We start from the raw sequence: 105,967 nt of genomic DNA on the forward strand, positions 1-105,967 counted from the left end.
AGGTCCGTTGCCGTGGAAGTGGTGTTGGAGGACGTAAGGTCGGTCACCGCATTGGGTGCCTGTGTGTCCGAAGCAGCCAGGGTGTTCACGTTCTCCGTGTTGCTCACAGCCGAGGTGTTCCCCACCGCATCACGGGCGAAGACCGTGAAGGCGTATGCCGTACTTGGCGAAAGACCGGTCACGTTGAGCGTGGTCGCACCTCCCGTGCTGCCGATACTGATGCCGTCCTGGAAGACCTCATAGTCCGTCACACCAACGTTGTCCCCGGGATCGCTCCATGAAAGGTCCGTTGCCGTAGAAGTGGTGCTGGATGACGAAAGGTCGGTCACCGCATTGGGTGCCTGTGTGTCAGCTCCTATCGGTAAAATAGAAACATTATCTACAAAAATTGTATTTCCAGCCACACTTGAAGTAGATGAATTTCCTGTATAAATTCTTATCCTAGGTGAAGAGCTTGTCGCAGTCACATTGAACACATACTCCGTCCAATCGGTACTTGTTATTGGAGTTGTGGAAAATCCTGCTAATCCTCCCCAAACGGCAAATGCAGGAGAGGGCGTTGCAGAAACATACGGACCGATTCTTGCCCAAACACGTATGGTATATTGTTGCCCAACCGCAGCTGTAAACCTATAATCAACCAATCTACCATTTGTGGCCGTGGATGCTATACTTAAACTGAACCCTCCTAATTGCGGATTTACGGCACTTGAGGTAACTGTTGCACTACCGATCCAACCCGAAGTGGAGTTTGTTTCGTTTGCCACCGATGCTGCATTGGCATCATCATGCAAGTCTTGCGAAAATCCTATAGAAAGGATTCCTAAAGAAAATAAGAAAGTTGAAAGTAATTTTGATTTCATGGAATAAAGGATATTGGCTGGTTTCTGACATAAACACTGTATACACAAAATAACACTGTTTCTAAATCAAAATTAGGGCTATTGAAACCTACACAGAATTTTTATCTACGAACTGCAATAAATTACTATGAAATACATTGGTTTCAGGTTGTTAAATAATATCGCTACGACCTAGTCTTTATAAACCTTAATCGACAAATAGCATTCTATAAAAAATCCTTGTTCTTTCAAAGAAAGCATTTATACAAACGTAGATGCATATTCTGATTATATAAAAAGAACATTGAGTTTTAAACCTTTCCTTGAATTTATAAAAGTATGTCTGTATTATGGTTTACAAAACCAAGTCATATAAAAGCGGAAAGCTATTTAATCAATATATGCAGACTAAACCTTACACTAAAACGTTCAATACTAACATTCAAATAAGATTCTTGATATTAAAATGACAATTTCAGCTCAAATTATGTATAATGTCCACATGTGAAGAAAAGATAATAGCTTAGATTTGAAAAATTGTTGAAAGAATACATATTATTAGAATATCTGAATGAAGTCATCCGACTCTAGATAGTATTCTGTCCGATGGAAAGTTTTATAAAAACTTGTTTAATGGTTCCCTCAATGGTACACAAAGATAATTCTGTATTACAAGTTGTTACGGATAAAAATCAATGGCTGCATTTACTCAAAGAAGTTGGGGATTTTGATTTTTATCATACACATGATTACCATTCTCTATCGAAATTGGAGGAAGAAGAACCAAAACTGATTGTTTATAGAAATCAGGACAAAACAATTTTGTTGCCCCTGTTAATTAGACCAGTAAAAAATACTAAGTATTTTGATGCAACCTCGGTTTATGGATATGCCGGTCCACTGACCAAAAATATTACCAAGGAGTTTGACCCTAGGGATTTTCATTTAAAGTTGACTTCTTTTCTTAATGATGAAAATATTGTCAGTGTTTTCACCAGACTAAATCCATTTATTCCATATCAAAAACAGGTATTGAAAGAGCTAGGTAATATAGATGAATTAGGGAAGGTTGTGTATATAGATTTGATGCAAGAGGAATCTGACCAAATTTCTGGATACTCTAAAATCACAAAAAGGTATTTAAAAAAACTAGAGAAATTATGCTATGTCAAAAGAAGCAATCACCAAAAAGACATCCTAAAATTTGTAAATCTTTATTACGAAAATATGGATAGAGTGGATGCAGGGTCTGAATACTACTTTGAAGAAAGCTATTTTTTTAAACTTGTCAATAGTTCGGAGTTTCAAGCAGAATTAGTTTTTATACACATGAAAGATACCCACAAAGCCATAGCCGCTGCTATTATTGTGAAAACAAATGGTGCAATAGTACAATATCACATCTCTGGGACTTTGATGAAACATTTGAAGATAAGTCCCATAAGATTTCTTATACATAAAATGAGAATGAATAGTGTTGAAGAGAATTACCGTTTTTTTAATCTGGGAGGAGGTTTAGGTGGGCAAAATGATTCACTTTTTCAATTTAAATCCTCTTTCTCAAAAAACTATAGAAATTTTGGAGTATGGAAATTTGTTGTTGACCAAAACGTCTATAGCGATTTGTGTAAAAAAAATATTATGGGCGTAAACAAAAAAGTCAAAGACTTTTTCCCGCTTTACCGCGCCAAATAATCGAATTATTTACCATTCATTTATAACATCCAGCATATGAAAATCTATTTCTTAATATTTCTAAATACATATCAAACAACCTAACTTTAGCGCTTTTCAACCTATTTTAAAAGTGGATTATAGAAATTTAGGTAAGTTTACCTACAATTAATAATTTATTAAGCAGTATTTTAAAAATAAGCTCCCCAAAATGCTATTTAATTCTTTTGAATTTCTACTATTTTTTCCAGTCGTAGTTTTTGGTTTTTATCTAATTACATCTAAGTATAGATGGTTGTGGTTATTATCTGCCAGTTACTATTTTTACATGGTCCATGAACCAACTTTACTACTTTTGCTTTTAATTTCTACTTTAATCGATTTTTATTGCGGCCTTAAAATTGCGAATGTAAAGGAATCAATTAAAAAATGGTTTTTGGGCTTGAGTATCTTGGTAAATATTGGACTTTTATTCACTTTCAAGTATTTATCCTTTTTTACATCCTCAATAAGTCAAATATTCAATTACTTTGGTCTCGCTCCTGATCATGGTATGAACGCCGGGAGCTATTCAGTAAGTGATTTAATACTTCCAATTGGTATCTCTTTTTACACTTTTCAAACTCTCAGTTATTCTATTGACGTTTATAGAGGAACTATCGTTCCAGAAAAGCATTTGGGCCGTTTTGCTTTGTTTGTCGCTTTTTTCCCTCAACTTGTCGCTGGTCCTATAGAACGAGCTGGGAGGCTATTGCCTCAGTTTAAGGAAAGAATCATTGCTAATCCAGAGTCTATCAAAAAAGGGCTTATACTCATTGCTTGGGGGTTTTTCTTAAAAGTAGTTGTAGCGGATAGACTTGGAGTGTATGTGGACGGGGCCCATTCTGATCCAGAGTTATATCATGGACTACCTTTGTTGATCAGCACCTTTTTTTTTCCATTACAGCTCTATTACGATTTCTCTGCGTATACAGCTATCGCTATTGGGGTTGCCCATACAATGGGGTACAATTTGATGCATAACTTTAATAAACCTCTTTTTGCAACTTCTTCAGCTTCTTTTTGGAACAGATGGCATATTTCCTTTATGTTATGGTTAAAGGATTATCTGTATAAGCCTATGGGAGGGTATATAGTAAAGAAGCCGATACTAATCCGTAATGTCCTTATCATATTTTTCATTGTTGGACTTTGGCACGGCGCCAATTGGACTTTTGTGATCTGGGGACTCTTAAGTGCGTTCCTTTTAATCGTGGAAGCCGCAACAAGCCGTATTAGAAGAAAGGTTTTTAGTAGATTAGGAATAGCCAAAGGAATTGTAAACGTGGGAGGATGGATTATAACGATGTCATACCTCATGTTTTCATTGGTATTTTTTCGTTCACCTTCTATTGAGCATGCACTACTATATCTAGAAAATATGTTCTTGATTACAAACTTGCATATAAACATCTTAGGGAATTATTTTGAACTTGGTCTTTGTTTTTTACTGATTTTAAGCGTTCAATGGGTTCACTTCATAAAAGGAAACAACAGAATACATGAATTTGTAATAAATAAACCTTTGCTAAAAAGATGGACTCTCTATACGAGTTACATCATCATTATTGTCTTATTCGCAATTAATAGGCAGCATACATTTATCTATTTTCAATTTTAATTCCACTTATGAGAAAATTTCTAATTAACATAAGTGTCTTTTGTTTGGTGTTGATGGGATTCTATTCCTACTTTGTTCACAAACTTTCGCAAGGTTACGTAGATTGGTATTATAACAAGTTTACCCAAGAAGCCGGTGGTTTAATTATGGGGTTGTCCAGAGCTGACCAAGGAATTGCGCCTTATATTCTTGAAAAAGAGTTGGAGGAGTTCGATATGGGACAACCAATTGTAAACTTTGCAACCAATCAATCTTCTTTTGGTAAGGTATATTTAAATGCTATACAAAAAAAACTAAAAGGAACTTCCGATAATGGACTTTTCATACTTGCTATTTCCCCAGGTAGTTTTACTGCCCCCGAGGGTATGGGAGTGGAAAACATACTAAATTTTGATAAAAAAACTGTAATGGGTAAAATAAACAATTTTACCTCTGCCCCAAATTATGATTACATTACAAACTGTTATGCACAGCCTTTGTATAACGTCTTTTATCCAAATACCTGGCAGTATCATATGCCACATCTAAGTGGTTGGAATGAAGTCAAGGCCCAAACCGAATCCGACACTATAACGAAAAGCGATATTTCACATTGGAAATCACTTACGCTAAGAAAATATAGGCAAAAAATAAAAATTGAAAGAATCTCTCAATACCGAATAGATAGCTTTGTAGATATTATCCAGTATCTTAAAACCAAAGGAAAGGTTTTTGTAATACGGTTACCTGCCGATTCCGATATTATTGCTATGGAAGATGACTTGTGGGGGGAATTTGATAAAAAGTTTGACAGTATTTCAAAAAAGCATCAAGTACTTTACCTTAATTATTCTAAACTTCCAAATGAATACAAAACATACGATGGTTCACATTTGATTTCCAAAAGTGCCAAAAAATTCTCTTATAAGCTCTCTAGGGATATATCAAAAATATTGAAAGGTGAAGTCTACAAATAGACTTGTTTATTTGAGTATTTAATATGAGCTTTAAAAGTAGTAACTGAAAACCAAGCCCCAGTATGGAAAGTGATCTGTATTTGTCCGAACCATTTATATCAACTTGGATAACACATTTCAATAAAGGTGCGCCCAGTATTTCATTCGATTTTTTTGGTCCAGTTTCTTTTATAAAACACAATCTTCTGCCTCTATATTGGAATACAGGCAAAACCAATACAAAAGGAATATCATATACTCCATCACTCCCAAAGTCTAATGAGCATAAAGGGAAGGTTTTCTTAATTTACGATGTACACAAGGGAGTAGAATTAAAAAAGGACTTTAAAAAATATAGGATAAAAAGATTGGATAGTGAACAATATAGAGGCTATCTATGCGAATTATCCAGGCATTCAAGTTTAGAAAACTATATGTGTCATGCTATCAGCAAGAAAAGCAGGTACAAGTTCAGGTTGTATAGAAGAAAACTAGAATTATCCTTTAATATACACTATAAAATGTATTATGGAGATATTACAGAAAATGAATATGAGTTCATTTTTGACTGTTTCAAAAAATTGTTGGAAAAGCGGTTTCTGAATAAAAGGGTAAGAAACAATAATCTAAATCCAAAAGAATGGAGTTTTTACAAGAAGGTAACATTTCCAATGATTTTAAAAAAACAAGCGGCACTTTTTGTAGTATACGATGAGAAAAAACCAATAGCGATCACACTTCTTAATTTTTCAAAAAACACAGCCATTGATGTTATACGTACTTTTGATATTGATTATGCCAAGTTTAGGTTAGGAACAACAAGTCTTATGGGACAATTGCAGTGGTGCATAGCTCAAGGTTTCAAAACGCTCGATTTTTCTAAAGGCCATTTCGGTTATAAACAGAGATGGTCAACGAAGTCATATAATTTTGAATATCATATTTACTACGATTCGAATTCTTTTTTGGCTTCAATTCTTGCCCATACATTATATGCTTTGTTCAACGTAAAACAATTTCTAAGGAAGAACAACTTTTCCGAAATTTTTCATAAGGTAGCCTTTCGGATGCATAATAGAAACATCTCAAAACACAACGAAACTAACTATTACTTTAACGAGAGTCCAAAAAAATATAGGCAGGAGTCACTCTTGGCAATTAATCTTGAAGATAATGGCAACCCTGAACATAGATCTTTATTTTATGATTTTTTATATCGATATTCTGAAAGAAAAGCCGATGCAATGCCATATAGGATTATGGAAAAGCCAGGTCTATTTTTAATAAAGGGGAAAAAATCAACGGTGGAAGTGGTATTGACCTAAAATCTATTGGATTTTATATCCGCTTTAAGCAGAAAAATTTTAAAAATCAATAGACTCTCCACGAAATTGATGTTTAGTTTTAATGATAAGTAACCCTTTTTTAGTACATAAAGTCCAATTTGTTTTTGACCTTTTCTTGGAAAAGAAAACTACATCATTATATAATCCAAGACTTAAAAACCATCTTACCCAAAAGAGTGTTTTAACTGAAAACAGTTTTTTGAACATCATTAACAGTAAGGTCATCATAGTCAAGGACATACCTGATTATATAGAAGTCATCGGACAAGAAAGTCATTCGTATAAATGTAAAAAAGTACCTCAATATAAAGGTTTTTTAATCAATCTTTTAAGATACCAAGACATAAAGGATTATCTAATTGACAATCTGAACAAAAGAAATAGAAAAAATCTATTTTCCAAACGGAATAAACTTCATGGGGAATACCAAATAAGATACGAATGCTATCACAAAAAAATTGACAAGTTTGACTATGACTTAATTTTTGACCGTTTTTATATCCTCTTGGAACAACGTTTCCGCGAAAAGAAAGTGTATAATAGATATTTAATGGATTGGCAGAAACTCCACGAAGAAACTTATCAAAAAATTCTTAATGGTGATGCCTCGCTATATGTTATTTTCAATGAAAAGGAACCTATATCGATAACTTTGAACTTTCATTTGGGAGATATTGTTTTTAGTCATATACACACATATGACATTGAATATTCAAAGTATAATCTGGGAGACATCAATATGTTCGCGAATATAGAATGGTGTTTGGACAACAAAATTTCAATTTTTGACCTGTCAATGGGCAAAACATACAATAAGCAAAAATGGTGCAACTACGAATACCGTTTTATGTACCATGTTTATTATAACAGCGACTCACTGTTTGGTCGATTATCCTCCAGTATGGTTATGCTAAAATTGAAATTAATCCAATACCTAAGAAATAAAGGTATTGTTGGTAATTTGTTCCAGTTTGATAAATTGCGATATTGGATAAAACGTGGAACGCAACGATTGTAGTCGAGAAAACCATATAATGTATAATGCCAAAATCTAGTAAACCTAAATACAGAAGAAAAATCGATTTCCTTCATAGTTTTTTGGAAAAAAGGGACATGCCTCCGTTATACAAGGAAATTGAGAATTTATTGACTAAAAAAATAATATTCAGGACTACTGTTGAACTTAAAGAACAATCTGGCGGGCCATTTTGCATTCATGATTTCCCCAGTTATTTAAAGGCTACTGTAAATCAAAACGGGAAAAGTTGGAAACTAAATATCATCGACACCTACAAGGGGTCTACGATTCTTTTAAAGAATTACACAGGTTTAAAGGACTATTTAGAGCAAAACTTCAGTGCTAAGAAAAGATCACAGTTCAGAACTTACGAAAAACGTTTGGAAACTGCTTTTAATGTAGAGTATAAAACGTATTACGGAGAGATTACAGAAAAAGAGTTCACCACTATTTTTGATGAATTCCTTAAAATGATCACTCGCCGTTTTTCGCAAAAGGGCATGGAAAACGACGATTTAAAACGGTGGAGTGTGTATAAAGAAATCGCATTCCCCCTTATTAACAAAAAAGAGGCCGTTCTCTTTGTAATCTTTCATGATAAAAAGCCTATTAGTATTTGTATGAATATTATTTATGATAAAATTATATATGGGTATATTAGAAGCTATGACATTGACTACTCTAAGTTTTATTTAGGCTTTATTGACTTCATCAAACAACTGGAATGGTATTTTAAACATGATTTTGAAATCTTTGATTTACTGAAAGGACAATATGAATACAAAATGAAATGGGCAGATGGCTCGTACTGTTTTCAAAAACATATTATATATAATCCCAAATCGTTGTCAGGATTTATAAAAGGTATGTTCCTTTCAACATGGATAATGTCGTTTTATAACGTCGTAAGGCTTCTAAAAAGGCTCAAATTTGATTTGCTTTTTCATAAACTAATGGACTACAAAAGACTTATATCCGCTTACTTTTCGAAGCAAAAGTCACAGAATGAGCGAATGGTAATTTACCCATATATTGAATCTAATATAAATGAAATCTTAATTCCTATTCGGTTGGATGATCCAGAGTATGATTTCCTAAGGAAAACTGTTTATGATTTTCTGTATGCAAACCAAGAATCGTTGGACCATATCAAAATAGTGAAATTGTCAAGTAGTCCCAAATCATTTATTATAAAGAGTAAAAAAAAGTCCCATAGAATAGCATTCGAAATTTAATAGGTTATGGGGATGTCGTCCAAAATAAGAAGGGTAATATTTTTAAGAAGCTTTTTGAGCAAGTATGACCTTTCGCCTTTTTATGAACGGCTAACCGGATTTAGTGGGGAACTTTACAATAACCCTGCTAACAATTCAAATTTCAACAACAACGTATTCTTTGTAAAAGATATCCCTGGTTATCTTCAAGCATATCCTCCCAAAAATCTCAAACTAAAAACAATACCCACAGTTGAAGGTTATCTAATTCGTTTTGATCATTTCAATACTTTCGACGATTATCTAGACCAAAGCTTTAGCCCAAAAAGCAAATCCAATTTTAGGAGATATACGAACAGATTGGAAAAGTGTTTTGACATACGTTACAAAATGTATTATGGGAACATTACAAAAGCTGAATACCATCATTTGTTCGATGTGCTAAAGGATTTGTTGGTTCGTAGATTTCAACAAAAAAAAGAAGCAAACTATGAGCTAGAACATCTAGGCGAGTTCCGTGCGGTTTTATTCGATTTGATTAGGAATAAAAAGGCCAATCTATTTGTGATTTATGACAAACACAGACCAATAAGCATAAGGATCAACATGAGATATAAAAATATCGCCTACTATATACTTAGCTCTTATGATATTGATTATGCTAAATTCCATTTGGGTTCCATCGAAATGTTGAAAAACGCAGAATGGTTTTATCAACAAGAATTTGAAGCGTATGACTTATTAAAGGGGTATGGCTATTATAAAAAAAAATGGGCGACTCATACGTATTACTGTGAAAATCATATTATTTATGATACGAAATCAATAAACTCTAGAATATTATCTTCATTTTTGATTGTATCGGGTTCGGCGTATCAACGATTGATCAAAACATTAAAATCCCTTAAGTTAGATGCACCCTATAAAAAACTCAAAAAGCACCTATTTACTTTACTTCATCAAAAAAATTCCCAAAAACCAACTTTGGTCAGTATCAACTATCTACCCATAGAACATGACTCACTCTCCCCTATCGATATAGAAAATGACAGCAACTATTCCTTTTTAAGAAAAACAGTCAACGATTTTTTATTTATCACCCAAGAATCCTTTGATGATATTACAATATACAAGTCTGAAAAAAAGCCATTTTATTTTCAAATTAGGGGAAAATCGAACGTAAAGACTTTAATGATACAATGACTTGGTTCATGTATCGAATTTTAGGCCATCATATGGAAAAATCTAATGAAATCCGCTACTTTGCGGTTACCTTTGGATTATCTTTTTACAAACCCAACAAGATATGAGGTTTCTGAAGAAAGCAAAATATGTTCGACTTTGCTACTTTTTCGATTTTTTCCTAGAAGGTAACGACTTTCCTTCATTTTACCGAAAAATTACCGAAGTACTTTCAAAGAAAGTAGTCTATACTTCTCAAAATAAAGAAGTGCCAGAATTTGAAAACAAGGCCTATTCCATCTATGATATGCCAGATTATTTCAAAACGGAAATCGAATCAAAGGATAGCTCAATTAGTATACTGGACATTCCTTTATATACTGGCTATTTAATCAATCTCAATTCCTATAAAGATTTTGAGGACTATATGGACACTAAAGTTCGCAAGGCCCGTTGCTCCCAATTACGTAGATACCGCAAAAGGTTGGATTTGTGTATCAGACCGGTATACAAGATTTATTATGGGCAAATTGAAAAGGAAGAATATAACCGTCTTTTTAATACACTCTTAAAGATGACGGAAAGGCGATTTATCCAAAAAAAGGAAAGGAACTTCGAATTGCCCTTTTTAGAAACATATCGTGCAACGATGTATCCGTTGATTTTGGAGAAAAAAGCCAGCATCTTTGTAATCTATGATGGGGAGAAACCGATAAACATATCATTGAACTTTATTGATGAACATATTATTTTTCATTGGAACAGTTGCTATGACATTGACTACTGCATGTTTAACCTTGGACATATAAATATGGTCAACCATGTAAAATGGGCATATGAGAACAATTTTAAGCTCTTTGACATGGGAAGAGGAGATTTTTTCCATAAAAGAAAATGGGTTGACCAGACATATATTTATGAAGAGCAACTTATTTATGATTCCAAATCCTTACATGCCATGATCTTGGTATATGTAAGGCTCGCCTTCCTAAAACTAAGGTATAGTGTTATACAGGTTCTTAAGAAACTAAAATTTCATTTATGGTATGGGAAATTTATAAAATACCGTTACCGCAACTCACATGAGTTCAAAAATCTTGTAAGAAAAGAGGAAGTAAGAATAATTGATGATAATTTTAAAATGCCTTCAATAAATAAATTAAAGCGAATACCAATCGACAATATTCAGGACTCTTTCATAATAAATTCCATAAACTATTTCATTCATAAAAATCAAGAATATGTACAAGAAATAGAGGTTTACTTAGAATTAAAAAACCCCAGTTGTTATTATCTAAAAAGCAATAAAAGAATACAAAAGGTTTTAATAACCTCAATTTGAAACTGTCTTAAGATGGATAGCCGATAAATTTCATGAAAAATCTAGAATTCTTTTCTTATCTAATAAAGACAAAAAAGGTCTCAGAAATCTGTTCAGAGATCCTTTATTTAGGAGAACAAGTTAGCTTAGGAAATATCGATACCCAAACGAGCGATCCATACTCCAAATCTGTCCATTCCTTGAGATTGACCCCTAGTTACTTTAAGTTCAACCTTAGGAACAAAGAATATAGGACAAAGGCCATTGCCCAACAAAATTGGGGCTATTCCGTTTTTCTGAATTCAGTTAAAACAATCGATGAGTATTTGGATTTTCAGTTTAAATCGAAGTATCGAAGTATCATTCGAAGGTACGTGAGACGACTGGAAACTTGTTTCAACATTGAATATCGACTTTATCATACAAAAATTGAAAAGGACGAATATTACTTCTTAATGGAGGCATTGTATAATATGCTCACCAAGAGATTCAAACAGCGTGATGAGATTCACAAAAATATAGGCGAGTGGGATGACATTTTGGAGCGAACATTGCCACTTATCATTTCTGGGAAAGCATCTTTGTTTGTAATCTATAATGGTGATGAGCCTATTGAAATATCACTCAATTATCATTTTGATAAAATTCTTTTTAGCACTATTTCTTCTTATGATATTGATTATTCCAAATTTGGTTTAGGGCATGTGGAAATATACAAGCAACTCGAATGGTGCTTAAAAAACGATTACATTTTATTTGAAATGGGAGTTGGCGGAATGGACTATAAGCGAAGATGGTCAAATAACATCTATAATTATGAACATAGAATAGTATATAAGAAACCTTCCTTAGGTGTAAATCTACAAGCTGCATTCGAAATAAATAAAATAAGGCTTAAAGAATACTTAAAGACTAAAAAACTGAACACATTGAGAGACAGGTTTTTTGAATTGGCTAAAAAGAATCGCAGCACAACCTTGTTAAACAATCCTGATTTTGGTATATCCAAAATAAAAGATTCGGAAAGTAGCACACTGATTAAAAATCTATTGCAAGTTGATTTTAAATCAACCGATTATTCATTTCTAAAAAAGTATGTAAATGATTTCCTATATTCAACAGAAGAACATGTTTTCGATGTGAAAGCTTTCAAGGTTATTAACAAAGATATTTTTCTTATCAAAGGGAAAAATTATTCACAAAAAATCATGAAAGAAACTGAGCGAAAATCAATAAGATTTTAAAAGTCACATGTTCTTTCTATTTCAAATATTCAGATTTCAACTTCAACGAATTTATTATATTTATCAATTGTTTAAGGGTCGATCAAAAAGCCACTATTGTGATTTCCGAACGCCTGTTATGACTGTGCTTTTCTTCTGAACAAGGGGTGGCATCATCACATTCGTTCACCAATTTAGATTCCCCAAAAGCTCCAGACTTTATTCGTTCTTCAGGTATTCCTTTGGATATGACATAATCCACTGTGCGTTTAGCCCTTCGTTCCGATAGCCATTGATTGTATTCATTTGTTCCCCTGGAATCGGTATGAGCGCCAATTTGAACTATCAATGTTGGCGTGTTCTCCAAAATCTCAACAAGCTTGTCCAAAAGCATTTTGTCGTTCTTGGTCAAATAGGATGAGTTTAGTTTAAAATATACACTGCCCAATTTTTCAATTTCGTTCATGATTTTTGAACGTTCGGCGTCTTCGGCTGCTTTTCTTGCTTTTTCTTCGGCTGCTAGCCGTGCTGCTTCTTTTTCTTGTTCCAACTGCTCAGCTAATCGTCTAGCTCGCTCATCTGCTTCCTGTTTGGCATCAATAGAATCTTTAACACGTTGTTGTTGCGCTTCTACCTCTTTTAAGTAAGCAAGCTTTTCTTCTCCCTTTCTGGAAAGTCCTTTTTCAACGTTGAAGCGGTAAGCCACACCAACTGCGTGTTGTACATGGTTCGTAGAATTTTCAGTGTTCATGGTCCACTTACCCGTAGAATTGAAATCTAATCCCCAATGGTCGGAAAACCAAGTCCTAAACCCCACAATGGCATTATACGTCCCCCTACCTTGATTATTTGCATCGGTATATCCTGCCCCAATACCCACGTATGGATCAAAAAAACCAGTATCTCCCAATATTTTATTCAAATCATAGCTTACCCTAAAATCCAATCCAAAATAATCCACGTCCTCCGTAGCGATAATATCGTCAACTACTTTTCCTTCGTTGTACCTGTTATAACTTCCAATGGCTTCTAAGCCCAAGCCATTTTTAAAGTACCGTCCTACACTTATTCTTGATGGGTAGGGAACAGTATTCCATCCTTCCTCAAAGTCAAAAAGCTCTCTAAATTCATCGCCCGAGTCATCAACAAAATTGGTTCCCAATGTAACCATCCAAAAGCTTTCAGCTACACTATCTTTTTTGGTAAGTTGTAACTCTTGAGCGGTTAGAACAGACATAAACAAAAACGACAACAGCAAAATAATTGGTTTTGCGGCTTTCATAATTAGTGATTTGAGGATTATCCCAACAAAATTAATTCTAGCTTATGTAACCCTATGCTTTATACTTTCAAGTGCTGCAATTATCGATGAGTGGACAAAAACAGAGGCTTTATAGACTTTAAAATTCTGTTTTTTCGAAAGATACCGGTTTTAGAACAGTAGGTGTTTTATAGAGATAAAAAGGATATGTAATAATTTCAGATGTAGATTTATTCTTTTGATAATCAGGTATTTTCACAGTGATTATCATTTTATCTTCAGGTGTTTCCGTTTTCGACAAAACCGGAAGTCCCCCTCCTTTCTGCTCGCCCATACATATGATGACGACCATGTTTTGGGAAAAATCTATAGTTGGTACAGGAAGTCCAGGTTTTCTGGTTCTATTGATTTTTGAATAGAATTTATTCAAAGATTTGGTATCCTTTATCACCATTGCATCATATTCTAAGATACCACTATAGTTGTCCTGATCTATCAAAACAATATCAGCATCTTGTTCAGATGATTCTGCCGTACCTGCATTTTGCGCTTTGCAAGAAACCAACGAAACGAGAATGTACAGTAAGAGAAACCTTTTCATGACAATCAATCTAATAGGAATTCTTAAATCTAGACTTATAGGCCTTCTCATAGACCTCTTCGTACAAGGGTAAAATGTTAAGGATATCAAACTTAGAAGCTACCTCGTAAGCATTTTCCTTAAACTCATTTAATATATCATCATCCTTTAAAACATATAAAGCTTTTGAGGCCATTTCGGTAACGTCGCCCACATCTGCAAGAAATCCAGAAACCCCTTGCTTGTTAACTTCTGGGATTCCACCTGTATTACTTGAAATCACAGGAACCCTATTGATCATAGCCTCAAGAGCTGCTAAACCAAAACTTTCTGATTTTGATGGTAACAGGAATAAGTCCGAAAAACACAAAATCCTATCGATTTCATTGCTATTGCCCAAGAATATAACTTTACTTTTTATCCCCAAATCATCACAGAGCTTCTCGGCCATCTCCTTCTCGGGTCCCTCGCCTACCATGATTAGTTTTGCCGGAATCTCTTTTTGGATACGGTCAAAAACATGGATCACATCCGGTATATGCTTTACTTTTCTAAAGTTACTGATATGGGTTACTATCCGCTCATCATCATCGGCCATCAAAGAGCGTTGACAATCGGTATATTCCGTACTGTATTTTGTTGTATCAATAAAATTGGGAATGACCTCTATTTCTTTTTGGATATCAAAAATATTCAAAGTGCTTTGTTTCAGGTTTTCCGAAACCGATGTGACCACATCAGATTTATTAATACTGAACGTAACCGCTGGCTTATAGAAAGGATGTTTTCCAACCAATGTTATATCGGTACCGTGCAGTGTTGTGATCATAGGAATGTAGATACCTTCTTCCAATAACATCTTTTTGGCCATGTACCCTGCATAAGCATGCGGAATAGCGTAATGTACATGCAAAAGCTCTATTCCAAAAAGCTTTATGGTATCCACCAATTTACTGGATAGTGCCAACTCATAAGGTTGGTACCTAAAAAGCGGATATTCTGGAACATTGACCTCGTGAAAGTGGATATTGTTGTTTAAAAGGTCTAGACGCACTGGCTGTTTATAGGTAATGAAGTGGACTTCATGCCCTCTTTCCGCCAAAGCTATGCCCAATTCCGTGGCTACAACACCACTGCCACCAAAGGTTGGATAACAAACTATTGCTATTTTCATATTCACAAATCTAATGTAATTTACGATCTATTCTATAATGGCATCATAAATGGCCTGCTGGATTCTTGTTCGCAATCCAGATTTGACCAAGAGTCTGTTCGTAGCGGATGGATAGGTTCTATTGGACAGAAACACATATACCAATTCTTCCTCAGGGTCCGCCCAGGTATAGGTTCCTGTGAAACCACTATGCCCAAAACTCTTTCTAGAGACACATCCGCAGGTTGGGCCTTTTTCCTTTAACTGGGGCTTGTCAAAACCTACTCCCCGCCTTACATCTTTATGACAAAAATAACAGGTGTTGAATTTTTTTATCGTTCGCTCATCAAAAAAACGATGACCGCCATAGTAGCCCCCTTGCAAATACATCTGCATAATCTTGACCACATCATTGGCATTGCTGAAAAGGCCAGCATGTCCACCTACGCCACCTTGCATTGCTGCTCCCATATCGTGCACATATCCCTGAACAGTTTGGTAGCGATAGTAAGTATCTTCCTCAGAAGGTACTATTTCATCCTTACTAAATTTATTTAATGGGTTAAAGGATGTACGTTGCAAACCCAAAGGACCATATAAAAAATCATTCACCAACTCATCTATGGGTTTATCATAAGCCTCTTCAATATATTTTTTGAACACATAATAGGCTACATCGCTATAGCGGTAACGATTGGACTTTAACGACTGCCTTCCTATCCTATTGTAAATGGAATCTTTGTAAGCATCGGTTATATATAGATTTTCAGCCACTTTATTAGAAAATCCGTCCGTAGGTTTGGTCCTATAAAATTGTGATGAAGGCTTTCTTTCCTTGTTCAAAGTGCTTATGTAAAAAGCAATCCAAGCAGGAAGTCGACCATAATGCGACAGTGCCTTTAGTACGGTTACATCTTTTAACTCCGAATCTTCGTACTCGGGTATTAGTTCTTCAAAAGTATTGTTCAGTGCAATTTTACCCTCCTCTTCCATTTTCATGATCATAGGCAATGTCGAAAGAATTTTGGTCAAGGAGGCCAAATCATAAATATGTGACTCCTGAATCCCCGCTGTTGCTGTATAGGTGGGCTTACCAAAGCTTTTGTTGTAAATAACCTTCCCCTTTTTCGCTATCAGTATCTGAGCTCCCGGAAACATTAAAGAATCAAGTCCAATTTTGACCAGACTATCAACTGTTGCCAATTTACTGGAATTGAGCCCTACCCGTTCTGGGATACTATAGCCCAACCGCTGAAGCGATTTTAGTTTTGTTCCTGTATGCACTGGAAATTCTTCATGGGCAGAAACGGGGAGTTTTCCGTTTGCACCAATGGCACCAAAGATTGTTTCCGCTGCTTTTTCCTGTGCTATTGCACTGTTTTGATACGCTATAACTACTCCATCGATAGTTTTGAAATTAAGGACATCTAAAAGTGCATAAGGTTTCGCAAACAAGGAGAGTATGGTGTTGCTGGTCCGTAGTCTAGAAATCTCTTGCAACCAAAAAAGTTCATTTTCAGAAAATTTATAGCCTTTCCAAGGGCTTTTGTTGCTTTTATGAAGCCCAATAATCACTAAATTAAAATCAGCGAGCTTGTTTCTATACCCCGCCACATCTTTAGCATTAATTTGAGTTACTTTGGCATATTTTGATAATGTTTCAAAAAATACTTCGCCAGAGTCATCACCAAACTTTACATAGGCAATCTTCTTGTTTTCCAGTTTTTTTATTGGGAGCAACGAAAAATTGTTCTTTGCAACCGTGATTGCATTTTCAATGGCTTCTTCATAGATAATATCATTTTCCAAACTGTTTAAATCTTCATAAAGATTTTCCAATTGTATAGGCTTGTAATTATACAATCCCGATTTATACTTGGCCATCAATATTTTCTTGACCGATGCAGACAGGCGCTCCTCGGTAATGACTCCCGTATTATATGCTTCTATGAGTTTTTCCTTTGCTTTTATGACATTTTCAGGCATGAGTAACATATCGTTTCCTGCAAGGAAAGCCTCAAGTTCTACTTCTCCTTCATTTGCAAATTGTGAGACAGCTTTCATATTCAGTGCATCTGTAAAGACAAGCCCGCTAAAGCATAGCTCTTCTTTAAGAAGTCCAGAAACTATATCCTTTGAAAGTGATGATGGATGCCCTTCCCTACTTTCAAGGTTAGGCACATCTAAATGTGCTACCATAACGGTACTTATTCCACTTTCTATCAATTTTTTGAACGGATACAATTCTATGGAATCCAACTGTTCTTTTGTCGAATTGATAATTGGCAAGGCTTTATGGGAATCTGTCGCCGTATCGCCATGACCGGGAAAATGCTTCCCACATGATAAAACACCTGCCTTTTCCATTCCTTTCATAAAAGCGATTCCCTTCTGGGTCACGTTTACAGGATCTTCCCCAAAAGAACGGTTGCCAATAATCGGGTTTTGGGGATTGTTGTTGACATCGATGTCCGGTGCAAAATTGATATGGACACCTAGCCTTTTGGCATGTTGTCCAATTTGAAAACCAACTTTTTCAACGATGGCACTATCCTGAATGGCACCCAAGGTCATGTTCCATGGAAAGGCATATGTTGAATCTAAACGCATGGCAAGGCCCCATTCGGCATCCATTCCAATCAATAAGGGTATTTTAGAATCAGACTGGTAAGCATTAGTGAGTTTCGCTTGACGATTTGGGCCTCCTTTTGAAAAAATAACTCCCCCTAAGTGCTGTTCTTTAATGAGCTTCGATATCTTGTCCGTTGAAGCCTTATCTTGATTTGAGGCAACATTCACCATGAAAAGCTGACCGATGCGCTCGTTCAACGACATGTTTCTATATTGGGTCTCTACCCAACTGGACTGTGCAAGGGAATCAGAAACAATTAAAGGGTCGTTTTGACCTTGAATTTTAAAAAAAAGAAAAAAGAAAAGGGGGAAGTAAAAATTTATGCGCATAAATATCTTGTCTAAGACATCAACTTAATGCTGCTAAAAATATTGCTTTTCATCGAAGAAAGCATGGTAATTAAGATAATTTAAGGGATATTTTACGAAACAAACCTTGAATGCCAACTCTCACTGGCAGGAACTTCCCAATGTTCTAGATATTCAAGTTTATTGGCCACCAGGTTATTAAATACAATGGTATTACTGGAAATTGCTTTTTCCCTGGCCATTTTTTTAAAATCTTTCAAGGACTTATAAGTAATGTACTCGCCCTGCTTGAACGATACATTCATCCTATCCAAAAGTGTCACATCATATTGTTGTTCCAACCCCTGAATAAAATGAACGGAAGCGTCAATAGAGCAACCAGATGCTCCAGTATTCGACTGATCTAGTGCTATAATTATAAATCTTTTGTACTTAATCTCAAATCCTGCTTCCAATTGGCTACCATGGGCTGTCCATTCTGTAATAAACCGCCCCATTTTTTCTTGAATTTCTTCAAGTTCAGCATCTCTAAAGCTTCTATTGGATTGGTAAATCCAAATTCTGGAATCGTCGGGAAGTTTATCAAAAGGGACTAACATAAAAACGTTTTAATTATGTGTTCTAAAATTATTTTAAAAGGGATTTTAAACCGTCTTTCGCATTATAAATACGTTCAACTTCATCGGTATTCAACGGTCTGTTAAATACGGAAAGTTCGTCAAACAAACCAATATAGCTAAGTCCTAATAGGATATTTGCCTTTTCTTCATCCCAAGTAAAAGGGTCTTTTATTGGAGGAACTTTTCCTTTACTTTCTCCATTAACAAACAGTTCCGAACTTCCATTTTCAGTATTCAATCCTGAAAAGTTAATAACTATATGTGTCCATTCACCTCTTTTAAAAGGAGGCTGTTTTACGGGAACCAATCGTCTTAAATAATCAAGATTCTCATCTGGACCTAGTTTTTTAGGATTCCATACTTCTATGTCGCCCAATACTCCCAAACGAAAATCTCTTGGATTCTCTTTGGTAAAATCCACCCAAAGTGCTGCATCGTTGTAATTGACATCGGTTATTTGAATAGGATCACAATAGCCAGGTTCCAAATCTTTAGCTGGATCTAGTTGCAACCAAAATGACACAGCGCCGTTCCAATTTTCTTTGGAATACCCCATATTTTCCGCTGCTTTGAAAAAAGTAACCATTCTACTCCTTTTCTTGAAATCCAAAGCATCTCCAGACAGACCTACTCCCTTGGCCAAAACCACATCTGGATTCAAAAGACCAGGTTTTGCATCCTGCATATTCTTTCTAAGTTCGGCAGTATAAATAGCATTGTCGCCTACTGCAATATCTGCAGATGTACCTTCATCAAAGGAGGCATAGAACAAAAGATCATCCTTTAACTTGTCTTCTGCGATAAATGCAACTAGCAAAATAAAAGAAGAAAGTAGCAATGTGTATTTGAAAAAGTGTTTCATTTTGATGGATATCTATTATAAATCTTCTGCACTGGCTATAAGCTCCGCCACATCCATAACTTTGATGCTGGCTTCTTTTTCTTTGTTCTTAACACCGTCCGTCATCATGGTATTACAAAATGGGCAAGCAGCGGCTATTATTTCGGGTTGTGTCTCTAGTGCTTGTTCGGTTCGCTCTATATTCACTTCTTTATCTCCCGCTTCCGCTTCTTTGAACATTTGAGCTCCACCGGCACCGCAGCATAATCCACGCTTCCGACAGTTTTTCATTTCGACCAATTCCGCATCCAATTTTTGAATAAGTTCACGGGGAGCTTCAAACACATCGTTGGCCCTACCTAAATAGCATGGGTCATGAAATGTGATCCGTTTTCCTTTATAAGTACCTCCTTCTAGAGAAATTTTTCCTTCATCAAGCAACTGCTTCAAAAATTGGGTGTGATGTATCACCTCATAGTCCCCCCCTAATCCTGGGTATTCATTTTTAATGGTATTGAAGCAATGTGGGCAAGCCGTAACCACTTTTTTAACTTCGTAAGCATTCATAACCTCAATATTGGTAACTGCTTGCATTTGAAACAAAAACTCATTTCCCGCCCTTTTAGCTGGATCACCTGTACAACTTTCTTCGGTACCCAATACTGCAAAGCTCACATTGGCCTTATTCAATATTTTCACAAAAGCCTTCGTAATTTTCTTTGCCCTATCATCAAAACTTCCTGCACAACCGACCCAAAATAGCACTTCGGGCTGTTTTCCTTCAGCAAAAAGCGAAGCCATGGTGGGTACGTTCATTTCATTTGCCATTTAATTTCTCTTTAAGATTCTTGCGTCCAGTTTAGTCGGTCCATTTGGTTAAAAGGCCATGGGGCTCCATTATTTTCCAAATTCCCCATCATATTGTTAAGATCAGATGGCGCCGCGGACTGCTCCATTACTAAAAACCTTCTCATTTCAACTATAATGGACAATGGATCTATACTTACGGGACATGCTTCTACACATGCATTACATGTGGTACATGCCCACAATTCCTCTTGGGTGATATAGTCGTTCAACAATTGTTTTCCATCAGAAACAAACTCTCCATTATTGGCGTCGATGTTTTTCCCAACTTCCTCTAGCCTGTCACGGGTATCCATCATTATTTTTCTGGGAGAAAGCTTTTTCCCAGTTTGGTTTGCAGGACATTCCGAAGTACATCTACCACACTCGGTACAAGTATATGCATTGAGCAACTGTACCCAGTTTAAATCCATCACATCTGAAGCCCCAAATTTTTCAGGGTCTGCAGTATCTTCAGCTGGAGCGGCAAAAGGGTCAGCCGTGGGATCCATCATCAATTTTACCTCATTGGTCACTGCTTCAACATTATCAATCTCTCCTTTAGGCTTCAACTTCCCATAATAGGTGTTTGGAAATGCCAATAAAATATGAAGGTGTTTGGAATAATACAGGTAATTCAAAAAGGCCAATATCCCCAGAATATGAAGCCACCATGCAGTACGCTCCACTAAAACCAAACTTGAAATTGACATACCATCAAAAAGTGGTGCGATAAACTGACTAATTGGAAAAGCACCAGCCTTCGTGTAATGCTCAGCATTCATTTGCTGTAATTGAAAATCAGCAGCGTTCATGGTCAAGAATAAAAACATGAGTACCAATTCAATATATAGAATAAGGTTCCCATCTTTTTTAGGCCAGCCTTCCATTTCTGGTTTTAGGAACCTTTTTAATTTGATAACGTTTCTTCTAATCCAAAAAACCACAACAGCTACAATAACCAAGAAAGCCAAAACTTCAAAAGAGCCTATCAAGAAATTATACAGTGCTCCCAATGGAGCAAATACCCTGTGCGTTCCCAATAGTCCGTCGATAATAATTTCTAAGACCTCAATATTTATAATGATAAATCCAACATACACGATGATATGCATGAGTCCTGCTATTGGGCGAACTACCATTTTTGTCTGACCTAAAGCAATTTTTGCCATGTTGGTCCAACGTTGTGATTTATTATCGTTTACCTCAACCGCTTTTCCCAGCTTAATGTTTCTAGAGAGCCTTTTTACATTTCTAGAAAAAAAACCTATCCCCGCAATAAGGGCGAGTGCAAAAAGTATGTTGGGCAAATACTCCATAGTTTAGTTTTGATTTTGTGCGGCAGGATCATCCTCGGGAAGTTCGTATTCCTTTTGTTTCTTTCCAAAAACAGATACGTTGACATATCTTTTAGGATTTAACCTGAAATCCTGTAACAAAAGATCTAACTCTCTTGAGGCTGCATTAAGATTATCGTATAATTTTTCGTCTTGGGTAAGTTTTCCCAAAGAACCTTCACCTTTTTCAATTTTTCCTAGGACACTATTTAATCTTTCCACGGTGGTTTGAAAATTAGTAACCGTTTCCGATAAACCTGCATTTGCCAGAGAATCTGAAAGTTTAGAAAAATTGGTAGTGATGTTATCCACATTTTTCAATGAATTGTCCAACTGCTCTGTGTTATTGTCCAACAAGGTATTCAACTTGTCCGCACTTCCTTTAAAACTAGAGACCAATTCATTGAGTCCAGCTATACTTTGTTTCAATTCAAATCTAGTTTTCTCGTCCAATATATAATTAAATTTGAGTAAAAGTGAATCTGCATGGGAAACCGCTCCTTCGACCTTCATCTGCAAGGGTGTCAACTTTTGTTGTACCAATTCAGTAAGACCTGGTTTGGTCTCTGTTGCAAGAGTATCCCCAGACTTCACTATAGGGGCACCATCAAATACCGGTTTAATTTGAATTCCTTTTCCTCCAATGATACCAGTGTCATATAACTCCGCACGACTGTTCGAAGAAAATTCAAAATCATTGCCGATAGAGAGTGTAACGAGTAATTTACCGGAGTCATCCTTGAAACGGATATCGGTTATATTTCCAACAGCAAATCCGTTTATAGATACTTGAGTTCCTGGCTGCAGTCCTCCGACATTGTCATAAACTGCATAGATAATCTTAGTGTCTTCAAAAAACGATGAGGATTTTAGATAACTTAATCCAAAAATTACTGCGAGTATTCCTGCGATCACTATAATCCCAGTTTTAATTTCCCTGGTTAGTTTCAAAAGACTCAGTTTATGATTTAAACAAAATTAGGAATATTTTCGGGAAGGTAACCACAGTTGATCATTCCTATTTGATGGCCTCTGATAATGAAACCCTTACACCATCTTTGTAAGCAACAATGTAAGAGGATGTATATCCCTTGGCATCCGCTTTCGTTTTTAAGCGTTTTGCTTCGTTATAGGTACTTGCGTTACCATACATGTAACGATACAAATTCTTAAAGGGTTCCTTGGACAACATATCCAATTCATTAAAATTGGCTCCCGTGAGTGGAATGTTCTTTGCGCTGGCCATTAGTTGTACTTTGAAAACCACACCTGTATCATTCGAAGAAGTTGAATTTGAGGTTGTATCTGTAGTTTCCGTTTTTTTTGCTTCTGAATTGGTAGTAGCGGTAACTTCTTTTTCTATCGCTTTCTCTTTTGGTTTTTCAGCTTCTTTAGAAATATCAGCAACGATAGGAGTATCTTCATTATTATTAACTTTATCAGCTATGTCCAGTCCTGTATCTACGCTTTTTTTGTACGCTAAAATTGCTTGTGCAATGGCCTTGCCCATTTCACTTTGTCCTTTCTTTGAATTTAAATAGCTTCCTTCATTTTTATTGGTCAAAAATCCTGTTTCTACCAATACGCTGGGCATAAAGGTTTGATGAAGTACAATAAACCCTGCTTGTTTTACTTTTCTATCTTTTCTTTTTAATTGTTTGGTAAAGTTATCCTGAAGTGCTTTTCCAAGTAAAATACTCTGATCTAGGAATTCTTCTTGCATAATGGTCAATCCAATTACAGATTCTGGAGAATTTATATCATAATCGGCATATTGTTGTTCATAATTATCCTCTAGGTATATTACTGAGTTTTCCTTTTTGGCAACTTCAAAGTTTTGTCTATTTGCATGAAGCCCCAAGACAAAAGTTCCAGCACCATGGGCATCTGAAGAATGTGAATCACAATGAACAGATACAAAAAGATCTGCCTTTGCATCATTGGCAATTTTCCCTCTTTTTACCAGCGGAATAAAAGTATCATCGTCTCTTGTATAAATGACCTTAACATCAGGATTTTTTTCCAATTCCTCACCAGTTCTTAAAACGATATTAAGTGCAATATTTTTTTCAAGATAACCGTTTCCCAGGTTACCTGGATCATGCCCACCATGTCCAGCGTCCAAGACAACGACGAATTTATCCTTTGTTTGTACTTCGGTATCATTTTTGGTAAATGAAGTCAAAGAAAGCAAGATAAATAGAAAAGTAAAAAAAGCTAACTGACTTTTATTCATAAGAACTGCGTAATTAAAGCGTTCTGCAATGGTTAAAAATATTGTAATCCCCAATCAACAGAACAAAAAATATATGTAAGTTTGAGCCCAAAAACTGAGCCAAACTAGAACAAAAATAGGATTTATCACGTTGCAATCAAACAAACATCTTCTAGTTTTCCTATTTGCTCTCTTTTGTAGTATGGCAAATCTGTCGGCACAGGAAGACCCCATTATACCTCTTCCAATAAAAGTAGTACAGGACAGTATAGTCGCTCCGCTCTTGCCGCCAAACATTTTAAATGACTCAATTGTCAACGATTCTACACAGTTGGATAGTACCCAACAAAAACAGCCGCTTCTTCTGGATAAAATTAAATACAAGGCAAAGGATTATGTGAAATTGAGTCAGAAGGATAATAAAATCTATTTGTACGATGAAGCCGAAATCTATTATCAGGATACAGAACTAAAGGCTGGGATTATTGTAATGGATTATATTAAAAATGAGGTTTATGCTGGAAGAATAAGGGATTCTACGGGGACGTATTCACAATTACCTTATTTTAAACAGGGAACGAACGAGGTAAGACCAGATTCCATTCGTTTTAATTTTGATTCCCAAAAAGCGCTTATCTGGAATTCTAGGACGGAACAGCAAGCAGGTCTGGGCCAGTTGGGTAGCGATGCGATGAAAGTATATGCTGAAGTAACCAAAAAAGAGAACGACTCCGTTTATTTTTTAAGTGAGGGTAAATTGACCACTTCCAAGGATACGGTCGACCCAGATTACTACATCAGAATCAGAAAGGCCAAATTTGTACCAAAAAAGAAAATTATTGCTGGTTTCAGTAATCTTTATATAGTAGACGTCCCTACTCCAATTGCATTACCGTTTGCTTATTTCCCATTAACTACAGGACGAACAGCGGGATTGATTTTCCCTACTTTCGGTAATGACCCCCAACGGGGATATTTTCTTCAGAATGGAGGGTATTACCTTCCTATAAGCGATTATGTAGATTTAAGTTTGAGTGGAGACTTTTATACTAATGGTAGCTACGGATTTAGAACGCAGTCCATCTACGCAAAACGATACCGATTTAGGGGCAATGTTAATTTCAGTTTTGAAAATATCATTCAAAGTCAAAAAGGTTTCGATGATTTTAGCAGGTCGACCATTTACAATATTCAAGTTAGGCATACACAAGACCCAAAAGCCAGTCCAAACTCACGTTTCTCAGCATCGGTTAATCTTGCAAGCAGCCAGTTTTTTACAAATTCACTTAATCAAAATAACCGTTCTCAAGTTCAGACCAATAATCTAAATTCATCTATAAGTTACTCCAAAACATTTCCAGAATATCCTTCTGTCAATACGAGTTTAACGCTTACCCATGGATTAAATACTAGAAGTGAGACTGTTACCATGCAACTCCCAACATTCCAAGGCAGTATGGAACGTATTTTTCCTTTTGCAGAACGTGATGGGGTTAAAAAGGGAATCATTGACAACATCAACTTTCAGTACGATTTAAATGCGCAAAATAGCATTACCACTCCAGAAGAAAACTTCTTTACGGGTGCTATGTTCGATGATGCGCGTATAGGGGCAAGGCACAGAATACCGATAGCCACCAATTTTAAGGTTGCAAAATACATGAGTGTTACCTTAAATGGAAGCTATCAAGACATTTGGACACTTGAGACGATAAACCGTAGATTTGACCGCAGCACGGAAGAGGTGGTAACAGACACGATTTCAGGGTTTGATAGGTTCAACCAATACAATTTTGGGGCAAGTATAGGAACCACCATTTATGGAACTTTTAACCGTGGTGAAGATAAAAAAATACAGGCTATCCGACATGTAATGCGGCCATCCATAAGCTATAGTTATGCTCCCTCGTTTGAACAGTTTTACGAAACCTATTTAGATGAAGACGGAGAGGAAGTACAGTATACTCCTTTTGAAACCAGTATTTACGGAAGACCTTCTCTGACCAGAGGTAATTCTGTAGCTTTTTCATTGCAGAATACACTTGAAGCTAAAGTGCGTGATAAAGATTCAACCGCCATAGAACCCAAAAAGGTAAGTATATTGAGCAATCTTAATTTATCTACCAGTTATAATTTTGAAGCCGATTCCTTAAAATTAAGTCCCGTTAGTCTGAACGGAGCAACAGAAATCATTAAAAACGTTCCCATTAACTTTTCGGCAACTTTAGATCCGTATGCCATCGACAATAATGGCACAAGAATCAATACACTAAACGTTAATAATGGCGGTGGTCTATTTAGGTTGACTTCTGCAAGAGTCAATACAGGTTTCACCTTAAATAGTGAAATGCTGAAAAAAGGAGGAGGTAAAAAAGAAGATGATCGCCCAGAAAACCAAGAACCAGGTTACGGCGAAAATCCCTTTGCAATAGATGGCGTTCGAAATGGCGAAACCTTTTTTGACAATCGAAACCCAGAAACGGACGAAGTAGATAATCCACTATACAATACCAAAATTCCTTGGGATGTACGTTTTACTTATGTCGCAACTTACAACAATAGTAATCGACAAAAAGAGATTACCAACCATTCCTTAATGTTTTCTGGTAATGTTCAACTCTCCCCAAAATGGGAGGTTGGTTTCAACTCTGGTTATGATATAAAAAATAAAGGGTTTACAGATACCAGATTTACTTTTAATAGAGATTTGGATAGTTTTAGACTTAGCTTTGACTGGACCCCATTCGGGCAATTTGAAAGATGGTATTTCTTTATAGGGATAAAAAGTTCTATTCTTAGCGATCTTAAATGGGAAAATAGAAGTCAACCTTTTACCAGTAGAAGGTAATTTTCAATATCTTGAAACTTTAAATTTAAATTTTACCACCTTTATGAAAAAAATAATAAAAACTCCAAATGCTCCTGCACCAATAGGTCCCTACAATCAAGCTGTTCTCATAAAAGACACCCTTTACATTTCTGGACAAATCCCTATAGATCCTTCTACTGGGTCATTGGTTGAAGGTGATATTAAAAAAGAGACCAAACAATCGATGGAAAACCTGAAAGCAATTCTTTCTGAAGCCGATATGACTTTTGAAAATGTCATAAAGACTTCGATTTTCATAAAAGATATGCACCAGTTTTCAGAGATAAACGAGGTGTACGGCTCCTATTTTGATGCTGAAACCGCACCCGCCAGGGAAACCGTGGAAGTTGCCAATCTACCTGCGTTTGTAAATGTTGAAATTTCGATGATTGCCATTAAATAGTTTCTTTGTGAAACTCGACAAGCCCTTCAATCGGTCTTTGGCGTATTACCCCCAGGATCAAATCATTTCTTTCCAATACAGTTGCTAGCTCATCCTTTAAGAAATGTGCAATGCTGCCCACAAAGTTAATGGGTACTTTTGTAGCCAGCTCAAATTGCATGATATAGTTGTTTACAAACTGCTGTAAAGCCTTATCTATTACGCCACGGCAATATGCGTGCTCTTTGTTTTCTATGATAAAACGTGCAAAAGTAGCGAGGTACGTATTGGGATTGGGTTGCTTATACAAATTTTCCTTTATGACATCTGCATCAAGATCATATTGTTTGGCAAAACGAATTCCCAAATCTTGTGGCATTTTATGAAAGTAATAGTCCCGCAACAATTTTCTTCCGAAGAAATTTCCACTGCCATCATCCATTAAAATATACCCCAAAGAAGTTACCTTTTGAAACAGTTGATATCCGTCATAATAGCTACAATTGGAGCCAGTACCCAAAATGCATACGATGCCTTGGTGTCCTATTTTTGTGGTCGAATAGATAGCCGCATAAGTATCCTCCCTAACCTCAGCTTTGGCATTTGGGAAGAAGTCCTTGAAAATGTCTTTCAAAAAATTCTTCATCCTATCTGTACCGCAGCCAGCACCATAGAAGTACAATTGGCTAACAATATCTTTATTTTTAGAAATATCAAAATTGTTTGCTAAACGATCTTCGATCACTTCTCTTGTGAGTACTTCTGGACTGAGGCCTAAAGTTTGGGTAAGAAATAGTTGCTCTCCTTTTTCATTTAAGGCAATCCAGTCAGATTTGGTCGCCCCACTATCCACAATCAATATCATAGGTTGGTATTTATATTGAATCCTGAAAAAGGGAAAATACCTCTTTCAGGATTCTTATGCAAAAAGATAAATTAAAGATTTGCTACGTGCTCTGCTAAGTCAATCAACTTGTTGGAGTAGCCAGCTTCATTATCGTACCATGAAACCACTTTAAAAAATCTTGAGTTCAGCTCCATACCAGCACCAGCATCAAAAATACTGGTTCTCGCATCTCCTATAAAATCTTGTGATACTACAGGCTCATCCGTATATCCAAGAATACCTTTCATAGCTCCTTCAGAAGCTTCCTTAAATGCTTTCTTGATTTCTTCGTACGACGTTTCTTTTTCTAATCGTACGGTTAAGTCAACTACGGAGACATCCGCTGTTGGTACACGAAAAGCCATCCCAGTAAGTTTTCCTAAAAGTTCTGGAATTACCTTTGTTACCGCTTTTGCAGCCCCTGTAGATGCAGGAATAATATTCAATAGTGCACTTCTTCCTCCCCTATAATCTTTTCTTGAAGGCCCATCAACCGTCATTTGTGTTGCTGTAGTAGCATGTACCGTTGTCATCAATCCTTCTTCTATACCAAACTTGTCGTTCAATACTTTGGCGATTGGTGCAAGACAGTTTGTAGTACAAGATGCATTGGATACGATGGTATCCGAAGCTTTTGCATCACCATGGTTGACTCCCATCACAAACATTGGGGCATCTTTAGATGGTGCAGAAATCACTACTTTTTTTGCTCCTCCGTCAATATGATACTGCGCTGTTTCCAAGGTGGTGAAGATTCCCGTACATTCTGCTACGATATCCGCTCCTACTTCATCCCATTTTAGGCTTTTTGGATCGCGCTCTGCTGTAATTCTTACCGTTTTTCCGTTCACTACCAAGTGTCCGTCCTTTATCTCAACTGTTCCATCAAATCTTCCATGAACCGAGTCGTACTCCAATAAATACGCAAGATGTTCAACATCTAGCAAATCGTTTATTGCCACGACATCTACATTATCTCTTTTTACGGTTTCCCTAAAGACCAATCTTCCAATTCTACCGAATCCGTTAATTCCTATTTTTAAATTTGACATTTTTATGTATTTAATTATAATTATGTTGTCATTATATCTGAAACCCTCACGAGCTCTGCGTCAATTTCCGTATGTGCCTTAATAGCTTCACTTATCGGAGTAAGAATAAGTTTGTTATCACGAATGCCGACCATGTAATTTGATTTACCCTCCAGTAGACTTTCTACGGCCTTCACACCCATTCTACTGGCAAGTACCCTATCAAAACAAGTTGGATTACCGCCGCGCTGCATATGCCCCAGCACGGAAACCCGAACATCATAAATAGGTAAATGCTCTTCTACGTATTCTTTTAGCTCAAAAACGTTCTTACCAATTTTATCTCCTTCCGCAACAATAACGATACTGGAGGATTTACCAGATTTTTTACTGCGTTTTAGAGAATCTAACAAGCGCTCCAGGCCAAGGTTCTGTTCCGGGATAAGGATTTCCTCTGCTCCCGCTCCAACACCAGAATTTAAGGCGATATGGCCTACATCTCTTCCCATTACCTCCACAAAGAACAATCTGTTATGGGAACTCGCCGTATCGCGAATTTTATCTATGACTTCGACCACCGTGTTTATAGCGGTATCAAAACCTATTGTATATGTGGAGCCCAAGATATCATTGTCTATGGTTCCCGGCATTCCCATTACGGGAAAATCATATTCTTCGTTAAAAGCCAATGCACCAGCAAAACTTCCATTTCCACCGATAACAACAAAAGCATCTACACCTTCCTTTTGTAATTGGTCGTACGCTTTTTTTCTACCTTCTTTGGTTCTAAACTCGTGACATCTTGCAGATTTTAGGATAGTTCCTCCTTTGTTAATAATGTTATTCACACTACGGGCATCCAAGGTTTTAAAATCCCCTTCTATCATCCCCTCATACCCACGGTAAATTCCAACACATTCTATGTCTAAATATGCGCATGTCCTAACTACGGAGCGAATCCCCGCATTCATTCCAGGGGAATCTCCGCCTGATGTAAAAACTGCGATTTTCTTTATTTCTGAAGCCATTCAAAATTTTAAAAAATCAAAGCTAGGAAACTTTATTTAATAAAAGTATGACATATTAACTAATTTGTTTTCAGGGATTTTCTCAAACGTTTTCGTTGCTTTTTTGTTGAAAAAAACTAGAAATATATTCTTAGTTAAGAATTTTTTTTGAAGTGTTGACCTTGGAACTAAAGCGTATCAAACTATCTTTTCCCATAATATCTGTGGGTCGTATCTCCTCTTGCGGCTTGATTTTGTTTTCTTTCTTTTTAAAAACCTTTTGCAATAATTCCTTGAAACTATTAAAATCTACTTGATATGAAAGACCAACGCCTTGGGTATACCCCTGGCGCTCTGCCAAAAACTGCTGTATCTGATTCTCCCTATTAAAAATTTTTGCACTAAGGGTACCTTCTTCGTTCAACAAAACCTGAACTTCAACATCACCAGCTACTACGGTTTCAGAAACTCCACCAACCGGAACCCCAACCCTGCCGTTTACCAATACCCTATCAGATATTTTTGTCGAAACAGTTACGCCAATTCTGTTTTCTGTTTGAATATCAGCACTGGGGTCTTGCAAACCTTGTTCGTATGAGACACCCAGATCGAACTTATCGTTGTCTCCGGAAAGAATTTGATTAAGAAGCCCAGAAGCGGTTTGTATCAAATTACCGGTAACCGCTTGTTGGTTGACCCCGGTCTGTTCGTTTACAAACGTACCTTGGGCCAATAGAAAAAATGCGTTTCGTTCTTTTACCGTTGGATCTTGCAAGCGATACTCCAACTCAGATTGCACTACAGAATTTGTTCCTGGAAAATCAATGTCAAAATTGATGTTGGGGTTTTCTAATTCACCATCCAGACGAACGACCACTTCCGTAGGGATTCTACCCGTATACCCTGCATTTTCTAACAAAGGAGCAGGATTGGCATTTAGTTGATAAACGGCTTCCAGATTTAGCTGAGCTGCTAGAGGGTCTCGTTCCCAAAGGATGGTCCCACCTGGTCTTACCAAAAACTTTTTATCGATTACACCACCGTACCTAAAATTATATTCTCCGGTCACCGCGACAAATTCCCCGTACATATTGAACTTGCCATTGGTATTTATTTCTATCAGAATAATTCCTTCCCCAGTACCCTTTAGAGAACTCCCCGAACTTTTATCCACGACGATCTCGACTTCTGCATCTGGTGTAACCGCAAGGTCAAAGGCCATTTCCAAGCCTTGGTAATCCTTTAAGATACGTTCTTCCCTAAAAGATTCCGACCCACTTTTTTCTATAAAGTTGATAAATGAATAATCCCCAACACTGGTAACATCGCTTAAAGGTATTTTTAATGATGTTCCCTTCCCCGTACTAGCATCTACAGCAATTGTCAATCCACTTGTTGGTCCATATATACTTCCCGTTCCATTGATGAAGCCCATTCCATAGTAAAGGGATTCTTCTTCAAACTCGGTATTTAGAATCATAAAACGATCGTTCTTTGTGTCCACGTCCAAATCCAAGGACCAATCCTCAAAGGCCGTATGGTTGATCGTACCATCCAAAGTCGCAGTAGTTCCCTCTACCACATCCGATAGCCCTATATTTTCAAAATAAAAGGTCTGATCAAAAAGACGAACCCTGGAATAGGGAGCAAAGTCATAGTCTACATTAAGGTAAGGTATCCCTATTCCTGCATCATTTAAGCTTAATGCTCCATTTATCGAGGGGTTGGATACATCTCCAGTAATCCTCGCACTTCCACTCACGCTTCCCCTTATATTGGATACAACGCCCTCTCCCAAAGGACTGAACGATTCTAGATTAAAATCTGTAAAGTTGGCCGATAAGTCTAATTTTTGATTTTTGTTGACATTGCTAATGTTTCCATTGATGCTCAGCTTTTCCTTTCCATTATCGTTCAACCAACTGCTTACGCCGAACTGGGTAAGGTCATTATTTCCAAAGATGCCTATTTCCAAATCACCCTGTCTTATGTTATTGATACTAAAATCCCTAATGTTAAGACTAGAAGTGGGCAAATACTTACCATCTTTTTGTAGAATATTAAGAAAACCATCCACAGCCCCACCTAACCTAAGACTATCTATATCTGGTGTTATCTTACTTAGCGAGACAATCTTAAACTGAAGATCTAAATCCTTATAGGTAGAGTCTGCCAACTCTCCCCTAAGCCGTATCTGCTCACTATTGTTATTGTCCATTACAAGATCTTCGATTCTAATACTGTCCAATGTCCTGTTGACAATGACTTTATTTTTACTGTTACCATCTTTATTGAGTACCCACGTATTTCCCTTAAAGTTGATATCCGATTTTTTCAAACCTATTACGGACTTGTTGTTCTGGTTGAAGGTGTGATAAAAATTCAGGTTATAACTATCATCAAATTCACTCCCTCCCTTGAATTCCGTTCTAAAAAAAAGCGTATCCTTAAGCTTTGTGTTGATGAGGCTAAAATCCTTAACATCATAATAGACCGTAGACATGTCTTCAACAGATACGAAGGTGTTGAAAAGTGGATTTTTATTATCGATCTTTAATTCTACATTATCAAAGTTGTTGCCAAAAGCTTCAATACTTGGAGATCTAAAGGTGAGCTTAAAATCGCCTTCATCCGAAACTATGTTTCCCCTAATAAAAGTATTGGCATCAAAAGTAACTTCAGGAAAGAATACGTCCACTATTTTGTTGTATATCTTAAAGTTGAAGTTTAATTTTTGCCCGTCAGAAATTTCAAAAGGTTTATAATTGGTATAGATACTCCCTAGGGAATTTTGCATCAGCTTACCAATTTCTTGCACTTTAAATTTCCCCTCTACATACCCTGTTATGATATCTGGGGAATTGATTTCTATTGTGCGTATGGTATCTTGGTCAAAAGAGGAAGAAACAGAGAAATCTTCAAAAAAATACGTCTCGTTCTTATTTTGATATGTAGTGTTGGAAAAACGAATCTGTCCTATAATATTATCCAATGTATTGCCTTCAATGGCCATGTTCAGGTCACCTTTAAAAACAGAAACACTATCATTGATAAAGTTCAATCGTTTTAAATTGGCATGGTCTACAGATGCTATAAAGTTGAAATTATTGGAATTCTCCCCAAAGTCGGCAAGTCCCTTAAAATCAAACTGAAAGTTTTCGTCCTTGCTCACCAATGAACCATCAAACAATTTTTCCTTTAGAATTCCTGATACCTTTAAGTCGTTGTATTCATAATCATTGAATTCAAGTTTATATACTTCACCTATCACCTCTGTATTAAGATATTCGGCAATAAATCCTTTTCCTTCGACATTTACATCCAAAGTGGCTAAACCCAGTTGGCCATTTTCAACAAAGCTGCCCAAATTGAAATCAATCAAAGAAATAAATCCCCTGTAGGAAGCATCATCTATAGTTTGAATGTTGGTCATCTGCAAATCGGTGTAATTACTACCTATGGCGGTGTTCAAGTTAACTTGTACATCAAACGAAGTTTCGGTCACCTCGGCATCTCCGCGAATGGTAAACTGCCCCAGTTTTTGTATGGTTGAAGGAATGTTCTTCCCCAAGATATTGGGCAATATTGAACGTAATTGATAGTAGCTCGAAGTAATGTTCTCAATATCCGCCCGCATTACGAACGGTGCTTGTTGGCTGAACATGTTGTCAAATTGAAAATCTCCGCGAATCCCTGTATTTTCTGACTGGACAAACAACTCCTTCAATTGCAGCTGATTGAGCACACCGCTCACGTTCGTAGAAAACGAGACCTCCTTATCGCTACCAAACTCGTTATAGAACGAATTGATTTCATTAAGAGCAACTGTTGACTCATTAAAATCGGCAACAACATTTACCTTATTCAAAAAATCGGAAAAATCCTCCCTGTCGTAATTAAAAACCAAATCGCCTTTAATATTTGATTCTTTTGTTTTGATGTGTAACGAATCAAATCGCATTTGTTGTTTGGTATACTTAAAATCGGTGGACATTTTTTCCAAACGTATACCACGCTTCGTTTCCATGGATAGGTCGTCAACACTAAGCGTTACCTCTGGTCCTAAAATTTGAAAATCCTTTGCCAATATTTCCAAATCGGAAAAATCAAGTAGCTCTTCAAGTTTTGAATTTTCATCACTGAGCTTAAACTTTCCTTCCGAAATCTGTATTTCATCCGAAGACATAAAAAAAGGCGGCGTTCCCGGTGCCCTTGGTTTACCATCGTCCAATTTGGCAACAAAAACATCTAGATTGGTGTCCCTTTCTCCTTTATAGGTCTTCATATTAAAAAAAAGACCATTTGCTTCAATATCGCCAAACTCCAAAGTACCATCCGCCATATTTTTCAAATTTAAAATGGAAGTGGATAGCTTTTGAATGTAGAAAAGTGTATCCTTTTTGTAATCTTCCACATAGATTCCCTTTAATCCGGCGTTCAGGTTAAAAAGGGACAGGCTTACACGTTCAATGGATATATTGGTGCCAAATTCCTCATTTATAGATGTTGTTGCGTAGTTGGCCAGTTTGGTCTGTACCGCGGGAATTGACAGTATTAACGAGCCCAAAACCAAGATTAGCAAAATCGCCAATATGAAACGTAACAGTATTTTCCTTAGTTTTCTGATAGGGCTTTTATGTTTTACCTTTGCTTAACCAATTTTTGTTCCAAAACCTGTGGCAAATAAAAAAAATTATATTCTTGCAATAGAGTCTTCTTGCGATGATACTTCGGCAGCAATTTTATGCAATACCAAAGTGCTAAGCAATGTGGTGGCCAGGCAGGAAATACACGAGCAATATGGAGGTGTTGTTCCTGAACTTGCATCCAGAGCACATCAACAAAATATTGTTCCTGTAGTGCATCAAGCCTTGGCCCACGCAAATATCGATAAAAAACAACTATCCGCCATAGCTTTTACCAGAGGTCCAGGACTAATGGGTTCTTTACTGGTAGGTACTTCCTTTGCAAAATCACTTTCATTGGGACTGGATATTCCTCTAATAGAAGTGAACCATATGGAAGCACATCTATTGGCCCATTTTATTGTTGACCAAGGCAAAGCTACTCCCAAGTTTCCCTTTTTGGGAATGACCATTAGTGGCGGGCACACACAAATCGTTAAAGTCAGTCATTATTTTGACATGGAAGTTTTAGGGGAAACCTTGGACGATGCAGTTGGTGAAGCTTTTGATAAGAGTGCAAAATTACTCGGATTGCCCTATCCCGGAGGACCGTTGATAGACAAATATGCGCAACTTGGCAATCCTAACGCCTTTCAATTTACCAAACCAAAAGTAGATGGTCTCAATTTTAGTTTTAGTGGGCTGAAAACAGGAATTCTTTATTTTTTACAACGGGAGACCAAAAAAAATCCAAATTTTATTGAAGAAAACCTCCATGATATCTGTGCTTCCGTGCAGTACACTATTTTAGAAATTTTGATGGACAAACTTCAACTGGCCGTAACGCAAACTGGCATAAAACAGGTAGCCATAGGTGGTGGCGTAGCGGCAAATTCTGGAATTCGTGAAAGACTGAAAGAGGCCGAAGAAAAGTTGGATTGGCAAACCTATGTACCAAAATTTGAGTATTGTACGGATAATGCCGCTATGATCGGAATTGTGGGGTACCTTAAATTTTTGGAAGGCAAGTTTACCGACCAAAGTGTGGCCGCGAAGGCAAGGTATGTACTGGGAAGTTGATCTTGTAATGAATAATGCTCAATTTTGGGTTGACAGATACGGTTTTTTAGTTAAGATATGAGAGATTGGATGTCAGTGGCCAGTTTATTTGAACTTGGGTTTGCGCTTGAACTTCTTCTTGAACTTGAACTTGTTCTTTGGATAGTTGGATTACTGGATTTTTAGATTGTTGGAAACTCCTAGTCTTGGTGTTGCATGGAAAATGAATTTAGCATACAACATTAAACCCTTAACCTTATAGCCTTTTACCATTAACCTGTAGATCCAAAACAAAAAAGCCCTGGAAAATCTCCAAGGCCCTTTTTGTTGGCACAATTCAGTTTTACTGTTCGTCATTGTTTGGGGTAGAACGGGTATAAATAATTGAAGGGTTATCGTCCTCCCACAAGTCAAATGTCAACGTAAAGTAGATGTTTTCCTCTACGAGCCATACACCAAGTTTTTTTCCTACCAATTGAAAAATCGATTCATTAGTGGTAAATCCTCCATCAGTATCTATTCCAAAATCATTAACAACGCTTTCGACCTGAAAGTTCAGACTTAACATTCTTACAATGGAGGCCATATTATGAAGACTGTAAAAGTGTGTTGGGTCGCCCAAGGTCCCGTATAAGGGAAAATTGTCCCAGGCCGGGTTGGGGTTATCCACTCCGGTGGCATCCAATAGTGCCCACCTCACACCGCCTTTAACACCACCTGAAGCTTGTATATTGCCCATATCCTTAACACTCCCAACCACATCACTGCCATAATATTCCCAGGCCAAGTCGGATGCATCAACAAAATGTTCAGCATCTTCACCAAAGTTGTCTTGCCACCATTGGTAGTTGTACAAATACACATTGTTGTTTTGACGGGTAAGTATTATCTTATCAGTAAGTTTGTCCTGATTCTCCGGTAAAGTCCAATCGGCATCGCCAGCTTTTATAAACTGAAAATCTGGGCCATCCCAAATCAAGGCTTCCTGTTCCCCTCCACAATCGCTATCAATTTGATCAAAGGGAAGGTCTGTTGCACCTGGATGGATACTGTTATCGGAATCATTGCAATCCGTATTGTCCGTAACATAGTCCGTAGGAGCATCCAAGCCTGCACATTGTGCTATGGTGTTAGAATCAGGATCGCCAAAACCATCCCCATCATTATCCAAATAATAGGTTATCATGGTGCAGTCCGAGGTGATGTTGGCGTTGGTATCGTCCGGATCTAAATTGTTTGCCACATAACCATCTGGCTGTTCGCAGGACTCCTTGGTGCTGGCGGCATCGCCCTCATCGTCCCCATCTGCATTTCTATACCAGGTTGTTGGAGTGCAGGGGTCCGGTCCGGGGTCATCCTTTCCGCAAGAAGAATAGGTGAACAATAAAAGCGTGGAAATTAAAAAAACAAGGAAGGATGAAATCGGTTTTACATTTTTTGTACTGTTCATGGCAGTGTGGTTTTAAATTTGCATTGTTATTTATGAGCCAGAAAAGTAGAACTTCAGTAGCATTTTTAGCACGCTAAATTGATGGATGGCCATTTTGAGTTGACGGTTGGAGTATCAGACCTGAGATTTGAGAGATTGGATGTCGGTGGTCAGTTTATTTGAACTTGGGTTTGCGCTTGAACTTGTTCTTTAGATAGTTGGAAACTCCAAGTCTTGGATGTTGCCTGTTGCATCTTTAACAAACTGGCCACCAGCTATTGGGCAATTGCAAATTGTTTATTGCTCATTGTAAACTAGTCTTTGACCAAAACCCTTAACTTTACACTATGGCTTACAACGAAGTATTGGCAAAACGGATTCGCGCTGCCATTCAAATTTTTCCCGAGGATTTTACCGAAAAGAAAATGTTCGGGGGCATCGCCTTTTTATATCAAGGAAAAATGACCGTTGGACCGGTGAAAGATGATTTGATGGTACGCGTAATCGGTGAAAAAATGGAGGCCGTCCTACAACAGGAATTTGTGCGACCTATGGATTTCACCGGAAAACCCATGAAAGAGTTCATATTCGTCTCTCTTGAGGGGCTCCAGACCGAGGCACAGCTACACCAATGGATCGAACTTGGGCTGGAACACGCCAAAAGTAAATTATAACCTATGCAACTCTTCTTCAATTCTTCATTGGACAACAGTTTTAAGCAGTTCTTCTTTACTCCGGAAGAAAGCAAGCACATTGTTAAGGTATTGCGCAAAAAAGAGGGCGACCTATTGCAGATCACCAATGGGAAAGGCTATTTGTTCGAAGCCAAAATTATTACTGCAGACCCAAGAAATTGCAAAGCGCAAATTGTAAAGGATATAAAAAGTGTGCCCAAACGCTACCGATTACATCTAATCGTTGCCCCTACCAAAATGAACGACCGCTACGAATGGTTCCTTGAAAAAGCCACTGAAATTGGTGTGGATGAGATTACCCCGATCATCTGCGAACGTTCAGAGCGAAAAGTCCTAAAAATAGAGCGTATGCAACGTGTGTTGCAGTCTGCGATGAAACAATCTTTACAAACTTTTTTGCCAAAGCTAAATCCCATAATTTCTTATCAAGAATTTATGGATAAGGAATTGGAAGGCTTCAAATTTATTGCACATTGTGATGAAGGTGAAAAAATGGAATTTAAAAGAAAGGCTGTTGCTGATAGCAATATCGTAATGTTAATCGGACCTGAAGGTGATTTTTCGAAAGCAGAAATCGATCAGGCCAAATCCAAAGGCTTTGTTCCTGTTTCATTGGGAACGACCCGTTTGCGAACAGAAACTGCAGCAATTGTTGCCTGCACCACGGTTTCCATAGTAAATAACTAGCGTTCTAATCGCATTTTAGCTGCTCCCGTAATAGTCAAATCATCATTTTCCACAAGTAACATTAAGGTAAGTTTTTCTTTTGGCGCTACAATACTGGGAATCTCGATAGTGGCAACTCCAGATTTTGATTGTAAATCCACATATTTTTCCATTACAACGATGTTGCTGTTTTTTAAGGTCCTGTTCCTGTTTTCCCCACGTTTTACAGATGTGGTTCGTTCATCCAGTACCAAAACCGCCCTCAACTGTTTACTGGCCAACCCTCCATCAATGGTATAATCAAACATTACCTCATTGCCTTTAATGGTCGTTTTGTCCAAGGATACTGAATTGTTGGACTCCAATTTTTTATAGTCATCGATCTTAGAATATAGTTTTGATCGATTTGAACCAACAAAATGTTCGTTCCCATTGACCACCAATTGTGGCGTATAGTTGCTTCTAGATTTGAATTTTATATTGTAATCCTGTTGTTTTTTAGTGTAAGCCGATTTACTAAAGGGATCTTTCCAACCTATATAGTTCCAATAATCCACATGGTAAGAGAGCGCGTAAACTTCTGTTGGATACTGTTCCTTGACTTTTTCTAGAAGTAAATCCGCCGGTGGACAACTGGAACATCCTTGTGAAGTAAATAATTCTAAAACTACAACTCCCGTATTATCGACATTTGTAGCACTATCAGTTTCATTTGTTTCAGGTTGTTTTTTTGTTGCACTGTAGAAACTCATTAAGGATATTCCAAGAAGAGCGATACAAGAAATTATGACTTTTTTAAACATGAATACTGTATTTTTGATTTATTAGTTATTCGTTGAAGAATGAAACAACTTACCCTGCTATTAGGTTTTTTAACTTTTTTTATGACCTATGCTTGTCTAGGACAAGAGATCGCTATACTTAAATATGGCGGTGGTGGTGATTGGTATTCCAATCCCACAGCGTTGCCCAATCTAATTCAGTTTTGCAATACCTCTATTGGCACCAAAATAGATCCAAAGCCCGAAACCGTTGAAGTAGGCAGTGTTTCTATTTTTCAATACCCCTATCTGCACATGACAGGACATGGTAATGTGTTTTTTTCCAATGAAGAGGCAGATAATTTGAGAACATATCTGTTATCGGGCGGTTTTTTGCATATTGATGATAACTATGGAATGGAACCTTATTTAAGAAGAGAACTGCAAAAAGTATTTCCAAATAAACAGTTGGAGGAACTTGGAGCCAACCATCCAATTTTTGATATGACCTACAAGTTTCCAGAAGGTTTACCAAAAATTCATGAACATGATGGCAATAGACCTCAAGCTCTAGGTATTTTTGAAAAAGGCCGACTGCTATTGTTATTTACATTTGAGAGCGATCTTGGCGACGGCTGGGAAGATCCTTCCGTTCATAACGACCCTGAAGAAATTCGTTTAAAAGCGTTACAGATGGGTTCCAATATTGTTGAGTATGCCTTTAAAAGTTAACATATGACTTCCAAAACCATAGCCAATGGAATTTTAAGAGCAATAGCAATTATAGCGGGCGTAGTCCTTTTGGGCTATTTCTTTTATAAAGTTCAATCTGTTTTGGCCTATCTGGCCATTGCAGCTGTAATTGCTTTGTTGGGAAGGCCCATTGTCCTTTTTTTAAGGAGAAAGCTAAAGTTTCCAAATACCCTTGCGGTAATCGTGACAATGGTTCTTATGCTAGGGCTTTTTTTAGGTATTCTGTCATTGTTCATTCCTTTGATTTCAGAGCAAAGCAAGAACCTTTCTTTGCTGGATATTGAAGACTTAAAAGTCAATATAAATGCATTGTACCAGCAAATCTTGGAATACTTTGGTACAACTACCGCAGGGGTAAATACACTCATTGAAGATTCGGAATTGGAAAAGAACGTGTTGGAAGGATTGGATTTAGGTTTTATTCCCGACTTCTTAAACTCGTTTGTAAATGTTTTGAGTGATTTTAGTGTTGGTCTTTTTTCAGTGCTGTTTATTTCTTTCTTTTTTCTAAAGGACAGTAAACTTTTTCAAAATGGCATGTTGACCTTTTTTCCAGAAAACAAAGAAAGTAATTTGGTGAAATCAGTTGATAAAATAAATGGATTACTGTCCAGATATTTTGCAGGTATTTTACTTCAGCTCTTTATACTTTTTGTTATTTATACCATTGCTTTACTCATTGCAGGTGTAGAAAATGCCATCGTCATTGCGTTCTTATGTTCCTTGTTCAACATCATCCCGTATGTGGGACCGATTGCAGGAGGGGCAGTAATGATCATTTTGACCATGACGAGCTTTTTAGGGTCTGATTTTAGCACCGTAATCTTGCCCAAAGCGCTCTACGTTTTTGTTGGTTTGGTCATTGGACAATTGATCGATAATTTCTTTTCTCAACCCTTTATTTTTTCGACCAGTGTTAAATCGCATCCGCTAGAAATCTTTCTGGTTATTATTATAGCAGGATTACTTTTTGGTGTGGTCGGTATGGTAGTAGCCGTACCTGGATATACCGCTATTAAGGTGATTTTAAAGGAGTTTTTGGCTGAAAATGCTGTAGTAAAAAAGTTAACAAAAAACTTGTAGTATCAGTTTGAATAAAACACTTTTAAATACTGGTGTACAGAATTTTATAAAAAATAATTGGAATACTGACATCGTGTCAGTTTTATTGCAAAAGCCTATTTTTGAAGGAATCTCCCAAAAAGAACTTGCAGAACAGTTGGAAGCCAAAAAAAAGTGTAAGGACAAGCTACCAACCTGGTTTAATACAGCCAATATTTACTATCCAAATAAACTCAATATTGAACAAACAAGTTCTGAGTTGACCGCCAATTATAAGTCAAGTCTTATTGCTGGAAAAACGCTCCTAGATGTGACAGGTGGGTATGGAGTAGACTCCTATTTTTTTTCCAAAAAATTTGAATCTATTCTTCACTGCGAAATCAACAAAGAACTAAGTGAAATAGCTGCTCATAATTTTCGAATGCTAGGTCAAAATAATGTCCAATGCATTGCTACAAATGGAATTGATTATCTAGAAAAAAATGAACAAAGATTTGATTGGTTTTACATTGATCCATCACGTAGGGATGATACCCAAGGAAAAGTATTTAAATTAAAGGATAGCTTACCCAACCTCCCGTTTCATCTAAAGTTACTTTTTGATAGGACCAAGCAAATATTGGTCAAGACCTCTCCCCTCTTAGATATCTCCCAAAGTTTGAAGGAGCTGGAATTCGTAAAGGAGATTCACGTGGTAGCAGTTGACAATGATGTAAAAGAACTTCTTTACATTTTGGAATATGGTTTTGAGGAAGTGGTTACCATTAAAGCAATAAACTTAACTAAGAACAAAGAAACTCCCTTTAGTTTTAAGCTCAATGAAGAGCAAAGTACAATTTCGGAATACGGAAATCCACAGCACTATCTGTATGAGCCCAATTCCGCTATTTTAAAATCGGGAGGCTTTAAATCGGTCGGCAAAAGGTTTGGGCTGAAAAAACTGCATCAACATTCGCATTTGTATACATCCCAGGCATTAATCGATTTTCCGGGGAGAAGATTCGAAATCCAAAAGGTGCTACCCTATTCAAAAAAAACAATCAAAGAACTTGCTTTGACCAAGGCCAATGTTACCATTAGAAATTTTCCGATGTCCGTAGCAGAAATCCGAAAAAAACATAAAATAAAGGACGGCGGGGAGGCATATCTATTTTTCACAACTGCAATGGATGAAACACGAGTCATTATAAGCTGTAAAAGGGCCTAATCCTCGCATTCCCAATTAAAATTAGCTATTTTATCGTTGGAACCCGCTGATAGATTGTAGTGCCACCACTCGGTCCTAATTGACCAAAAACCATGAGATTCCATGGTTTCTTTTAGCAGTTTTCTATTATTTAAAATAGTTTCGGGCAAATCAAGATTATCGTGGTACGCTTTTTTTCCAAAGAAATCAAAGTCGGTACCCATATCCAACTCGTTGCCTTCTAAATCCACCAAGGTAATATCCACAGCACCACCTTTGTTATGGATAGATCCTTTTACGGGATTGGCCACATATTGGGGGTTTGGGACAATCTTCCACATTTTATATTGTACCGAATTTGGTCTATAACAATCAAAAAACTTGATTTTCACTCCTTTTTTTATGAAATCGTTATTGGCCTCGATTAGAGCTTTAGCCGTTTTTACCCTCGTGTAACATTCGGCACATTCATAAACTTTGGCTTTTAGAAAATTATTTTTTGTAGCATAGCGCATATCATATGCAAAATCGTGACTAAAATCGGCCAGTCTCACGAAAGTTGTATCGGCAAGACCTTCGAACGTTTTTAGTTGCACCTCTTGAATCCCCTCGGTAATTGAATCCACTGCTACTTTTGACAAGCTATCTGTACTTGATAAGACCAAACTCACGGATGTATTGTTATTTTTTTGCTTACAAGAACAACAGTACACCATAAGAATTAATAAAATATACTTATGCATCATTTTAATTTTTGTTGCACCAACCAATCATATAAAGCTTGGGTGGTATATGCCCTACTCCAAGAGTTGTGACCCACATCTTTGTATCGTGTATAGCGAACATCGTAGTTCATTTCTTTGAGTTTGGCAACCATTTTATCCGACTCTTCCACGGGAATCACTTCATCTTTATCGCCATGAAACACCCAAATGGGCATTTTTTTATTGATCCAATGTGCATAGGGTAAAGGTGCCATACCGCACACAACGGCCATCGCAGCAAATTTTTTGGGGTACTGCGTTGCCAGCTCCCATGCTGCGCCTCCACCCCTGCTCAAGCCTGTTAAATAAATCCGTTTTTCGTCTACATTATTGGTTTCGACTACAGAATCCAAAAGCTTAACAATAGCTTCGGTGTTCCACCATTTTCTTCTATATGGATTTTGGGGCGCCAATATCAAAAAAGGAAACTGTTTTCCTTCCACTAGCAGCTTTGGAGGACCGTTCTTTTTAATCTCTTCCAAATCAGCACCAGCCTCTCCACCTCCATGCAGAAAAAGCAGGAGTCCAAAACCTTCTTTATCATCAATTTCATATCCTTCTGGGTAATATAGATAATACTTAAGGTTTTCCGTGGTAACGGTTTCTAACTCGTCATTTACAAGTTGTGATTGTGCTGTGCAACCTTGTATCAAAAAAAGAAAGCATAACAAGAATGCTGTAAGCAGTAGGTGGGGTATTTTCATGATCAAAGTTACAAAAGTTTGTCCGCGATAGCCTTCCAAGTATCAGCACGGTCAAAACCTTTGGTATTTATATTGTGGGGCGATGTGAAAATAATGGATTTACCCGTAAAACTTTCCAGATTATAACTACGGTCATCGATAAGAACATCTCCCCTTAATATATGCTTATCGCCACATAGAATGCGTTTTTGCCAAGAAATAAAGGGGAAGAACTCGTCTAGCCAATCTGATTTTTCTTTTAAGGAATTGGGAAATTGCATCGCTGCTGAAGCTATATAAACTTCATGCTCCTTATTGAGCGCCTCCATAACTTTTTGACTGTCTGGAATTACTTTTAAATTGGTGAAAAAACCATCTCGACGAGCATGATTCCTTACACTCTTTTGATGGGCTTCCGGCACACATTGCCATACTTCTTTGCCCATGCATTCCTCAACTTTTAAATTCCCATTAAATTCTTTATTGTATAATTCTATGTGCGCTCCGTAAGTATCCGCCAACACTTCATCCATATCTACAAATATTGTCATTCTTCCAATTTAGAATTTCGAAGAAATAAAATACTACTGTATCTACAAACTAAACTGGGACATAAAATTGTAAATTAACTTTAAATAGAGAGTGATTTGGTTCAAGTTACTTTACTTTTTTTGTTCCTTAATCATTTTCAGGTATTTGGTCAATTCCATTTTAACATTGGGAAATAGAAAAAATAAACCAACAATATTGGGAAAAACCAAGGCCAAAATCATAGCATCAGAGAACTTGATTACCGCATCCATTGTAACGGCAGCTCCAAGAATGGTGAAAATTAAAAATATAATCTTATAGCTCAAATCAATCCATATGCCTCTTCCGAACAGATATTTCCATGCTTGAAGTCCATAGTAAGACCATGACAAAATTGTGGAAAAGGCAAAAAGTACCACTGCCAAAACCAAAATATAGGAAGACCCCGGAATAGCCTTCTCAAAGGCCATTGAAGTCAAGTTTACCCCTCCTACCCTGTCGCCATTTGCCATTAGCGCTTCTCCATTTATTACATCACCATACGCAAAAGCACCATCCATATTAAACATGATAATCACCACTGCCGTTATGGTACAGATGATTACGGTATCTATGAAGGGTTCCAAAAGTCCAACGAGTCCTTCAGATGCAGCAAACTTTGTATTTACCGCTGAGTGGGCGATAGCGGCTGAACCAGCTCCGGCTTCATTAGAGAAGGCCGCCCTGCGAAAACCTTGTATCATTACTCCTATAAATCCTCCAGAAATGGTAGCTCTAGGCGTAAAAGCTTCATCAAAAATTAGTTGAAAAGCAGGGCCCACGTAATCCCTATTGGAAAAGATAATAAACAATGCTGCGGCTACGTATAAAAACGCCATTAGCGGAACAATCTTTTCAGTAACCTTAGAAATCCGCTTAATACCGCCAATAATCACAATTCCGACCATTACCGCAAAAATGATTCCTACAATGCTCCCAGATGATGGGCCTTGCAACCCAAATCTTGATACAATCTGTGCAGCAGCCTGATTGGTCTGGAACGCATTGCCTCCTCCAAACGAAGCGCCTATGCACATTACAGCAAATATAGCTCCCAATAACCTACCTAAATTTTTGAATCCTTTCTCTTTTAGTCCTCTGGACAGATAATACATGGGGCCTCCGTAAACATTTCCCCGTTTATCAATATCCCTGTATTTTACACCTAAGGTACACTCAACAAATTTTGAGGACATGCCCAAAAGTCCTGCAATCACCATCCAGAATGTTGCGCCCGGTCCCCCAATAGAAATGGCTACCGCTACCATTGCAATATTTCCCAATCCTACAGTACCAGATACTGCGGTTGCCAATGCCTGAAAGTGGTTTACCTCGCCATGATGATTATTACCTTCTTGAGTTCCTTCTGCGGTATTACCAATAGTTATAGGCGAATTCGGAACCATATGTTCAAACTCATCATACTTTCCTCTTACCACTTTGATCGCCGTTGGAAAGTGCCGTATGTTGATGAACCCAAAATAAATGGTAAAAAAAGTAGCTCCAGATAGCAATAATATAAGAACCAATGGAATACTCAATCCAAAAAGGTTCAATTCTGTGAAAACAAGGTTTTCCCACCATATTGCAAATGGCATAAAGGCATCATTTATTCGTTGGTCCAAACCTTTGGATGCTGCGGTGGTAATTAAAGGAATTACAAAAAGTGTTGCAAAGGTTAGCAATCGCTTGTGCTTCAAACTCATAATCGGTTGGTTTTGATTTTGAAAGCAAAGTGCAGCTTATATTTTTTTCAAGTTCAATCGGTCTGAAAAAAGTTAAAAATGTCAGTAAAAAGCTTACCGACAAATTTACCGTATCTCTTTCATTTACAGGGATATATTATCCTTAGGAACAGCCAATCGAATTTTACGCTCTCGCTTTTCGGACATTTCAAAAAGTGTATTTTTCAAGGGATTTAGGTGATGATTTCGTGTCCAGTTCTCTTTGCCAAAGATGCCATCCAACAAACTATGAAGCAAACGTTTGATTTCGTTGTAATCATTAATATCAAATTTTTTACCACTAAGTGTGTCTCCTCTAGGCTTAATTTCCAGCCAATCATCGGTATCCTCCTTCTTCCGTTCTGCAAACTTTAAAAGCAGTTCATAGGAAGCTGGTGTTAGCACTACTCTTCTAATTGAATCTCCCGGAAAACCTTTAAACAGAACAATGTTTCTTATTTTTCCATTAGTATTCTTTTCTTTTTTCAGTGTCATATACAGATATCCCGCACTGGGAATTACATTTTCTGCCAATTCCTTTACCCAGCTTAAAGCCAAGGCAAAGAACAACATGATAAGTGATGTTTTAAAAATTGCTGAAAACAGTGTAAGGTTTATGTAGGAACCGGTCAGCTTGTAAAATTGCGCCAATAGGGTCAATAGAATACATACCAATGATAACCAAGACAATGCTTTGAGTCTGCGCTTTGCAAAAGATTCCCATAAAACATAACCCAAAAAAAGTAAGGTCAAAACCGCGTAGTATACATCAAGTTCATTAATAATTCCTATTACCCTTCCCGAAATCATTTTATTTATGGTAGGAAGTATTGAAAACAAGAAAGGGATACCCACAATATATACCCAATAATTGGACTTTATAATATGTCCGATAGGTTTGGGTAAATACCTAAACCACGGAAGCGCCAATAAAATAAAGAGGCTATTTAATAAGGACAAAATACTGCGCCAGCCATCTATTGTAAACGTAGTATCTATTTCTGAACCAGCATGATATACTTCCGTTAAGCCAGATATGCTCCAGCATAAAATGGACATTGCCAGCCAAACCTGTCCAAAATCATTTTGCTTTTTCCCAATATGCCACCAGATGGCCATTAACGCCAAAAATGCAAAAAGGCATACAACGAATTGCCACCATCCGTAGAATGAGAGTACTTCATTTTTTACCTGTAAAAGGAATATACTAATAGAAAGCATACTATTGTTAACATGGACAAGTACCAAATATAGGCAAAATGAGTAGTAGTATTTTTTGAAAAAAGAGGTTGAAATGTTATCATCTCTACAATTCAATTCAGTATTCTGAAGTCGAATGATCACCGATTGGTTTTGTACTTAACAGCTCTGTATCAAACATGAAAGTTTTTTAAATAGCTATGTATGGTACTTCTCTCAAATACGGGTTTTTAATTACAAAAAAGTTACTGATTTCGCTTTAAAAAAGCATAAAATTTTCGTATCTTAATAACTATATATAATATATAGCAATACTTACTCAAACAATTGATTTTCAAAGAACAAAACATAGTATTATTGCCTATATACTTCAATCTATAAAACCATTTTATCCTCTTAAACTATTTTAAATGAAAAAAATTAAAACAAGAACTATTGTAGTACTTTCCTTTGCCTCAACTTTTTGTCATTCCCAAGCAGCATCTTATACTTATGAAGAAGATGCAACCTATCAATATGAACAAAGCTCATCTGGAATGGTCCTAAGAGTTTCAGCAAATTCGATAGACGGTACGGAAGGATCCCCCTACCTACAAGAAGATTGGACTCCAACCATAATTTATGACCACAACAAAAGGAAAAAAATAAATCTTTTAGCACGATTTAATACTTACACAAAAGAAATAGAAATAGCTAAAGAGGAAAAGATTATTGCTCTAAAACCAGTCACTTATATAGAGGTTAGAATTGGAGATAAAACCTTTATTCCGTTTAAAGCTCCCGATAACGTAAAAACAGTTTTTGCAGAACAATTGACAAAAGGAAAAATCAACCTTATCAAATATTACAGCGCCAAAATTATCAAAGCGGCTACAGATGCAGCTTTATTGGGGATAGAAAATAAGGATAAAATCAAGATTACTTCAAATCTATACTACAAGAAAGAGGGAGATGTTTTTAGTCCATTACCAAAGAGTAAGAACGAAATAGCACAATTAATTGATAACGACACCAAAATTTTTGCAAAGAAAAATAAGCTTTCTTACAAGAAAGAAGGTGATTTGATCGAAATATTCAGGCAGTTCAACATTAAAAGTTTGCCACAATAGCTACTGATATTACACGTTTATATTTTCAACATTTACTGAAATAAAAAAGAGCCCCGTAATTACGGGGCTCTTTTTTATTTCTAAGATTTTTTTAATGAAATGGCAATACAAAATCGGAAGTTTTATTTTCCACTAAAATTTCCGTTACATCTATCACCGTAGTTGCAACACCGGTTTCGGCATTATATGTTATAGCATCCAAATCATTGGCAACAGAAGAAATGAAAGAAGGCAACAAAATAGCAGCACCTAAGTCTGATTCGGAAATATTATCATTGAGCAGTACTTCATTTTCATCAATGATTAGTTTTAGGCCCATATCAACAAAACGAAGTCCTTCGGCAATAAAAACTTCTTGCCTAGTCCTGTACAATAACTCCAATCCTGCATCATCGGCATTCAAACTTGCAATATCATCTGCTGTTAGCGAAGTTCCGGAAACAGAAGGTATTGAAACATTACCGTTCTGCCTATCCAAAACTAAGTTCGGCCTTCCATTGACCACTACATTGGTACTATCTGGTCTACCTCCTGGATCTACCTCACTTCTACCTTCAATGGAATCGTCAATACTTCGAACTTCTCTGGTATCGATAAGGGCCAATAGATCCGTTAAGTTCTCTCTTGCAGCAGAAACATTGTTATCGGAAAGATTGGCCTCTGCCAAAATCAATAACGCTTCTTCTGCTTTTAAGTAATGAACTGGAGAATCTTCATTCGGAGATAGGAATGAGTATTTAGGGTCAAGAAAATCCAACGTCGGGAGCGGCTGCAAATCATCGAAAGTTGCTCTTTCAAATAATGCACTTTCAAATACATTACTTGGATCAGTCCCATTAGGAACTCCAAGGGGAGCATCAGCATCAAAATTCACGACGTTGTCAAACGACCCATCTATTGCCAAAGCAGCATTGGCAGCAGCAACGGCTTCAGCTTTATTGCCCAAATAATAATTTATTCTGGATTTGGCCATTAGATATCTGGTCTGACCAGGATTCAATCCGATGGCTATATCGATAGCAGCAATAGCATCCAAATAATTTTGACGTGCGGGTATCGCAGGTCCAAGAGGCTCTTGCGGCAAAGCAGGAAAGTACATTCCCGCATACATATAAGAAAGACCCAGAAAATAATTATATTCCGCTTCTGTTTCGGTGGTATACTCAGAATCGCCAGGGCCAACTTTTTCCAAACCGAATATAGCCATTTCCCGTAATCTTGCAATTTCCTTTGTCGCATCCCTTAAATCAGGGTCGGCAGGTTGCAGGTCGAGGTTATCCATGAACTGGCTAAAGAACGTTTGTGTATTTACATAGTTATCAGACCCTATTTCAGATAACATTAATAGTTCGTTATAAACAAAGGCCATATTCCTCTTTAAACCATCGAGCCATATTATCGAGGAATTGGGTTGTCCAACAACTGAATCTTCCGACAAAGTCGGGTTTTCCACTTTGGTAAAATCTACCACACTACTCAATTCATCAGTACAATTAACGAGAAAGAAGACTGCACCTATTATTAGGATTATTTTTTTCATATCTATAATTTTTTATCTAAAACTGAAATTTTAAAGAACTCATATAAATCCTTGGAGCGGACTCCGTTCCATAAGCAAAACCTCCACTAGCAAAACCATTTTGAGTGCCAATTCCTGAACCTGTGGCTTCTGGGTCAAAATCCCCAGCGGTAAAATTGAACGGATTTGTAACCGTTATTCCAAATCTTACATTAGAGAAAGGCTTGAGTACGTCGCCAAAGTCATACGAGGCCCCAATATTCCTGATCTTTAAATAATCGTTATCGAAAATAAAGAAATTCACATAGTTAAAAGGTGATGTTGTACCTATCAATTCTTCAGGTATTCCTGTATTGTCAACACCTCCTATATGTCTTAATAAGAAACTTAAGTCGGTAATCTTCCCACCAAATTGATAATCGCCTGTGATAAAGAGATTCAGCTTATTATTAAAAGAATAATCAAGACTTATAGAACCAAAATTGGGGGCAAAGGTTTTCCCTAAAAATGAATTTGTCTCAAATTCGTAAGTTCCGTCATCCTGTAGCACAGCAGCTGTTCCTCGAAGGAATCCAAGACTTTCCCCTTCGGCTACAACGGATCCTAGCACACTGAATCCACCAACAACAAAAGGTGCACCTCCACCAGTATCAACAACATTGTTCTCATTTGTATTATAGGACAACGATAAGTTCATTTGATGTTTGACCGATTGTAGTATGGCCGCCCTCATTTCAAATTCCCAACCTTTGTTCTCTACCTTACCTATGTTCTGGATTTGGTTTTGCGAACCTTGGGAAGGTGGAGCAACCGGCGTAAAAAGTGCATCTACGGTATTGGCCACATATCTGGTTCCACTAAAGTTCAGCCTATTTCTGAAAAAACCAAGTTCAAGCCCGAATTCTGTTGTTTGTACTGTTTCGGATATTAAATCGGCGTTACCAGGGTTTGCAAAAGAAAAAGCGGGAACGTCCAAGAACGAACTTAATTCAAAGGTTTTGTCCTGAGTGAATGGCTGTGCAAAATTCGTGGATTCACCGTAATTGGCCCTTAACTTGATATTGGAAATCCAATTACTTATATTGCTTTCCTGATAGAAATCATGGTCAGAGAAATTATAGGTAAACCCAACTTTTGGCAATAAAAGTGGTTTGGTATTGCTACCAGAAGCAGTGCTCCTATCCAAACGTCCTCCAAATTCCAAATAAGCTACATCATATATTCCTATGTTTTCTAAAAAATACAGCCCATAATTGGCATTTTCCAATACAAAATCCAAACTAGCTTGTGTAGGAAAGAAGTCGATTTTTCTGGTACCGTCCACACCACCTTCACCGTTTAAACGATTTTGTCTATCGGTGGTTCTGAAAAACTGTCCTCCAAATACTGTAACAAATGAAAAGTTCTCGGTACTGGCCCTATGCGTAAAATTCATATCACCAGTGACCACAAAATTATCACGCAATGCACGGGCGAACGTAGCTTGGTCCGTAGTTCCTGGATTAATATTTCCAATTTCAATTAAAAACTCATTACTGTCCAAGTTCTCTTGTACAGTTGTCCTAAAATCAATACCTAAGGTTGCATTGGCCTGTAAGGAACTTGTTATATCGTAGGTAAATTTGTTAGATGCTGTAAAACGACTGGTCCTTGCGGTAATATCCACTAATTCTCCAATCCTTCGGGCATTGTCCCTTAAGGGTATCCACTCTTCCTCGCTAATTGCATCCAAATCTACCCCAGCATCTGCTCCTTCAAAATTAGAAAATCGGGAAAAGTTTGTATTTGCATTGTAATCCAGATTGGAATCAAAACTGACATAGGAAAAAGATCCTTGATATTTTAATTTATCTGTTACCTTGGCACTCAAACCAAAAGTGAAGGTTCTTCTCACTTGTTCGTTCAAATCATTGAAACCGTCATCTTTATATAAGCTACCACCAAAGTTATAAGTGAAATTCTCGGAACCGCCACTAAAGCCTACCCTATATTCTTGCGAAAAACCAGGTTGAAAAATAGCTTCTGCTGTCCTTTTGTATTTTAAAAAGTCTTCAGTACCTTTTATAGCGCCAAGCCTACTTTCAAAAAATGCAGTCCCTTTCCCAGATTTTCCTTTTTTTGTAATAATTTGTATAATTCCATTGGCCGCGTCCGCACCGTATAATGTGGTAGCGGCACCACCTTTGATATATTCGATTCGTTCAATGGACTCAACAGGTATATCGGCTAGGGCAGATACGTTTGCACCTCCAGTATTAATACCTAATCTTGCATTGGAGTTCAAATTATCTACTCTTACTCCATCAACAATGATAACTGGTGTAGATGAAGAAGCAGCAGATATTGGTCCTCTTGTCCTAATAATAGATGCTGTTCCCGGCTGTCCAGAACTCAACCTAATCTGTGCACTGGGTGCCGTTGCTTGAAGTAGTTGGTCAATTTGATTTGCAGGAAGCCTATCTATTTCATCTTCGGTAAGAACATCGACCGTGGTAGAAAGTTTTCTTCTCTGGATACCTGCACCTTGACCAGTGACAACAACTTCTTCCAAAGCTTGAGCATCTTCCTCCATTTGCACATTGATAACGGTGGAACTGCTTACGGTTCTAGTTGTTGTTTTTTGTCCTATATAACTAAAACGTAGTACTTGATCAACTTCAACTGAAATAGTGTAATTTCCGTCAAAATCGGTCTGCGTTCCATTGGTTGTCCCATCCACAACAATAGAAACACCGGGAAGTGGCATTCCGTTCTGGTCGGTGACCGTTCCAGAACGTATATTGGTCTGCGCATTCATGTTCGCAAAAACCAAGGACATCATAAATGTAATCAGTGAAATCTTAATTTTCATACAGTAAACTTTAGTTAGTAATTAATGAGTTAGTTGTTTGAATTTGTAGAGTGGTAACTGTCAATTGATGACTAATTCAAAAAATACCTTCTAAAATGAGAACAAAATTTAATGCCCTTAATTTTTTTCAGTACCGACGTCGTACCACTCTACGTTTCAAATTTGCAGCAACAAAAAAAAGGAAAGAAATAGGCTTAAAAGTCTATTATTATAGGTGTTTTCGACTATCCCGATGATTATTTACCTATTATTTCAATTGATCAAACAGTTTAAAACCGAACACCTCAGACTTGAAAAAAAGTCCTTGAAATTAGCTCTATAAAAAAGGGATACACTTAAATCGTAAGGATAAATGAAGAGAGAAGCAGATGATATATTACATATCCAAAAAACTATCAGAAAATAGTTGATTCAATTACTCGGAAAGAGATGGTAATTTCCTTTTATGTTTGGATGCTTCAATAAATTCTGTTGGGGTCATATGGACATAATTTTTAAAAGCCTTATTGAAGGTAGCTTTATTATTAAATCCGACCTCGAACAAAACTTCCCCAATACTGGGGTTTTCAGTTATTCTAAAAAGCCTTATTGCTTCCGTGACTCTATAGGTATTAACGAAAGTGTTAAAATCCTGACCAAATCTTTGATTTATTATTTGCGATGTTTGGTGTACTGAAATTCCTAATTCCAAAGCTATATCGTTCAACCTCAAATTTGGGTTTTGATAAAGCTTGTTTTTCTCCATAAGCTCAACAAGCTTGACTTTAAAATCGTTCGCTAAATCTGCGGTCAAACCACTATTCTTATATTTTGTCTTTGATAAAATTTCACCAATATTAGTCTTCTTAGATAAGTAATTCTTCTTCTTCTTTTTTGTAAAGAAGTTACTTTTAATAAGAATTAGAATCAAAATAACTTGAGTTAAACATAACTGTACTATAGATATTATTATTAAAGTGTTCGTATTCCACCATTCCATTCTTACCCTCTTTCTTCCTGATAATGCTCAAGCTACAGGAACATGTTAAAAAGTTGTATAGATTTTTTTATAATTCTACTTAATCGCATATATCCTTTTTTATCAAAAAAGGATATATGACTTTTATAAGTATATAGGTCGACTATAGAGCATCACTACTTTTACAATTATAACAGTCCTAAACTAGCATTTAGGAATATGATATTTAGTTATCCATCTGATTATTGTTTGAAACTGTCCGCATAAAATTAATGTAATCCTACTCTAATTTATTGGATATTCTTGTCACAGATTGGTCAAAAAATCACTTTTTAAGCCTTTTGCTTAACGTAGCATGATTTTGCCGTACTATCCCTATATTTTAACCCAAGGGTTTTAATTGATCTATTTCAATTAGGAAAGCTTTTTATATTGAGTTTAAAGTGTGCTTTTGTATGGGTTTAAAACAAAAAGGGGGAGCATAAAATGCCCCCCCTTTATATCGTGATCGCGATAGGATTCGAACCTATGACCGTCTGCTTAGAAGGCAGATGCTCTATCCAGCTGAGCTACGCGACCTATTTTGCGGGTGCAAATATACGATTAACATTAAATAATGTCCAATTAAATAAACTCAAATACTAGTATTTATTAAAAAAACACTATTTCTTAGTTCTACCATAACATTATAAAACGTTTTGTTGGTAATTAATGATATACTATTTTTTGTTTATCTGTTATATACAGTAATGCATATGGTTGAACAATGCCAGTTTTTTGATGTAAACACCATTAATTGTTCTCCAAATAATAAGATGGTGGATTACCATATGCCTTTTTAAAAACTTTACTGAATACGCTAAGATCACTAAATCCAAAAAAATCTGATATCTCGCTGACAGACAAATCTTTCTTCTGGAGCGCTTCTTTAGCTTTGGAAATTTTCAATCTATTAATATATTGATGTGGAGTCTTTCCAAATGCTTTTTTAAAAGAATCATATAAATGAAATTTGGACAAACTGGAGATATATGATAACTCATTTATTGATATATGGTTTTGAATATTATCATGTATAAATTCATAAGCGATCAACAACCTTTTCAGTGTCTCTTCTTTAGTAGATATCTTCTTGGCCTTAATGTTATTGACTATTTTATTTCCCAATAACTGTTCCTTGTATATTGATTGTAACACCTCTATAGTAAGCTCTTCGGGACATAAAAATTCAAATTCATAATCATTGCTTAAATCATATATATATTTGAGCAGCTTTCCTGAGGAATAGTAATCTGAAAACAAAGGTTTTTCCAAAAAGAAGTTCATATCCTTTATTGAATCAAATGGGTCATCCAATATTGATTCATTCTTTGTCTTTAAATAATACGAGAAACTTGAACTAAAATCTTTAGTAATACCAAAACTCAAAACGTCCATGTAACTGTTCTCTTCATTAAAAAACTCCCAACCTTCGTTTGGATTTAAAACAAAAAAACTATCCTTTTCAACATTTAAACGTTGCCCGTTCCTTTGGAAAACCCCACTTCCTTCTTTAAAAAGCGCAACTATGGTGGCGTTCTCAACAAACTCATGATGCTCAAAACAAGCTTTAAAACGCATCAAAAAGTTTTCATGCTTGGAATAGTGAGGAGGAAGTTCAAACTCTTTTTGTTGATAGTGATTGTAAAATTTGTCGTCATACTTTACAGACATAATCGAGTTTGGTTTAAGTTTTTTAAGGATTCAATAAAGGGCAAGTGGTTGCGTCCGATTTTTTGATTCATTGAATATATAAACTAAACTTTTTGTTGATTCGTATTCAAAATCATAAAAAAGTATAGGTAAATATTCATAATAACAACTATGAAATTTTAGTTTTTAAACTTTACATAAACTCCTCTTTGCATCAATCATATCATATTATGCTACACCTTTAGCATCATTCTGCAAAACATAAAAGTATTTTTGTCATACAAACCCAGAAACAGCATAAGGTTTACTATTTTTAAAAAAATGGGTACTAGATTGTGTTTAAACGATACTACCAGTGAACTATGCAAAAAACACTTCAGATTCAAAACTTATATGATAAGCTGTACAACAAAAATTAGAATCAAGAAAATCATATGGAACTAGTGAAATTAACAAATTCCCAAGGCATGGAGTTACAGGTGTGTAATTATGGAGCAACCTTGGTTTCGCTCAAAGTTCCAAATAAAGACAGTGGATTGACCAATGTTGTGGTCGGATTGGATAATCATGAACAGTATGCCTCTCAAGAATACCAAAACCATCAGCTTTACTTAGGCGCTACCATTGGTAGATATGCTGGTAGAATTTCAAACGGAAGCTTTAATTTAGAAGGAAATGAATTTGCCCTGCACCATACGGATGGAGTGCACTTACACGGAGGAAAGTGCGGGTTCGATAAAAAATATTGGGCCGTAGAAAAAATAGGTCAGCATAGAAATCCTTTTGTTGTGCTCTCTTATGAAAGCAAACACTTGGAAGAAGACTATCCCGGAAACCTAAAAGTCGAAGTTACATACCAGCTACTGGAATCGAATGCCGTTAAAATCAGCTATACCGCAACAACCGATAAAACAACAGTGGTCAATTTAACCAACCACAGCTACTTTAACCTTAGTGGTAGCGATACAATTCTAGGTCAACATTTAAAAGTCAACAGCGACCATCATATAGATGTAGATAATAAAACGATACCCACAGGTAAGATCAACCCATCAAAAAATACTAGATTCGATTATAACGATCTATCAGAAATTGAAAATTCGGGCTTTGCTGGTCTCGATGACACTTTTATCTTGAACAAATCCTTGAAAGCAGCATCTCTTTGGTCTAAAAAAAGTGGTCTTTACATGAAAGTCTTTACCAACCAGCCCGCCATTGTCATCTACACCCCAGAACAACTTCCTGAGTTAAGCTATTATGAACACGCAGAATTTGAAAGATTCCCTGCCATATGCTTTGAAGCCCAGAATTATCCAGATGCCCCAAATAACGAGACATTTCCATCCAGTAAACTTTTGCCAGGTTCAACTTACCTTAACGAAACGGTATTTGATTTTACCTTGAAATAAGTAGTTTAAAACAACCCATGATTTATAAAATATCCAATGACAAATGATGCCTTCTGGCCAAAGCATTGAAACAATTTGATTTTTTTGTATTGAAAAAGTTTAGTTTTTTAACAAAAGTTCAATTCCTTCACCATATAAATAGAAGTGGAAGGACATATCTCTGAGAATTCTTTGGAGCTGGCGATTGCCTTTGGTGCTTCAATTCTCTCAGAAATCTTAAAACCTTTTTTTAGAAAATATTGATCCGCGGTAGTAGTCAAAAGATGCATCCTTTTGATTCCGTCTTTTTTACTTTTATCAATCAATTTATTAAAGAGCTTGCCTCCTACTCCCTTGTTTTTAGAGTCCTCAGTTACAGCAAATGAGCGTAAAAGTCCATCCTCACCATATTTTTCAATTCCAATGCACCCAATAATTTCACTACCAGATTTTGAAGTAAGAAATGTTACTTTAGAGGAACGAAGGTCTACATAGGGAAGACCATTTTTCTTCAATAGGTTTTTAACTTTTTCAAAGTCATAACTCTCTATTTCTTTGGTTTTCATTTGCTATCATTTGATTTCAATCTTATGTACTGAACTAAGATTTACGATATTAAATTTAAGATTAAATCCACCACTAGGCCAATACTTGGAATAATCTGCCCCATATTACTTTCTATTTCCACTAAGCTTCTTAGCTGAACAATAGCCCCGTTCGTATCTCTCTTTATCACAGCATGAAATCTCTTTATGGTACACTTTCCTTAAATCTGGGAGGCATTAAATTTTCACTGTCTAGAATCCTATTCAGTTCTTCTTCTGATAAGAGCTTTTTATCCAAGATAAGTTCTCGTATGGATTTACCGGTCTTAATAGCCTCCTTACCTATCAAATCACCTATGTGATGCCCCAGATAAGGATTCAAAAATGTAATCAATCCAACAGAATTCATCACTTTTACCTTTGTATATTCCTCGTTTGCCGTTATTCCTTTAATACATTTTGTTGTTAAACCAATGCATGGCTAGTGAAAATCCATTTTCATTCTTTTTCCTGTATCGCTCACTTTATAATATTTGCCATTTTCAATAAGCAACACATGCGACTTTCCAGTAAATTTTTCTTTAGGGTGCTTGATGTCCACCCGTATCACTTTACCGTTAAAATCGCTTGTCACTTCATCTGCAACTATAGTATGACCAATAATGATATGTTCCACAGCATAAAACCCCAAAATTCTATCCAAGGCTGTTTCTTTAATTTTTTGGTACTTGCTTCCACTATTTTTGATAAGCCCGCGATACCAAAAAGGGCCCATACTGCTAAAAACCAATTTTGAAGCCTCATCACTTGTAGGTTTTTTAATAGGGTTATGTTCAAGGTTTTTTCGAACAATGGTATTGATGTCTTCAATGGATAATCCAGTATTTACCAATTCTTCGCTTATTCCACCATGAAGAAAAAGGTTATTGCCTATTTTCTCAACGGCATTTTTGGATTTGATCCATTTGACCAGTTCATTTTTTTCAGACATTAAAAAACGATACGCCTTTTTATGGTCATCTTCTATTCCTGATACAATTCTTGCCAAATCAATATATTTTTCATCCACATAACGAATGTCCAGATATAGGTTCATCACATCGTGATTTCCCAAAATATAGTGCACCTTCCCCCCCGCTCTCTCAGCTTCTTGTTCTAATTTGTACAACAACCATAAACTGGGTAGTACTTCAGTACCGCGGTCAAACATATCGCCACAAATAACAAGATGTCCCTTGCCATAAATCCAGTTATAGTTTTTATCCATAACCTTATTTCCTAACAATAAACTATAAAAAGTATTGAAATTTCCTTCAATATCCGAAGTGACCAATATTTTATCCTGAGCTTCGTATACCGCGTCGGGAACAACGTATTTTTTGGCGAGCGCAAAGGCAAATTCATCTTTGTCGGAGTTGTTTATCTTGCTTATAAAAGTTTGATTCTTTTTCCTTTTGATTTCGGTAGTTTTTATAAAGAATGAAGCATCTTTTCTTTGTTCTACGGAAATTATGGTCAAACTGTCTTTGTCAGTATACACATAAGGACCATCTAAACTTTGAAGCTTAGTAGTCGCTATTTGTTTTTTAATAATGTGGTTAGACGTATTAACCTTACAACTAAAGAAAGTACACAGAATACTACTGTACACAATAATCCTTTGCCTATTGTTTACCAACTTGCTCATTTTCTAAAGGCATAAAAACGTCCTAATTCCGATTGAAACATTCCGCCATGACTGTGACCAACATCAGGAATTGTTCCAATGGCATGTTTTTTCTTGATGTTGGAACCATAGTAGAACTGTAAGTATTCATAATACGTAAGCCCTCTTTCCAAACGATGTTTTCCTTGTAAGTTTCCTTCACAAGATGTATCTAAAGATGAACTCTTCAAATCGTTGTCCTGGTTACCCAATAGATATACTACTTCTCGTTTTGGGAATTGTGCTCGAATTTGATCTACTCCAATCGTTTCCAAATAATTGGGTAAATCGTCTAACCCATATTTATATTCATTGTAGGCGGTACAATCTGTTTGCGGTTCTTGAAAGTGAACGGTATTAAAAACTTTTCTGGTATTATCTAGATATAAGTAAGAACTTGGATTGTTTACAATAAATCGTAAAGTAATCCCAGATTTTTTTAACTCTGAAGGTACTGCGGATGCAGCAGCATATCTGTTTACAAATTGTCCCCCCGCCGAATGTCCAGAAAACACGATGGTTTTCAGATTGGGCAGTTTTTTTACCAATCGAGTCATTAATGAATCTATAATCGTGAATGAAGAGACTCTACTCTGCCGCGGATTTTTTACTTTATCCTTGGATAGGTTACCTATTTTCCAACCTCCGCCACTCCAATACAAGTGCTCAGAATCAAGGTTGAATTTCTCAATTTCAGATTCTATTAAAAATTGGGGAGCTATTACCAACAAGGTATCCAATTGGTTAGACTCCATTTTGGCAGCAAGCAACATATTTTTATAGTAGGTCCCTGCATTTCTGCTGTTCCCGTGCAATACAATCAATGCACGCGTAATGTTAATGTTTTTATCATCAATTGACGTAACATTGGAGAAGTATGGAACTTTAAAGGTGTTACCATCGCTGGAAATGGAAAAGGTTTTATCTCCAATAAGGCCATTGGTATCGTTATAGGTCACTAAATTTTCCTTAGTATTTACCGGTAGTTCTTTTTCCAGTTCCATATCTAAAATGTCAAGAAAAGAAGCTATTGAGCGTTGTGCCGCAAAAGACTTCCCATCAAAAGAAAAAATATCGTAGTCTGTTCCAGATTTAATGATAAATACAACGACCATGGAAGAAAATAGATAGTATAAGTTCTTAATGTTCATAATTTACAGTTGTTACTATTATTATTTTATGTGGCTTTATGATTTAAAATCGCTACTGTACGCAGCTACTAAAGGAAAAGGTGCAGCATTATCTATGCTACACCTTTTACCAAAGAAACTAACTCAAATAGGACAAGTTTATAAAGTCTTAAATAGAATAATGTTCTATGCTTACGAATCAATTCCTAAATATATTTTGCCGACCGATTTCTGATGGATAAATGACTGTGCTACTATGCCCAGCCCCCGGTACAACTAAAATCTTTTGATTTTCCATAATTTCAGGACCATAGAAATCCAGTAAATGGTCAAAATAATTTATAGCTCTTTCAAACCTATCCCTTCCCTGAAGAATCGATTCACATTGTTCATTAATACTGGTTTCTTCCGGAGTAGGGTCATTGTCGTTTTGACCTATTAGATAAGTTACGTTTCTTGTTTTCAATCTATCGCGAATACCATCTGCTCCAACAGCATCTAAATAGGGATTTAAATCTTCTAGACCCCATGGATAGATATTATAATCCGAGCACGCTTCAATCGTAAAAGAAAGTGGAACTTCGAATGTGTTTTCAGTACCCAAAGCTTTACGTTTATCATCCATATAAGTATATGTACCTGGGTTTACCGGTACAAACTTTAAATCTATGCCCTTTACCTCTAGCTCATCTACTATAGGTGTGGTGGCGGAATAGCGACATGTAAATTGTGCACCTGCCGAATGACCTGCAAGTACAATTTTTTTAAGGTTGGGATATTTTGCCAAAGTAACCATCAACGAATCCATAATGGTGAAAGATGAAACATTTCCTCTTTCCTCCACAGAATTATCACCTACACGCCAGCTATCCTCCCAAAACACATGTGCTTCATCCAGTAAAAATTCGCCAACTTCTTCATCGCCTATGAATTGAGGCGCTATGAGCAGTAAGGTATCCAAATTACTGTTTTCTACTTGAGCCGCCAGCGTAATATTTTCAAACTGCCCCTTTGCATTATGCCCCGATCCATGTACTGCAATGACTGCAGTTGTTATAGCCATGTTATCAGTATTCATGATATCCTCACTATTCGAAAAATAAGGAATTTGAAAGGTCGACGTTCCTACAGGAAACCTAAACTTTTTGTCTCCTATAAAATCTTCTGGATCATTTGGATCAATGGCAACCGTAGGCCCAAAAGTTAAGGTTATCTTAGTACCACCACTTGCTGAATTGCCAATTACAATACCTTCTTTTGTCTGAAGTTCAAAAACCATGGACCTGTTTTCATTTCTATCCTCTCTATTAATAACCTGCTGAAGCAATACTACTCTAGTAATGGCCTCCCCTTTTTCGATAATAAAGGAGCCCGATTTTGGCAAGATAAAATCCTCGCCTTCTACAGCATTATTCTCATTTGGAAAGGAAACTGAATACGCTATCTCTATATTCTCATCCGTTTTTGGTCCTTCATATCTCAGTTCCACCATGAACGGCTCAGAATTGGAGCGATTTACTACAGCGTTATCTGTTGTAAAGTAGACCCTCCGCTCCTCTGATGAAACTTGCATCATCGTTCCTTCATCGTCATCATCGCAAGCGACCATAGCCAATGCTAGAAAGGCGATTGCCGTATATATTAGTTTTATTTTTTGTTTCATGATAGGTTTTTAATTAATTCGATAGGTAATGATAAGTTGCGCACCTTCCTCTGGATTATCAGCATCATAGGTTTCAGCCTCACGTCCCACATCATTTTGTATAGCTCCAGCGGATACACCTGTAGCTTCAAAAATGAAGTTCATACTATTGCCTTGTGCCCAATCAACTCTTGCAATAATTTCACTAATGATAGTGGAAATGTCAACTGTAGTTGTATCTTCAATAGGGGTGTCGGAACCTATCCATTCTGGAATATTCCATACTGCATTGGCTGTGGTTAAAGGTCGATTCGATAGATTATTTATATCTTCAGTGTACGCTACAGCATTTCCGATATTCTCTCCAAAAATCGTCATTTCAGTAGGGTCTGCTCCTTCAGTTTGGTCTGCCACAAAAATTATACTTGCAGATTCGATTGTTACGCCATCTGGTATATCTACATTATTGAAGCGAAGTCCAATTTTTTGAAGACCAACAGGGTCTCCGCCGTCTGTAAATGTGTCAAATTCCCCTAATTCCAAATCACCACTGGTTAGTAGCATTCTTCCGTCCTCTGCTTCTTCAACATCGTCGTTTTCATTATTAATAGCTATGGTTATTGTAACAATACTATTGTCAACAATAAAATCAATAGTGCTAGCCCCTACTTCACCATCGACTTCTACGGTTATTGGACCTATCTCAGAGCCATCAGGCACTAAGACCGTTAGAGACGTTTCCGCACTTTCTGTTACCTCAGCAACAGTTCCATTAAAGCGAACAATATTTTCATCTAGAATAGGACTAAAGTTAGCGCCATTAATAATCACTTCGGATTCAGGAGCTGCGGTTTCAGGTGAAAAAGATGCTATCGTGGGCACCGTGGCAAAATCTGTTTCGCTAAGGGCCAACAATTGTTCTATTTCAACTGCTATTTTTCCAGAATTGGCCTCTGGAGGAACAATTACCGTTAAACTTGTCGTTGAGGCCGAAACCACTTCCGCAAGTACACCATTGAAGGTGACATTATTGTTTACAGCTACGCGACTAAAATTAGTTCCCATTAGGGTTATTTCTTCACCTGCTACACCTTTTATAGGTTCAAAAGAAAGAATTACCGGTGTTATCGTAAAGATTTCCAAAGTAGCCGTTTGTTCCTGTACTTCAATAGTTAGTGGTCCAGTTGTTGCGCCTGCAGGTATTTTCACTTCAAGTTCTGTTGCGGAAGCGTTGACAATTTCTGCTTCTATACTGTTAAACCTCACTATATTCTCTTCAACCGTGGCCCCAAAGTTTAACCCTTTAATGGTTATTGTTTCTCCTACTGCTGCCCCGGTAACACTCAATTCTGAAATAGAAGGAGCTGGAAATACCGTAAAAACCGGTCCTTCGATAGTAAACTTTGCTTTTGAAACAGAAATAGGACCTGTGGTAGCTCCCTCGGGAACTGTTACCGTAAGTAATGTATCCGTTGCAGCAGTTACCGTTGCGGAAACTTCATTAAAACTAACTTTATTGTTCACGGGGACCGGGCTAAAATCCGTACCCTTTATTAAAACAGTTGCGCCTACATCAGCTCTAGCCGGCGCAATACTGAAAATAGTCTGTTCTATCTCTGCATCGGGAATCACCTTAAAGTCCTCATCTTCGCAAGATTCAATACTCAGAACAACTAGTAAAACCGAAAAGGCAATTGCTAATACCCTTATTAATTTATATTGTGTTTTCATTTTTATTTTTTAAAGAGTTTGTCTATTCCGGAAGATAAATTAGCATCTCATCAAAATAGATGAACTCAGAATTAGCTCCTGTTTTTGCATCTATTTTTAAGGTATATGCAGTGACCCCCTCAAAAAGCTCGGTGGTGGCTACATTCCATTGTCCCATATATGCCGTTTCAATATCATCGCCCTCAGGGTCATCATCACCTATAATGTCAATAAGTGTTATGATCTCACTCATGCCACCTTGCTCCACCTCCGCAGTAATCGTCAAAAAATCATCGTCTTCCCAACTGGTATCTCCGGGGAAAAACTGTATTCGTATACCGGTTTGAGGGTGAACGTTTGGGTCTATCACAAACCGATCAAAGAGAATGGTCAGTACACCATCGGTATCTTCTAGCCTATACGCTTGCTGACCTCCGTCAAAAAAACCTCCTACCAGAGAACCGTCCGTGGTCACACCAATGTTTTCATCATCAAACCCTGGACTGCTCACACTAAAATCAGGATTTGAGAAAAAAGTTCTAAACCCAATTTCATTTTCACCTATTGGACCTGCTGCTGTATGTTGTACCGAAGGCTGTCCCGGGTTATTGAAAAGTTCTCCTTCTGCAATGGGGTCGGCCCTTTCATAATCGCTTGCGGAACCAAAAGGCTCTTCAAAAAAAGTTCCACCAATATTGGGTGGCGGTGGGAAAATAAATTTTAAGGAAAAAGTTATCGCTTGGTTGAAAGCCGGATTATCAAATAATTGAGGACCTGCTTCGCCTCCATTGTTTGTATTGGTACTGGAATCGAAATCCGTAGGAACCCCGCTAAATACTCCATCAGTAGTGGTCACTGTGGCAACAAATTCCAAAGGTATTGTTATATCAAACTCTTCAGGAGTTAGGTTCAAAGCTGTTAAAATATCGCTTCCCTTTATAACCAAGTCGCTGGGAAAAGTTGTTATTGTGATAAACTTATCAATGGTTACATCTTCATAGCTCATAGACAATTCATAGGAAATAATATTGTTATTGGGATCTTCGATTCCATGAGAAAATTCGGTAGTTTCTATAGCTAAAAAATCAAGCGTGAATGCACTTGGAACGGTTTCCCATACTACTAATCCGCCTCTTGTAAAATTTTCACCTAGCACATCGCTGGTATCGTTACAGGATATTCCAAATACCAATAACAGTAATACATATATTTTTTTCATTGTGTACATTGTTTTGTTATTTGATAAAACCAGCTGGATTCGTATCCCAAAAAACCTGGGTCGTAATGGAACGCTGACTTAGTTGATTGTTATTGTTTATAGCATCTTCGGGTACCGAAAACGACCTTGGAAAAGGAGTATTGCTATCGAAAATCGGTGAATTGAAAATATTTGGCAAACCTGTGCGCCTATAGCCGTTATAGGATTCTGTCGAATTCCCGTAAGACGCCAAGTAATATTCTTTTAAAATAATGTTTAGCTTTCCGTTATCATCGGCTATAACAAATGCGCCCAATACCTCGGCCACATAAGCATCTACTTGTTCTTGGGTAGCGGCAAAATCAGAGCTTGTTGCTACGCCACCGGCAAAATTCAATACCTTATCCATTGATTTTCGTATCCCCGACTCCAATAGTAGTGTTGCATCATCATTTGTGCCTAGAGTCAACGCAGCTTCGGCCCTTAAAAAATCCACAAATGAGGATAACAATATGGGTAAGATCCCTGCTCCAAGTTGATTTTGAGTATCTATGGCAAAATCTGGATCACCTGGATTGTCCTCATCAAATGTACCGCCTACGGGATATAGACCATAGGTTGCCCTAAAAATTGCATCGGTAGACCTTGATCTGGTATCGCCGTGATCTCTGCCATAATATGAATTGCCCAAATAACAAAAATCAAAATTGCTTGCCCCCACACAACCCAATAGGTCATTTGAGGGGTCTGCATCGCTCTGACGGTAAACATAGTATCGAATCCTTGGATCTGGACTACTTTTATCGTTAAGCAACAAATTAAGAAAATCATTGCCTAAAAATGATCCAAACCCTCCTGGCTCATATCCCACATTAAAGTCTGGATGACGACTATTGGGATCTACAGCACTTGTTCCATATTGAAATTGAAAATCGTCCTCTGGGGCAATTAAATCGTTTTCTTCTAATAAAGTGTTGATTTTGGCGGTATCTCCCATATTGACCAACATCTTTAATTGTAGTGATTTTGCCAGCTTAATCCATTTATCGGCGTCACCATCATAGAACAAATCGTTGACAGGTGCTATTGTGGCATTACTTAAATCATCAATAGCTGTATCCAACTGCTCTAGTACCGTATTGTAGATAACCTCATCATCTTCTGGCTTGGGATTAAGGATACCTTCATCTGGCCTATTGGCTTCGGAGAAAGGGATATCCCCTAAATAATCCACCATCATTATTGTTGAGAAAGAGGTCAACACCATTGACATCCCCCTGTGAAACAATAAATCATCATTTCCTTCCGCTAAATTCTCTATAATGATTGCATCCTGTGAATAGGCAAAATATTCTGTGTACTCACCATTCAAGACCGTTGGTCCAGCTACATCTGTGTAGCTTTCGTTCAGATAAGTGTAGCGCATCACTTCGTCCGTAGTTCGGTTTAAACTTTGAATTAAATCTGCCGTTTCTTTCTGTACATTGTTTAATAAAAAATTTGGATTTGCTTGGTCTGGTGTCAGCAAATTTGGATTTTCCTGAAAGCTTTCATCGAAAGCACCCAGCTCACATGAAGCGAACAGCACTACAACAAAAATGCTTGTTAGTATTGTTATTTTTTTCATCTTATTTGATTTTTATTAGAAGTTAACGGACACCGTTAACGCATATCTTTTTGTTGTAGGTGTTGACAAGCCGCTAGTTTCCGGATCGTAATTGATTCCAGCTGGAAAATTGGGTGCATGGAAGAATACATTTCTACCACTTAACCTAAAGTCAACACTTGAAAATGGTAAGTTTTTGAATGTCTTTCTATTAAGATTGTATGATAAAGCTACCTCACGAATCCTAAATACAGAAGCATCAAAAGTATTGTTTTCATCGGCTTCGTAGAAGTTAGAAAATACAGCGTTGTTACCAGTAACCTGAATATTGTTTGGTATGGTATTGCCATTGGCGTCCAGCAATGGCCTTCCAGTTGATATATCGCCAAAGACCCCAGGTATTACAAAACTACCTTCCCTGTTTTCCGTATCGGTGGTCACACCACGTTCCAAAAGAATTTCAAACAACGAAGATTCCTCATCGCCGCCATGGGTATATTCCAACTGTGTTGACAAGGTGAAGTTTTTGTATCGAAATGTATGTATGGAAGTAGCTCTAAAATCTGGTCTTACGTTTCCTATGATTTCATCCTGCAAGCCCACATCATCGTTAATGATAAGCACTCCCGTAGCTGGATTTACGAGAGCATTTCCCTCTGAATCACGAACTACATAACTTCCTGTAAAAACACCCAGTTCTTCTCCTTCAATTAAAAACTCCCCTGCATCCTCATCAATCCTTCTCGTAATATCTCCCGGTAAATCAACTACAACAGATTCAAAAGTTGTAAATGTATTTCTTATATCCCAGTTGAAATCAGACCCTCTGAACAGTTTCACACCCAAGTCCAGTTCCAGACCTTCAGTATCTACTCTACCAGCGTTGATTATAGTTCTTGTGAAACCTGTTGCTGGGGCAATACCCGTTTCAAATATTTGGTTATCTGAAATCCTTGAAAACACAGATGCCTGTAGTGTTACCGCATTATCAAAAAAGTTACCTTCGAGCCCTAGTTCAAACTCCCGGTGGAGTTCTGGTTTCAAATTTGGACTAGCAAATCTATTGAACAGAGAGTTAGTTACTATGAGGTTGCCATTGATATCACTAAACTCTCTCGGATCCGAAGACAGACTCTGCCTTGTATTAAATCTATCTGGAAATCCTGATGAAGTGGCATAAGCCCCCCTTATCTTTAAATAATTGACAAAACTATTCGAAAAATCAAAGGCAGAAGTTGGTATAAAGGATATGGAAATCCCAGGATAGAATAGGTTTTGGTTATCTTGTTCCACTGTTGAGCCCTTATCCAACCTTCCGGACAAATTTAAATAAAGATATCTGTTATAATCAAATTCAAACTGACCAAAAACACCTAGAAGATTGTCCTTATTTTCATCATAATCCCCTTCTCCCGGTGTTCTAAAATTATTAGGGCGTAAAAATCCGTATACTATTTGATTGGTATATTCAGAGTCTAAAGATCTGAAGGTCTCATATCTTGAATTAACACCCAATTGCGATTCAAAACTCAGTTTATCCGAAAGTTGATAATTAGACCCAAAAATCAATGTGTTGTCAACATCAAATTCCGCATTGGCCGTTAGGTCCAAGGAACCTAATGATGCTTCATCACCTAATCCGCCGCGATTTCTGAAATCCAAACGATTGAAAGTTTCAACTTGAAGCCCTCCCCTGTAGGTCAAACTATGGTGTTTTCCCAATTGATAGTTTAGATTTACAGTTCCGTTTACCCTGCGAATAATATCCTCTCGACCTGTATTATTTATTGTCCATCTTGGATTTTCGCTATCGGTCCTATAGTACACATTGCTGCCATCGACAGGATCTTGAAAGGGTAAATTCTGAATGTCCAAATTTCTGGGTATGATGTAAAGGTTGGATAGAATATCCGAGCCATCATCATCATCATCATCAATAGCAGTGTAAGAATTTCTTTTTCTGGAGCTAAACGATAAAGACGCGGATAACTTTAATTTATCGGTTAGTTGAGAAGTCCCGCCTACGCTAATATTGAATCTATTAAAATCATTATTACCAAGTATCCCTCCTTCATCTGTATATCCTAAAGAGAAATTCAACGAAGTTTTTTCTCCTGTAGCGGTTAAATTCAAAGAAGTTACACTACCTATACCCGTATTAAAAAAGTCACGTACATTATTCGGAGCCGCTTCGAAAGGAACTTCGACACCTGCGAATTCTGGAAAACGGGAATCATTAGCTAGGGGATGTGGTACAAAATCAATAGCATCAAAGCGTGCACCATTGCTGCCAAAATTTCCTATGGTACTTGCATCGGTAACTCCATTGTTTCCTGCCCCAAACGTATTCTGGAAATCTGGTAGGTTAGCAACGGTGTTCGTATAGGATGTTTGGGTGATATTAGCGGTAAAGCTTTTCTTCCCAACTTTTGCACTACCCGTCTTTGTTTCAATAAGGATAACACCATTTCGACCTTGACTACCATATAAAACCGAGGCATTCAAACCTTTAAGAATAGTAATATCTGCAATGGAATTTGGGTCAATATCGATAAGGTTGCCCGAAAACACCACATTATCGACTACTATGAGTGCGCCATTACCTTGGTTAAGGGACAAATTACCCCTAACCCTTATATTTGCAGTGGCTCCACTACTACCATCGGTAGGAAAAATTCGAACCCCAGATATTTTACCCTGTAACGTTCTGGCCACATCGGCCTCTGGGCGTGCATCTGTTTCATCGGTATCTACTTTAGATAACGCATATCCCAAAGCTTTTCTTGATTTTGCAATACCTTGTGCTACTACCACAACCTCATCCAATTCGCTAGTACTTTCTTTAAGGGTTACACTCATGAATGAGGCTTGCGCTGGTAATTCTTTGCTAAGAAACCCAATGGATGTAAAAACCAAGGTTGCTCCCTCTTCTACGTTGAACTGAAAATTTCCGTCAAAATCAGAAGCCACCCCATTGGCAGTTCCCTTTTCTACGATGGATACACCTGGTAACGGGACTCCCAAATTATCTAAAACCTGCCCTTCTACCTTTAGCGTCCTTTGAGGCATTTCTTCTTCGGCAACTTTAGTTTCTTCGGCTGAAATAGGTTCAACTTTGGTCAAAATCACTTGTCTCCCCCTTATCTTATATGATGTCCTGGTCTGGTCAAAAAGTGAACGAAGTATATTATGAATTCTTAACTGTTCTACCTTGATGGATACTTTACGCTCCAAGTCAACATTTTTGATGCTATAAATGAATTTGAACTCTGTAGAATTTTCAATTTCGTCCAAAACTTGAGCAATGGTAATATTGTTTACATCTAGGGTTATTCTGGTCCTCTGTGCATAACTATCGTTGGCGTTCATACAAAACACCATGGTCAAAAGAAATAGTGAGGTCAGTTTCATCTTTAAGTCAAATTTGAAAGTAGGCGGATGGTGCCGTCCTCTCAATTGAAGTTTTTTCATATTTTTGAGTGTTAATTTTGGTTATTTCGAATAGAAATAATCGCTTAATACATGCCGGGAAATGCTGCAACATTTTCCGGTTTTTTATTTCTATCCTACCTGTTAAAAAAATATCTTGAGTTTGTTTTAGCGTTTTGGTTTTATTTCATTGGCACTATTTTATATAGATTGTGTTGTTTTCTATGATATAATTCATGTTGTAGCTATCCTTAAAATAGCTGAGGATATCCTCTATGGTCTCATTATCAAAACTGGCATTAAAAACTTCTTTGTCAAAATCCGGATTCTCGCTTATTATGGAAACATTGTAGACACGTTCCAGTTTTTTCGAGATGTTCTCAAATGTCTCGTTTCTGAATACTAAAACTCCTTGCATCCAAGCCGTATAAAAACTGATATTCACATTAGTTTTACTTACTAGTCCTGTTCTTTCATCTAGAACACCTCTCGTTCCTGGAGTCAACCTTGTTGTATCAGTATCCGTACCTTTGGATAAATCGACAGAACCTTCTACTAAAACCACTGCGGTTGTCTTATCTTCTTCATACAACGAAACAACAAACTGTGTTCCCAGTACAGTTACATCCAATTCATTGGCATTTACCACAAACGGATGCTCCTTGTCTTCTTCAACGTCAAAAAAAGCTTCGCCATTAAGAAAGACCTCCCTTTTATGGTTTGGCAAAAATTTTATAGGGTATTTTAAGGATGTGCCTGAATTCAAAGTAATCTTAGTGCCATCGGAAAGAACCAAATCAAATCGCTTTCCATAAGGAACGGTCAAGGTATTATATACCAATTCCTCCAAAACAACTTTATCTGAATAGACCAATTGATTGCCAGACTGCTGTCCTACTATATTACCCTTTGGATCGACGACTTGGACACTACCGTCATTTTTGATGATTTCTACATTTCCATTATCCAATTGCAATGTTATAGCTTCATCAGCGGGAATAAGATTGAATTTATTATCTGATGTAAAATCTCCTCTTAGATAAAGAAAGCCTATGGCTAACAATCCAACAAAAATAGCAGCTATGCTAGCCACTTTTCCAAAAGTAAATACATGCTTTCTTTTTTGTCCGGATTGAAGTATTTCCAGATACATTTGGTCGGCTTCAGCCCTATCGATATCAGGGAATCTTTCCAACAATTCGGAAACAGCATCGATAGTTGGAACGTCGGACAAATCTTTTGAGCTTCTAAAATACGTTACGATTTGCTGAATCTCTTCCTTATTACATTCCCTTTTAAGGTATTTTTCAAAAAGTTGTTTTAATTTAACCGATTCCATCAATTTTACTATGAGTGTACATCTATAATACCCTTGAGCTGGGAAAGAGTACTACTTACTATTGAATTTTCTTTGAAAAAAAATCAATAAAAATCATAAAATATTGATTATCAAATACTTATTGGAATATATTCTTGAGAAAAGAAAAAATCTTATAGATAACAAAGGCTGATAATTGTCAAACCAACATTCATATCCTTGTTTTCAAGGATAAAATTGCGAAGTGTTTCCAATGCTTTGCTCATTTGACTCTTGACCGTGCTTGTAGAAATACCGAGTTCTTGACCAATAGCTTCATAACTTTTGCCTTCGTTTCGCGACATTTCAAAAATTACACGTCTTTTGGGTGGAAGCTGATCCAAAGCTTTTTCCTTTAAAACTTCTAAGTCTGCTTCGCGCATATATTTTTCCGTTGTATTGGCGAATTTCTGGCTTTTATAGAATATTTCTTCCCGAAGCTTAAGGTTATTTGCCGCTTTCTTTAGAAACTTGATATTTTTATTTCTGGTAATCGTAAAAAGATAGGATTTAAAAGAAAGTTCTGGATTTAAGCTTTCCCGTTTTATCCATACTTTCAAAAAAACCTCTTGGACTATTTCTTTTGCATAGGCCTCTGAAGAAAGCATACCAAGGCTGAACTTATACAACTGATTTCTGTAGCTATCAAAAAGTTCCCTGAAAGCTTTTTCATCACCTTGTGAGAGTTTCTTTACGAGTAACTGCTCTCTATGTAATTCCCTTTCTGTCATTTCAACAACAGTTGGACCTATTTATATTCCGTTACCGTTACGATACGTTCTTAAAACGTTGGGGACTTGGGAGGTTACAACTCATAAATTACAGAAAATCATGACCATAACCCATGAAACCTTATTACCAAAGTAGTTGAAATCAAAATAAACAGCAAGATTATTTAGATGAGTTTGTTAATTCATGAATGGCAAACCATAAAAATTAGAATTTGCCCTGTTGCCGAATAATTTAAAGATTATTTTATTTTTTGAAGATCACTTATTCTTTTAGGGCAGCACATTCTTTATACTCATAATGGTTTAGTTAGGCATTGCACTTCTAAGGTGCCTAATTAGAAAACCATGTAATATACCTTTCGGCAAGAATCAATTGAATCATCTTTTTAAAAATGAAGACCATCTTATTGAGTAAAATGATACTATAATTTATCAGACATTTGTTCACCTAATCAAAGAGATATGTTTGATAATAAAGCATTTTAAAGATTTTTCTAGTAGTATATAGAAGGATGACATTACTAGTTTCTCCAAGTTCGTTTTTTCCAGTACCTCGATAATAGCTATGAAAAAACAACTAGATGTTGTCATTGTAGATGACTCTCTTATATGGTGCAATATCGCCATGAGAATGGCAAATAACCACCCAGAACTTTCACGACCTTTAAGCTTTACTTGTCCAGTTATAGCATTGGAGCATATCAAGCTTTTTGGAACCGACCTTGTACTAACAGATATAGAAATGCCCGGACTTTCTGGGGTTCGATTAATTAGTGAGCTAAAAAGCAGTACTATGTCGATTTCAAGCTCTACAATCCATGATTTTTCACAAAAAGCAAGCAATTTGGGACGTCTTGGCTTTCTTCCAAAACCATACACCGTTGAAATGTTCGAAAAGATTATTCAAATTGCCCTAATGGAAAAACATCTACTGTCCAATTTCCATCAAAGTATGCAGAATAGCGGGAATTTTCTTTGCGCCTAAATAAAGCTTCGGGGCTTTAAACACCAGGATAAAAGTTTTCAAATGATTACTGTGAGAGCTTGCAAAACGCTAATCGTAATCAAAGGATATACCAGATAGCCCAATCTTTTTTTAGGTCTCCAGTTTAAAATTTATGTGCGCCTTGTCATTTTATTGCCATTCTGAAATTCCCAACCATGTCGTCGTTCCATATAACCAAATACTAGTAAACCAAGAAAATATGCTACTAAATCCAATGAATCACCCGTATACCTGTCATCCACTTTAGGGAGTAAAACTTCAAAGTATATGCAATACAAAACTGTTATGCAAAATTGAAGAACTAAGGGGATTTGTAGCTTACTATCGGATTTAATGTAACGAACAGCATATAGTGCTATTTTGAGCACCAAGGGAATGCACAAGAAATCATTCAAATGATTATTCACAAGTTTAGGGAGATGAATGCCCAATAGCTGCGAAGTGTAAACCAGGGATGCAAGTAGCAAGAAGAAAGGAAAATAGTACTTCTTTATAAACTCCATTTAATCTGTAAAACGTGAATCATTAATTAATTGTATATGACAACTAAGCAGCTATATAACCAAACAAAAAAGCCAAAAAAGAACCGATAGCGAGAACAATGACCCAAATAGAGTAAAAGAATAATGCTGTATATCTTATAAACAAATTTTCATGCTCTTTCGCCCGCTCAAAGAACATTGTAATGCCATTCTTTTTTTTAGTTTTCTCTAAAATGAGTTTATCGCTTTCTTTTTTTTCTCGAAGCAGCTTTCTCTTAAGGATTAGATTGATCAACTCTCCACATTCTTGACAATAATCCCTATTCAAATTTACCGTACCACACGTTTGGCATGTTCTGTATGTTTCATTAACCATAGTAATTAAAAGGCATTAGGTATAGTTTTTATGAAATACCTAAAATGACAGGGGTTATATCTTCTTTGGTATCAAGTGATCTAAGCATAGGAAATCTCTTTTTGTATGCTTAGTTGGATAAAGTTAGTTATTTAGAAAACAAATTGCCAATGCTACATGCTCTAAGATATCCAAAAAAAACATATTCATTTTTTAGTTTCAATACATCATGAATGAAAAACTAAACGTGAAAGATATGCGTGTCAATACAACAAATGAATAGTACGACCAAACATTGAAATTAGTTCGAAAAACAAAAAGCCTTAAAATGTACAGTTGTGAAAAACTATTGATTAGTTTTCCTTGATCTCCTTCTCTTCTTCTCCTGTTTGATCAAATAAAGCTCCCTAGAAGTTTGCCCAGCTACCGATGTGTTTTCCTCAGCCCTTCGGATTAAATAGGGCATTACATCCCGCACGGGTCCAAAGGGAAGATACTTTGCCACATTATATCCTTTTTTAGATAAGTTATAGCTAATATGATCACTCATACCGTATAGTTGACCAAACCAAATTCTTTTATCATTTTCAGGCATTCCTTCTTTCTTCATTTTATCCATAATCATATATGAACTTTCCTCATTATGGGTACCTGCAAAAATTGATATGTCGTTTAAATTGTTCAAAATGTATTTTAGCGCCTTGTTATACAATGTGTCCGTTGCATTTTTATCGATGCATATAGGATCTTTATATCCATTGGCTGAAGCTCTTTCCCGTTCTTTTTCCATATAAGCGCCTCGAACCAATTTCATACCGATTTTGAACCCCTTTTTTTTAGCTTTGTAATGTAGTTGTTTCAAATAATCCAATCTATCCCAACGATAAGCCTGTAGCGTATTGAAAATAATTACTTCCTCTTTATTATATTTTTCCATCATCTCCTCCACAAGCCTATCCGCAGCATCTTGCATCCAACTCTCTTCGGCATCAATAAGAACAGGAACGCCATACTCAAACGCTTTACCACATACCTTACTGAAACGTTCTTGGATTGTTATCCATTCAGCCTTCTCCAAATCACTCAAGGGATTTCCTTCGCTCAATTTTTGATAGATTTTAAATCTTCCAAAACCAGAAGGTTTAAATACCACAAAGGGTATGGCCTTATTTTCTTTAGCGTACCCTAAGGTCTTCAGCGTTTTTTGTACTGCAAAATCAAATTGTTCGTCTTCTTCTTTCCCCTCCACCGAGTAATCCAAAACGGCATGTACATTTTTGGTGTGCATTCTTTTTATGATCCTAAGGCAATCCTCCTCATTGATACCGCCACAAAAATGGTCGAATACCGTGGAACGAATCAATCTTTCTATGGGCAAGTTGGCCTTTAGTGCATATTTTGTAACGGCTGCCCCTATTTTCACCAAGGGTTCTTTCTTTATCAATTCGAATAAAAAAAGGGCTCTATCCAGTTCTGAATCTGATTTTAGCGCCAAAGCGATTTCAGTATTGTCAAATAGTTTATTCATCTATCTTGGTATTCCATAGATTATTTAAAAGAAGATATAGTAATCCTGAAGCAATCAAGGATAGAACAGCGGGTATACCTATGGGGTACACATATTGGGTAAAGTAACCGATCAATAATCCTAGGATTATACTTATCGTTGCCAACCAATTCCAAGATTGGCTTGTTGTAAAAATGGTTTTGCTTACAAAAAAGAAATGAGCCATAATAACCCCGGCTATCACAGGTATTATTAGAGCAAGCGTATAAAGAAAATTAACAAATTGGTCCATAATGCCCAATAATGCAAAGATAATTCCAACCAAGGCAAACAGTAATGTCATACTCTTTCTACTACTGTCATTTTGCAGATTGAACATGTTGCACAGCACCAGTCCACCAGTATAGTTACTTACCAATTGACTTGTCCAAGTGGCAACCCAAAGCACTACAAAGCCCCAAGCTGGAAAACCCAGTTCTTGCATTACTTGTACAATATCGGAATTACCGGTCCCCATAGACATGATACCACCGACAAGAAATAATGGAAAACCCACGATTATGATACCCAGCGGAATCAAAATATTATCACGCCATGTAGGCTTTGCAAATCTTGTATAATCTGGAGCTATGAGCCACTGGGCTACGTTAATACCAATAACTAGATTAATGGCCTCAATAAATGACATACTTCCTTCTGGATTCCAAGTGGTTATTGTTTCCCAACCTATGTTTTTTATAGAGAGGTAAAGTGCGACCGTTACTAATAATAGCCCAGCTGGAATAGCCACATAATCTACCCATTTAATAGAAGCATACCCTAATATGGAAGGGATAGCAAAAAGAAAACCGATGCAAGCAGTACTTAATACATATAGAAAGAAGTTCTCATCTTTATTGATACCTACCAAAGCATTAAAAGCATCCGCTGCTACAGAAGTCTGTATGGCCCACCAACCTAAGGTTAAAGCCAAGATAACGAGCCCTACTACAATTCTAGATTGTTCTTTTCCAAAACTCAACGCCGCTAAAGCTGATGACGTCAACCCAGTTTTAGCACCAATATATCCTTGTATAGCATTTCCTATCCATTGAAAGAAAACGAGACCTATTAGTAGAATTCCAATAATTTCCAATAAGCTAAAACTGCCTATTAAAATTCCACCGATCAATAGAACAGGAATACAAAATTCAAGTCCTCCAAAAATGATGGCAGGAACATACCAAGGTTGACGTTCGTTTTCGGGTATAGCTGCAAAAGCAGAATCACTTTTCTGTGATGAATGGTCTGATTTATTTTCCATGTCAAAAATTATATTGTCAATTCAATATTCAGTTAATAGCAGTGAAAAAAGCGAAGACTACCCTCGCTTTTTTCGAACAACTCAAAACAATTAACTTAAACTTAGTCTTGGGTAGCATCGAAAAGAAAAAACAGAATTTTACTATCCTCCAATGTTTCCGTTTTTCGGACTTCTTCTCTGTTCAAGTAAATCAAATCGCCCTCGTTCATAATCTTCTCGCTGCCATCTTTGATTGATACTTTCAATTTTCCCGATACCAAATAAGATATTTCATGAAAGTCCAAAGTTTTAAAGGCAAGTACTTGTCCTTTTTCCAAGATTACCGAACCACATTGAATGGCCACACCTTTTTCTGTCTTCTGGATGATATATTTCAAATAACCATCACCGTCCTCAAGAAAAATAAGTTTTTTTATTTCCATTTTTTGTTCAAATAGTTAATATCCCTAAGAAAAATTATAATATTCCAACGCTTGTTCCTTTGTTATGTATCCGTTCTTTAAATCTCGCTTTACTTTTTCTAAAGGTCTATTTTCAGGATTCCCATAACCACCTCCTGTAGCTGTTACCAATTTCACCTTGTCACCTTTGTTCAGCTTTACGTTGGTCACGATATTGTACTGTTCTTCGATACCATCTGTTCGTATGACCGTAAAATAATTGTAACTGCCTTCTTTACCTTCGTTGAGCCCCCAGGTTGGAATAGAATATCCCAGAAATGCTCCTGTTAAATAGGCTTCATCTGACAATACCTTGAATGTTAGATATTGTCCATTTCCACCTTGAAACTCTCCATATCCGCCACCTTCGTTATGGAACGCATACTCTTCTACGACCACACCATATTTTCGTTCCCTTGTTTCCGCAGGAATATTATACGATTCGCCATGAGCGTAAGAGAACTGTCCACGATTTCCATCATGAAAAGCACATCCGCCCCAACCCCCTGAAAGCGGTTCGGCCTGCACATAAAACTCATTGGTTACTGGGTGGATTCCAGAAATATAAGTCACACAGACTGACCTAAAATGACCGGCCGGAAGTTTTTCTGGGACTACAGGCCCCAATGTTTTTAGCAGTAAATCTATTGCTGCCAAAAACACTTCATAGTAAACGGATATTGGAGCAGGTGACTTGGCACTCACAATCGTATTTTCTGGGCAAATTAGTTTTACGTGTTTGAAAGACCCGTTGTTGGCGGGTAACGTTGGGGTTGTTATGGCCTTAAAAGCTGCTCTTACCGCAGTTTCCAACCCCGTTCTTGACAAATTCAAGGGACCTTTTAGCTGTTCGTGTGACCCGGTAAAATCACAGGTCATATCCTCATCGGAGATTGTTATTTTCAATTTTAACGGAAAAGGGCCATTACCAAAACCATCATTTTCTATCCATCCTGTGTTTTCATAGACGCCATTTGGAATTTTTTGCAACTCTTTTAAACTTATGCGCTCCCCATATTCCATAAATTCTTCAGCCGCTTGTTTATAAGCTTCCAAGCCATATTTTTCAATGAGCTTGATAATTCTTTCTGCTCCCACGTCATTTGCTGCAATACCAGAAAATAAATCCCCCAAGGTACTTTTAGGAAGCCTAACATTTGCTTCCAACATCTTTATTACAGCTTGGTTAAGCCTACCTTCTTCTTTCACTTTAATAAAAGGAAAGTGCATGCCCTCTTGGTAGATTTCTGTTGACACCGTCGATACCGAACCAGGATTTGTACCACCTATATCCGTCCAATGTGCTTTGTTCACCGTAAAGGCCACCCGTTCTCCTTTATAGAAAATTGGGGTGATCAGGGCGATGTCCGATAAATGTGTTCCGCCTCCGGCATAGGGCGTGTTGGCCATAATAACATCTCCCTCTTTCAAAGGATCGTCTTTGTCAAATCGTTCTAAGGTTTCTTCTACCACAAGACTCATCGCCGCTAAAAATGTAATTACCCCGTTACCTTGTGCCAATAATCGGCCTTCACCATCTGTAATTCCTACAGCATAATCCAATGCTTCGTAAATAATGGGGCTCATACTGGTTCGCTGAATGGTCTCGAACATGGCCTCACCAATTGAGATTAAGGAATCTTGAATAATATCTGATGTAAATTTGTCTAGGCTCATAATTAGTGTACTTTACTGATTACAATATTGGCATATTCATCAATTATAAACTGATGATCTGGGGGAACTACCGTTGATGTGGAGTGTTCTATAATAATTGCTGGACCAGAAACAATCATTTCCGGGGCTAACTTCTCTCGGTCAAAAAAGCTGCTTTTATGTATTCCCAACTCGTCAAAATCTACTTTTTCGGTAGCAATTAAAGCGTCCTTGATCGAACTCTTTTTTGATTCAACTTTGGCAATGACAGGTTTGTTCACAATAACTTCTGCGACAAGGTGATAGTTGACAATTTCAATTTTGGTATCGGTCAGGCTAAAGGCATATCTCTTCTTGTGCAATTGATGAAAACTCTTCTCGATTTCATCCATTTTCAAATCATCTAAATCAGTCAACCCTAGTTTCACCGAATGTTCTTGACCAGCATAGCGCAGGTCTAAATAATACTCAAATGTGATATCTCCTTTATTGTAAGCATCTCTCTCATAAGCCGCTATTGCTTCATTCTTCATTTCCTGAAAGACATTCTTCACTATTGAAAAATTATCAGCGTTCAAATCCATCACATCGGTGCGGATATAATCCCTTCTCAAATCGGACATTAGCATTCCAAATGCCGAAAAAACTCCAGCATTTAATGGAACAATTACCTCTGGCATTTGTAGTTCTTCGGCCAGATAGACTCCGTGCATTGGGCCGCCTCCGCCTATAACAACAAGTGAAAAATCCCTTGGGTCATATCCCTTGTTAACGGATACACTTTTTAGTGCGTTTATCATGTTGGAATTTGCCACACGTATAACTCCACGAGCGACTTCTCCTAAAGTCATATTCAACTCTTTACAAAGTGGTTTCGCTGCTTTTTCTAAACTATCAAAGTCTGGTTTTAACTCACCTCCTAGAAAATAATCTTTATGTATTCTGTTACATACGACATTCGCATCCGTTGTCGTGAAATCAGAACCTCCTTTTCCATAAGAGGAAGGGCCCGGATTGGCAGCTGCACTTTTTGGACCGACACGCATTTTACCTCCATCATCCAACCAGGCAATACTTCCCCCGCCATTGCCAATTTCAACTATATCGATTACGGGCGTAAGTATGGGGAATCCTGCCTGTGTTTTTGTCCTTTCAATATTATAAGTGGTGACTATTTTCGGTACACCATTTTCGATTAAGGAACATTTAGCCGTTGTACCACCAATGTCTAATACCAACAAGTTTTTTTTACCGATAGTCCTACCCAAAACAACCGCTCCGAGCATACCACTTGCCGGCCCAGACTCTATCAAAGTAATCGGATTCGTCTTTACATCTTCAACAGTAGTAATACCGCCATTGGACTGCATGACATAAAGGTTATTTTTATACCCCAGTTTTTGTAAATGATGGGTTAGATTGTTCAAGTACTTAGTCGCTATGGGTTTTACATAAGCAGAAAGTACTGTGGAACTTGTACGTTCATATTCTCTCCATTCCCGTGTGACTTCGTGCGAGGTTATAACTTCGAACTGAGGATATTTGGAGCGTATATATGCAGCCAATTTCTTCTCGTGAATTGGATTTTTATATCCATGCAAAAAACAGATGGCAATAGCTTCAACATTTTCTTTGACAAACTCGTCGATATGCTTATCTACTTCAGATTCATCAAGAGGTGTAATAACCTCGCCAAGATAATTGATACGTTCCTTTACCTCTTGTCTCAAATATCGTTCAACAAATGGTTCCTCTTTCTTAAAGTTGAAATTGTACAAATCTGGTCGTGTCCCTCTGGCAATTTCCAGAACATCTCTAAAGCCTTCGGTAGTTATTAACGCTGTTTTAGAACCTTTCCGTTCTGTTATGGCATTAATTACTACAGTTGTACCATGGGCGAAAAAATCGATAGTATTTAAATCTAAATCTATTTTTTTGATAGTATTTAAGATTCCTTTTTCGAATTCTCCCGGAGTTGTACTCGATTTGGATACTTCAACATTTTTAACTTCTTTGGTTGTTCTGTCATAATCAAAGAACACAAGATCGGTAAAGGTTCCTCCTATATCTGTTGCGACTCTCATAATGCTAGTTATTTATTGGTGACCCTAACCACAATTTTTCCTACCTGCTGATTCGAAAGCATATATTCATAAGCCTTTCTGTAATCCTCAAAATCAAAAACTTTACTCACGATGGGTTTTAGAGTTCCTTTTTCAATTCTTTCTAAGACATAGGTCTTACATTCGTTTAGTTTATCAATGTTTTCCACATGGTTGAACTGGGAGTAAGCATCCATCACGGCTTTCTTTCTGATTAGCGGAACCAATGGATATGGTGTTGGATTTGGGTCTAACAATCCATAAATAATAACTACTGCTCCTGTTGATAGGGCATCTAAATATTCGTTACAAAAATTTCCGGCAATTGGATCATATACAAAGCTGACACCTTCTCCTTCGGTTAATTCCAACAGTCTTTTCTCGACAGACTCCTCATTTGATATGATAAGATGGTCTATACCCTGTTCCTCAAGTTCTTTCCGTTTAACACTTGTTCTGGTAGAACCTATGACGGTTGCTCCCGCATCTTTTGCCAATTCAAAGCAACCATAGCCGGCTGAACTTGAAATCGCGGGAACAAAAACATTATCCCCTTTCTTTACATTGCCAACATGAAATAAAGCAAAATACGCTGTAGAGTATTGCATCCAAATGGAGCAAGCTTCTTCAACGGTTAAATTTTCTGGAGCCTTGGTCAAATAATCTTGTGGCACAACGGCATATTCTCCTTGCACACCATATTTTGCAGTGTTGAACGGTATGGAGGTAACCCTATCACCAACTTTAAAATCAGTTACATTGGCGCCAACTTTAACAACTTCTCCTGTTGCTTCTGACCCAATTCGTGAAGGAAAATCAGGTAATGTCGTATGAAAGCCTTGGTAATGGAGTACATCGGCCCTGTTAAGGGCAAAAGCATCGACCTTGAACAAGACTTCGTCATTTACAGGATCTTCCATGGTTATATGCTCAAGAGCTAATACATCTAACTCTCCTGTTTCATGAAATTGTATTATTTTACAGTTTATGCTCATGTTTTTGATTTAAAATTAGAAATAGGTTAATCTACCTTCATACCTAAACCTAGGCATGTAGTACTTATATTTAGTGTTCTACTGTTTTTTTTAGAAACTATAGGACAAGTCGACCCCTACTGTAATAGGTGTATTCGGAAATCTTAAATTATTGAAGCCAAATTCTGCTGTTGGGAAAAACTCTTGATTGAATTGCGTATCGAATATATTATTTGCCCAAATGGTTACCCCTATGTTGTTAAAGCGAAATTTTGCCCGCGCATTGACAAGTGTGTATGGGTCTTGTTTATATTCCTCTAAAGGGTCCCAATATAATGTACCTCGGCTATCAGCATTGGCAAACAAAGCTACGCCAGATTTCTCGCTGAAATCAATATTTGCATTGACTCCTATTTGGAACGTACTTTTTACGGTAAAGGGGGATGTGTTTCCGCTGACGTCCACCTCCTCATTTGTCTCATAATCAAATGCAGCGGCATTGGTAAGCAAGTTATAAGTGCCTTCTTTAATTTCCCCATCATTGAATCCCAGACTTGCAAAAAAGTCAAGGTTGTTGGTCGCCCTAAATTTTAATTCAGATTCAAAACCGGAAATCTTTGCTTCTTCAAAATTATAGATACCCAAAATTGAAGGTGTCAATGGGATAAACGTGTATTGTTGTTGGTTGCTGAAATTGATATAATAAAAGGCATTGTTAAAGATAATCCTATCGTTTAAAAAGCTTGTTTTTAATCCTATTTCAAAATTATCAGTGAATTCAGGCTCATATTCCTTATCAAATTTCACCGTTGGTTCTGAATTAAAACCTCCACTACGATAACCACGACCGTAATTGGCGTATGCCAGAACTTTTTCCGATGCAGCGTAAGCTATCGAAAATTTAGGTTGCACCACCGTAATATCATTTTCTATAGAAGTATTGGTGATACGGGAATCATTGGTCAATTTATCGTTATCGACCCGTATTCCTCCAGATAGTGTGAGTTTGTCAGACACATGAAAATCCAAAAAAGCAAATGCCGCTAGCGTTTGAATGGTGTTGTCATCATCATTACCCACTAAAGGTTCATCACTATAATCGGCATTTTCGGCAGACGCATCCACAAATCCACCTTCATAATATGTACGGTTTAAAAAAGTAGAGGTATTCAGGTAACGCTTACTGTTCTGGAAGAGCGTACCAAAAGTGTAATCTATCAACTGGTTTTCTCCACCATTTGAAGTTAATCGGAATTCTTGGTTAAAAGTATCCGAATCGGAAACTTGTGATACTTTGCTAAAGGCGTACTGTGAATAATCGTTTTCACCAACATAAAACCTTCTGGTAGCATTGAACGAGGTTACCGATTGAAATCTGGCTTTCTTAAGGTTACCTTCGACTTTAAGGCTGCTTAATGAATTGGACAACTCGGAATCACCTTGTACATCCCCAAAAGGCTCACTTGAATTGTCGTCGTCTGCAAGCACTGGAATCGATGGATCAAAAATATCGGTTTTTGTCACATAATAGTTTCCGCCCGCATCCACTCTAAAATTATCTTGAACATAGGTCGCTGACCATCTTGGACCGAAACGATATTTAAGCTTTGCCCTTATGTTGAATTCATCGTAAAAGTCAACGGTCTCATTCAAAAACGTATTGTTAATTAGACCATCGAACGTTTCATAATTTCCAGCTACGCTATAATAAAGCTTATTCTTCACAATGGCTCCCGAAGAAGACAGTCCTGCACCCAATAAACCACCATTCCCTGCATTGGTCATCACCTTTGTCTTGTTGGTATTGGTAGGTTCCTTAGTAACGATATTAATTGCACCCGCAATTGCGTTTTTCCCATACAAGGTACCTTGTGGCCCCTTTACAAACTCTAACAGTTCAGTATCATAAAGTGTCATATTCATGGCGCTAGCGTCTGGTAAGGTCATACCGTCAATTACTACCGCAACAGGAGATTCTGCATTTCTTATTTGGGAAATACCGCGTACCGTTAAAAAATTCACCCCGGGTTGCTGTGCTTGATTAAAGGTAACATTGGAAATTTGGGACGTAAATGTTTGTATATTGTCTATTCCGCTAGTCTCTATGGTTTCAGCATTGATTGCCACAGTGGTTTCTGGCAAACTTTGTATGGCTTGGGTCCTAACACGTGCCTTACTGGCAACGGAGGAAAATCCCTGAATAGTAACATTTTCCAACTGGTTAGGAGTAGGTTGCAGTTGAATGTTCAGGTAATCGCTATCTATACTTACGGTCTTTGTTTCAAACCCTAAATAAGATACGGTCAGTTCTTGTGTCGTCTCACTGATCAAAATAACAAATTCACCATTGAAATCCGAAATGACCCCATTCTCGGTATTACCGCCCTCCAGAATGGTTGCGCCAGGAAGCGGGTTGCCGGACTCATCAAGAACTTCGCCCCCAATATCTTTTTTTGTTTGTCCGCAAACCGATAAGGACACAATGCATAGTATGCATAAGATTAGATTCTTCATTTTTAAAGTTTTTGAGTTAGTTGAAACAAACCTATACATACACAAACATTAATTCCATCATTCCTATTATTTTTATATTAATTTTTTAAAATAGGAATTTAAATGGAATATAGCTAATTTTGAGAGAGTTATAGATTTTAAACAAATGAACGTTAGAGGAATTCAAATTTCAAAAGGCTTTATGCTAAGTCTTCATGAAGAACTTTTAACTGTTTTTTCGAAATATTATTCCATAGAAACAAAAACGCTTACCGTGTTTCAACTATATGGTTTTGGCAGTTACGATGAAGGGCGTCCGAGCCTAAAAGGGTTTATAACGGAAATCACAGGGCAATGGATCAATGGAAAATATTTGTATAACAAAATCCGGGAAGTTGAACGTGGGAATAGTAAAAATGTAAAACTACGAAGGGATTACTTATCTCTATTGATTCTTGCTGCGGGTTATGACAATTATGGCCAATATCTCAATAATTCCCCTTTTATAAGCGCAGCTATTCGAAAAGAGGAAGGGAGCAATTTTGATGAAACCTCAACGGATACGGAAGCACTCTATTATGTTGGGTATTATGTAGAAGACAGGCAGTATTATATCAAATCCAAATTCACCATCTATAAAATGAAAACGGCATCTTGGGAGATTTTATACTGGGAAAAGAATTACGAACCAACGTTTTACACCTATTTTGGAAAATGCGTACCAACAGGCGAAAGTGCTTTATCCTTTTATTTCAGCAAAGATAACTCTAGCTTGAACAAGGAGTGTTTTGTTAACATATTCTACGGAAATAACATGCAAACAAAGCCTGTATTGTTGGGAGCCTATTGCGGTTTTGACCGAAGCAATAATCCCGTTATTGGAAAATTGGTCTTTGAACAGGTAAATGATGCCGAAGAACAAAATCAAAAAGTAAGAAATAAGGACGTAAATCCTATTTTTCATCATTATCTATATTCGCAACGAATGGAGGTAGACGGCATTCTGCCTCATAAAGATTCAGACCTTTCTGTTTCTTTGAACAGACTTGAAATCGTCAACTTTTTGATAGGTGATTATCTTGGGTTCTATTTGGACAAAAACAACTATTTGATTCCGATTTCTTTTGATGTGTTGAACGAGCTGGGCGAATTAAAATTTAAGGTCAACAACACTAATTTTAGAGGAATTGGTCGAATCAGCAGAACCGAGAACTACTTGATATCAGAATTTAGCGAAAAGAACAACTCGTATTCACAATTCTCCTTGCAAGTTCAGCCTTTAGAAAGAGATTTGTTCCTAGGTCATATGCTGGTATACTCGGGGGCAAATGTCCTAAACGGCAGGGTGTTACTTTGGAAGAAAAACAAAAAATTGAAAAAGTTTATGGAAAAAAATAAAGAGTTCTACTTAAATAAGACCGATCTGGAAGATTTTTTAAACATTAAAATTTCGGAATATCTCGAGATTCATATTCCCGATACGGTTTAAAAACAATTTAAACTGTTAGCTTAAAGTTATTACGGTTGTCAGGAAAAGTATTTTCAAAAGGGTACTTCTCATCCGGGTAAATATGTTTAGAGAGTGTTTTTAATAGTATTTCAGTATCGTATGGTTTGGCAACGGTATCATCTATACCAAAATCGTATATGGTTTCTTCCATAGTTTCATTACTATTGGCTGTTAGCGCAATTATAGGGATAGTAGTGTTAAAGTTCCTGATTGCCTTACTTGCATCAAAACCATCCATCCCCGGCATGTTGATATCCATTAAAATAGCATCAAAAGTATCGTTTTTAGCTTTTTCAATAGCTTCCAACCCGTCTCCTGCCACGGCATATCGAATATTGTACAATGCGAGTACTTTTTGCGTGACCAATTGATTGATTTTATTGTCATCTACTATAAGCACATATTTATTTTTTAGACTTTTAGAATTTATTTTTTCTTGAGTTTTAGGAATGCTTTTCATATCGCTCTCCAGTACTTTTAATGAAAAGCTAAAAGTAGTTCCATCCCCTTTCGAGCTTTTAAAAAAGAGCTTACTGTCTAAAATTTGCAATAATTTGTTTACAATTGGAAGACCAAGACCTGTTCCACCTTGTCCTTTATGATTTTCCACTTGGGCAAACTCATCAAAAATTTTGTCCTGTTCTTCTAATGGTATCCCCAATCCCGTATCCGCGATGGTAAAAAGCACAGCTACGGCATCATCATCCTTTTTGTCCAGCTTTGCAGTAATAGAAATACTGCCATCTTGCGTGAACTTGCTCGCGTTGCTAATTAGGTTCATAAGTACCTGGGATAATTTCATTTTGTCCCCAAAAAGCATTTTTGGAATTTGTGAATCTATATCAACATGTACCGAATTATTGTTTTTTTGATTATTGAATTCAAAGGATTGAACGATATCTTGAATCAAGTTATATAACGAAAAATCCTCATTTTGAAGTTTTCTTCCTTCCTCAGATTCAAATTTATTAATGTGCAATACATCATTTACCAAAGCAAGGAGATAATCTGCCGAAAACTTCAAAGATTTAATTTCTTCATGACATTTTTCCAGCTCATCATTGTTCATTAAAACAGTAGATAATCCAATGATGCCATAAAGTGGCGTTCTCAACTCATGACTAATTGTTGAAAGAAATCGTGTGTTACTTTGTGCTAGTTTTTCAGATTTGTCCTTAGCTTCAAGATACTTTTGGTTTTTCTCCCTCAAATCCACCAATAAGTGATTTCGCTTATGGCGGGCCCATAGTAACACAACCAGTAACAGCACAAGTACTCCCCCTAAAATTGCAGAAAAAATAAAAAGCAACTTATTTTTTGAGGCTTTATGTTCCGAAAGCTCATTGGCAAGTTGTGTTTCTCTCAGTTCTTGTTTGTAGTTTTCCAAGTTAAATTTTGAGCTTGCTATCTGTTGTTGTCTTATTTTTTCCTTTTCATACCGCTTGTTTTTTAGAGAATCGTAAGGCACTCTTATGGTGTTAAGCTCTTTATATTTTTCACTATTGGCATAGACATCAATAAGAATTTCGTATATATTGATAAGATAATTTTCATCCAACAAATCTTTGCCCAAGGATAGGGCTTTCTGCGCATTGGAAATTGCATCTTCGTTACGCTTTTCCAATAAATCGATGGCACCTTGAATATAATATCCGGCAGCTCTGTATTCATTCTCTTGGCTTGCCAAGGAAGGTAGCGACAACAACTGTTGTGATTTTTTTAGATAACGTTGTGCCTGTTTAGGAGATTTTATTCCAACGTAAAGCTCTGCAAGATTGTTGTACAATATAAAACTTGCTATATCGTTAAAGCCAGATTCATCTTCTCCATTCTTGTTAGGTTTGATATAGTAAGTGCCCTTTTTAAAGTACTGAATTGCCTTTTCAGGGTCTTTAAAAATAAAAGTGTTTCCAAGATTGATATATGTACTTATTATACTGAATGTATCTTTTTTCGCGGCAGCGCGCTTTAAAGACTTGGAGAACAAGTCATAAGCGTTTTCATGCTCATCAAACTGAATGAAGGAGTTTCCTAAAACGGATGTCAACCTTTGTTCTATTCTTGGGGAATTTATTAGAATGGCATTTTGAATAAGTTGTGGTGCCTCTTCAATTATATTCTCATAGTTGGCATTGTAAAAATCCTTACGAAGTCCTAACAGTTTTTGGTTAAGTTCTTCTTCATTAAAAAGTGGAGCTTCTGCCAAGTATTGATCCAAGGATTTATCTTGTGCAAGCGCAAAGCCGAAAGCAATAAGAAAAGCAACTGTAAAAAATTGTAAACACTTCATTCAGGATAATTTGGGATACTGAAAACGCCTCGGGCATGAAAAATAATTTGCAAGCTATTTTTTAAGGTTATTTAACTTTATATTAACGTATTATGCTTCAAATTATTGCGGTATAATCTGACTTATATCGATTTTTTGAAAAAACAATTGATTACTATAAATATTTTATGAATTAATCCTGAAAGGTCACCTTTAACATCTGTTCGACGTTTTCATAGACTGAAAATAAGAAAGCATATAAAATGAGTGTATTGAAGTTCAAACAAAGCTTAATTTGCTCAGTTTGTTAATTTACGCATCGACACGGCAATTCAAAAAGAACTATCCGTATCCCAAAAAATACAGTATCACGAAACCATTATGACAGACCAAGAATGAAACTTAAATTGATCATGAACAATGTCCCAAAGAATAGTTATCTTTTAAGATACTTCAAATTTCGAGAATACAGTAGCGTTAGACTGTCTATCGCCTACTTCAAACATCTATGTTTCTCTACTCCTTAAAACTACTTTTTAGAAGTCCATAGAACTCTTCTCGGAATCTATCTTCCTTGAACTTGCCCCCATATTCCAAGGTCGTGGTGAAACTGTCCTTATCCTTGATTCCACGAGAAGAAACACAAAGATGCTTTGCATGGACTATGACAATGACATCATCGGTTTCCAATGTATTTTGAAGGTCTTCCAAAATCTGGAGACAAAGACGTTCCTGTACTTGGGGACGATGGGAGTAATAGTCCACCAAACGATTGATTTTGGAAAGACCCACTACCTTATTCTTAGGAATGTAGCCAACATGTGCTTTACCAATTATGGGTAAAAAATGGTGTTCACAAGAGGAATCTATAGTAATATCTTGCTCGACCAACATTCGTTGATAGCCATAGGTATTGGGGAAAGTGGAGATTTTTGGTCTATTCTTGGGATTCAATCCATAAAATAGTTCCTTGATATACATCTTGGCAAAACGATAAGGCGTTCCCGAAAGACTTTCATCTGTCAAATCCAGTCCCATCTCTTCCATTATTTTAGAAAAATGGAATTGGATATTCTCGATTTTTTCTTCATCCGTAAGCTCAAACGCATCTGTCCGCATTGGGGTTTTTATAGATGTGCCAATATGATTGTCCCCTAAGACTTCTATTTGGGATTTATCCATGAATACAATTTTGATTTATTGATCGGTACAGCAGTTATCATCTTCACAGCGACAATAACGGCGATTGTAAAAATGAAGTGAAATCAAACCTAAGGTCGGAAGGTAAATGACTTCCTCCATCAGGTGGCCTATCTCCAATTTCTCGTTAAGAACAATAACCGCCAATAGAATCCAAAGGCTCCAAAAAACACATTTTATCCATGACTTTGAAGTGTTCTTAGTTGACCAATAAACGGCAAAAAAGGAAATGGCCAGAAACAAGATATCCAAGGTTCCCCACCACCACGGATGGGATGCTTCGTCTATCGCAAGGCCAGCTTGCGCTACAAAAAAGAAGGGTGTTGCCAAGCAGTGCACAAAACATAGGCTGCCCGCAAGCGCACCAATGATATCGGACTTATATCTAAGATTCATCAGATTGGTCATGAACTGAGTAATTATTGATTTTAATAATTAAATAATTTCAAGCCTATTTCAAATAGGGATACAAAAGTATTCATTTTTCACAAATGCAACTTGGTTGCATTTAAATTTCTTTTCTATTTTTGTGAAAATATTCTAATGGTCGAAACATCAAATCTTTATTATACCTATGAGGATGTAACAGCTCTGACTTTTCCAGACATCGCCCTTACCCCTGGTGAACATATGCTCGTTATGGGCCCATCAGGTGTGGGCAAGACCACACTTCTTTATCTGATGGCAGGATTGTTGCCACCCATAAGAGGAAATGTTGTCATTGACGGTACCGGATTAAATATGTTATCACGAAAGGAAATCGATAAATTCCGCGGGGAACACATCGGTCTCATATTTCAACAATATCATTTTATTAAATCCCTGAACGTTTCGGACAATCTTCATTTAAGACAAACCTTCCCTAAAAGCACCAATGACAAAAAAAGATTACATGAATTAGCGGAAAGGTTGGGACTTGCCGAACATCTTTCTAAGAAAGTTACCGAATTGAGCCAAGGGCAACAGCAACGACTATCCATTGCACTTGGCTTAATTCATAAGCCCAAACTTGTATTGGCAGATGAACCTACCTCCAATTTAGATGATGTTAACTGTATTAAGGTCATTAACCTACTCAAAGAAGAGGCGGAAATCTGTAAAAGCAGCTTGCTGATCATCACCCACGATCTGCGTGTAATGTCTCATTTCCATAACCGAATTGAACTATGAATCTTGGCTATCTGGCATATAAAAACATGGTTTCCAAACCGCTCAACTTACTACTGAGCCTAATGCTGTTATCATTAAGTGTGTCCTTGGTCACGTTTGTTTTTCAATTGAGCCAGCAGTTAGGTGACCAGCTCAACAAAAATATAGCTCCTTTTGATATGGTCGTTGGCGCAAAAGGTAGCCCATTGCAACTGGTCTTATCTTCCGTTCTTCATGTTGATGTGCCAACAGGGAACATTAAACTGAAGGATATGACGGCATTGCAAAATCATCCGTTTGTTGAAAAGGCCATTCCCGTTTCTTACGGGGACAACTACAAAGGGTATCGTATTCTGGGTACGGAAACCCAATATTTAAACAGTTATAATGCCAAACTGAGTGAAGGACGTCTTTATCAAAAATCTTTTGAAGTAGTCGTAGGTAGTGGAGTCCGCTCAAAATTGAACCTGAAACTTGGCGACACTTTTATAAGCTCCCATGGTCTTGCAGATTCTGGAGCCACAGGACATGAAGAGCACCCCTATGAAGTTGTTGGTTTTCTCGAGTCTACGGGAACGGTAGTAGATCAATTACTGATTTCCAACTTAAAAAGTATCTGGGATGCACATGAGCATGATGGTTCGAAGCATAACGAAGGGTTTGAAGATAAACACCAAGAAGATTATGAAGGACATGACCATAATGAGGAACATGAACACAAAGACAGCGAAAACCATCAAGGTCATAATCACAATGATGAATATGGCAACGAAGAACATGAAAATTTAGAAATCACCTCTCTTTTGGTTAAGTTCAAGAACCCTCTGGGAATGGTCCAGCTTCCCAGATTTATTAACGAGAACACAACAATGCAAGCGGCTCTACCGGGCCTTGAGATACAACGCCTTATGGGATTATTGAGTTCCGGGGTACAGACCATAAACGGCATTGCGGTTGCCATCCTTTTGGTATCCGCGCTTAGCATCTTTATTAGTCTTTTAAAAACTATCAGGGAAAGAAAACAGGAGTTGGCATTATTGAGAACCTATGGCCTTGGTATAGGAAAACTTCTTGGATTGGCCCTTTTGGAAGGTTTGTTCTTGGCACTTCTTGGTTTTGTATTGGGGTGGATTTTAGGCCGAATCGGAGTATGGGGTGTTTCCCAATACATGCAAGCATCTTATGGTTATGCTTTGCGAATAAATAGCCCCGAACTGGTTGAACTTTTTCTCCTGAGCCTCATATTGACACTAACCATTATAGCTACTTTGTTGGCGTCTCGCTCTATATTTAAATTAAACGTTGCTAAAACTTTATCCGATGCTTAAATCATTTTTATTTGTTTTGTTCGTAACCCAAGTAAGTACTTTTGCAATAGCGCAAAAGAAGTTGACTTGGGAAGATTTTGCAGATGTCAATTTTGAACCTGAATACAATGCCACGTACGATATGCATTTTTTAATGCCGACCTTTGGTAAAAAGATAACGACCTATAGAGGTAAGCAAGTGAGTATCAAAGGATATTTTCTGGATATTTCAGGAAGCGGTGAAGTGTTCCTGATTTCCCAAAACCCAATGGCCTCCTGCTTCTTTTGTGGTGCAGCGGGACCGGAGACCATTATTGAAGTTAATTTCAAGGAAAAACCACCTTTTAGAACCGATCAAATTGTTACGGTCACCGGAATCCTTGAACTCAATAGAAATAATGTGGACCATTGCAATTATATCCTAAAAGCGGCCACCGGACAATTGATAAATTAAAAAAATGCGATTTTTTCCTTTGATAGTGATGATTTGGATGGGAACTACTACCTATGCGCAGACCTCCTTGGATTGGTCCGACCTCACTGGTGGCATTTCATTTCAAGCACTTTCTTTGGAAGACCCTTTTCCCGGATTTACAAAGGCAAAATTTTCAGAAAGTTTGACTAAACTGGAAGGAAAGGAAATTGTTCTCACTGGTTATTTTCTTGTATTGGATGGCAATCAATCGGTATATATGCTTTCCAAGAATCCAATGGCTTCCTGCTTTTTCTGTGGCAATGGCGGGCCTGAAACAGTCGTAGGGCTCCGGTTTACAGAAAAGCCACCGTTCAAAATGGATGAATTGCTGTCCGTGAGTGGTATTCTACACTTAAACCGCAATAATCCGAACCAATATTATTATCGAATTGAAAATGCCAATGCCATAAGTTTTAAATAAGCAGAATCTTATGATGAAAACTAAAGACTACGAACTTCTATTGGAACGGAAAGGGTTGAAAAAGACCAAAGTCCGTATAGCTTTGATACAACATTTCATGAATATGGAACATGCCCAGTCATACAATGACTTGCAAGCAGCATTGGTCAGCGAATTGGATAAGTCCACCCTATACCGAAATTTGACAAGTTTTGAGCAAGCAGGTATTATTCACCGTATTAATGATCACACCGGAATATCTAAGTATGCCTTTGGCGAACCCCAAATACACGGAAATGAACACGCACATTTTGTTTGCGAATGCTGCGAAACAGTATATTGTATGGAAGGTTTGGTACCGCTTCAACTAAATATTCCAAAGGGATTTAAAACAAACAATGTACAGACCGTTATTAAAGGGATTTGTGCCAAATGTTAAATATTATACCTCATCAATAAAACAAACCATGAAAAACTTTTTTTTAATCTTAGCCGTTCTGGCAGCGAACACTATCATTGCCCAAAATATAGTAATCCCAAAAAGCTATAGCAATATCCAAAAAGATGAAAAGGGACTCTTTGTTCAAGATGGCGACCAACGCTACTATACAGTTGAAAGCAATCCCCGTTATAGCCTTAAACAATTGTTCGGCAATCCCAAAGGAACCGAGGAAGGATTGACAATGGATTTTGATGATTTTAAAGGAACCATAACTTATGGGCTTATCCCTTATGGAAAGGCGCCGCACCCGTTACCTGTTTTCAGGTTTGTAAAAACATTGGAATCCGGTAAAACCGATATCAATATCAAACGGGATTTTCGCTATCCCTATGATTTTGTTGATTGGCAAAAGAACCAAATACTTTCCATAGGGTATCGTCTAATGGATGAAACGGGTATGATAGTTTATGATGGTGAAGTATCTTTAAAGGGCAAAGGACCATTCACCGTAGCTCCCTCGGTTTATGAGGGGCCTTTTATCAATATGCTGACAGATACGGGCGCCACCATCTGGTTAAACACTACATTGCCAGTAGCCATAGACCTGGAAATCAATAAGGAGACCATTAAAAGTCCGTCATCAACATATCATGAAATTAAAGTGACCGATCTAAAACCTGATACTGAATATAAGTACTTGATAAAATACGGCGACTTTACCCAACAATACCATTTGAAAACAGCCCCAAAACCAGGAAGTAAAGCTCCTTTTGTATTTGCGTACACGAGCGATAGCAGACATGCCTCTGGTGGAGGCGAACGCAAAATCTATGGCGCCAATGCGTACATCATGAAAAAAATTGCTGCGGTGGCCTATGCAAACGATGCTGCTTTTATGCAGTTCAGTGGCGATTTGATCAATGGGTATTTGGAAACAAATGAGGAAACCCAATTACAATACACCAATTGGAAAAAAGCAGTGGAGCCATTTTGGCATTATATGCCTTTTCAAGTAGGCATGGGAAACCATGAAGCCTTAGGATATATCTTTCGGGATAGTACGGGAAGACGCAAAGCGTCTGTAGATAAATTTCCATTTACTACCGAATCGGCTGAAATGGCTTTTTCACAAGCCTTTGTAAATCCGGTTTCCACCTTAAAAAGTGAGGATGGAAGTGTCTATGATCCATCTTCCAAGACCATTGATTTCCCTTCATATTCAGAAAATGTGTTTCATTATCGCTATGACAACGTAGCGGTTGTCGTATTGAACAGTGATTATTGGTATGCCCCTAGCCTCTCGAGTAATACAGTAACTTCAGGAGGACTGCATGGTTACATTATGGATAATCAATTGGAGTGGTTGGATAACACCATAACTGCCTTAGAAACAGATGCTACCATTGATCATATTTTCGTGACCCAACATACACCTACTTTTCCAAATGGAGGGCATAGTCGTGATGATATGTGGTACAGCGGCAACAATGAGAAAAGACCTTTCGTCGCAGGCAAACCACTGGAAAAAGGAATTTTGGAACGACGCGATCAATATTTAGATATTCTTATCAACAAAAGCAAAAAGGTATTGGCTATATTAACAGGAGATGAACACAACTACAATCGCTTGAAGCTAACCAATGAAGTGACCATATATCCTGAGAATTATCCACATCAAAAATTGAAGGTATCAAGGCCTATCTACCAAATTAACAATGGAGCTGCAGGAGCACCCTATTATGCACAAGAGATATTGCCTTGGAGCGAACATACCAAAGCGTTTAGTGTAGAAAATGCGGTTTGTTTGTTTTATATTGATGGAGCAACGGTAAAAATGAAGGTTATCAATCCAGATACTCTTAATCTCATTGATGAAATAGTATTAAGGTGATTTGGCCCTTAGTAGATTTACCAAATAATACTTACTCATGGCTATGGATTGAAAAAACTCCGTAGGGATAGATGGGAAGAACTTAATTGATGAGGAACGTTTACCAAAAATTATTCTCCAGTAATGAAATTAATGACATTCCCGTTGCTGCTCCGGAAATAAAATATTCCATTCTCCATGTTTCACCTTCAAGATGTTAAGAAACAAAAAGGCAATACCAACAATAAAAAAGACGATTAGTAATTGCCCCAGTTCTATTCTAATATTGAAGCCCAATAACGGTATTATGATGTTTGTAGGGTCCATTATCCGTACTTTAAAGTAATTGGAAAAGTCCATGCTTTGAATTAACCAAAGAAAAGAAACATCACATATTTACGCTTCATTTTTATTGCTTTTTCTAGTCTATCTGTACCAAATACATTGTGGAGCTTAATCAAAAAAATGGTTGGAGGTATAAGGAATTTAGAAGAGATGAAGAAAATATTATTACCCCTGAATATTGGCTAAAGCATACAAAAGAGTCATAAGATCCTAATGAACTACCTCGAGGCAGAGCCGTCGAGGTATCAAAATAATTTTAGTTGATTCTTATGCAACTCCTTATAATTTGTTCTGCCCTGGTTCTGGAGGTATTTCTTTATTACCTCCTCATTGGCATATTGCCCCACGGTGTTCACGTAGTAGCCACTGGTCCAGAACTTGCCTCCCCAGAGCATTTGTTTCACCTCAGGATGAAGGCGGAAAATCTCTTTCGCGATGATGCTCTTCACCGCACGGATTATCTTCTTCGGGGCGTTAACCGGAACACTCTGGATCAAGAAATGCACATGGTCCCCGTCCAGACCGATTTCCAAAAAGTGGATATCGTAACGCTCCTCTATCCCAAGACAGATCTTTTTGAAGGTCTCCGAAACCGAATCGCTCAAAACCTTTCTCCTATATTTGATAGGACAAACAAAATGGTACAAAAGCAAGCTTTTGTTATGGTTCTTGTGGATGTGTTCGCTCACATCCACAAATATATAAATATAAATACGCGACACCCGAGGCAGAGCCTCGGGGAATTCTAATGATTAAAGCTTTCGGACGATAGTTCTCGTATCAGCTTACCAATCATCTCAACTCCTCTTTCCAACTGTTCTTTAGCAATAAACTCATCAGCTCTATGAGCTTGTGCGATGGAACCGGGACCGCAAATGGCAGATTGAAAACCTTCATTGGCAAATTGCCCGGCTTCCGCTGCATAAGAAACAGTACTCAGTTTGGAATTCCCAGATATTCGTTTGATCAGATCGACAATATCGGCATCAGCTTTGGTATCCAAATGGGGAACTTGAGGATGATTTTCAATAGTTTTTATAGAAAAGTTGGGGAAAATCTTCTGCAATGCTATCTCACGTTGTTGACAATACGATTCAAATTCTTTTACAATGGACTGCATATCATCCATAGGTAGGGTCCGCAGGTCCCAATAAAAGTGAGCATTATCCGCAATCACGTTCGGGGCAATACCACCGTTTATCAAACCAATATGAATAGTTGAATGTGGCGGATGGAACCGGTCATCCAATCGATTATCGGCAATCAACTGGTTCATTTTATTTTCGAGCCATAGAACTAGGCGCATAGCTTCATGAATAGCGCTTACTTCTTGTTTTATACGACTGCTATGACCCGCAGAGCCATTGACATAAGTCTCTAGAATATAGATACCCTTTTGACCAACAATCGGTTCCATTAAAGACGGTTCTCCGATTAGTGCATATTTTGGTGTTTCGTTATAATGTGTCCGAATGGCTTGTGCCAATTCAGGTGCAGCCAAACAACCTACTTCCTCATCGTAGGAAAACGCAAAATAGATAGGCTTTTTTAAATTAGCCTTTACCATTTGGGGCAGTGCCGTCAAACAACAAGCCAAAAAGCCTTTCATATCGCAGGAACCACGCCCATATAGTTTCCCATCCCCTTTATCAGTGAGCACAAAGGGGTCTGTGGTCCAGTTTTGGCCTTCAACGGGAACGACATCCATATGTCCGGAAAGAATAACACCACCATCAACGGCTGGTCCTATTCGGCAATGCAACGAGGCTTTATTTCCCTCTTCGTTCGACACCAAATGCACGGTAACACCATGCGTTTCCAAATAGTCTTTTATCCAGTTTAAGATGCTTATATTGCTTTCCCCTCCAAGCACTGGAAACGAAACCAATTTTGCCAAAATTTTTTCTACGGTCATATTAAACTAACTATAATTTGTTGCTACGGCTATGATCAACACCAAAAAGGCCAAACAGAGCACAGTTATCAATACGGGGAAAATAAAACGAATCCATCGGTCAATCGGCACTCGGCACATACTAAGCATAGCGATAAGTCCGCCCAAGGTCGGATTAACCAGGTTTGACACGCCATCCCCTATCTGAAAGGCCAAAATAGTAATCTGTCTTGAGAGTCCCAAAGATTCACCCAAAGGAAGCATAACGGGCAAGGTCGACAAGGCCTGTCCACTTCCTGAAGGAATAAAAAAGTTGATTATGGACTGCGAGATGGACATGCAAATAGCGGAAGTATATAAAGGTAATCCTTCCAAAATCAATGAAAGTTGGTACGAAACAGTATCACCAATGTTTCCCATTTCCATGAGTACTTTAATCGAAGTAGCGAAACCCACCATAAATGCCCCCGGTGCAGTTAGGGCAACTGCCTTCAGAACGGTTTCACTCATAGTGGTCGCGTTCATTCTGGATACTAGGCCACAAAGTAAAGCAATCATCAAAAAAACTGCTGAAAGCTCATTGATGTACCAGTGCAAGTTGAAAACCCCATAAAGAATTGCCAAAAGACCTAAGAGAAAAATGGAAATGACCAGCCAATTTTTTCTACTTAACTGATATGCTCCAATAGGTTTTGATAACTTCAAGTCGTTAGCATCAAATCCTTTGTCCAAGCTTTTGTCGGGGTTTATGGTAATCTTTTTGAAATACCTAATGTTATAGTAAGCCATTACACTCAGTGCCGAAAAGCAAAGCAAACTTCGCAATAGCGCTCCCGAAAACATGGGCAATTCTGCTAATTTATGACCTGTACCTACGGTATACGGATTAATGGGCGAAAGTCCAAAACCAATGGTCATTGCACCTACTGAAATACCTGCAGCTAAAATCAAATCCCCGCCCAAAGCAAGGCTCAGAACAGCAGCTATCGGTACCATTGCGATATTATTTTCGTACCCCACGGCCATACCAAGTATTCCATAGATGAATGTCATGATAACAATAATTAAATTTTTGTGTTTTAGACCTAGCTTTTTTACCAAAGTCCCAACGGCATTCTCCACTGCTTTTGATTTTTCCATAAAACCAAACATGATACCTCCTGCCAAAACAATAAATATAATCTCAACTGCAGCCTTAAAACCTAATGGAATAGCTTTAAACATGTTCAAGAGTCCTACTGGCGTGGAGTCGATTATCCTATAGGAGTTAGGGACTACGGTACTTCGCCCATCCACTGTGACCCGCTCATAGGTTCCGGCCGGGAGAATGTATGTCAATATCGTAACTATCGCTATAATACCAAATAGCATGGTGATGGCATGTGGAATATTGTTTAATAAAAGGGGAAATCTTGATTTAGATACGTTCATGTAGTTATATGACTCCCTTCTATAATAAAAAAGGTGACCTAATACGAATTTAAAAAAACTAAACTTAATGCAATAAAAATATGGGCAAAGTGATAGAACAGTCATTAACAAAATTAGCCGTAGAATTTGGTTTGCTGTTATCTATACGACAACCCAAGGTCGAAAATAGACCAAGACCTAACCTGTTTCTTAGAAAACGGGTACGATTCATTGTATATTTAACTGGGTCATATTTTAATCAAAGGCATAAGCTCTTTCCACGGGCCATTCATCTTCATATCCATGTAACCAATCTTGTGATTCAATTTCCTTGTCCGTTGCTAGGCAAGCGTCAAGGTCGACCCGCATCTGTTCTTCATCCATAGCTTGACCAATAAATACGATTTCATTTTTTCGATCTCCAAAAGTAGTGTCCCAATCTGCTTCAATTTGTTCTTGATCATCCAAAAAAGAAGCATATAATGTGCGCTTATGAAAAGGCATGCTACTCCACCAAACGCCAGCGCTATCAGTTCTTAAGGAGCCTCCGGCTTGTCCCCAAATCAAGGCTTGTTCAGGGCGTGAAGCAATCCAAAATAACCCTTTACTACGAATGACGGTATTGGGAAATTGATGTTGCACATACTGCCCAAAACGTTTGGGATCAAAAGGTTTTATGCTTCGATACACAAAAGAACCTATCCCATACTCTTCGGTTTCCGGTGTATGTTCATCTTTATTGAGTTCTTCTATCCAGCCGGCACTTTGTTCCGCTTCCTCAAAATTGAAAAGACCAGTATTGAGAATGGAAGTTGGGTCAACCTTGCTAAATTTAGATTCTATAACCTGTGCAGCAGGGTTTAATTTCTTTATAATTGCCTGTAATACACTCAACGTATCCTTAGAGACCAGATCTGCTTTGTTCAGTACGATGACATTAGCAAATTCAATTTGGTCGGTCAACAGGTTCACAATGGTCCGATAGTCACCCTCCATGTCGGTAAGATCTCTATCCATCAAGGTTTCCGGGCTACCAAAATCCTTAAAAAAGTTAAAGGCATCTACTACGGTCACCATGGTATCCACATAGCTAAAGCGGGAAAGGTCAATATTGTTTTCCTCATCGACAAAGGAGAAAGTTTGAGCCACTGGTATGGGTTCACTAATACCAGTGCTTTCAATAAGGAGATAATCAAATCGGTTTTCCTTGGCCAAGTTTTCTACTTCGACCATTAGGTCTTCCCTTAGGGTACAGCAAATACATCCGTTACTCATTTCTACCAGCTTTTCCTCGGTACGTGAAAGGGTGTTTTCGCTTTTTACCAATTCCGCATCTACATTGACTTCGCTCATATCGTTCACGATCACAGCTACTTTTAGGCCTTCCTTATTATGTAAAATATGATTAAGTAAAGTCGTTTTACCTGCCCCTAGAAACCCACTGAGAACCGTTACGGGTAATTTTTTGTTTTCTATCATTTCTTTTTGATATTATACTATTGCTTGCCCAACTATACATTCGTAATGAACGCATTACGATAGCTGAAAAGTAAAAGTATATGAAAAGGTCGATAAATGCAACTGAGTTGCATTTACTTTTTTAAACAAACAGTTTGAGTTGGAAAAAAGAAAAATCTAAATCCAATAAAGGTAATATCAATATCCAGCAGCTTGCCCGTCTTTACGGCTTTCTGAGGCGCCATGATAGACTTTGTTTTCATCATCCCATAAGATAGCCTGATACCCACCATAAATTCCCCTTGCAGTTCCCATTTTATGGCCTTTATCCATTAATCCGCGTATTGTGGAATAGGGAATTCCAGATTCTGTTCGGATGAGTCCGGTATCTGTTGTAGTGCTACCCATGGGACTTGCTCCTCCGGTATGGTCCCACCGTGGAGCATCACCAGCTTCTTGAAGATTCATTCCAAAATCAACAAGGTTCATCACGATTTGTGTATGACCCATCGGTTGAAAATCGCCACCCATAACACCAAAACTGACATACGGTTTACCATCCTTGGTCACGAAAGCTGGGATTATGGTATGGAAGGGGCGTTTGCCCGGTTCATAAGTATTGGCCTGTCCACGCTTAAGACTAAACAGCTCTCCACGATCTTGTAGCATAAAGCCCAATTTGGGAGGTGCCATTCCAGAACCCATTCCGCGGTAATTGCTCTGAATCAATGATATCATAGTACCTTCCTTGTCCGCTACCGTCATATAAATAGTTTCCCCTGCAGAGATTTCCCCTGCAGCATATGTTCCAGCGCGCTTGCCGATCTGTTCCCTTCTCGATTTGGCGTAGTCTTCCGAAAGCAACTCTTCAACCGGGACATCAAAAAAATCCATATCCGCATAGTATTTGGCACGGTCTTCAAAAGCTAATTTTTTGGCTTCGGTAAAAAGATGTAAATGTTCCGCACTCCCGAATTCGATATTGGAAAAGTCATAGCCTTCCAAAATTTGCAACATTTGCAGTGCCGCTATGCCTTGACCATTTGGTGGTAGCTCCCAAACATCATAACCCCTATAATTGATGGAAACTGGCTCTACCCATTCCGATTTGTGGGCAGCAAAGTCTTTGGCCGAGAGAAAACCACCTTGCGTTTTAATGAACTCACCAACGGTTTTGGCAATATCTCCTTTATAAAAAGCATCTCGACCGCCTTCTGCAATTTTCTGATAGGTATTCGCCAAATAAGGATTTTTATAAATTTCCCCTTCGTTAGGTAGTTTTCCTCCGTTTTGTGATTTGTACGTGTCTTCAATATTGGGAAATCCTCTTGATTCAAAAAAGGGAACGGTGCGCTGTATGTACCAAGCAATAAGTTCGGTCAAAGGGAACCCTTTTTCTGCATAATCAATAGCCGGGGCCAAAATTTCTGTCATGGATTTTGACCCAAATTTTTGATGCAGTTCAAACCAACCATCTACGGCACCGGGCACACTGACCGGAAGGGGCCCGTGAGATGGGATTTTCTCCATACCTTCTTTTTCAAAGTATTCCAAGGTAAGTTTCTGTGGCGAACGTCCACTGGCATTAAGACCATATAATTTCTTTGTTTTTCCATCCCAAACAATGGCAAAAAGGTCGCCCCCTACACCACAGCCCGTAGGTTCCATAAGTCCAAGTGCAGCGTTTACCGCAATCGCAGCATCAATGGCATTACCCCCATCTTTTAAGATATCCAATCCAATTTGGGTGGCAAGGGGATGGCTTGTGGCTACCATTCCATTTTGTCCCAGGACTTCAGAGCGGGTCGCGAAGGGCTCGCCTGTAATTCGGTCCTGGGCATTTGTAATTTGGAAAGTCAAAAAAAGAAAGCAAAGGTAAAGGAAAGCGGTTTTCATCATAATTGTTTAGTTTCCTAAAATACAAAAATTGAATAAGGAACCGAATGTGAAAATGTTATTGTGTATTGTTTCGACAATGTGTTTGCGATTTGTTAGTTTAGAGCTATTTTACAATCCTGTTCAATCATACCATAAAGATAAATTACTACCAATTATAGCCATGCGAACCTTTTTAAGTATTCTAGTTTTAAGTTGTTTGATTCTTAGTTGCAGAAATGAAAATAAAGAAGCCCTAAAAGTTGAAATCAGAACGGTTACACCTGATTCTCTGGAGTATCCAAGTCAAGAAATCCAAATTCCTGATTCTCTAAAGAACAAATTCATTGAAAATTTCTTTGTCCCCTGGGATAATCCTTCAGAAGAATTGCTTGCCAATTTAAATAGGTTTCCAGGCAAAGATCTCTCGTATCTACAAAAATACTTGGAGGATGATGAATGGTACGGTGAGAACAAGAAACCCCATACAAAATGGCAGCGAGAAGAAGTTGTAAATAATATTGATTTAAAAAACTTTCCCAATTTCCTTCAAAAAGGAATTGTAATTGCACATACGGATTTACGTAGAATCCCAACAAACAAACCTGGCTTTGACAGATACTCAAAAGCAGGTGAGGGATTTCCGTTCGATTATTTTCAAGAGACAGGTTTATGGGCGAATACACCTGTTTTGATTGTCCATTTGTCGAAAGATAAACAGTGGTGCTATGTCATTAGTCCCATTTATAAGGGTTGGGTTGCCATGCATGATGTTGCTATTGTTGATGAGGCTTTTATCTCCCAATGGTCTACCGACACCTATTGTCTACCGTTATCCGACAACATAAGTTTACAAAACCCTATTTCCAATTATGCCATCAATGCCAAAATGGGTATGGTATTACCTTATGATGAAATCTCCAATAATCCTGATAAGATTTCGGTGTACTTTGCCAATACCGATGAAAACCAAAATGCACGGATTTTAAAGGCAGAAATAGATAGAAGCGTTGTGGCATTGGACAATTTTAAGTTCAATGGGAAACATCTTAAGCAATTAGTTTCCAATTTGGCGGGAAGACCTTATGGATGGGGAGGCAATTTGGAAAATAGGGACTGTTCCTCCATGATCCGAGATTTACTGGGGACTTACAAGGTATGGCTTCCCAGGGATTCTAAAGACCAAATCAATTCAGGGACCAAATATGACTTACCGGAAACGACTAATGAAAAAATCAAGTTCATTAAAGAAAAAGGAGTTCCTTTTTTGACCATTTTAAGAAAGAAAGGCCATAACATGTTATACGTGGGCGATGCTCCTAACGGGGAACCCCTAATCTTTCATGCCATTTGGGGGTTAAAAACCTTTTATTCCAATGAGCAACTGGCAGATTTTTTAGCTATTTATCCTATTGAGGGAATCCACAAAGATGAGGATGGAACATTAAAAGGGAGGCATATCATTGGGGAAGCCGTTATCACTACGGTAAATGCTGGAGCTGGAAACAACCAGATCATCACTCCCTTAATTGATGAAATTTATGCAATGACAACTATTCTTGGTAATTGAAAAACTCAGCAACTTTGTAAGAATAGGACTAACATTTTGCTAAACAGTTCAATTAATGGATTGTTATAAAATATTTTTTAAAGCTTTGTAAAAGAAAGGTTTTATAGACCCATATCCAAAAATTGTACTAAAGATAAAGTATATACTGTCAATGCACCTAAACTTAATAAAAGAGATATATAGTTAGTTTTGCCTAATTTAATGTGGTTAATGCAAAATTATTTAACTAAAATAACACTCCTTCTTTTTCTCTCTTGCAATATTTTTTTTAAAGGTATTGCACAAAATGTATTAGATACCACAAACACATCTATACCTTTTAAAATTTATAAAACCAATAATGATACTATTTCTATCCACTCCATATTAAAATCGGATAGATTATTTCAATTTCCCAATACTTTTAATAAAACACATCCTAAAGATACATACTGGATCAAATTAGATTTCAAAAATCTTTCACATCTATTAAAAACCGATAGTCTATGGTATTTAAAGTTTAACAATTTTGGATACGGAACACTTTTTAGTTTAGAGAAGGATAATATCTCAAATAAAATTATTGGTCAGTTTGAAGCTAAAAAAGAAGTCAGTTTGGTGAAGTTTCATTCTGAAACGTCTTTTTTATCAAACTCACTTTTCCAAGACCGCTTTCTCTATTTAAAAGTAAAAAAAGTAATTTCTAGAGAACTTCCAACTAGTTGGAGTTTTAGCTTCATAAGTCAATCACAACATATAGTAAACAAAAACTACTACACACAACAAGATTCCAATTCTGTTTTACCCATGTACATATTTGCGGGAATATGTATAATTATGGTTTTGCTAACACTCGCCTTTTATGCATATTTAAAACGTCTTGAGTTTTTATTTTATTCGCTTTATGTCTTTTGGTTATTAGTCCTTTTAAGTGGTTATGAACTAAAAATATACGACTTCTTATTTGGGAACGATCTACTCTTAAAATATTGGTTTTATGAGGTTGTGCAAATGTTTATAAACTCTTCATATATCTTCTTTGTTATGTTTTATTTAAAAACAAAAGAAGATTATCCAATAATACAGCGCCTTTTAAAATTCATGCTGATTCTGCAAGTTTTGGTTTTTATTGTAGACACCTCTTTTACATATCATAAATTCTTTATTGGCCATATTTATCTTATCAACATAGAACGCTTTATGCTAATCGCTTCTTCAACTATTGGTTTAATATATTTGGCTTTAAAAGGCAAAAATGTTTTAGCTTACTTTATTGTTTTTGGACTATTCTTTTTCTTGATCGGTACCATAGTTCATTTTTACCTAACCAACGGTTCTGCGCTTTTAGAATATAAAAGTCGTTACTTCTTAATGGTTGGTTGTGTATTGGATATTATCATTTTTGCATATGGGTTAACGTATAAGGTTTTCTTGGAACAAAATGAAAAACTGCATTATCAAAAAGAAGCTTTAACACAGAAAAACAAAGCTTTAAGAGCTCAAATAAATCCACACTTTATATTCAATTCATTAAGTTCTATACAGCATTTAATTACCTCTAACAATAAAGTTTCAGCATTAAAGTACTTGTCTAAATTTAGTAGATTAACACGAAATGTTCTGGAAAGCTCTATTGAACCGGATATTTTGTTATCTGAAGAAATAAAGATGCTCAACGATTATTTAGAGTTAGAATCTTTACGGTTTGCAAACTCTTTTTCATATACCATAACTGTTTCTAAAAATGTGGATTCTGAAGCTATCGAAATCCCAATTTTAGTGATTCAACCCTTTGTAGAGAATGCTATTCTACATGGACTTTTAAACAAAACTGCAGGTGACAAAATATTGAATATAAACTTTTGTCGAGATGATCACTTTTTAGTGTGCGAAATTGACGATAACGGTGTAGGACGAGAGAATTCGACAAGAAAGAAGTCCATTCATAAAAAGAAATCTCGCGGATTACAGGTTACTAAAGAACGATTGGAAATGTTTAATAAACTAAATGATGAAACCAATAATATTACAATCATAGATAAGAAAAATGATGAAGGTAATTCTCTAGGCACAAAAGTGATCATTAAAATTATTATTAATTAAAAGGATTTAAGAGGCTGTCAGACTAAAGTAGTGGCCAGTACATGTTAGCCATTAGATTTTCAAGTTCTTTATTTTAAATAAAAACTAGGTTAAAAATGGCACAATTCAATGCAAATTTTACGTGTCTTTTGCCTATCGAATTAAAGAATTATTCGATAGAAAAACTTCTTAATCCATATAATCTTGCTGTAGCCTTCCCTAAAAATAGGACAGCTTAAAATTAGAATTTTCTAACTTTAAATTTTAACTGTCACATGAAAAAA

84 protein-coding genes and 1 tRNA gene are annotated in these 105,967 nt (G+C 37.2%); 29 read left to right on the forward strand and 56 right to left on the reverse strand.

Going from position 1 to position 105,967, the window contains the following annotated elements:
• The coding region (locus KIM67_RS15755; protein WP_213832514.1) for a fibronectin type III domain-containing protein at window positions 1-863 on the reverse strand (863 nt) is incomplete at its 3' end.
• A gap of 612 nt (window positions 864-1,475) precedes the next feature.
• Between KIM67_RS15755 and KIM67_RS15760 the strand changes: the two genes are divergently transcribed.
• The 9 genes from KIM67_RS15760 to KIM67_RS15800 all read left to right on the forward strand — a co-directional run bounded on the left by KIM67_RS15760 (window position 1,476) and on the right by KIM67_RS15800 (window position 12,436).
• On the forward strand, window positions 1,476-2,537 hold the full coding sequence (locus KIM67_RS15760; protein ID WP_250149286.1) for a GNAT family N-acetyltransferase: 1,062 nt from the start codon (window positions 1,476-1,478) through the stop codon (window positions 2,535-2,537).
• A 415-nt stretch (window positions 2,538-2,952) separates the two neighbouring features.
• Window positions 2,953-4,176 carry an MBOAT family protein gene (locus tag KIM67_RS15765; protein ID WP_250149287.1) on the forward strand — a complete coding sequence of 408 codons (1,224 nt, stop codon included), beginning with the start codon at window positions 2,953-2,955 and terminating at the stop codon, window positions 4,174-4,176.
• An 8-nt stretch (window positions 4,177-4,184) separates the two neighbouring features.
• Window positions 4,185-5,132 (forward strand): hypothetical protein, encoded by a 948-nt coding sequence (locus KIM67_RS15770; protein ID WP_213832516.1) that lies wholly within the window; start codon window positions 4,185-4,187, stop codon window positions 5,130-5,132.
• A 62-nt stretch (window positions 5,133-5,194) separates the two neighbouring features.
• The gene (locus tag KIM67_RS15775) at window positions 5,195-6,436 is read left to right on the forward strand and encodes a GNAT family N-acetyltransferase (protein ID WP_213832517.1); all 1,242 of its coding nucleotides are present in this window, start codon (window positions 5,195-5,197) and stop codon (window positions 6,434-6,436) included.
• Between the two features lie 82 nt (window positions 6,437-6,518).
• The gene (locus KIM67_RS15780) at window positions 6,519-7,475 is read left to right on the forward strand and encodes a GNAT family N-acetyltransferase (protein WP_213832518.1); all 957 of its coding nucleotides are present in this window, start codon (window positions 6,519-6,521) and stop codon (window positions 7,473-7,475) included.
• A gap of 23 nt (window positions 7,476-7,498) precedes the next feature.
• The gene (locus tag KIM67_RS15785; protein WP_213832519.1) at window positions 7,499-8,710 is read left to right on the forward strand and encodes a GNAT family N-acetyltransferase; all 1,212 of its coding nucleotides are present in this window, start codon (window positions 7,499-7,501) and stop codon (window positions 8,708-8,710) included.
• A gap of 12 nt (window positions 8,711-8,722) precedes the next feature.
• Window positions 8,723-9,892 carry a GNAT family N-acetyltransferase gene (locus KIM67_RS15790; protein ID WP_213832520.1) on the forward strand — a complete coding sequence of 390 codons (1,170 nt, stop codon included), beginning with the start codon at window positions 8,723-8,725 and terminating at the stop codon, window positions 9,890-9,892.
• Between the two features lie 103 nt (window positions 9,893-9,995).
• The gene (locus KIM67_RS15795) at window positions 9,996-11,213 is read left to right on the forward strand and encodes a GNAT family N-acetyltransferase (protein ID WP_213832521.1); all 1,218 of its coding nucleotides are present in this window, start codon (window positions 9,996-9,998) and stop codon (window positions 11,211-11,213) included.
• Between the two features lie 32 nt (window positions 11,214-11,245).
• Window positions 11,246-12,436: a GNAT family N-acetyltransferase gene (locus tag KIM67_RS15800; RefSeq protein ID WP_213832522.1), complete on the forward strand. Its 1,191-nt coding sequence runs from the start codon at window positions 11,246-11,248 to the stop codon at window positions 12,434-12,436.
• A gap of 82 nt (window positions 12,437-12,518) precedes the next feature.
• Here the strand turns inward: KIM67_RS15800 and KIM67_RS15805 are convergent, their stop codons facing one another.
• From KIM67_RS15805 to KIM67_RS15850, 10 genes are all read right to left on the reverse strand, one after another.
• Window positions 12,519-13,697, reverse strand: coding sequence for an OmpA family protein (locus tag KIM67_RS15805; protein WP_250149288.1), 1,179 nt, complete (start codon window positions 13,695-13,697; stop codon window positions 12,519-12,521).
• A 118-nt stretch (window positions 13,698-13,815) separates the two neighbouring features.
• Window positions 13,816-14,277, reverse strand: a complete 462-nt coding sequence (locus KIM67_RS15810; protein WP_213832523.1) for a hypothetical protein — start codon at window positions 14,275-14,277, stop codon at window positions 13,816-13,818.
• 10 nt (window positions 14,278-14,287) lie between these two features.
• Window positions 14,288-15,430, reverse strand: coding sequence for an N-acetyl-alpha-D-glucosaminyl L-malate synthase BshA (gene bshA, locus KIM67_RS15815; RefSeq protein WP_213832524.1), 1,143 nt, complete (start codon window positions 15,428-15,430; stop codon window positions 14,288-14,290).
• Window positions 15,431-15,457: 27 nt separating this feature from the next.
• Complete coding sequence (locus KIM67_RS15820) at window positions 15,458-18,370, reverse strand: glycoside hydrolase family 3 N-terminal domain-containing protein (protein ID WP_213832525.1); 2,913 nt, start codon at window positions 18,368-18,370, stop codon at window positions 15,458-15,460.
• Between the two features lie 92 nt (window positions 18,371-18,462).
• Window positions 18,463-18,948: an ABC transporter ATPase gene (locus KIM67_RS15825; protein ID WP_213832526.1), complete on the reverse strand. Its 486-nt coding sequence runs from the start codon at window positions 18,946-18,948 to the stop codon at window positions 18,463-18,465.
• A gap of 28 nt (window positions 18,949-18,976) precedes the next feature.
• The gene (locus KIM67_RS15830; RefSeq protein WP_213832527.1) at window positions 18,977-19,831 is read right to left on the reverse strand and encodes a LamG-like jellyroll fold domain-containing protein; all 855 of its coding nucleotides are present in this window, start codon (window positions 19,829-19,831) and stop codon (window positions 18,977-18,979) included.
• Window positions 19,832-19,846: 15 nt separating this feature from the next.
• Window positions 19,847-20,638 carry a (Fe-S)-binding protein gene (locus KIM67_RS15835; protein WP_213832528.1) on the reverse strand — a complete coding sequence of 264 codons (792 nt, stop codon included), beginning with the start codon at window positions 20,636-20,638 and terminating at the stop codon, window positions 19,847-19,849.
• Window positions 20,639-20,649: 11 nt separating this feature from the next.
• Complete coding sequence (locus KIM67_RS15840) at window positions 20,650-21,975, reverse strand: (Fe-S)-binding protein (RefSeq protein WP_213832529.1); 1,326 nt, start codon at window positions 21,973-21,975, stop codon at window positions 20,650-20,652.
• Window positions 21,976-21,978: 3 nt separating this feature from the next.
• On the reverse strand, window positions 21,979-22,944 hold the full coding sequence (locus tag KIM67_RS15845) for an MlaD family protein (RefSeq protein ID WP_213832530.1): 966 nt from the start codon (window positions 22,942-22,944) through the stop codon (window positions 21,979-21,981).
• 67 nt (window positions 22,945-23,011) lie between these two features.
• Complete coding sequence (locus tag KIM67_RS15850; RefSeq protein WP_213832531.1) at window positions 23,012-24,229, reverse strand: N-acetylmuramoyl-L-alanine amidase; 1,218 nt, start codon at window positions 24,227-24,229, stop codon at window positions 23,012-23,014.
• A 181-nt stretch (window positions 24,230-24,410) separates the two neighbouring features.
• Between KIM67_RS15850 and KIM67_RS15855 the strand changes: the two genes are divergently transcribed.
• Window positions 24,411-27,056: a putative LPS assembly protein LptD gene (locus KIM67_RS15855; protein ID WP_250149289.1), complete on the forward strand. Its 2,646-nt coding sequence runs from the start codon at window positions 24,411-24,413 to the stop codon at window positions 27,054-27,056.
• 43 nt (window positions 27,057-27,099) lie between these two features.
• Window positions 27,100-27,480, forward strand: a complete 381-nt coding sequence (locus KIM67_RS15860; RefSeq protein ID WP_213832533.1) for a RidA family protein — start codon at window positions 27,100-27,102, stop codon at window positions 27,478-27,480.
• Here KIM67_RS15860 and KIM67_RS15865 read toward each other — a convergent pair.
• The 4 genes from KIM67_RS15865 to KIM67_RS15880 form a co-directional block, all read right to left on the reverse strand.
• Window positions 27,473-28,324, reverse strand: a complete 852-nt coding sequence (locus KIM67_RS15865; RefSeq protein ID WP_213832534.1) for an N-acetylglucosamine kinase — start codon at window positions 28,322-28,324, stop codon at window positions 27,473-27,475. The genes KIM67_RS15860 and KIM67_RS15865 overlap by 8 nt on opposite strands.
• Window positions 28,325-28,395: 71 nt before the next feature.
• Window positions 28,396-29,397, reverse strand: coding sequence for a type I glyceraldehyde-3-phosphate dehydrogenase (gap, locus tag KIM67_RS15870; RefSeq protein ID WP_213832535.1), 1,002 nt, complete (start codon window positions 29,395-29,397; stop codon window positions 28,396-28,398).
• Window positions 29,398-29,417: 20 nt separating this feature from the next.
• Window positions 29,418-30,404, reverse strand: a complete 987-nt coding sequence (gene pfkA, locus KIM67_RS15875) for a 6-phosphofructokinase (protein ID WP_213832536.1) — start codon at window positions 30,402-30,404, stop codon at window positions 29,418-29,420.
• 130 nt (window positions 30,405-30,534) lie between these two features.
• A complete protein-coding gene (locus tag KIM67_RS15880; protein WP_371815784.1) occupies window positions 30,535-34,956 on the reverse strand; it encodes a translocation/assembly module TamB domain-containing protein in 4,422 nt (1,473 codons plus the stop codon).
• A 103-nt stretch (window positions 34,957-35,059) separates the two neighbouring features.
• Between KIM67_RS15880 and tsaD the strand changes: the two genes are divergently transcribed.
• Entirely contained in the window at window positions 35,060-36,088 is a 1,029-nt protein-coding gene (tsaD, locus tag KIM67_RS15885) for a tRNA (adenosine(37)-N6)-threonylcarbamoyltransferase complex transferase subunit TsaD (protein WP_213832537.1), read from the forward strand.
• 322 nt (window positions 36,089-36,410) lie between these two features.
• On the opposite strand, the gene KIM67_RS15890 is transcribed toward tsaD, so the two are convergent.
• The gene (locus tag KIM67_RS15890) at window positions 36,411-37,517 is read right to left on the reverse strand and encodes a putative metal-binding motif-containing protein (protein WP_213832538.1); all 1,107 of its coding nucleotides are present in this window, start codon (window positions 37,515-37,517) and stop codon (window positions 36,411-36,413) included.
• Window positions 37,518-37,843: 326 nt separating this feature from the next.
• Between KIM67_RS15890 and KIM67_RS15895 the strand changes: the two genes are divergently transcribed.
• Both KIM67_RS15895 and KIM67_RS15900 read left to right on the forward strand, forming a co-directional pair.
• Complete coding sequence (locus tag KIM67_RS15895) at window positions 37,844-38,170, forward strand: TfoX/Sxy family protein (RefSeq protein ID WP_213832539.1); 327 nt, start codon at window positions 37,844-37,846, stop codon at window positions 38,168-38,170.
• A 3-nt stretch (window positions 38,171-38,173) separates the two neighbouring features.
• Window positions 38,174-38,878 carry a 16S rRNA (uracil(1498)-N(3))-methyltransferase gene (locus KIM67_RS15900; protein WP_213832540.1) on the forward strand — a complete coding sequence of 235 codons (705 nt, stop codon included), beginning with the start codon at window positions 38,174-38,176 and terminating at the stop codon, window positions 38,876-38,878.
• On the opposite strand, the gene KIM67_RS15905 is transcribed toward KIM67_RS15900, so the two are convergent.
• Window positions 38,875-39,660, reverse strand: a complete 786-nt coding sequence (locus KIM67_RS15905; RefSeq protein WP_213832541.1) for a thioredoxin family protein — start codon at window positions 39,658-39,660, stop codon at window positions 38,875-38,877. The genes KIM67_RS15900 and KIM67_RS15905 overlap by 4 nt on opposite strands.
• A 39-nt stretch (window positions 39,661-39,699) precedes the next feature.
• On the opposite strand from KIM67_RS15905, the gene KIM67_RS15910 reads away from it, so the two are divergent.
• From KIM67_RS15910 to KIM67_RS15920, 3 genes are all read left to right on the forward strand, one after another.
• Window positions 39,700-40,350, forward strand: coding sequence for a DUF4159 domain-containing protein (locus KIM67_RS15910; RefSeq protein ID WP_213832542.1), 651 nt, complete (start codon window positions 39,700-39,702; stop codon window positions 40,348-40,350).
• 3 nt (window positions 40,351-40,353) lie between these two features.
• Window positions 40,354-41,454 (forward strand): AI-2E family transporter, encoded by a 1,101-nt coding sequence (locus KIM67_RS15915; RefSeq protein WP_213832543.1) that lies wholly within the window; start codon window positions 40,354-40,356, stop codon window positions 41,452-41,454.
• 73 nt (window positions 41,455-41,527) lie between these two features.
• On the forward strand, window positions 41,528-42,640 hold the full coding sequence (locus tag KIM67_RS15920; RefSeq protein ID WP_313788447.1) for a class I SAM-dependent methyltransferase: 1,113 nt from the start codon (window positions 41,528-41,530) through the stop codon (window positions 42,638-42,640).
• Here KIM67_RS15920 and KIM67_RS15925 read toward each other — a convergent pair.
• The 5 genes from KIM67_RS15925 to KIM67_RS15945 all read right to left on the reverse strand — a co-directional run bounded on the left by KIM67_RS15925 (window position 42,637) and on the right by KIM67_RS15945 (window position 47,581).
• The gene (locus tag KIM67_RS15925) at window positions 42,637-43,290 is read right to left on the reverse strand and encodes a M15 family metallopeptidase (protein WP_371815782.1); all 654 of its coding nucleotides are present in this window, start codon (window positions 43,288-43,290) and stop codon (window positions 42,637-42,639) included. The genes KIM67_RS15920 and KIM67_RS15925 overlap by 4 nt on opposite strands.
• A 71-nt stretch (window positions 43,291-43,361) precedes the next feature.
• Complete coding sequence (locus KIM67_RS15930) at window positions 43,362-44,087, reverse strand: prolyl oligopeptidase family serine peptidase (protein WP_213832546.1); 726 nt, start codon at window positions 44,085-44,087, stop codon at window positions 43,362-43,364.
• 8 nt (window positions 44,088-44,095) lie between these two features.
• Entirely contained in the window at window positions 44,096-44,617 is a 522-nt protein-coding gene (locus KIM67_RS15935; RefSeq protein ID WP_213832547.1) for a 5'(3')-deoxyribonucleotidase, read from the reverse strand.
• Between the two features lie 111 nt (window positions 44,618-44,728).
• A complete protein-coding gene (locus KIM67_RS15940) occupies window positions 44,729-46,342 on the reverse strand; it encodes a sodium:alanine symporter family protein (protein ID WP_213832548.1) in 1,614 nt (537 codons plus the stop codon).
• A 123-nt stretch (window positions 46,343-46,465) separates the two neighbouring features.
• Window positions 46,466-47,581 (reverse strand): hypothetical protein, encoded by a 1,116-nt coding sequence (locus KIM67_RS15945; RefSeq protein WP_213832549.1) that lies wholly within the window; start codon window positions 47,579-47,581, stop codon window positions 46,466-46,468.
• 389 nt (window positions 47,582-47,970) lie between these two features.
• Between KIM67_RS15945 and KIM67_RS15950 the strand changes: the two genes are divergently transcribed.
• Entirely contained in the window at window positions 47,971-48,669 is a 699-nt protein-coding gene (locus tag KIM67_RS15950; RefSeq protein WP_213832550.1) for a hypothetical protein, read from the forward strand.
• A 91-nt stretch (window positions 48,670-48,760) separates the two neighbouring features.
• Here the strand turns inward: KIM67_RS15950 and KIM67_RS15955 are convergent, their stop codons facing one another.
• The 5 genes from KIM67_RS15955 to KIM67_RS15975 all read right to left on the reverse strand — a co-directional run bounded on the left by KIM67_RS15955 (window position 48,761) and on the right by KIM67_RS15975 (window position 55,710).
• Window positions 48,761-50,209: a hypothetical protein gene (locus KIM67_RS15955; protein WP_213832551.1), complete on the reverse strand. Its 1,449-nt coding sequence runs from the start codon at window positions 50,207-50,209 to the stop codon at window positions 48,761-48,763.
• A gap of 16 nt (window positions 50,210-50,225) precedes the next feature.
• Window positions 50,226-53,039, reverse strand: a complete 2,814-nt coding sequence (locus KIM67_RS15960) for a TonB-dependent receptor domain-containing protein (RefSeq protein ID WP_213832552.1) — start codon at window positions 53,037-53,039, stop codon at window positions 50,226-50,228.
• A 415-nt stretch (window positions 53,040-53,454) separates the two neighbouring features.
• The gene (locus tag KIM67_RS15965; RefSeq protein WP_213832553.1) at window positions 53,455-53,832 is read right to left on the reverse strand and encodes an AraC family transcriptional regulator; all 378 of its coding nucleotides are present in this window, start codon (window positions 53,830-53,832) and stop codon (window positions 53,455-53,457) included.
• Window positions 53,833-54,502: 670 nt separating this feature from the next.
• A tRNA-Arg gene (locus KIM67_RS15970) sits at window positions 54,503-54,576 on the reverse strand.
• Between the two features lie 213 nt (window positions 54,577-54,789).
• Entirely contained in the window at window positions 54,790-55,710 is a 921-nt protein-coding gene (locus KIM67_RS15975) for an AraC family transcriptional regulator (protein WP_213832554.1), read from the reverse strand.
• Between the two features lie 413 nt (window positions 55,711-56,123).
• Between KIM67_RS15975 and KIM67_RS15980 the strand changes: the two genes are divergently transcribed.
• Window positions 56,124-57,098 carry an aldose epimerase family protein gene (locus KIM67_RS15980; protein WP_213832555.1) on the forward strand — a complete coding sequence of 325 codons (975 nt, stop codon included), beginning with the start codon at window positions 56,124-56,126 and terminating at the stop codon, window positions 57,096-57,098.
• A gap of 107 nt (window positions 57,099-57,205) precedes the next feature.
• On the opposite strand, the gene arsN2 is transcribed toward KIM67_RS15980, so the two are convergent.
• From arsN2 to KIM67_RS16035, 11 genes are all read right to left on the reverse strand, one after another.
• Window positions 57,206-57,643: an arsenic resistance N-acetyltransferase ArsN2 gene (arsN2, locus tag KIM67_RS15985; protein ID WP_213832556.1), complete on the reverse strand. Its 438-nt coding sequence runs from the start codon at window positions 57,641-57,643 to the stop codon at window positions 57,206-57,208.
• 184 nt (window positions 57,644-57,827) lie between these two features.
• Window positions 57,828-58,031 carry a hypothetical protein gene (locus KIM67_RS15990; protein WP_213832557.1) on the reverse strand — a complete coding sequence of 68 codons (204 nt, stop codon included), beginning with the start codon at window positions 58,029-58,031 and terminating at the stop codon, window positions 57,828-57,830.
• Between the two features lie 72 nt (window positions 58,032-58,103).
• Window positions 58,104-59,309 carry a metallophosphoesterase gene (locus tag KIM67_RS15995; RefSeq protein WP_213832558.1) on the reverse strand — a complete coding sequence of 402 codons (1,206 nt, stop codon included), beginning with the start codon at window positions 59,307-59,309 and terminating at the stop codon, window positions 58,104-58,106.
• Window positions 59,306-60,478: a hypothetical protein gene (locus KIM67_RS16000; protein WP_213832559.1), complete on the reverse strand. Its 1,173-nt coding sequence runs from the start codon at window positions 60,476-60,478 to the stop codon at window positions 59,306-59,308. Before KIM67_RS16000 ends, KIM67_RS15995 begins: the two co-directional genes overlap by 4 nt.
• A gap of 178 nt (window positions 60,479-60,656) precedes the next feature.
• Window positions 60,657-62,120, reverse strand: a complete 1,464-nt coding sequence (locus tag KIM67_RS16005) for a hypothetical protein (protein WP_213832560.1) — start codon at window positions 62,118-62,120, stop codon at window positions 60,657-60,659.
• Between the two features lie 9 nt (window positions 62,121-62,129).
• Complete coding sequence (locus tag KIM67_RS16010) at window positions 62,130-63,830, reverse strand: IPT/TIG domain-containing protein (protein ID WP_213832561.1); 1,701 nt, start codon at window positions 63,828-63,830, stop codon at window positions 62,130-62,132.
• A gap of 22 nt (window positions 63,831-63,852) precedes the next feature.
• Window positions 63,853-65,028, reverse strand: a complete 1,176-nt coding sequence (locus tag KIM67_RS16015) for a hypothetical protein (protein WP_213832562.1) — start codon at window positions 65,026-65,028, stop codon at window positions 63,853-63,855.
• 16 nt (window positions 65,029-65,044) lie between these two features.
• Window positions 65,045-66,634, reverse strand: a complete 1,590-nt coding sequence (locus KIM67_RS16020) for a SusD/RagB family nutrient-binding outer membrane lipoprotein (protein ID WP_213832563.1) — start codon at window positions 66,632-66,634, stop codon at window positions 65,045-65,047.
• A gap of 15 nt (window positions 66,635-66,649) precedes the next feature.
• Window positions 66,650-70,084, reverse strand: a complete 3,435-nt coding sequence (locus KIM67_RS16025; protein ID WP_213832564.1) for a SusC/RagA family TonB-linked outer membrane protein — start codon at window positions 70,082-70,084, stop codon at window positions 66,650-66,652.
• Window positions 70,085-70,238: 154 nt separating this feature from the next.
• Window positions 70,239-71,381, reverse strand: a complete 1,143-nt coding sequence (locus KIM67_RS16030) for a FecR family protein (protein ID WP_213832565.1) — start codon at window positions 71,379-71,381, stop codon at window positions 70,239-70,241.
• A 152-nt stretch (window positions 71,382-71,533) separates the two neighbouring features.
• Window positions 71,534-72,130, reverse strand: coding sequence for an RNA polymerase sigma factor (locus KIM67_RS16035; RefSeq protein ID WP_213832566.1), 597 nt, complete (start codon window positions 72,128-72,130; stop codon window positions 71,534-71,536).
• A gap of 565 nt (window positions 72,131-72,695) precedes the next feature.
• On the opposite strand from KIM67_RS16035, the gene KIM67_RS16040 reads away from it, so the two are divergent.
• Window positions 72,696-73,115 carry a response regulator gene (locus KIM67_RS16040; RefSeq protein ID WP_213832567.1) on the forward strand — a complete coding sequence of 140 codons (420 nt, stop codon included), beginning with the start codon at window positions 72,696-72,698 and terminating at the stop codon, window positions 73,113-73,115.
• Window positions 73,116-73,246: 131 nt separating this feature from the next.
• On the opposite strand, the gene KIM67_RS16045 is transcribed toward KIM67_RS16040, so the two are convergent.
• From KIM67_RS16045 to KIM67_RS16085, 9 genes are all read right to left on the reverse strand, one after another.
• Window positions 73,247-73,639, reverse strand: coding sequence for a hypothetical protein (locus KIM67_RS16045; protein WP_213832568.1), 393 nt, complete (start codon window positions 73,637-73,639; stop codon window positions 73,247-73,249).
• A gap of 43 nt (window positions 73,640-73,682) precedes the next feature.
• The gene (locus KIM67_RS16050; RefSeq protein WP_213832569.1) at window positions 73,683-73,913 is read right to left on the reverse strand and encodes a hypothetical protein; all 231 of its coding nucleotides are present in this window, start codon (window positions 73,911-73,913) and stop codon (window positions 73,683-73,685) included.
• A 406-nt stretch (window positions 73,914-74,319) separates the two neighbouring features.
• Window positions 74,320-75,501 carry a proline dehydrogenase family protein gene (locus KIM67_RS16055; RefSeq protein WP_213832570.1) on the reverse strand — a complete coding sequence of 394 codons (1,182 nt, stop codon included), beginning with the start codon at window positions 75,499-75,501 and terminating at the stop codon, window positions 74,320-74,322.
• Window positions 75,494-76,783: a cytosine permease gene (locus KIM67_RS16060; protein WP_213832571.1), complete on the reverse strand. Its 1,290-nt coding sequence runs from the start codon at window positions 76,781-76,783 to the stop codon at window positions 75,494-75,496. Before KIM67_RS16060 ends, KIM67_RS16055 begins: the two co-directional genes overlap by 8 nt.
• Before the next feature lie 101 nt (window positions 76,784-76,884).
• Window positions 76,885-77,205, reverse strand: a complete 321-nt coding sequence (locus KIM67_RS16065) for a cupin domain-containing protein (protein ID WP_213832572.1) — start codon at window positions 77,203-77,205, stop codon at window positions 76,885-76,887.
• A gap of 24 nt (window positions 77,206-77,229) precedes the next feature.
• Window positions 77,230-78,900, reverse strand: coding sequence for a hydantoinase B/oxoprolinase family protein (locus KIM67_RS16070; RefSeq protein WP_213832573.1), 1,671 nt, complete (start codon window positions 78,898-78,900; stop codon window positions 77,230-77,232).
• 2 nt (window positions 78,901-78,902) lie between these two features.
• On the reverse strand, window positions 78,903-80,963 hold the full coding sequence (locus tag KIM67_RS16075) for a hydantoinase/oxoprolinase family protein (RefSeq protein ID WP_213832574.1): 2,061 nt from the start codon (window positions 80,961-80,963) through the stop codon (window positions 78,903-78,905).
• Window positions 80,964-80,971: 8 nt separating this feature from the next.
• The gene (locus KIM67_RS16080) at window positions 80,972-81,976 is read right to left on the reverse strand and encodes a zinc-dependent alcohol dehydrogenase family protein (RefSeq protein WP_213832575.1); all 1,005 of its coding nucleotides are present in this window, start codon (window positions 81,974-81,976) and stop codon (window positions 80,972-80,974) included.
• A gap of 90 nt (window positions 81,977-82,066) precedes the next feature.
• Complete coding sequence (locus KIM67_RS16085) at window positions 82,067-84,469, reverse strand: TonB-dependent receptor domain-containing protein (RefSeq protein ID WP_213832576.1); 2,403 nt, start codon at window positions 84,467-84,469, stop codon at window positions 82,067-82,069.
• Window positions 84,470-84,614: 145 nt separating this feature from the next.
• On the opposite strand from KIM67_RS16085, the gene KIM67_RS16090 reads away from it, so the two are divergent.
• Window positions 84,615-85,937 (forward strand): hypothetical protein, encoded by a 1,323-nt coding sequence (locus KIM67_RS16090; RefSeq protein ID WP_213832577.1) that lies wholly within the window; start codon window positions 84,615-84,617, stop codon window positions 85,935-85,937.
• 7 nt (window positions 85,938-85,944) lie between these two features.
• On the opposite strand, the gene KIM67_RS16095 is transcribed toward KIM67_RS16090, so the two are convergent.
• From KIM67_RS16095 to KIM67_RS16105, 3 genes are all read right to left on the reverse strand, one after another.
• Window positions 85,945-88,248, reverse strand: a complete 2,304-nt coding sequence (locus KIM67_RS16095) for a response regulator (protein ID WP_213832578.1) — start codon at window positions 88,246-88,248, stop codon at window positions 85,945-85,947.
• A gap of 495 nt (window positions 88,249-88,743) precedes the next feature.
• Complete coding sequence (gene folE / locus KIM67_RS16100; protein WP_213832579.1) at window positions 88,744-89,409, reverse strand: GTP cyclohydrolase I FolE; 666 nt, start codon at window positions 89,407-89,409, stop codon at window positions 88,744-88,746.
• A gap of 15 nt (window positions 89,410-89,424) precedes the next feature.
• Complete coding sequence (locus tag KIM67_RS16105) at window positions 89,425-89,823, reverse strand: MerC domain-containing protein (protein ID WP_213832580.1); 399 nt, start codon at window positions 89,821-89,823, stop codon at window positions 89,425-89,427.
• 147 nt (window positions 89,824-89,970) lie between these two features.
• Between KIM67_RS16105 and KIM67_RS16110 the strand changes: the two genes are divergently transcribed.
• The 6 genes from KIM67_RS16110 to KIM67_RS16135 are packed head-to-tail and all read left to right on the forward strand — an operon-like array spanning window position 89,971 to window position 95,091.
• On the forward strand, window positions 89,971-90,597 hold the full coding sequence (locus KIM67_RS16110; protein ID WP_213832581.1) for an ABC transporter ATP-binding protein: 627 nt from the start codon (window positions 89,971-89,973) through the stop codon (window positions 90,595-90,597).
• Window positions 90,594-91,904 carry an FtsX-like permease family protein gene (locus KIM67_RS16115; RefSeq protein WP_213832582.1) on the forward strand — a complete coding sequence of 437 codons (1,311 nt, stop codon included), beginning with the start codon at window positions 90,594-90,596 and terminating at the stop codon, window positions 91,902-91,904. Before KIM67_RS16110 ends, KIM67_RS16115 begins: the two co-directional genes overlap by 4 nt.
• Entirely contained in the window at window positions 91,897-92,337 is a 441-nt protein-coding gene (locus KIM67_RS18650; protein WP_250149291.1) for a hypothetical protein, read from the forward strand. Before KIM67_RS16115 ends, KIM67_RS18650 begins: the two co-directional genes overlap by 8 nt.
• A 4-nt stretch (window positions 92,338-92,341) precedes the next feature.
• Window positions 92,342-92,779: a hypothetical protein gene (locus tag KIM67_RS16125; RefSeq protein WP_213832583.1), complete on the forward strand. Its 438-nt coding sequence runs from the start codon at window positions 92,342-92,344 to the stop codon at window positions 92,777-92,779.
• Between the two features lie 10 nt (window positions 92,780-92,789).
• Window positions 92,790-93,197 carry a Fur family transcriptional regulator gene (locus KIM67_RS16130; protein ID WP_213832584.1) on the forward strand — a complete coding sequence of 136 codons (408 nt, stop codon included), beginning with the start codon at window positions 92,790-92,792 and terminating at the stop codon, window positions 93,195-93,197.
• A 28-nt stretch (window positions 93,198-93,225) separates the two neighbouring features.
• A complete protein-coding gene (locus KIM67_RS16135) occupies window positions 93,226-95,091 on the forward strand; it encodes a hypothetical protein (RefSeq protein WP_213832585.1) in 1,866 nt (621 codons plus the stop codon).
• A gap of 129 nt (window positions 95,092-95,220) precedes the next feature.
• Here KIM67_RS16135 and KIM67_RS16140 read toward each other — a convergent pair whose 3' ends face one another.
• From KIM67_RS16140 to ggt, 6 genes are all read right to left on the reverse strand, one after another.
• Window positions 95,221-95,466 carry a HupE/UreJ family protein gene (locus KIM67_RS16140; RefSeq protein ID WP_313788448.1) on the reverse strand — a complete coding sequence of 82 codons (246 nt, stop codon included), beginning with the start codon at window positions 95,464-95,466 and terminating at the stop codon, window positions 95,221-95,223.
• A 194-nt stretch (window positions 95,467-95,660) separates the two neighbouring features.
• Window positions 95,661-96,104 (reverse strand): IS200/IS605 family transposase, encoded by a 444-nt coding sequence (tnpA, locus tag KIM67_RS16145; protein WP_213832587.1) that lies wholly within the window; start codon window positions 96,102-96,104, stop codon window positions 95,661-95,663.
• Window positions 96,105-96,160: 56 nt separating this feature from the next.
• Window positions 96,161-97,330 carry an acetylornithine deacetylase gene (gene argE, locus KIM67_RS16150; RefSeq protein WP_213832588.1) on the reverse strand — a complete coding sequence of 390 codons (1,170 nt, stop codon included), beginning with the start codon at window positions 97,328-97,330 and terminating at the stop codon, window positions 96,161-96,163.
• A 6-nt stretch (window positions 97,331-97,336) separates the two neighbouring features.
• A complete protein-coding gene (locus KIM67_RS16155; RefSeq protein WP_213832589.1) occupies window positions 97,337-98,740 on the reverse strand; it encodes a YfcC family protein in 1,404 nt (467 codons plus the stop codon).
• A gap of 234 nt (window positions 98,741-98,974) precedes the next feature.
• Complete coding sequence (locus KIM67_RS16160) at window positions 98,975-100,198, reverse strand: GTP-binding protein (protein ID WP_213832590.1); 1,224 nt, start codon at window positions 100,196-100,198, stop codon at window positions 98,975-98,977.
• Between the two features lie 177 nt (window positions 100,199-100,375).
• Window positions 100,376-102,076 carry a gamma-glutamyltransferase gene (ggt, locus tag KIM67_RS16165; RefSeq protein WP_250149292.1) on the reverse strand — a complete coding sequence of 567 codons (1,701 nt, stop codon included), beginning with the start codon at window positions 102,074-102,076 and terminating at the stop codon, window positions 100,376-100,378.
• Between the two features lie 160 nt (window positions 102,077-102,236).
• Between ggt and KIM67_RS16170 the strand changes: the two genes are divergently transcribed.
• Both KIM67_RS16170 and KIM67_RS16175 read left to right on the forward strand, forming a co-directional pair.
• A complete protein-coding gene (locus KIM67_RS16170; RefSeq protein ID WP_213832591.1) occupies window positions 102,237-103,622 on the forward strand; it encodes an SH3 domain-containing C40 family peptidase in 1,386 nt (461 codons plus the stop codon).
• A 210-nt stretch (window positions 103,623-103,832) separates the two neighbouring features.
• Entirely contained in the window at window positions 103,833-105,704 is a 1,872-nt protein-coding gene (locus tag KIM67_RS16175) for a sensor histidine kinase (protein WP_213832592.1), read from the forward strand.
• Window positions 105,705-105,967 lie beyond the last annotated feature (263 nt).

The organism is Flagellimonas sp. 389 (genome assembly GCF_018449435.1).
Taxonomy (GTDB): domain Bacteria; phylum Bacteroidota; class Bacteroidia; order Flavobacteriales; family Flavobacteriaceae; genus Flagellimonas.

What these genes read in the sequence shown, in the direction of transcription:
- KIM67_RS15760 (WP_250149286.1), top strand. Translation starts at nt 1,476, where the DNA reads ATGGTTCCCTCAATGGTACACAAAGATAATTCTGTATTACAAGTTGTT.
- KIM67_RS15770 (WP_213832516.1), top strand. Translation starts at nt 4,185, where the DNA reads ATGAGAAAATTTCTAATTAACATAAGTGTCTTTTGTTTGGTGTTGATG.
- KIM67_RS15775 (WP_213832517.1), top strand. Translation starts at nt 5,195, where the DNA reads ATGGAAAGTGATCTGTATTTGTCCGAACCATTTATATCAACTTGGATA.
- KIM67_RS15780 (WP_213832518.1), top strand. Translation starts at nt 6,519, where the DNA reads ATGATAAGTAACCCTTTTTTAGTACATAAAGTCCAATTTGTTTTTGAC.
- KIM67_RS15785 (WP_213832519.1), top strand. Translation starts at nt 7,499, where the DNA reads ATGCCAAAATCTAGTAAACCTAAATACAGAAGAAAAATCGATTTCCTT.
- KIM67_RS15790 (WP_213832520.1), top strand. Translation starts at nt 8,723, where the DNA reads ATGTCGTCCAAAATAAGAAGGGTAATATTTTTAAGAAGCTTTTTGAGC.
- KIM67_RS15795 (WP_213832521.1), top strand. Translation starts at nt 9,996, where the DNA reads ATGAGGTTTCTGAAGAAAGCAAAATATGTTCGACTTTGCTACTTTTTC.
- KIM67_RS15800 (WP_213832522.1), top strand. Translation starts at nt 11,246, where the DNA reads ATGAAAAATCTAGAATTCTTTTCTTATCTAATAAAGACAAAAAAGGTC.
- KIM67_RS15805 (WP_250149288.1), bottom strand. Translation starts at nt 13,697, where the DNA reads ATGAAAGCCGCAAAACCAATTATTTTGCTGTTGTCGTTTTTGTTTATG.
- KIM67_RS15810 (WP_213832523.1), bottom strand. Translation starts at nt 14,277, where the DNA reads ATGAAAAGGTTTCTCTTACTGTACATTCTCGTTTCGTTGGTTTCTTGC.
- bshA (WP_213832524.1), bottom strand. Translation starts at nt 15,430, where the DNA reads ATGAAAATAGCAATAGTTTGTTATCCAACCTTTGGTGGCAGTGGTGTT.
- KIM67_RS15820 (WP_213832525.1), bottom strand. Translation starts at nt 18,370, where the DNA reads ATGCGCATAAATTTTTACTTCCCCCTTTTCTTTTTTCTTTTTTTTAAA.
- KIM67_RS15825 (WP_213832526.1), bottom strand. Translation starts at nt 18,948, where the DNA reads ATGTTAGTCCCTTTTGATAAACTTCCCGACGATTCCAGAATTTGGATT.
- KIM67_RS15830 (WP_213832527.1), bottom strand. Translation starts at nt 19,831, where the DNA reads ATGAAACACTTTTTCAAATACACATTGCTACTTTCTTCTTTTATTTTG.
- KIM67_RS15835 (WP_213832528.1), bottom strand. Translation starts at nt 20,638, where the DNA reads ATGGCAAATGAAATGAACGTACCCACCATGGCTTCGCTTTTTGCTGAA.
- KIM67_RS15840 (WP_213832529.1), bottom strand. Translation starts at nt 21,975, where the DNA reads ATGGAGTATTTGCCCAACATACTTTTTGCACTCGCCCTTATTGCGGGG.
- KIM67_RS15850 (WP_213832531.1), bottom strand. Translation starts at nt 24,229, where the DNA reads ATGAATAAAAGTCAGTTAGCTTTTTTTACTTTTCTATTTATCTTGCTT.
- KIM67_RS15855 (WP_250149289.1), top strand. Translation starts at nt 24,411, where the DNA reads ATGGCAAATCTGTCGGCACAGGAAGACCCCATTATACCTCTTCCAATA.
- KIM67_RS15860 (WP_213832533.1), top strand. Translation starts at nt 27,100, where the DNA reads ATGAAAAAAATAATAAAAACTCCAAATGCTCCTGCACCAATAGGTCCC.
- KIM67_RS15865 (WP_213832534.1), bottom strand. Translation starts at nt 28,324, where the DNA reads ATGATATTGATTGTGGATAGTGGGGCGACCAAATCTGACTGGATTGCC.
- gap (WP_213832535.1), bottom strand. Translation starts at nt 29,397, where the DNA reads ATGTCAAATTTAAAAATAGGAATTAACGGATTCGGTAGAATTGGAAGA.
- pfkA (WP_213832536.1), bottom strand. Translation starts at nt 30,404, where the DNA reads ATGGCTTCAGAAATAAAGAAAATCGCAGTTTTTACATCAGGCGGAGAT.
- KIM67_RS15890 (WP_213832538.1), bottom strand. Translation starts at nt 37,517, where the DNA reads ATGAACAGTACAAAAAATGTAAAACCGATTTCATCCTTCCTTGTTTTT.
- KIM67_RS15895 (WP_213832539.1), top strand. Translation starts at nt 37,844, where the DNA reads ATGGCTTACAACGAAGTATTGGCAAAACGGATTCGCGCTGCCATTCAA.
- KIM67_RS15900 (WP_213832540.1), top strand. Translation starts at nt 38,174, where the DNA reads ATGCAACTCTTCTTCAATTCTTCATTGGACAACAGTTTTAAGCAGTTC.
- KIM67_RS15905 (WP_213832541.1), bottom strand. Translation starts at nt 39,660, where the DNA reads ATGTTTAAAAAAGTCATAATTTCTTGTATCGCTCTTCTTGGAATATCC.
- KIM67_RS15910 (WP_213832542.1), top strand. Translation starts at nt 39,700, where the DNA reads ATGAAACAACTTACCCTGCTATTAGGTTTTTTAACTTTTTTTATGACC.
- KIM67_RS15915 (WP_213832543.1), top strand. Translation starts at nt 40,354, where the DNA reads ATGACTTCCAAAACCATAGCCAATGGAATTTTAAGAGCAATAGCAATT.
- KIM67_RS15930 (WP_213832546.1), bottom strand. Translation starts at nt 44,087, where the DNA reads ATGAAAATACCCCACCTACTGCTTACAGCATTCTTGTTATGCTTTCTT.
- KIM67_RS15935 (WP_213832547.1), bottom strand. Translation starts at nt 44,617, where the DNA reads ATGACAATATTTGTAGATATGGATGAAGTGTTGGCGGATACTTACGGA.
- KIM67_RS15940 (WP_213832548.1), bottom strand. Translation starts at nt 46,342, where the DNA reads ATGAGTTTGAAGCACAAGCGATTGCTAACCTTTGCAACACTTTTTGTA.
- KIM67_RS15945 (WP_213832549.1), bottom strand. Translation starts at nt 47,581, where the DNA reads ATGCTTTCTATTAGTATATTCCTTTTACAGGTAAAAAATGAAGTACTC.
- KIM67_RS15950 (WP_213832550.1), top strand. Translation starts at nt 47,971, where the DNA reads ATGAAAAAAATTAAAACAAGAACTATTGTAGTACTTTCCTTTGCCTCA.
- KIM67_RS15955 (WP_213832551.1), bottom strand. Translation starts at nt 50,209, where the DNA reads ATGAAAAAAATAATCCTAATAATAGGTGCAGTCTTCTTTCTCGTTAAT.
- KIM67_RS15960 (WP_213832552.1), bottom strand. Translation starts at nt 53,039, where the DNA reads ATGAAAATTAAGATTTCACTGATTACATTTATGATGTCCTTGGTTTTT.
- KIM67_RS15975 (WP_213832554.1), bottom strand. Translation starts at nt 55,710, where the DNA reads ATGTCTGTAAAGTATGACGACAAATTTTACAATCACTATCAACAAAAA.
- KIM67_RS15980 (WP_213832555.1), top strand. Translation starts at nt 56,124, where the DNA reads ATGGAACTAGTGAAATTAACAAATTCCCAAGGCATGGAGTTACAGGTG.
- arsN2 (WP_213832556.1), bottom strand. Translation starts at nt 57,643, where the DNA reads ATGAAAACCAAAGAAATAGAGAGTTATGACTTTGAAAAAGTTAAAAAC.
- KIM67_RS15990 (WP_213832557.1), bottom strand. Translation starts at nt 58,031, where the DNA reads ATGAATTCTGTTGGATTGATTACATTTTTGAATCCTTATCTGGGGCAT.
- KIM67_RS15995 (WP_213832558.1), bottom strand. Translation starts at nt 59,309, where the DNA reads ATGAGCAAGTTGGTAAACAATAGGCAAAGGATTATTGTGTACAGTAGT.
- KIM67_RS16000 (WP_213832559.1), bottom strand. Translation starts at nt 60,478, where the DNA reads ATGAACATTAAGAACTTATACTATCTATTTTCTTCCATGGTCGTTGTA.
- KIM67_RS16005 (WP_213832560.1), bottom strand. Translation starts at nt 62,120, where the DNA reads ATGAAACAAAAAATAAAACTAATATATACGGCAATCGCCTTTCTAGCA.
- KIM67_RS16010 (WP_213832561.1), bottom strand. Translation starts at nt 63,830, where the DNA reads ATGAAAACACAATATAAATTAATAAGGGTATTAGCAATTGCCTTTTCG.
- KIM67_RS16015 (WP_213832562.1), bottom strand. Translation starts at nt 65,028, where the DNA reads ATGAAAAAAATATATGTATTACTGTTATTGGTATTTGGAATATCCTGT.
- KIM67_RS16020 (WP_213832563.1), bottom strand. Translation starts at nt 66,634, where the DNA reads ATGAAAAAAATAACAATACTAACAAGCATTTTTGTTGTAGTGCTGTTC.
- KIM67_RS16025 (WP_213832564.1), bottom strand. Translation starts at nt 70,084, where the DNA reads ATGAAAAAACTTCAATTGAGAGGACGGCACCATCCGCCTACTTTCAAA.
- KIM67_RS16030 (WP_213832565.1), bottom strand. Translation starts at nt 71,381, where the DNA reads ATGGAATCGGTTAAATTAAAACAACTTTTTGAAAAATACCTTAAAAGG.
- KIM67_RS16035 (WP_213832566.1), bottom strand. Translation starts at nt 72,130, where the DNA reads ATGACAGAAAGGGAATTACATAGAGAGCAGTTACTCGTAAAGAAACTC.
- KIM67_RS16040 (WP_213832567.1), top strand. Translation starts at nt 72,696, where the DNA reads ATGAAAAAACAACTAGATGTTGTCATTGTAGATGACTCTCTTATATGG.
- KIM67_RS16045 (WP_213832568.1), bottom strand. Translation starts at nt 73,639, where the DNA reads ATGGAGTTTATAAAGAAGTACTATTTTCCTTTCTTCTTGCTACTTGCA.
- KIM67_RS16055 (WP_213832570.1), bottom strand. Translation starts at nt 75,501, where the DNA reads ATGAATAAACTATTTGACAATACTGAAATCGCTTTGGCGCTAAAATCA.
- KIM67_RS16060 (WP_213832571.1), bottom strand. Translation starts at nt 76,783, where the DNA reads ATGGAAAATAAATCAGACCATTCATCACAGAAAAGTGATTCTGCTTTT.
- KIM67_RS16065 (WP_213832572.1), bottom strand. Translation starts at nt 77,205, where the DNA reads ATGGAAATAAAAAAACTTATTTTTCTTGAGGACGGTGATGGTTATTTG.
- KIM67_RS16070 (WP_213832573.1), bottom strand. Translation starts at nt 78,900, where the DNA reads ATGAGCCTAGACAAATTTACATCAGATATTATTCAAGATTCCTTAATC.
- KIM67_RS16075 (WP_213832574.1), bottom strand. Translation starts at nt 80,963, where the DNA reads ATGAGAGTCGCAACAGATATAGGAGGAACCTTTACCGATCTTGTGTTC.
- KIM67_RS16080 (WP_213832575.1), bottom strand. Translation starts at nt 81,976, where the DNA reads ATGAGCATAAACTGTAAAATAATACAATTTCATGAAACAGGAGAGTTA.
- KIM67_RS16085 (WP_213832576.1), bottom strand. Translation starts at nt 84,469, where the DNA reads ATGAAGAATCTAATCTTATGCATACTATGCATTGTGTCCTTATCGGTT.
- KIM67_RS16090 (WP_213832577.1), top strand. Translation starts at nt 84,615, where the DNA reads ATGAACGTTAGAGGAATTCAAATTTCAAAAGGCTTTATGCTAAGTCTT.
- KIM67_RS16095 (WP_213832578.1), bottom strand. Translation starts at nt 88,248, where the DNA reads ATGAAGTGTTTACAATTTTTTACAGTTGCTTTTCTTATTGCTTTCGGC.
- folE (WP_213832579.1), bottom strand. Translation starts at nt 89,409, where the DNA reads ATGGATAAATCCCAAATAGAAGTCTTAGGGGACAATCATATTGGCACA.
- KIM67_RS16105 (WP_213832580.1), bottom strand. Translation starts at nt 89,823, where the DNA reads ATGAATCTTAGATATAAGTCCGATATCATTGGTGCGCTTGCGGGCAGC.
- KIM67_RS16110 (WP_213832581.1), top strand. Translation starts at nt 89,971, where the DNA reads ATGGTCGAAACATCAAATCTTTATTATACCTATGAGGATGTAACAGCT.
- KIM67_RS16115 (WP_213832582.1), top strand. Translation starts at nt 90,594, where the DNA reads ATGAATCTTGGCTATCTGGCATATAAAAACATGGTTTCCAAACCGCTC.
- KIM67_RS18650 (WP_250149291.1), top strand. Translation starts at nt 91,897, where the DNA reads ATGCTTAAATCATTTTTATTTGTTTTGTTCGTAACCCAAGTAAGTACT.
- KIM67_RS16125 (WP_213832583.1), top strand. Translation starts at nt 92,342, where the DNA reads ATGCGATTTTTTCCTTTGATAGTGATGATTTGGATGGGAACTACTACC.
- KIM67_RS16130 (WP_213832584.1), top strand. Translation starts at nt 92,790, where the DNA reads ATGATGAAAACTAAAGACTACGAACTTCTATTGGAACGGAAAGGGTTG.
- KIM67_RS16135 (WP_213832585.1), top strand. Translation starts at nt 93,226, where the DNA reads ATGAAAAACTTTTTTTTAATCTTAGCCGTTCTGGCAGCGAACACTATC.
- argE (WP_213832588.1), bottom strand. Translation starts at nt 97,330, where the DNA reads ATGACCGTAGAAAAAATTTTGGCAAAATTGGTTTCGTTTCCAGTGCTT.
- KIM67_RS16155 (WP_213832589.1), bottom strand. Translation starts at nt 98,740, where the DNA reads ATGAACGTATCTAAATCAAGATTTCCCCTTTTATTAAACAATATTCCA.
- KIM67_RS16160 (WP_213832590.1), bottom strand. Translation starts at nt 100,198, where the DNA reads ATGATAGAAAACAAAAAATTACCCGTAACGGTTCTCAGTGGGTTTCTA.
- ggt (WP_250149292.1), bottom strand. Translation starts at nt 102,076, where the DNA reads ATGATGAAAACCGCTTTCCTTTACCTTTGCTTTCTTTTTTTGACTTTC.
- KIM67_RS16170 (WP_213832591.1), top strand. Translation starts at nt 102,237, where the DNA reads ATGCGAACCTTTTTAAGTATTCTAGTTTTAAGTTGTTTGATTCTTAGT.
- KIM67_RS16175 (WP_213832592.1), top strand. Translation starts at nt 103,833, where the DNA reads ATGCAAAATTATTTAACTAAAATAACACTCCTTCTTTTTCTCTCTTGC.